Origin of the sequence: Algisphaera agarilytica, from assembly GCF_014207595.1 — a bacterium.
Lineage (GTDB): Bacteria > Planctomycetota > Phycisphaerae > Phycisphaerales > Phycisphaeraceae > Algisphaera > Algisphaera agarilytica.
Window position 1 is genome coordinate 1,325,345 of record NZ_JACHGY010000001.1, and the last position, 115,343, is coordinate 1,440,687.

90 protein-coding genes and 1 pseudogene (2 of these 91 running past the window's edge) are annotated in these 115,343 nt (G+C 64.1%); 45 read left to right on the top strand and 46 right to left on the bottom strand.

Features of this window, described 5'->3' with window-relative positions; genetic code table 11:
- From HNQ40_RS05640 to rplU, 9 genes are all read left to right on the top strand, one after another.
- Positions 1 to 741: the 3' portion of a DUF547 domain-containing protein gene (locus HNQ40_RS05640; RefSeq protein WP_184676904.1), read on the top strand. The gene continues 117 nt to the left of window position 1, outside the view; the window shows 741 of its 858 coding nt (coding positions 118-858); its start codon lies beyond the left edge, outside the window; its stop codon occupies positions 739 to 741.
- Positions 742 to 818: 77 nt separating this feature from the next.
- Positions 819 to 1,580: a TIGR04283 family arsenosugar biosynthesis glycosyltransferase gene (locus HNQ40_RS05645; RefSeq protein ID WP_184676905.1), complete on the top strand. Its 762-nt coding sequence runs from the start codon at positions 819 to 821 to the stop codon at positions 1,578 to 1,580.
- 59 nt (positions 1,581 to 1,639) lie between these two features.
- A complete protein-coding gene (locus HNQ40_RS05650) occupies positions 1,640 to 2,509 on the top strand; it encodes an aldo/keto reductase (RefSeq protein WP_184676906.1) in 870 nt (289 codons plus the stop codon).
- 101 nt (positions 2,510 to 2,610) lie between these two features.
- Positions 2,611 to 4,167, top strand: a complete 1,557-nt coding sequence (locus tag HNQ40_RS05655) for a glycine--tRNA ligase (RefSeq protein WP_221435393.1) — start codon at positions 2,611 to 2,613, stop codon at positions 4,165 to 4,167.
- 121 nt (positions 4,168 to 4,288) lie between these two features.
- Positions 4,289 to 5,008, top strand: a complete 720-nt coding sequence (locus tag HNQ40_RS05660) for a CPBP family intramembrane glutamic endopeptidase (protein WP_184676907.1) — start codon at positions 4,289 to 4,291, stop codon at positions 5,006 to 5,008.
- A complete protein-coding gene (locus tag HNQ40_RS05665) occupies positions 5,005 to 5,379 on the top strand; it encodes a nucleotide pyrophosphohydrolase (protein WP_184676908.1) in 375 nt (124 codons plus the stop codon). The genes HNQ40_RS05660 and HNQ40_RS05665 overlap by 4 nt, the downstream gene beginning before the upstream one ends.
- Before the next feature lie 109 nt (positions 5,380 to 5,488).
- On the top strand, positions 5,489 to 6,454 hold the full coding sequence (locus tag HNQ40_RS05670) for a hypothetical protein (RefSeq protein ID WP_221435394.1): 966 nt from the start codon (positions 5,489 to 5,491) through the stop codon (positions 6,452 to 6,454).
- Positions 6,455 to 7,294: 840 nt separating this feature from the next.
- Positions 7,295 to 8,728: an MFS transporter gene (locus tag HNQ40_RS05675; RefSeq protein WP_184676910.1), complete on the top strand. Its 1,434-nt coding sequence runs from the start codon at positions 7,295 to 7,297 to the stop codon at positions 8,726 to 8,728.
- Positions 8,729 to 8,870: 142 nt separating this feature from the next.
- Entirely contained in the window at positions 8,871 to 9,188 is a 318-nt protein-coding gene (rplU, locus tag HNQ40_RS05680) for a 50S ribosomal protein L21 (RefSeq protein ID WP_184676911.1), read from the top strand.
- A gap of 191 nt (positions 9,189 to 9,379) precedes the next feature.
- Here the strand turns inward: rplU and HNQ40_RS05685 are convergent, their stop codons facing one another.
- The 5 genes from HNQ40_RS05685 to HNQ40_RS05705 form a co-directional block, all read right to left on the bottom strand.
- Complete coding sequence (locus tag HNQ40_RS05685) at positions 9,380 to 10,360, bottom strand: endonuclease/exonuclease/phosphatase family protein (protein ID WP_184676912.1); 981 nt, start codon at positions 10,358 to 10,360, stop codon at positions 9,380 to 9,382.
- Positions 10,357 to 11,475, bottom strand: coding sequence for a glycoside hydrolase family 113 (locus tag HNQ40_RS05690; protein ID WP_184676913.1), 1,119 nt, complete (start codon positions 11,473 to 11,475; stop codon positions 10,357 to 10,359). Before HNQ40_RS05690 ends, HNQ40_RS05685 begins: the two co-directional genes overlap by 4 nt.
- 23 nt (positions 11,476 to 11,498) lie before the next feature.
- Positions 11,499 to 12,992: a sulfatase-like hydrolase/transferase gene (locus HNQ40_RS05695; RefSeq protein ID WP_184676914.1), complete on the bottom strand. Its 1,494-nt coding sequence runs from the start codon at positions 12,990 to 12,992 to the stop codon at positions 11,499 to 11,501.
- Between the two features lie 44 nt (positions 12,993 to 13,036).
- The gene (locus tag HNQ40_RS05700; RefSeq protein ID WP_184676915.1) at positions 13,037 to 14,488 is read right to left on the bottom strand and encodes a UTP--glucose-1-phosphate uridylyltransferase; all 1,452 of its coding nucleotides are present in this window, start codon (positions 14,486 to 14,488) and stop codon (positions 13,037 to 13,039) included.
- A gap of 118 nt (positions 14,489 to 14,606) precedes the next feature.
- Positions 14,607 to 15,356 carry a chlorite dismutase family protein gene (locus HNQ40_RS05705; RefSeq protein ID WP_184676916.1) on the bottom strand — a complete coding sequence of 250 codons (750 nt, stop codon included), beginning with the start codon at positions 15,354 to 15,356 and terminating at the stop codon, positions 14,607 to 14,609.
- A 208-nt stretch (positions 15,357 to 15,564) separates the two neighbouring features.
- On the opposite strand from HNQ40_RS05705, the gene HNQ40_RS05710 reads away from it, so the two are divergent.
- Positions 15,565 to 15,786 (top strand): hypothetical protein, encoded by a 222-nt coding sequence (locus HNQ40_RS05710; protein ID WP_184676917.1) that lies wholly within the window; start codon positions 15,565 to 15,567, stop codon positions 15,784 to 15,786.
- 12 nt (positions 15,787 to 15,798) lie between these two features.
- On the opposite strand, the gene HNQ40_RS05715 is transcribed toward HNQ40_RS05710, so the two are convergent.
- Positions 15,799 to 16,542, bottom strand: coding sequence for an RsmE family RNA methyltransferase (locus HNQ40_RS05715; protein ID WP_184676918.1), 744 nt, complete (start codon positions 16,540 to 16,542; stop codon positions 15,799 to 15,801).
- Between the two features lie 146 nt (positions 16,543 to 16,688).
- Here HNQ40_RS05715 and HNQ40_RS05720 point away from each other — a divergent pair, with 146 nt between their 5' ends.
- Complete coding sequence (locus HNQ40_RS05720) at positions 16,689 to 18,224, top strand: hypothetical protein (protein ID WP_184676919.1); 1,536 nt, start codon at positions 16,689 to 16,691, stop codon at positions 18,222 to 18,224.
- Here HNQ40_RS05720 and ruvX read toward each other — a convergent pair.
- From ruvX to HNQ40_RS05735, 3 genes are read right to left on the bottom strand one after another with little or no spacing between them, the layout of a single operon-like run.
- Entirely contained in the window at positions 18,210 to 18,653 is a 444-nt protein-coding gene (gene ruvX, locus HNQ40_RS05725) for a Holliday junction resolvase RuvX (protein WP_184676920.1), read from the bottom strand. The genes HNQ40_RS05720 and ruvX overlap by 15 nt on opposite strands.
- Before the next feature lie 41 nt (positions 18,654 to 18,694).
- Positions 18,695 to 19,189: a Clp protease N-terminal domain-containing protein gene (locus HNQ40_RS05730; protein ID WP_184676921.1), complete on the bottom strand. Its 495-nt coding sequence runs from the start codon at positions 19,187 to 19,189 to the stop codon at positions 18,695 to 18,697.
- Positions 19,190 to 19,231: 42 nt separating this feature from the next.
- Positions 19,232 to 20,347, bottom strand: coding sequence for a mannose-1-phosphate guanylyltransferase (locus tag HNQ40_RS05735; protein ID WP_184676922.1), 1,116 nt, complete (start codon positions 20,345 to 20,347; stop codon positions 19,232 to 19,234).
- A 96-nt stretch (positions 20,348 to 20,443) separates the two neighbouring features.
- Between HNQ40_RS05735 and HNQ40_RS05740 the strand changes: the two genes are divergently transcribed.
- From HNQ40_RS05740 to HNQ40_RS05755, 4 genes are all read left to right on the top strand, one after another.
- Positions 20,444 to 20,908 carry a ferritin-like domain-containing protein gene (locus HNQ40_RS05740; protein ID WP_184676923.1) on the top strand — a complete coding sequence of 155 codons (465 nt, stop codon included), beginning with the start codon at positions 20,444 to 20,446 and terminating at the stop codon, positions 20,906 to 20,908.
- A gap of 94 nt (positions 20,909 to 21,002) precedes the next feature.
- Complete coding sequence (locus HNQ40_RS05745) at positions 21,003 to 21,782, top strand: Bax inhibitor-1/YccA family protein (protein ID WP_184676924.1); 780 nt, start codon at positions 21,003 to 21,005, stop codon at positions 21,780 to 21,782.
- Positions 21,783 to 21,864: 82 nt separating this feature from the next.
- Positions 21,865 to 22,269 carry a globin domain-containing protein gene (locus HNQ40_RS05750; RefSeq protein ID WP_184676925.1) on the top strand — a complete coding sequence of 135 codons (405 nt, stop codon included), beginning with the start codon at positions 21,865 to 21,867 and terminating at the stop codon, positions 22,267 to 22,269.
- Positions 22,270 to 22,457: 188 nt separating this feature from the next.
- Positions 22,458 to 23,492 carry an AEC family transporter gene (locus HNQ40_RS05755; RefSeq protein WP_184676926.1) on the top strand — a complete coding sequence of 345 codons (1,035 nt, stop codon included), beginning with the start codon at positions 22,458 to 22,460 and terminating at the stop codon, positions 23,490 to 23,492.
- An 81-nt stretch (positions 23,493 to 23,573) separates the two neighbouring features.
- Here the strand turns inward: HNQ40_RS05755 and HNQ40_RS05760 are convergent, their stop codons facing one another.
- On the bottom strand, positions 23,574 to 24,623 hold the full coding sequence (locus HNQ40_RS05760) for an aldo/keto reductase (RefSeq protein ID WP_184676927.1): 1,050 nt from the start codon (positions 24,621 to 24,623) through the stop codon (positions 23,574 to 23,576).
- A gap of 186 nt (positions 24,624 to 24,809) precedes the next feature.
- Here HNQ40_RS05760 and HNQ40_RS05765 point away from each other — a divergent pair, with 186 nt between their 5' ends.
- Complete coding sequence (locus tag HNQ40_RS05765) at positions 24,810 to 25,298, top strand: hypothetical protein (protein ID WP_184676928.1); 489 nt, start codon at positions 24,810 to 24,812, stop codon at positions 25,296 to 25,298.
- 170 nt (positions 25,299 to 25,468) lie between these two features.
- Here HNQ40_RS05765 and HNQ40_RS05770 read toward each other — a convergent pair whose 3' ends face one another.
- Complete coding sequence (locus HNQ40_RS05770; RefSeq protein WP_184676929.1) at positions 25,469 to 26,218, bottom strand: type II CAAX endopeptidase family protein; 750 nt, start codon at positions 26,216 to 26,218, stop codon at positions 25,469 to 25,471.
- A gap of 113 nt (positions 26,219 to 26,331) precedes the next feature.
- Between HNQ40_RS05770 and HNQ40_RS05775 the strand changes: the two genes are divergently transcribed.
- On the top strand, positions 26,332 to 26,643 hold the full coding sequence (locus HNQ40_RS05775; protein WP_184676930.1) for an HPF/RaiA family ribosome-associated protein: 312 nt from the start codon (positions 26,332 to 26,334) through the stop codon (positions 26,641 to 26,643).
- A gap of 167 nt (positions 26,644 to 26,810) precedes the next feature.
- Here the strand turns inward: HNQ40_RS05775 and mamK are convergent, their stop codons facing one another.
- Positions 26,811 to 27,872, bottom strand: a complete 1,062-nt coding sequence (mamK, locus tag HNQ40_RS05780; RefSeq protein ID WP_184676931.1) for a MamK family actin-like protein — start codon at positions 27,870 to 27,872, stop codon at positions 26,811 to 26,813.
- A gap of 113 nt (positions 27,873 to 27,985) precedes the next feature.
- Entirely contained in the window at positions 27,986 to 28,735 is a 750-nt protein-coding gene (locus HNQ40_RS05785; protein WP_184676932.1) for a hypothetical protein, read from the bottom strand.
- Between the two features lie 291 nt (positions 28,736 to 29,026).
- Between HNQ40_RS05785 and cls the strand changes: the two genes are divergently transcribed.
- On the top strand, positions 29,027 to 30,550 hold the full coding sequence (gene cls / locus HNQ40_RS05790) for a cardiolipin synthase (protein WP_184676933.1): 1,524 nt from the start codon (positions 29,027 to 29,029) through the stop codon (positions 30,548 to 30,550).
- Between the two features lie 89 nt (positions 30,551 to 30,639).
- On the top strand, positions 30,640 to 32,241 hold the full coding sequence (locus HNQ40_RS05795; protein WP_184676934.1) for an RNA polymerase sigma factor: 1,602 nt from the start codon (positions 30,640 to 30,642) through the stop codon (positions 32,239 to 32,241).
- A 6-nt stretch (positions 32,242 to 32,247) separates the two neighbouring features.
- Here HNQ40_RS05795 and HNQ40_RS05800 read toward each other — a convergent pair whose 3' ends face one another.
- Positions 32,248 to 33,165, bottom strand: a complete 918-nt coding sequence (locus tag HNQ40_RS05800; RefSeq protein ID WP_184676935.1) for a hypothetical protein — start codon at positions 33,163 to 33,165, stop codon at positions 32,248 to 32,250.
- 223 nt (positions 33,166 to 33,388) lie between these two features.
- Here HNQ40_RS05800 and HNQ40_RS05805 point away from each other — a divergent pair, with 223 nt between their 5' ends.
- On the top strand, positions 33,389 to 34,042 hold the full coding sequence (locus HNQ40_RS05805; protein ID WP_221435395.1) for a hypothetical protein: 654 nt from the start codon (positions 33,389 to 33,391) through the stop codon (positions 34,040 to 34,042).
- Between the two features lie 82 nt (positions 34,043 to 34,124).
- Positions 34,125 to 34,355 (top strand): amphi-Trp domain-containing protein, encoded by a 231-nt coding sequence (locus tag HNQ40_RS05810; RefSeq protein ID WP_184676937.1) that lies wholly within the window; start codon positions 34,125 to 34,127, stop codon positions 34,353 to 34,355.
- 40 nt (positions 34,356 to 34,395) lie between these two features.
- Here HNQ40_RS05810 and HNQ40_RS05815 read toward each other — a convergent pair whose 3' ends face one another.
- On the bottom strand, positions 34,396 to 35,778 hold the full coding sequence (locus tag HNQ40_RS05815) for a family 16 glycosylhydrolase (RefSeq protein WP_184676938.1): 1,383 nt from the start codon (positions 35,776 to 35,778) through the stop codon (positions 34,396 to 34,398).
- Positions 35,779 to 35,881: 103 nt separating this feature from the next.
- A complete protein-coding gene (locus HNQ40_RS05820) occupies positions 35,882 to 38,059 on the bottom strand; it encodes a DEAD/DEAH box helicase (RefSeq protein ID WP_184676939.1) in 2,178 nt (725 codons plus the stop codon).
- 165 nt (positions 38,060 to 38,224) lie between these two features.
- On the opposite strand from HNQ40_RS05820, the gene HNQ40_RS05825 reads away from it, so the two are divergent.
- Positions 38,225 to 39,295 carry a type IV pilus twitching motility protein PilT gene (locus tag HNQ40_RS05825; RefSeq protein ID WP_184676940.1) on the top strand — a complete coding sequence of 357 codons (1,071 nt, stop codon included), beginning with the start codon at positions 38,225 to 38,227 and terminating at the stop codon, positions 39,293 to 39,295.
- Between the two features lie 35 nt (positions 39,296 to 39,330).
- Positions 39,331 to 41,769 carry a hypothetical protein gene (locus HNQ40_RS05830; RefSeq protein WP_184676941.1) on the top strand — a complete coding sequence of 813 codons (2,439 nt, stop codon included), beginning with the start codon at positions 39,331 to 39,333 and terminating at the stop codon, positions 41,767 to 41,769.
- 19 nt (positions 41,770 to 41,788) lie between these two features.
- On the opposite strand, the gene HNQ40_RS05835 is transcribed toward HNQ40_RS05830, so the two are convergent.
- The 7 genes from HNQ40_RS05835 to HNQ40_RS05865 form a co-directional block, all read right to left on the bottom strand.
- Positions 41,789 to 43,783, bottom strand: a complete 1,995-nt coding sequence (locus HNQ40_RS05835) for a hypothetical protein (RefSeq protein ID WP_184676942.1) — start codon at positions 43,781 to 43,783, stop codon at positions 41,789 to 41,791.
- 57 nt (positions 43,784 to 43,840) lie between these two features.
- The gene (locus HNQ40_RS05840) at positions 43,841 to 45,220 is read right to left on the bottom strand and encodes an alpha-L-fucosidase (protein ID WP_184676943.1); all 1,380 of its coding nucleotides are present in this window, start codon (positions 45,218 to 45,220) and stop codon (positions 43,841 to 43,843) included.
- Between the two features lie 56 nt (positions 45,221 to 45,276).
- Positions 45,277 to 46,464, bottom strand: coding sequence for a glycoside hydrolase family 117 protein (locus tag HNQ40_RS05845; protein WP_184676944.1), 1,188 nt, complete (start codon positions 46,462 to 46,464; stop codon positions 45,277 to 45,279).
- 195 nt (positions 46,465 to 46,659) lie between these two features.
- Positions 46,660 to 47,844 carry a glycoside hydrolase family 117 protein gene (locus tag HNQ40_RS05850; protein WP_184676945.1) on the bottom strand — a complete coding sequence of 395 codons (1,185 nt, stop codon included), beginning with the start codon at positions 47,842 to 47,844 and terminating at the stop codon, positions 46,660 to 46,662.
- Between the two features lie 195 nt (positions 47,845 to 48,039).
- Entirely contained in the window at positions 48,040 to 48,699 is a 660-nt protein-coding gene (locus HNQ40_RS05855) for a bifunctional 4-hydroxy-2-oxoglutarate aldolase/2-dehydro-3-deoxy-phosphogluconate aldolase (protein ID WP_184676946.1), read from the bottom strand.
- Positions 48,700 to 48,792: 93 nt separating this feature from the next.
- Positions 48,793 to 49,707, bottom strand: coding sequence for a family 16 glycosylhydrolase (locus tag HNQ40_RS05860; RefSeq protein WP_184676947.1), 915 nt, complete (start codon positions 49,705 to 49,707; stop codon positions 48,793 to 48,795).
- A gap of 140 nt (positions 49,708 to 49,847) precedes the next feature.
- Complete coding sequence (locus HNQ40_RS05865) at positions 49,848 to 51,035, bottom strand: glycoside hydrolase family 117 protein (protein ID WP_184676948.1); 1,188 nt, start codon at positions 51,033 to 51,035, stop codon at positions 49,848 to 49,850.
- Positions 51,036 to 51,188: 153 nt separating this feature from the next.
- Between HNQ40_RS05865 and HNQ40_RS18770 the strand changes: the two are divergent.
- A pseudogene (locus HNQ40_RS18770) lies at positions 51,189 to 51,455 on the top strand (sulfatase-like hydrolase/transferase); the annotation flags it as partial.
- Positions 51,392 to 52,987, top strand: coding sequence for a sulfatase-like hydrolase/transferase (locus tag HNQ40_RS05870; protein ID WP_246402783.1), 1,596 nt, complete (start codon positions 51,392 to 51,394; stop codon positions 52,985 to 52,987). The pseudogene HNQ40_RS18770 and the gene HNQ40_RS05870, both read left to right, overlap by 64 nt.
- Positions 52,988 to 53,537: 550 nt before the next feature.
- Here the strand turns inward: HNQ40_RS05870 and HNQ40_RS05875 are convergent.
- On the bottom strand, positions 53,538 to 54,107 hold the full coding sequence (locus tag HNQ40_RS05875; protein WP_184676949.1) for a hypothetical protein: 570 nt from the start codon (positions 54,105 to 54,107) through the stop codon (positions 53,538 to 53,540).
- 146 nt (positions 54,108 to 54,253) lie between these two features.
- Between HNQ40_RS05875 and HNQ40_RS05880 the strand changes: the two genes are divergently transcribed.
- The 3 genes from HNQ40_RS05880 (at position 54,254) to HNQ40_RS05890 (ending at position 58,355) form a co-directional block, all read left to right on the top strand.
- Positions 54,254 to 55,366, top strand: coding sequence for a Gfo/Idh/MocA family protein (locus tag HNQ40_RS05880; protein WP_184676950.1), 1,113 nt, complete (start codon positions 54,254 to 54,256; stop codon positions 55,364 to 55,366).
- A 198-nt stretch (positions 55,367 to 55,564) separates the two neighbouring features.
- Positions 55,565 to 56,395, top strand: coding sequence for a class I SAM-dependent methyltransferase (locus HNQ40_RS05885; RefSeq protein ID WP_184676951.1), 831 nt, complete (start codon positions 55,565 to 55,567; stop codon positions 56,393 to 56,395).
- A gap of 115 nt (positions 56,396 to 56,510) precedes the next feature.
- Positions 56,511 to 58,355, top strand: coding sequence for a hypothetical protein (locus tag HNQ40_RS05890; RefSeq protein ID WP_184676952.1), 1,845 nt, complete (start codon positions 56,511 to 56,513; stop codon positions 58,353 to 58,355).
- On the opposite strand, the gene HNQ40_RS05895 is transcribed toward HNQ40_RS05890, so the two are convergent.
- From HNQ40_RS05895 to HNQ40_RS05915, 5 genes are all read right to left on the bottom strand, one after another.
- Positions 58,349 to 60,532, bottom strand: coding sequence for a GH92 family glycosyl hydrolase (locus HNQ40_RS05895; RefSeq protein ID WP_184676953.1), 2,184 nt, complete (start codon positions 60,530 to 60,532; stop codon positions 58,349 to 58,351). The two genes, HNQ40_RS05890 and HNQ40_RS05895, sit on opposite strands and share 7 nt — an antisense overlap.
- Positions 60,533 to 60,558: 26 nt before the next feature.
- Entirely contained in the window at positions 60,559 to 61,845 is a 1,287-nt protein-coding gene (locus tag HNQ40_RS05900) for a glycosyltransferase family 4 protein (protein WP_184676954.1), read from the bottom strand.
- Between the two features lie 352 nt (positions 61,846 to 62,197).
- Positions 62,198 to 62,869 carry a PEP-CTERM sorting domain-containing protein gene (locus tag HNQ40_RS05905; RefSeq protein WP_184676955.1) on the bottom strand — a complete coding sequence of 224 codons (672 nt, stop codon included), beginning with the start codon at positions 62,867 to 62,869 and terminating at the stop codon, positions 62,198 to 62,200.
- A 336-nt stretch (positions 62,870 to 63,205) separates the two neighbouring features.
- Positions 63,206 to 64,228, bottom strand: a complete 1,023-nt coding sequence (locus HNQ40_RS05910) for a phosphotransferase family protein (protein ID WP_184676956.1) — start codon at positions 64,226 to 64,228, stop codon at positions 63,206 to 63,208.
- Positions 64,229 to 64,374: 146 nt separating this feature from the next.
- Entirely contained in the window at positions 64,375 to 65,364 is a 990-nt protein-coding gene (locus HNQ40_RS05915) for an acyl-CoA desaturase (RefSeq protein WP_184676957.1), read from the bottom strand.
- 335 nt (positions 65,365 to 65,699) lie between these two features.
- Between HNQ40_RS05915 and HNQ40_RS05920 the strand changes: the two genes are divergently transcribed.
- Entirely contained in the window at positions 65,700 to 66,368 is a 669-nt protein-coding gene (locus HNQ40_RS05920) for a PEP-CTERM sorting domain-containing protein (RefSeq protein WP_184676958.1), read from the top strand.
- 47 nt (positions 66,369 to 66,415) lie between these two features.
- On the opposite strand, the gene HNQ40_RS05925 is transcribed toward HNQ40_RS05920, so the two are convergent.
- The gene (locus tag HNQ40_RS05925; RefSeq protein WP_184676959.1) at positions 66,416 to 66,916 is read right to left on the bottom strand and encodes a DUF2726 domain-containing protein; all 501 of its coding nucleotides are present in this window, start codon (positions 66,914 to 66,916) and stop codon (positions 66,416 to 66,418) included.
- Between the two features lie 53 nt (positions 66,917 to 66,969).
- Complete coding sequence (locus HNQ40_RS05930) at positions 66,970 to 68,172, bottom strand: DNA cytosine methyltransferase (RefSeq protein ID WP_184676960.1); 1,203 nt, start codon at positions 68,170 to 68,172, stop codon at positions 66,970 to 66,972.
- Positions 68,173 to 68,246: 74 nt separating this feature from the next.
- Here HNQ40_RS05930 and HNQ40_RS05935 point away from each other — a divergent pair, with 74 nt between their 5' ends.
- On the top strand, positions 68,247 to 68,471 hold the full coding sequence (locus HNQ40_RS05935; RefSeq protein WP_184676961.1) for a helix-turn-helix domain-containing protein: 225 nt from the start codon (positions 68,247 to 68,249) through the stop codon (positions 68,469 to 68,471).
- Between the two features lie 2 nt (positions 68,472 to 68,473).
- A complete protein-coding gene (locus HNQ40_RS05940; protein ID WP_184676962.1) occupies positions 68,474 to 69,031 on the top strand; it encodes a GIY-YIG nuclease family protein in 558 nt (185 codons plus the stop codon).
- 28 nt (positions 69,032 to 69,059) lie between these two features.
- Here HNQ40_RS05940 and HNQ40_RS05945 read toward each other — a convergent pair whose 3' ends face one another.
- Entirely contained in the window at positions 69,060 to 71,885 is a 2,826-nt protein-coding gene (locus HNQ40_RS05945) for a bifunctional aconitate hydratase 2/2-methylisocitrate dehydratase (protein ID WP_184676963.1), read from the bottom strand.
- A gap of 302 nt (positions 71,886 to 72,187) precedes the next feature.
- Here HNQ40_RS05945 and HNQ40_RS05950 point away from each other — a divergent pair, with 302 nt between their 5' ends.
- Positions 72,188 to 74,308, top strand: a complete 2,121-nt coding sequence (locus tag HNQ40_RS05950) for a hypothetical protein (protein WP_184676964.1) — start codon at positions 72,188 to 72,190, stop codon at positions 74,306 to 74,308.
- Between the two features lie 77 nt (positions 74,309 to 74,385).
- Here HNQ40_RS05950 and HNQ40_RS05955 read toward each other — a convergent pair whose 3' ends face one another.
- Together HNQ40_RS05955 and HNQ40_RS05960 are read right to left on the bottom strand one after the other, a co-directional pair.
- Positions 74,386 to 75,201 (bottom strand): hypothetical protein, encoded by an 816-nt coding sequence (locus tag HNQ40_RS05955; RefSeq protein WP_184676965.1) that lies wholly within the window; start codon positions 75,199 to 75,201, stop codon positions 74,386 to 74,388.
- 431 nt (positions 75,202 to 75,632) lie between these two features.
- The gene (locus tag HNQ40_RS05960; protein ID WP_184676966.1) at positions 75,633 to 76,232 is read right to left on the bottom strand and encodes a GNAT family N-acetyltransferase; all 600 of its coding nucleotides are present in this window, start codon (positions 76,230 to 76,232) and stop codon (positions 75,633 to 75,635) included.
- A gap of 80 nt (positions 76,233 to 76,312) precedes the next feature.
- On the opposite strand from HNQ40_RS05960, the gene miaA reads away from it, so the two are divergent.
- On the top strand, positions 76,313 to 77,368 hold the full coding sequence (gene miaA, locus HNQ40_RS05965; RefSeq protein ID WP_221435398.1) for a tRNA (adenosine(37)-N6)-dimethylallyltransferase MiaA: 1,056 nt from the start codon (positions 76,313 to 76,315) through the stop codon (positions 77,366 to 77,368).
- A 97-nt stretch (positions 77,369 to 77,465) separates the two neighbouring features.
- Here the strand turns inward: miaA and HNQ40_RS05970 are convergent, their stop codons facing one another.
- Positions 77,466 to 78,827, bottom strand: coding sequence for an RNA polymerase sigma factor (locus HNQ40_RS05970; protein WP_184676968.1), 1,362 nt, complete (start codon positions 78,825 to 78,827; stop codon positions 77,466 to 77,468).
- A 286-nt stretch (positions 78,828 to 79,113) separates the two neighbouring features.
- On the opposite strand from HNQ40_RS05970, the gene topA reads away from it, so the two are divergent.
- On the top strand, positions 79,114 to 81,972 hold the full coding sequence (gene topA, locus HNQ40_RS05975) for a type I DNA topoisomerase (protein WP_184676969.1): 2,859 nt from the start codon (positions 79,114 to 79,116) through the stop codon (positions 81,970 to 81,972).
- Between the two features lie 195 nt (positions 81,973 to 82,167).
- Positions 82,168 to 83,589, top strand: a complete 1,422-nt coding sequence (locus HNQ40_RS05980; protein WP_184676970.1) for a sulfatase — start codon at positions 82,168 to 82,170, stop codon at positions 83,587 to 83,589.
- An 83-nt stretch (positions 83,590 to 83,672) separates the two neighbouring features.
- On the opposite strand, the gene HNQ40_RS05985 is transcribed toward HNQ40_RS05980, so the two are convergent.
- Positions 83,673 to 84,731: a tetratricopeptide repeat protein gene (locus tag HNQ40_RS05985; RefSeq protein ID WP_184676971.1), complete on the bottom strand. Its 1,059-nt coding sequence runs from the start codon at positions 84,729 to 84,731 to the stop codon at positions 83,673 to 83,675.
- Between the two features lie 598 nt (positions 84,732 to 85,329).
- Here HNQ40_RS05985 and HNQ40_RS05990 point away from each other — a divergent pair.
- Together HNQ40_RS05990 and HNQ40_RS05995 are read left to right on the top strand one after the other, a co-directional pair.
- Positions 85,330 to 86,004 carry a hypothetical protein gene (locus HNQ40_RS05990; protein WP_221435399.1) on the top strand — a complete coding sequence of 225 codons (675 nt, stop codon included), beginning with the start codon at positions 85,330 to 85,332 and terminating at the stop codon, positions 86,002 to 86,004.
- A 56-nt stretch (positions 86,005 to 86,060) separates the two neighbouring features.
- Positions 86,061 to 86,831, top strand: coding sequence for a hypothetical protein (locus HNQ40_RS05995; protein ID WP_184676973.1), 771 nt, complete (start codon positions 86,061 to 86,063; stop codon positions 86,829 to 86,831).
- A 92-nt stretch (positions 86,832 to 86,923) separates the two neighbouring features.
- Here the strand turns inward: HNQ40_RS05995 and glnA are convergent, their stop codons facing one another.
- Both glnA and HNQ40_RS06005 read right to left on the bottom strand, forming a co-directional pair.
- On the bottom strand, positions 86,924 to 88,336 hold the full coding sequence (gene glnA, locus HNQ40_RS06000; RefSeq protein ID WP_184676974.1) for a type I glutamate--ammonia ligase: 1,413 nt from the start codon (positions 88,334 to 88,336) through the stop codon (positions 86,924 to 86,926).
- Between the two features lie 45 nt (positions 88,337 to 88,381).
- A complete protein-coding gene (locus tag HNQ40_RS06005) occupies positions 88,382 to 89,752 on the bottom strand; it encodes a phosphomannomutase/phosphoglucomutase (RefSeq protein WP_184676975.1) in 1,371 nt (456 codons plus the stop codon).
- A gap of 214 nt (positions 89,753 to 89,966) precedes the next feature.
- On the opposite strand from HNQ40_RS06005, the gene HNQ40_RS06010 reads away from it, so the two are divergent.
- The gene (locus HNQ40_RS06010; protein WP_184676976.1) at positions 89,967 to 93,104 is read left to right on the top strand and encodes a hypothetical protein; all 3,138 of its coding nucleotides are present in this window, start codon (positions 89,967 to 89,969) and stop codon (positions 93,102 to 93,104) included.
- Between the two features lie 84 nt (positions 93,105 to 93,188).
- On the opposite strand, the gene metG is transcribed toward HNQ40_RS06010, so the two are convergent.
- Positions 93,189 to 94,829: a methionine--tRNA ligase gene (gene metG, locus HNQ40_RS06015; RefSeq protein ID WP_184676977.1), complete on the bottom strand. Its 1,641-nt coding sequence runs from the start codon at positions 94,827 to 94,829 to the stop codon at positions 93,189 to 93,191.
- A 214-nt stretch (positions 94,830 to 95,043) separates the two neighbouring features.
- On the opposite strand from metG, the gene HNQ40_RS06020 reads away from it, so the two are divergent.
- On the top strand, positions 95,044 to 96,282 hold the full coding sequence (locus HNQ40_RS06020) for an MFS transporter (protein WP_184676978.1): 1,239 nt from the start codon (positions 95,044 to 95,046) through the stop codon (positions 96,280 to 96,282).
- Between the two features lie 11 nt (positions 96,283 to 96,293).
- Here the strand turns inward: HNQ40_RS06020 and HNQ40_RS06025 are convergent, their stop codons facing one another.
- Entirely contained in the window at positions 96,294 to 97,766 is a 1,473-nt protein-coding gene (locus HNQ40_RS06025) for a S8 family serine peptidase (protein WP_184676979.1), read from the bottom strand.
- Between the two features lie 223 nt (positions 97,767 to 97,989).
- Here HNQ40_RS06025 and HNQ40_RS06030 point away from each other — a divergent pair, with 223 nt between their 5' ends.
- Entirely contained in the window at positions 97,990 to 99,546 is a 1,557-nt protein-coding gene (locus HNQ40_RS06030) for an SH3 domain-containing protein (protein ID WP_184676980.1), read from the top strand.
- 350 nt (positions 99,547 to 99,896) lie between these two features.
- Complete coding sequence (locus tag HNQ40_RS06035) at positions 99,897 to 100,448, top strand: GspE/PulE/PilB domain-containing protein (protein WP_184676981.1); 552 nt, start codon at positions 99,897 to 99,899, stop codon at positions 100,446 to 100,448.
- 55 nt (positions 100,449 to 100,503) lie between these two features.
- On the opposite strand, the gene HNQ40_RS06040 is transcribed toward HNQ40_RS06035, so the two are convergent.
- On the bottom strand, positions 100,504 to 103,527 hold the full coding sequence (locus HNQ40_RS06040) for a HEAT repeat domain-containing protein (protein ID WP_184676982.1): 3,024 nt from the start codon (positions 103,525 to 103,527) through the stop codon (positions 100,504 to 100,506).
- 1,253 nt (positions 103,528 to 104,780) lie between these two features.
- On the opposite strand from HNQ40_RS06040, the gene HNQ40_RS06045 reads away from it, so the two are divergent.
- From HNQ40_RS06045 to murJ, 4 genes are all read left to right on the top strand, one after another.
- On the top strand, positions 104,781 to 106,274 hold the full coding sequence (locus HNQ40_RS06045; RefSeq protein WP_184679187.1) for an ammonium transporter: 1,494 nt from the start codon (positions 104,781 to 104,783) through the stop codon (positions 106,272 to 106,274).
- Positions 106,275 to 106,467: 193 nt separating this feature from the next.
- Positions 106,468 to 106,806 (top strand): P-II family nitrogen regulator, encoded by a 339-nt coding sequence (locus tag HNQ40_RS06050; RefSeq protein ID WP_184676983.1) that lies wholly within the window; start codon positions 106,468 to 106,470, stop codon positions 106,804 to 106,806.
- Between the two features lie 366 nt (positions 106,807 to 107,172).
- Positions 107,173 to 108,210 carry a lysylphosphatidylglycerol synthase transmembrane domain-containing protein gene (locus tag HNQ40_RS06055; protein WP_184676984.1) on the top strand — a complete coding sequence of 346 codons (1,038 nt, stop codon included), beginning with the start codon at positions 107,173 to 107,175 and terminating at the stop codon, positions 108,208 to 108,210.
- Positions 108,211 to 108,242: 32 nt separating this feature from the next.
- Positions 108,243 to 110,351 carry a murein biosynthesis integral membrane protein MurJ gene (gene murJ / locus HNQ40_RS06060; RefSeq protein WP_184676985.1) on the top strand — a complete coding sequence of 703 codons (2,109 nt, stop codon included), beginning with the start codon at positions 108,243 to 108,245 and terminating at the stop codon, positions 110,349 to 110,351.
- A gap of 109 nt (positions 110,352 to 110,460) precedes the next feature.
- Here the strand turns inward: murJ and HNQ40_RS06065 are convergent, their stop codons facing one another.
- The 5 genes from HNQ40_RS06065 to HNQ40_RS06085 all read right to left on the bottom strand — a co-directional run.
- A complete protein-coding gene (locus tag HNQ40_RS06065) occupies positions 110,461 to 110,943 on the bottom strand; it encodes a type IV pilin protein (RefSeq protein ID WP_184676986.1) in 483 nt (160 codons plus the stop codon).
- Positions 110,944 to 111,118: 175 nt separating this feature from the next.
- A complete protein-coding gene (locus HNQ40_RS06070; protein ID WP_184676987.1) occupies positions 111,119 to 111,751 on the bottom strand; it encodes a hypothetical protein in 633 nt (210 codons plus the stop codon).
- A 54-nt stretch (positions 111,752 to 111,805) separates the two neighbouring features.
- Positions 111,806 to 112,429: an ATP-dependent Clp protease proteolytic subunit gene (locus HNQ40_RS06075; protein ID WP_184676988.1), complete on the bottom strand. Its 624-nt coding sequence runs from the start codon at positions 112,427 to 112,429 to the stop codon at positions 111,806 to 111,808.
- 190 nt (positions 112,430 to 112,619) lie between these two features.
- Positions 112,620 to 114,824 carry a PQQ-binding-like beta-propeller repeat protein gene (locus HNQ40_RS06080; protein WP_184676989.1) on the bottom strand — a complete coding sequence of 735 codons (2,205 nt, stop codon included), beginning with the start codon at positions 114,822 to 114,824 and terminating at the stop codon, positions 112,620 to 112,622.
- A 143-nt stretch (positions 114,825 to 114,967) separates the two neighbouring features.
- Positions 114,968 to 115,343 carry the 3' portion of a fasciclin domain-containing protein gene (locus tag HNQ40_RS06085; RefSeq protein ID WP_184679188.1) on the bottom strand. It continues 104 nt past the right edge of the window, so the window shows 376 of its 480 coding nt (coding positions 105-480); the start codon falls outside the window, past its right edge; it ends in the stop codon at positions 114,968 to 114,970.

Here is a 115,343-nt window from a genome sequence, read left to right on the forward strand (position 1 = left end):
GCCCCGTACGCGGCGGTACTCTCGGCCGTGGTCCGCGATGGGCTGGTGGACTACCGGGCGTTCAACACGCTCGACGACCAAGCCCTCCAGGACCCCGCCACCGCCTACGACAGCCTCGACGGCCAGCTCGACCGCTACCTCGACGCCATCGCCCGCTTCGGCCCCGAGTCGACACCCGAGCTGTTCCCCACCGAGGACGATCAGCTCGCCTACTACCTCAACGCCTACAACGCGATCATGATCCGGCTCTGGCTGGACAACGGCGCCCGCACCGCCTCCCCCAACGCCCAGGTCCAGTGGCTGACGTGGTTCACGGTCAATCAGTGGACAATCGATCAGCGCACGATGTCGCTGGACTTCCTCGAACAGCGGCTGATCCGCCCCCGCTTCAAGGAAGCCCGCATCCACGGAGCGCTGATCTGCGGCGCGATCGACTGCCCGCCGCTGCTGGATGAGCCCTACACCGGCGACCGCCTCGACGAGCAGCTCGACGGGATTATGGTCGCCTGGCTCAACACGCCCGAAGAAAACGCCATCGAGTTCCATGACAACGGCAAGATCTACCTCGCCGCGATCTTCGGCTGGTACCGCGACGACTTCCGCGAGACCGGCGGCCTCACCGCGATGATCGAGCAATACCTCGACGACAGCAACCCCCGCAAAGCCGAGGTTTTGGCCGCCCTGGAAAACAAGCAGATCAAGTTCCAAGGCTACGACTGGACCATCAACCAAGCCAAGTGAGTCCATCTCCCTCTGCTCAACTTTAGCCCCGGGTCACTGACCCGGGGCCGCCGCGGCCACCCGTTACCATGTCACTCATGCGGATCGCCGTCGTCATCCCGACGCTCAACGAATCGGCCAACATCGCCGAGGTGATCCGCAGCCTCGCGCCCGGCGAGCCCGACCTGGTCGTCGTCGCCGACTGCGACTCGGTCGACGACACCGCCGACCTCGCCCGAGCCGAGAGAGCGCATGTCATCACCAACGCGGGCCTGCGCGGCCGGGGGGCAGCGCTCCAGGCCGGGGCCACGTTTGCCGCGTCACACCTGCCCGGCGCCGAGGCGATCTGGTTCCTCCATGGCGACACCCTCGCCCCCGCCGACTGGCGCCGCGCCATCGAAGCCGTGCTCGCCGACTCGGCCGTGGTCGGCGGCGCGTTCACCCAACGCTTCAGTTTCACGCCGCCGCCCGGCGAAACCCCGCCGAGCTGGGTGCAGCGCCGGCTCCTGCGTTTTGTCATCTTCTGCAACCGCACCCGCTACCGCATCACCGGCATCTACTTCGGCGACCAGGGCATCTTCGTCCGCCCCGATGCATTAGCTAACGCGGGCGGCGTCCCGCAGTCGCCGCTGATGGAAGACATCGACCTCTGCCTTGCGCTCAAGCGTCTGGGAAAGCTCCGCGTGAGCCCGGTCAAACTCTCGACCAGCCCCCGACGTTTCCTCAAGCACGGCGTCATCCGCCAACTCCTCCACGACTGGCTCCTGCTCACCACCCACCGCCTGGGGCTGCGCCCGTCTTCGCTCTACGCCAAGTACAACGCCGACAACGAAAAACAAAACGCCGCATCCCCCGTTTAGCCGACGATCGCAGATCGAGGCTCGGCCATGCATCAACACCTCTCCCGTAAACTAAACCCATGCTCTACCGCTCTCTGCCCAACACCGACGTCTCCCTCTCCATCATCGGCTTCGGCGGGGTCGTCCTGTCACGTCGCCCCCAAGACGAATGCGACGCCGAGGTCGCCCACGCGATCGATCGCGGCATCACCTACTTCGACGTCGCCCCACAGTACGCCAACGCCCAGGAGCTGATGGGCCCCGCGCTCAAGCCTTTCCGCAAGAACGTGTTTCTCGCCTGCAAGACCCTCGAGCGCAAGGCCCAGGACGCCGCCCGCGAGCTCGACGATTCGCTGACCAAGCTATGCACCGACCACTTCGATCTGTACCAACTGCACTCGCTCAAGTCGGCCGAGGATGCCCACGCCGCGCTCGGCCCCGGCGGGGCAATCGAGACGCTACTCCAAGCCCGCGAGCAAGGCAAGGTCCGCTTCCTCGGCGCGAGCTGCCACGATGAGGAGGCCGCCCTGATCGCCGCCCGGTCGGGCCACTTCACCACGATCATGCTCCCGCTGAACTTCGCGTCCTACGAGATCGCCAACTTCGGCCCCCGCCTCGTCGCCGAGGCCGCCGAGCACGGCGTCAGCCTCATCGCCCTCAAGGCCACCGCCAAGGGCAAGCTCCGCGACGGCTGGGAGAATCGGCCATACGACAAGTGCTGGTACGAGCCGGCCGACACCCCCGAGCTCGCCGCCCTGCACCTGCGATTTGCCTTGAATCTACCGAGCGTCGTCGCCACGCTCCCGCCCGGCGAACCCTCGCTGTTTCGTATGTGCCTCGACCAGGTCGACGCGGGCCTGCCCCCGCTGACCGCGGCCGAGCTCGAGCAATTGGCCGATTTCTACGCCCAGCCCGCCACAGATCCCTTGTTCCCCCAGGACCCGGATTAACCCCCCACTCACCGCGGTTTTCCCGACATTGCTAAACTGCTCGGCCCCCTAAACCCCGGCCGCGGTATACCAAACGTTGGCCCCAACCCCGGAAGTGTCCGATGTCCGAAACCCAAGCCCCCCTCGACCCCGCCAGCAAATCCATGGACGAGCTCGTCGCGCTCTGCAAGCGTCGCGGCTTCGTCTACCCCGCCTCCGAGATCTACGGCGGCCTCAATGGCTTCTGGGACTACGGCCCGCTCGGCACCGCGCTCAAAAACAACATCCGCGACCACTGGTGGAAACACATGGTCGAGTGCCCGCCCATCGGCCCCGACGGCAACCCCGTCTCCATCGTCGGCCTCGACTCGTCCATCATCCAAAACCCCAAAACCTGGGAAGCCTCCGGCCACGTCGGCGGGTTCAGCGACCCCATGGTCGACTGCACCGAAACCAAAAAACGCTACCGCGCCGACCAAGTCGAAGTCTTGATCGTCGAAGGCAAGGGCAAGTGGGCGTTCATGGAGAACCAGCCCGACACCATCGCCAAGAAACTCAAGAAGGCCGGCGTCGCACTCGACGACGGCGAGCGCAAGCTCCTCACCGATCTCGACCTCTCGGAATACGCCACCATCGTTGCCCCCGACACCGACAAGCCCGGCACACTCACCGAGCCGCGCGAGTTCAACCTGATGTTCGACACCACCGTCGGTGCCATCAAGTCCGAAGACAACAAGGCCTACCTCCGCCCCGAGACCGCCCAGGGCATCTTCCTCAACTACAAAAACGTCGTCGACACCATGCGGGTCAAGATGCCCTTCGGCATCGCCCAGATCGGCAAGTCGTTCCGCAACGAAGTCACCCCCCGCAACTTCATCTTCCGCTCCCGCGAGTTCGAGCAGATGGAGATGGAGTGGTTCTGCGCCCCGGATGAAGCCCTGCAGTGGTACGACTTCTGGAAGCACGAACGCATGCGTTGGTGGAAGACGCTGGGCATCGAAGAGTCGAACCTCATCTTCCGCGACCACGACGACGACGAGCTGGCCCACTACTCCAACGCCTGCGTCGACGTCGAATACAAGTACCCCTTCACCGCCCCCGGCTACGGCGAACTCGAGGGCGTCGCCCACCGCGGCTGCTTCGACCTCACCCAGCACCAGACCCACTCCAAGACCAAGATGGAGTACTTCGATCAGCCCCGCCAGCTCGCCGCCAAGGAAGAAGGCAAGAGCAAGGAAGAGATCAACGAAGTCAGCAAGTACATCCCCAACGTCATCGAGCCGGCCTCCGGCCTGACACGGGCCGTGCTCGTGCTGCTCTGCGAGGCGTTCACGCCGGACGAGTCGCGGGCCTCGAAGGTGTACATGAAGTTCAAGCCCAAGTTCGCCCCGGTGAAGGCCGGCATCTTCCCCCTGGTGAACAAAGACGGCATGCCCGAGAAAGCGCTGTCGCTCTACATGGAACTCCGCGAGAAGTTCACCTGCGAATACGACGCCAAGCAGTCCATCGGTAAGCGTTACGCCCGCATGGACGAGATCGGCACGCCCTTCTGCTTCACCGTGGATGGCGACACCGCAACCGACGACTCGGTCACCGTCCGCCACCGCGACACCCAGGAGCAGGAACGCGTGAACATCAGCCAGGTCGAATCGTTCCTGGCTGAGAAGCTGGCGGACTGAGTTTGGAACCGCAGATCAACGCGGATGAACGCAGATAAATTCCTGCCGGCTTGGTTTTGACGCCAAGCCTGATATCCGCGTTAATCAGCGTTGATCTGCGGTTTCAATTAAGAGGTTTTCCATGTCGCGTTCCCGTGCTGCCCTCCTCGCTCTACTTTTTATCGCGCCGATCCAGCTCGTCGGTACAACGACGGCGATGGTGCTGTTCCCCGACGCAACCTGGGCGAAGGTCGGTTTCGGGATCGCCAAGGTGCTGATGATGTTGGCCCCGTTGGCGTGGCTGATCAAGGTCGAGAAGGTCAAGCCGCGCATCCCGAAGTGGGAGAAGTTTCCGTTCGGGTCGGGGATGCTGTGGGCGCACGCGACCGGGGTGCTGATCTTCGTGATCATTGCCGGGGCGTACTACGGGTTTGGCAAGAGCTGGATCGACACGGGCCCGATGCTGGAGAAGGTGCAGCAGATGGGGTTGGACAACCTCTGGCTGTACCTGGCCGGGGCGTTGTACTGGTGCACGATCAACTCGCTGCTGGAGGAATACTTCTGGCGGTGGTTCATCTTCAGCCGGCTGCGTGACGTCCTCCCGGCGACCAAGGCCGGCATCACCGCGGCGATCGTGATCTGCGGCTTGCTGTTCACGGCCCACCACGTCGTCGCGCTCAAGGTCTACTTCGATTGGAACATCACCCTGCTCGGCTCGCTGGGCTGTTTCATCGGCGGCGTCACGTGGTCCATCCTCTACCTCAAAACCAAAAACATCTACACCGCTTACGTCAGCCACGTCTACCCCGACCTGATCATCTTCTACATCGGCTGGGAGTTGATCTTCCGGAGCGCATCATGACCCACCCTTCTTCGGAAGCCAGGACCGACGACGACGCCACACTCGCGGACCTCAAAGCGGCGATGGAAGCCTTTGTCGCCGAGCGGAATTGGGAGGCGTATCACCAGCCCAAGAACCTCGCGGGATCGATCGCGATCGAGGCGGCGGAGTTGATGGAGTTGTTCCAGTGGGACCCCGTGCAACAGCCCCCCAAAATCATCGGCGACGAGGCGAAGATGCAGCGCATCCGCGAAGAACTGTCAGATGTGTTGGCCTACACGCTGGCGATGGCGAACCGGCTGGACATCGATCTGTCCTCGGCGTTTACCGCGAAGATGGTGATGAACCGGGAGAAATACCCGGTGGGGTCCGAAGATTTCAAGAAGGGTTAGAGGGCTTGGTGGCCGCGGCTCCCCGGCCATTGACCCGGGGCTAAAGCGGGGGAATCGCGCGCTATCATGTGGGGAAGATCAACTCTCTCATGGAGCAATTGCGATGTCGATGCGAACGATGACGGCGGCGGTGTTGAGTCTCACTCTGACCTCGACGAGTGCGGCTGCGGGCGACGGGCCGTGGACGCCGCAGACCTACGGCAGCGACTTCAGCCAGACCTGGCACGACGGCAACGCGGAGATGGCGACCTACAACCTGACCTATCCGCGCTACGGCGAGCTGCGCACCGGCACCGCTGTGGCCATCACGGTCACCGAGCCGTTCAACCCCGACAAACGCGTCAAGTCCGACACCGGCGGCGAGGGCACGCACAACGTCATCAAGCTCAACCTCGTCGAAGACTTCCAGACCGGCCTCTACGACTACAACCTCATGACCAGCGTCTTCGTCGCCACCTCCACGGTCAACGGCCTGCCCGCTGGATCACCAACGAAAGTCAGCTTCTCCAGCCAGGAGTGGTGCGGACACGTTTACCAGCAAGCCCTGTTCAGCCAGCACAAGACCCGCAGCCCCGGCGTGCGTCAGTCGGTCCACAGCTACTTCGAGACTGAAGCAGACCAACAGATCACCATGAGCTACCCCGTCGGCGGGATCGCCGAGGATGCGCTGATCATGTGGGCTCGCGGACTGGCGGGGCCTTCGATTGGGCCGGGCGAGTCGATCGATGCGCCGGTCTATCGTTCGATGGCGCTGCAGCGCTTGCTCCACGTCCCCGGGAAATGGGAAGACGCCACGTTGTCCCGGCAATCGGAACCCGAAACCGTTTCGACCCCCGCGGGCAACTTCGAATGCGAGGTCTTCACCGCCGAGGTCGCCGGGGTACGTACCTACACGTTCTACATCGATCGGGCCGAGGACGGCGACCGCCGACTGGTCAAGCTCGCCCGCAGCGACGGGTACGCGATGGAACTCACCGCCGTGGAACGCATGCCCTACTGGCAACTCAACCGCAACGCCGACGAGAAGAAGCTCAAGGAGATCGGGCTGGAGCGTCGCGGCGAAGGGACGATGTAGTCCGTTCGTAAAAAAGCACGACCCGGCATCTAGGATGTCGGGCCGCACTCGATCAGGGGCGGGAGAAATTGTGGTCTCGTCCAAGCGGAGTTAGGACCTGGTCGAGACGGTTCTGGATTCGGGTCTCTTGATGCCCCGCGGGTGTGGGCCGCGGGTTTGAGTTCTGCCGACTCCTGATCTGGGGTTTGACGTTGGCATCCGTTTCAGAGGGCCCAACCCTCCTTGGGCCCGCTGAGCGGGATGTTGTTCGTCGGGAATCTCTCGGGGTTCCGGTTTCGGGCGGCGGGGCGACGTGGCCGAGCCTCTTCGTTGGGTGGCCGGGTTCTCAGGTCCGGCGGTCTCTTTTCACCGTTTCGGGCGACGGGAAGAGCTATCACAACGGCCGTGCCAATCACGAAATTCGGGTAACATTTTTTATAAACCCTTGTTTCACAACAAAATTTTCTCGATCACGAGAGTTTCGGGCCCCGGTCCGTCTGTAGCGGCTGTGGTGTTCTCGCAACAGGTCGATGTTGCGTGTTGCAACCGGGAAACAGCCAAAGCGTCGCGCCCGGGACCATTCCGCGGCCACGAAGCCTCGCCGCGAGCTCCGCGACGCGCAGTGTCGGAATTTTGAAAAATGTCCTGAACGGGGGCTTGTGTCTGGCGAGGACGGGTGTAATCTGTCGCGCGCCGTGTGGCGGTTACCCCCACGCCCACGGCCGAGACCCCGCAGTGCCCCCCCAACCCTCGACAACCCCGAACCCCGCCGCCGGACCCCCGGCCCATGGCGGCAGACCCGGGCGCTCACCGCGCACGATCGCGCTGCGCCGTCAGCTGGGCTGGGTGATCGTCGGCTGGATGTTTGGCTCGCTTTGGCTGTGGACCATCAGTGGCGCCGCGATGACGCAGTTTGCCCGCGGGCTGGGCCTACCGGACTGGGGGTTTGGGGTGTTGGCGGCGCTGCCGTTCATCGGAACGCTGTTTCAACTCCCCGGGAGCTGGGTGCAGGAACGGTTCGGCCGACGCAAGGCGTGGTTCCTGGTCACCCAGGGCACCGGCCGGGCGATGTGGATCCTCGCGGCGTTGATCCCCTGGGTGATGCCCGAGCCCCGGGTCATTCACCTGCTGGGTGGTGGCGAGATCGATCTGCGGTGGCTCATCCTGCTGGGGCTGGTCGGCTTTTCGTGGGTCATGGCACACCTGGGTGGCCCGGCGTTTATGTCGTGGTTCAGCGACCTGGTGCCCCGCCGGGTGCGCGGGCGCTACCTGGGGCTGCGCAACACGTTGACCCTGCCGTTGTCGCTGCTCGCAACGCTCGGCGTGGGGTGGTGGTTGAAACAGGCCGGGGTGATCGGCCCCGAGACGCTTCTCACCGTGGCGAGCATCATGCTGGGGGTGGCGGGCATCCTGGGCACCACAGAAATCCTGTGTTTCATCTTCGTGAAAGACCCCGCGCCCAGCCGTGGCGATCAGGGCAACACGTTTGGTCGGCTGCTGCTCACGCCGCTGAAAGACCGCAACTTCCAGCGATACCTCATCTACAACTTCACGCTGATGCTCGGGCTGGGCTTCATCGGGCAATACGTCTGGCTGTTCGTCTTCGATGAAGCGCAGCTCTCACCGCTAACGGCCAACCTCTTGCTGATCGCGGTGCCGATGATCCTGCGCGCGATCGCCTACCCGATCTGGGGGAAGCTGGTGGATCGCCTGGGCAAGAAGCCGGTGATGCTGATCGCGGGGACGATGTTTGTGTTCGGCCCGATGGGGTGGCTGCTGGTGACCCCCGAGCTGATCTGGCCGGGGTATCTGTTCACGATGATCTCGCCGCTGAGCTGGCCGGGGCTGGAGATCGCGAACTTCAACTTCATGCTCGGCCTGGCGGAGACCCGCAAGGGCCAACGCGGCGGCAGCGCTTACGTGGCGATCAACTCGATCATCTTGGGCGTGGGTGGCGCGTTGTCGGGGTTGCTCGGGGCGGTCATCGCCGGGGCGATCCCCGAGTTCCGGGTCGAGTGGGTGTTGGATGTGCCCTGGATGCTGGGGGCAGAGGCGGGGGCGGCGGTGATCCTCACGTACCACGGCGTGCTGTTTCTCGTGTCCATGGGCCTCCGGGTCGCGGCGCTGGTCTGGGCCACCACGCTGCACGAGCCCCGGGCCACGGGCACCCGCGAGGCCCTGCGGTACATGACCGCGTCGCTGTACTCCAATGTCCGTCAGGGCATGCTGATGCCCACGCGCGTGCTCGGCCGGGCGTCGCGGTGGAGCTACCGCCTGGGCCGACCCGGCCGGTGAACACCCCGCCATTGCCTTGCCAGAGGCCTTCTGCTACACTTCTCGGCTCGCTCCGGCGAATCCACACCCGAAATCCATCCGTGAAACCCGATTTGACCCGGGTTCACCCTCCGTAAACCCTGCTCAAAACCGAGATTACGCCATGTACGCCATCATCGAAGACTCCGGCACCCAGATCAAAGTCGCTGAAGGCGACGTCATCAAGGTCGACGTCCGCGACCTGCCCGAAGACGCCGCCAGCGTCACCTTCGACCGCGTCATGTTCGTGGGCAACCCCGAGGGCGAAGCCCGCATCGGCCAACCCCTGGTCGATGGCGTGTCGGTCACCGCCGACATCCTCGAAGAAGGCCGTGGCGACAAGGTCAGCGTCGTGAAGTTCAAGCGCCGCAAGACCTACAAGCGCATGAAGGGCCACCGCCAGAACTACCTCAAGGTCCAGATCACCGCCATCAACGGCTGATCGAGCCTCGAGTAAGTCCTGACATCCTTTTGCCGATAACAGATTCCGGGTCTGGTGGGTTTGCGGTGCGCTTTAGCACCGCGTTAAACTGGTTAATGTAGTTCAACCACATTTCTACCCCCGCGAGTCGGATTCCTCCCCGGCTTGCGGATTTTTTTTGCCCCAACCCCGGGGTTACCCGTAGCCTTTCCTCACGGCAGCACGAGGTCCACCACCACCGGGCAATGGTCCGAACCCAACGCCGGCCCCACCCATCGATCTTCCACGCGGATGTCCGGGCTCACCAGCACGTGGTCGATCGGGATCATGCCCGTCCACGCCAAACTGCTGGGCCAGGTGCCCTGATGCCCAAAGCCCTCGGCCGAGTCACGCAGCTCTGTCTCGCGCAGCAACCGGCGCAGCGGGGACGACCAACGCGTGGCGTTGAGGTCGCCGGCCACGACGACCGGCTCTTCTGATTGAGTCACCCTTGCCGAAGCATCACGCAACTGTTCGCGACGAAACCGGGAGTAAGCAGAACCTACCGGCGGCAGTGTGTGTACGCCCATGATGCGAATTTTCTGGCCCTGAAATTCCAGCACGACATGGATCGCCGGAACCTCCGCTGTATCGATCACAGAATCGAACTCATCAACCACCAAGCCGCCTCGGATGTAGGCCGCGATGCCGAAGTTGTCTTCACGGGTACTAGCGGTTTGCAACCTGTAAAAGCCAACCAACTCGTGATCGAGATGTTCGATCCATACTTGATTGACTTCCTGCAAGATCAAGACATCCGCATCGGTGGTGTTGAGCCAATCGGTTACCGCCTGCTTTTGGGTATTGGATGTCAGCACGTTAAACGCCACGAGTCTCAGCTCGGGACCGCCACTTTGAGGCTGCGCGGGCGCGATCCACAACGGCGCAAGCAAGACCCCATTCAACACCAGCGCCGCGCCGAACACGCCCGTAGACACCCACTTTTTCAGGAGCCCCATCCCGATGACCGCGATCACCAGCCCCGCCGCGTATTGCAAACGGAAGTGTGCAAAAAGATCGAGGAACCAAGGCCGATCGCCGAGCAGTCCCAGTACCGAGGCGAAAGCCGACGCCGCTCCCAGCATCCACAACAGCAGCGCCGCCGAGCCGCGTAGGGTCGTCGGCACCCCGGTCACCGGGTCGCGGTCGGTCACGGGTGGGCTCCGCCAAGCACCGCTCCGCCCCGCCGCATCGCCACGTCATCACTGCCCCACGCGTTGCGGATCACCTCGCGCATCGCGTCGTACTGCAGGACGAACTCGTCGCTGTGGTCCCGGTCGCCGGGGAACCACTTCCACAGGAACACACCCGACACCGCGGGCTCGGCCGCGACCTCTTCGAGCGCGATCTTCATGCAACGCAGCTTCAGCGCCGCGCCCGCCGCGCGGTCGCCCACCCGCGCATCCAGCCAGGGCTGGAGCGCCGCCTCTTCCGACTGCGCATACCCCAGCTCGGTCAGCATCACCGGCTTGCCCAGCTCGGCCGAGAACTCGCGCAGCCGCGACAGCCACTTGCGCATCCCCGCCCGCAGATCGTCGTCGCTCGGCGGCATCGCTTCGCTCAACGGGAAATAGAACTGCACGCCGATCATGTCCAGCGCATCCCAGAACGGCACGTTGCCCGTCTGGTCCCAATTGGCGGCGTAGGTCAGCTTCCCCGAATACACCTCACGCACCGCCGCGATCAGGTGCCGCCATTCGTCTTCGCGGTGCAAAGTCTTCTGCAGCTCCGTGCCGACCGCAAACACCTGCGCCCCGGTCTGCTCGGCCAACTCCGCCTGATGCACGATGAACGCTTCGTACTCCCGGAAGAAACGCTGCCACTGCGCCTCGGTGTCGAACGCGATTTCGCCCCGCCAGTCGAAGCCGCTGCCCCAGTAGGCGAGGTGGGGTTTGAGCAGCGTGGCCATGCCGCGCTCGTTGGCCCATTCGATGGGTTTCACGGTGGCGGGCGTCACCGGGCCCGGGCGGTAGGCCACCCCGCCGTCGCGATCGATCCCGGCGTAGGGATGGATCTGTATGGCGTTGACGCCGAGCTGGCCCAACTCATCGAGCAACGGCTCCATGGCGGGCCCGTCCCACTCCCCGGGCCCCCAGCGGTAGCAACTCACCACCACGCCACGCATGACCGAGGCCTCGCGCAACACCGGTTCGCTCACACCCGACACCTCTTGAGCCGACGCCGCCCCTGCCGTGCGGACCTCGGCCTGCCGGTCGCACGATACCGCGACCAACAGCCAACCCGCCAACAGCAAGAGTGCATTTCGCATCGTGCAATCATAGCCGACCGCGTTCATTCCGATCGGGCCAAGCCGGGTCCGAAGTCCGCGAGAGCGGTGCAGATGTAGGGGTTCATGTAGTCGTCGCGGTGATCGAGCATCATCGTCCAGAGCCGAGCGTAGAGCTCGCGCTGGATGTCTTGGTAGCCCGGCTTGCCGTAGAGATTGGTCACCTGCCCCGGGTCGGCCTTGCGGTCGTAGAGCTCGTCGTAGTCGAAGGCGTTGAAGGTCAGTTTCCAGTCGTCGGTCATGATGGTGCGCTGGATGCCGTAGACCTCGTTGCCGTTGGTCTGGAAGAACATCGCGTCGCGCCACTCGGCAGGGGACTCGCTTCCGAACCACGGCATGAGGCTCTCGCCCGACATCGCCTGGTATGTCTCTACTTTGGTCGCCTCGGCGAACGTCGGCCCGAAGTCGGCGAGACTCACCATCGCCTCGACGGACTGCCCTTTCGAAGCGTTATCGATCGAAACCGGCGGACGGACGATCGCGGGGACGTGATACGCCCCGTCGAACGCGGGCAGGCCCTTGGTCCAAAGGCCGTGCTCGCCGACATAGTCGCCGTGGTCCGAGAGGTAGAGCACCCAGGTGTTCTCGGCCTGCCCGGTGGCGTCAAGCGCCTCAAGCACCTGCCCGAACAACCAGTCTTCGTAGGAACAGAACGCCAGGTAATGCCGGATCGCTTGGCGGTGCTCTTCTTCGCTGAGCTGCGCAAAGCGGTCGCTCATCCGGCGATACAGCGCGGGCTTGTCGTCCATCGCATCGGCGAAGTTGTCGGGCAGCGGCGGCAGGTCGTCGGGGTCGTACAGGTCGAGGAACCGCTGGGGCACGAAGTACGGGTCGTGCGGGCCCAGCGTCCCGATGTACTGGCACCACGGCTCACCCGCCGCGGCCATCGATGTCATCTTGGCGATGCCGGCCTCGGTGGTGGTGGTGTCGCCGAAGGGGTTTTCGCGCTGGCCGTAGTGGACGTAGCGCGGGTAGCCGGGCCGGATGATCTCGCCCTCGCCGCGGTCTTCGGGGGCGACGTGTTGGCGGAACGCGTCCATGTTGGCCAAGGTCTGGGCCTGAGCGGCGCGGAGCTCGGCCTCGCGGTCGTTGGGGGTGGGGGTGACGTAGCTGCCGCCGTGGACCAGGTCCCAGCCGTAATGCTCGGGGGAATGGTCCTGGCCGACGTGCCACTTGCCGGAAAAGCCGAGCTGATACCCCGCCTCTTTCAGGTCCACGCTCCACGGCCGGACGCTGGGGAACAGGCCACGGCTGAGCGCATTAGGCACGTTGACGTTGTTCCACACGCCGTGCTCGGAAGGGTAGCGCCCGGTGAAGAACGTGGCCCGCGACGGGCAGCAGTGCGGGGCCGGGCAGTACGCACGGCTAAAGGTGGTCGCTTGCTGCTGGAAGCGGTCGAGCGTGGGTGTCTGCGCTTTGAGCCGATGGCCGGGCAGCACGGTGCCGCCGTGCTGCTGATCGGTCATGAAGATGAGGATGTTCGGCCGCGCCTCGGCCATGGGCCACACGCCTCCTAGTCAAAGCGTCGGATTAATACGCGAAATCAGAGCAGCACTTCGTCACCCGGGCGGATCGCCACGGGCAGCTCGACGGCTTTCAGGTCTTCGGGGTAGATCGCGGTGGTCTGCTTAATCTCGATCACCGCCTCGACCGCGCCGTCCGCGTCACGCGTAACCTCGACACCCGCCGCTTCGAGCCAGCGTGCGGCGCGTTCGGTCTGCAGCTTCTTGCTCGACGCGGGGCTGTCGGTCGCGTCCGCTTCGCCCTCGGGGGTATCGGCGTTCTTGATCGGGGCGAACTCATCCACGCGGTCGGTCTCGTACACGATCGAGTCCTCGCACATCGGCAGCGCATCGAACACGAACGTCTCGAGCTTCACCGCGTTGGGCGACTCGGGCTTGACGGTCTGCCCGGTGGCTTCGTCGAGGAAAGGCACCTTTTTCTCCGCCCGGTTGAACGGCAGGCTGAAACCCTCGGGCGAGGTGTTGATCGATTCCACAAAATCCACGTTGATGCAGTGCAGCGCGATCGATCCCGCGCGGAAACGCAGCTCGCCGTCTTCGGTGGTCTGCTCGGCGAGTTCGTCGGGCAGGTTCGAGTATTCGATCACGGTCATCTTGTCGTCGGCCAGACAGAAGTTGCCGAGCTTTTCCTTGGGGAACGCCTTGGGCAGCATCTTGCTGGACATCTGCGCTTCGTCGAGCGAGTGCAGCCCGATGAACAGCGGGTCGATCATGCGGACCGTGGGGTTGTCGACCTGGGTGTAGCTGATCTGTTCGACGCCGCGCTGCTTCATGTCGGCGATCGCGCCGCTGGTCCACAGCGCCTTGAGCGAGCCGCCGTGCCCGTTGGGCGAGAGGGCGAGGCTCGACGGGGTTTCCAGCAGCACCTTGTGCGAGGCCATGTCGATGGCGGGCATCATGGCCTGGGGGAAGATCATCACGTTGGCCGCGTCCAGGCCGAAGTGGTTGTTCTCTTCGAAGAACGCGCGGGTGGCCGCGTCGTTGATCGGGCTGGTCATGACGTACCACGGCACCGCCTTGCCGTACTTCGCCTCGACCTTGAGCAGGTACTCGGCGAAACAGGCAAACAACGTCGTGCCCCGGATCGGCGACGCGGGGAACGTGCCCTTGGGCCCGTCACAACCCAGACGAGTGCCCTGCCCGCCCGCCACGGTGAACGCCGCGACCTTGCCTTCGCCGACGAGCTTCTCACCCAGGGCGCGGGCTTCGTTGTACTTGGCTTCCAGATTGGCGTGCGGCACGTGGGGGTACCACGGCGCGGGCTGGATGTCGTCGGAGAGCTCGAACTCGGGCTTGTTCTTGACGTGGGTCTCGATCAGCCGGGCGACCTCGGGCCAGTCGATGCCTTCGCATTCACTGAGCAGCGACTCTTTTTGAGCGTCGTCGAGCGAGGCGTAGTGGGCGAGCACGTGTGCCTGGCCGACGGATTCGAGGGTGGCGTGAACCGCGGCGTAACGTTCATCTAGCGACATGGGTCCCAACTCCAAAGATTCGGGGTTTTCAAGGGCAAAATACGGCAATCCCCGTCACATTATCACAGATTCATCGGCCGGGACTGAAACCGACCTGCGCTAATCTTCGACAAACAATTCACGCTTCCATCGGCGACTGATACACCACACGTCCCACGAAAAACGGGCCGAGCTTTTCCAGATACGTCGAGGTCTGCACCGTGCCGCGCATGGTCTGCACGAGCTGGGACAGCGGGGTGAGCTCGGGGCCCATGAGCCCGATGACGAAGTCGTTGTCGTTGGCGTCCAGGCCGTGGCAGGCCAAGCGGATGTCGCTGGCCACGCCCGCCCCGCCGAACGAGAAGCCGATGGTGCCGTGCTCTTTGAGGATGGTCTTCTGCTCCTCGGCCGGCAGGCGGGTGAACGCGCCGCTCCGCCGCAGCGGGTACCAGACGACCCACGGCATCTTGGGGTCGAGCGCGTGACGCTTCGGTCGGCCGACCAGCGTGTCTTCAAGATCGCGCTCATAACCCAACGAATACGATCGGCCGAACATGGTGTACCGCGGGCGCGGCGTCAGCTCGGCCAACGGCCCGTTCTGCACCAGCGCCCGGGTGTGCGCCACGAAGTCGGCCGGGTCAGTCGAGAAGCTCAACACCGCCACGCCGAAGGGGTCGTTGAGGTCTTCGTAGACCACGGCCCCCGTCTTGGCGTTCTGTTTCACATCCTCTACCACCGCGGCGGTATCTCGGCACCCGGTGAAGGCCAGGAGCTGCATGAACATGCGGGTGTCGGAGGTTTGGCCGCCGCCGCCGTGCTCACGGAGGTCGGGAGCGGGCGGTGGCGCGGGCGGGCCGCTGCGGGTCGGGGCGGGGGAAGAGCTGGACATACACGAAGGATAGAGCCGTGTCCGCCGAACCGCTAGCCGACCCAACAGGGGCGGCTGGACCGCGGCTACTCAGGCCATCAAAAAGGGAAAACCCGCGGATTCCGTTTGCCTCCCGGCGATCTGTATCGTTGAGTTATCGGGAGCCGGGACCGGGGGAATGTTGCCCGCTTTTCATCCGTTTCAGGTTCATTGATCAGGAGGCCCCGCGGTGTTTTGGAAGAAGTATGGAAAGCTGTTTGTGGTGCCCGTCGTCGCGATCCTCGGGATCGGGGCCGGGGCGGTCGGCGGCGCGGTTGCGATTGACCAGCTCGCCGCGAAATACCTCTGGCCCGAGCCCGTGAACATCGCGGTCGTGCACGCCACGCCCGAGTCGTCCACCCGGGAATACGCCGACCCGGCCTTCACGCAAGACGCCCAGCCCATCGACTGATCCCCGGATTATTCACGCCGTGAGGTAGCGCAGGATCGACACCGCTGCGGTCGCCGCCGTCTCGATCCGCAGGACGTGTTCGGCCATGCGCCACCGCACGCATCCCGCCGACTGGGCCTCGGCCAGCTCACCCTCGGACCACCCCCCTTCCGGGCCGACCAGGACCAATACGTCTTTCGCCGTTTGGAGTTGATCCGACAACCCGGGCATGGGTTGCCCGCGCGGGTCGAGGATCAGCTTCACGTCGCTGGGCCGGGCCAGCACCTCGCCCAACGTCGCCATCGGCTCGACCGCCATCAGCCTCGGACGGCCCGACTGCTTGGCCGAGGCCAGCGCTGCTTTCTCGTATCGCTCAACCTTGCCCGCACCGGGCTCGACCACGCTCCGCTCGCTCTGCACGGGCACGAGCACGTCGGCGCCGAGCTGGCCGAGCTGGTTCACCATGGCCTCGGCCCGCGGGCCTTTGGGGATCGCGGTCGCCACAGTCAGCCTCGGGAATACCTCCGGCACCTCGCGCACCCCGCCGAGACGGCATTGGGTCAGGCCACCGCCATCCCGTTCGTACGCCACGACCTCGGCCTCGGCGAGCCGGCCGCTGCCGTCAAAAACCTCGATCGAAGCCCCGACCGGCAGCCGCAGCACCTTCCGCGCGTGCTTTGTTTCGTCCGGCCCCAGGGTGCAGAACCGCTCGGGCGAATCGGCCGCTTCCGATAATGACGCGGCGGGCAGGCTGGAACAAAAGAATCGCGGGGGCATGGGCAAATCCTCGCCCGAAGTATCCCAGATATCACCCTTCAGCGTTTTCGGGGATTCACGCCCCGCGGTGGATTAACACGGGTTTTATGTCGATAAATCCATGCAAGTGCGCTACGTAATGCGCCCAACCCACCCCGCGTGTGGACATGACTGACGTACCTCCCCAAACCCAAGACGACTCGCCCGACGACATGGCGGCCCAGCTCGAATCCCTGCTGGAGCAGGTCCAGAGCGGTGATGCGCCAGGCGAGCAGGACGAAGCGTCCGCCGCCACCGCGGTAGCAGAGAGCGAGTTCGAGGAAGAGTTCGGCATGTCCGAGGAGACCGAGGCTCTGACTTCGCAGATCGATGCGCTGATGGCCCAGGTGTCCGGGGTGGACGAGAAAGACGAAGCGCCCGAAGACACCGCCAACGACCAGGTGATTGCCGACGGGCCCGCCGATGTCGAGGCGGCGCTCGACGGGGTGCAAGGCGCATTCGATGCGGTGCAGGATGTCATCGCGGAAATCGAAGAAGCCGAGGAAGCCGAAGCCCAAGCCATCGAAGAGATTCAGTCGGCACCCCAGACCGACGCCAACGACGAGCCGGCCGCCCCCACGCGGGCCGAGCTCGATGCCCAGGAGGACGACTTGGCCGCACAGGTGCAGTCGCTGCTCGACGAAGCCCAGGCCGAGGAAGCCGCCGGCTTTGTCAGCCCCGAAGAAGTCATCAACGAATATCAAGACGAGCCAACCGCCGAAGAAACAGCCGGCCCGATCGATGACCAAGACCTCGAAGGCCACTTCCACGCCACGGTCGATGATGTCATCGCCGAGACGCAAGACGAGCCCGAAGCCGTCGCGCCCCAACCCGTGGCCGCGTCGCCCGAGCCCCAAGCCCAGGCCGTCGAGCCCGAGCCCACACCCGAGCCAACCCCAACCGCCGAAGCCACCGAGGCCTCGGCCGATGATCCGCCGCTGATCGAGCAGATCGACACGCTGCTCGCCGACCACGCCGAGGACGCCATCAGCGGGGAATTCGAAAGCGTCGACGAATTGCTCGGCGTCGGATCCACCCCAGAAGCCGATAGCTCCGAAACCGAAGAAGCCATCGCTCCTGAGGATGACGCCGAAGAAGCAGACGACCTGGGTGGCGATTTCCAATCGATGGAAGACCTGCTCGGCAATCCCGACGAAGCCAGCGAACCCGAAGCGGAAGCAGCAGCAAAGAAGCCGACGCGGGAAGAGATGTCCGTCGAACTCGATCAGCTCGACGGCCTGTTCGCTGCCCCCACCGCAATAGCCGAACCCGACCCGGCCCCACCGGCCGAAGAAGCCACGCCCGAGGAAGAGCCCGCCGAGGACGACGACGTGACCAGCGGATTCGAATCGCTCGACGACCTGCTCGACGCCCCGCCGCCGACTGAAGAAGAGCGCGACGGGGCGCCACCCGCCGCCGCCGATAGTACGCCCGCCGAAAAGCAAGCCGGCTCCGCAGAATCAGGCTTAAAGCTCACACTCAAACTAGCGCTCTTCAAAGCCGCGGCGGTGTTCCTGTTGGGCTGGACGCTCTGGGCCTGTGCGATCGTAAACCAGCCGCTCGACAAGCTCCCCGAGCAGATCAAGCAAACCGTCGGCTGGGTCGCCCTGGCCGTGGTGGGCCCGGCGATGCTGTTGATCACCTACGGCCTATTCCTCGGCTAACCCCTCGCCCGCCTCGAGATCGGGCCGGGCCTCCAGAAAATCACGCAGGATCGCCGCCGCCGCCAGCGCGTCGCGTCGGGCTTTCTTCTGGCCGTGGGTAAGCCCCGACTGGGCCATCTGCTGGTCCGCCGTCGCCGAGGTCAGCCGCTCGTCCATCGGGTGCACCGGCAACCCGAACCGCTCGGTCAACGTCTTGGCCAATGCCACCGACTTCGCCGCCGCCGGCCCGAGCGTCCCGTCCATGTTGAACGGCATCCCCAACACCAACGCGTCCGGCTGCTCGTCCTCAATAAACTTCCCCAGCTGCCGCAACCGCTCCTCTTCGTTGCTAGTGACGATCACATCCAACGGCGAAACAATCCCCGTCTCGTCATCGCCCGTCGCGAGGCCGGTCCGCTTGCCGCCGAGATCAATGGAGAGGAATCTCATATGAGTATAAATCTGTACTTAGCGAAAATAAACCGAGAACTTTAAGAATCAAAATATAGTGGTTCGCCAGGATTCTCGACCATATGCCTATGAAGATACTTAGCGACATCTTTCTCGAAGTCACTCAGTGGGACATTAAGGTTTGTCAATATGTCAATCACTTGAGGGGCTTGCAAGATCATCACTCGGAGAAGGCCTGCGGTACCCACAGAGTCATGGCGTTCACCAATGGCGTGATCAATTGCGTCGTTGATGTAGCCCCACCCGTTTTGAGAGAGTGGAAGTTTCCCGAAAATTGTAAATTGCCTTTGCGACGCATCTGGGCGCGTAACAGAACGCTTTATTTCCTTTGCCGATAACCCTTGGCACCTGAGCAAATGACCAGCTAGCCCAGTCGGTTCTTTTATCAAAGCATAAAGAAGATGAGGCGTCTCGATTTCGCGTGATCGCATCGCCTTGGCAAATCGATTTGCAATCCGCATCGCATCCCGTAAATCATCCGAAAAGCGGTCATAGCTAGCGATCTTTTGTGACATAGCGATCACTGTAACGCTAAGCCTACGACGGCTAAATTAAACTCATAGATAATCTTCGCCGATCTGCTCACCCACCAACCCGTGCAACTGCTTGATCTTCTCCGCGTGGTCCTTGTGACAGACCAGCGTCGACTCGGGCGTGTGGATCACGATCAGGTCTTCGCAGCCCAGCGTGGTGATGAGGTGTCTGGGGTCGCTGGTCGCGGCGAGGACGTTGTTGCTCTCGACATGCACAGTCCGGCCGCCGGATGAGGCGTTGCCGTCACCATCTTTCTCCAGCGTGTCGGCGAAGCTCGGCCAGCTGCCGACGTCGAGCCAGCTCAGCGGCATGGGCACCGCGGCGACGGTCATCGACTCGTCGGCCGAGGCGGGCTCCATCACGGCGTAATCCACACTGACCTTCTCCAGCGTCGGGTACACCTCGGCCAGCTTCGCGTCGCGCTCGGGGGTGTCCCAGTTTTTGCCGAGGTCGTCGAGCTTGGCGAAGTTTTCCGGAGCATACTTCTCGATGCAACCCATCACAGCCGAGGCCTGCCACACGAACATGCCCGAGTTCCAGAGGTACTTCTCGGGGCCCGCGGCGAAGTAGCCGTCCGCAATGTCCGCGGCGGGTTTTTCTTTGAATTGGTCGACCACGAACCCGCCGCCGTCGATCGCGTCGCCGAGCTGGAGGTAGCCGTAGCCCGTGGCGGCGTGGGTGGGGGCGATGCCGAAGGTGACGAGCGTCTTGTCGCTGGCCTCGGCGAGCTGGAAGCCCTGGTCGACGATCTTCAAGAGGTCCTCGACCGGCTCGATGATGTGGTCGGCGGTGAAGATCGCGACCGTGGCGTCCGGGTCCTTGTGCTTCAGGACGCTGCAGCCCAGGCCCACGGCGTTGAGCGTGTCGCGGCCCATCGGCTCGCTGATGAAGCGGTCCTCGGTCAGGCCGGGCAGTTTGTCGAGCATGACCTGCTTGGTCGATTCCCCCGCACAGACGTAGATCTGCTCGGCGGGGAGCAGGCCTTCGAGGCGCTCCATGGCGATCTGAAGCAGCGATCGGCCGCCCTGGCCCTGCTCGTCCGAGCCGACGAAGGGGATGAGCTGCTTGGGGAGCTCCTTGGTGGACATCGGCCAGAGACGAGTGCCCGAACCGCCAGCGATAATCAGTGCGTATCTCATGCCGACGAAGATACCCGGCCCGCCCCCGGCCTGCCGAACCGGGGCTAAAATCTTTCGTAATACTCACACAAACCCCTCACCCCAACGGGATTACCCATGGACGACAACCAACGTCAGACCATCGTCGACCTGCTCCGCATCAGCTACAACATGGAGATCGAGACCGTCGCCAACTACCTGGCCAACTCGATCCATCTCGACGGCTTCAAGGCCAAGCACATCAAGGACGCCCTCGCGGCCGACATCCAGGAAGAACTGACTCACGCCACGCAACTCGCCCAGCGGATCAAGGTCCTCGAGGGCCGGGTGCCCGGCTCGCAGGAGCTCAGCATGGCCCAGACCTCGCTCCAGCCGCCCGAGAACCAGCTGGATGTGCTGTCGGTGATCCACGGCGTGATCGACGCCGAGCAAGGCGCGATCGACCAGTACCAGACCATCATCGAGGCGACCGACGGCATCGACCCGGTGACCCAAGACCTTTGCATCGCGCTCAAGGGCGACGAAGAGGAGCACCGCCGGCTGTTCAAGGGCTTCCTCGCCGAGATGCTCGCCGACCAGTAAACCCGCCCCCTATTCCGCTTGTCCGGCCGACCCCGGGCCCGCTACGATATCCCTCAGACCTGCACCCACCCTTTTCCTCCGGGACACCCCAACTATGTTCAGCAGCAACCCCACCCTGAATGACGACACCTTCCGCAACCAGGCCGTCGATGTGTACGACGCCGAGAAACCCGACGTGATGACCGTGCAGGGCGCGGTCAACAAGACGCTGATCCTCCTGGCGATCTGCGTCGGCACCTCGGTCTTCTCGTGGAGCGCCGCGAGCTCTGGCGCTTCGTACACGATGCCCATGGCCCTGGGCGGAGCGATCGGCGGGTTCATCGTCGCGCTCATCACGATGTTCAAGCCGCGCTGGTCGCCCTTCACCTCGCCGATCTACGCCCTGCTCCAGGGCCTGTTCCTCGGAGCGATCTCGTACATCTACGAAGCCTCGTTCGGTGCCCAGCAGACCAGCGGCGGCCTGCCGCTGAACGGCATCGTCGTGCAGGCCGTGGGTTGCACCCTGGGGGTCGCGGCGTCGATGCTGATCCTCTACAGCTTCCGCATCATCAAGGTGACCGAGAAACTCCGGGCGGGCATCATCATGGCGGTCACCGGCGTGATGCTGTTTTACCTCGTCTCAATCGTCCTCAGCCTCTTCGGTATCGGCCAGTCGATCCTCCACGGCACCGGCCCGCTGTCCATCGGCATCAGCCTGCTCATCGTGGGGATCGCCGCGTTCAGCCTGCTGCTCGACTTCGACCTCATCGAACGCGGTGCCCAGCAAGGCGCCCCGGACTACATGGAGTGGTACGCGGGCTTCGGCCTCCTGGTCACGCTGATCTGGCTGTACCTCGAGATGCTGCGTCTGCTGGCCAAGCTGAAGAACCGCTGAGCCCAGCCTTTCCGACCACCCCACGCTTGCGGCGGACCGATTTTGATCGTTCTGCCGCAAGCGTTTTTGTTTGAGACCCGCGATGAACACCACGCCGCCCACCCCCGACGTCGACCCGTTCGGCTCGCTGTACACCCGCATCGGCGAAGACGGGTTTGCCCGACTCGTCGCGGGGTTCTATGAGCGGGTGAAGGCCGACGACATCCTCGGGCCGATGTATCCCAAGAACGATTGGGAGGGGGCCGAGCAGCGGCTGCGCGACTTTCTGGTGCAACGCTTCGGCGGCCCGACGCGGTATTCCGATCAGCGTGGCCACCCGCGGCTGAGGATGCGGCACATGCCGTTTGCGATCGACCAGGCGGCGCGGGACCGCTGGACCCAGTTGATGGGCCAGTCGCTGGCCGAGGCCGATCTGCCCGAAGACACCCACGCCCCGCTGACGCAGTTCTTCGACCAGGTCGCGACGTTCATGATGAACCGCAGCTGAGGACCGGTGGCTCCAAGGCGATCTTCCATTCCCCTCCCTTGAGGGAGGGGTTAGGGGAGGGTGCGGCGCCTCTCGAAACCGCGGCACGCTCGTAAACCCAGAGCACACGTCACCCCCACCCGGCCTCCCCCTCAAGGGGGAGGAGTAGAACCAACCTATCCGCGAACCAACCCGCTACACTCCCGCCCATGGACGAATGGCTGAATGTGCTCGCCGCGACGCTGGCGGTGTTCGGCGTGGTCGGGCTCGGGGGCCTGCTCCGCCGAGTCAACTGGCTGACCGAAGAGGCCGACGCCTCGCTGCTAAAGGTGGTGGTGCGCGTGCTCGTGCCCTGCCTGATCCTGCGCAGCGTCGTGGGCAACCCCTCGCTCGATGAAGCAAACAACGTCTGGCTGCCGCCGGTCGTAGGGTTCGGGGTCACCGCGTTGTCCTTCGGCATCAGCGGGCTGTTCGCCTGGATGCTGGGGCCGAAGATCGGACTCAAGAGCCCCGCAGCGCGGCGGACGTTTGCCCTCGCGGTCGGCCTGCACAACTACGGCTACCTGCCCATCCCGCTCGCCGAGTCGCTCTACGGCCCGGGCGACCCGATGCTCGGCGTGCTCTTCGTCAACAACGTCGGCGTCGACCTGGCGATGTGGACCCTGGGCATCGCGGTGGTGAGCGGCTCGCTGGGGTTGTCCGGGCTGCGTCGCATGCTCAACGGCCCATCGATCGCGCTGGTCGTGGCGCTCGGGCTGCATATGGTCGATGCGCGGTCGTGGTGGCCCGGGGCCACGGGCTTCATCTGGCAGGGCATCGATTGGCTGGCGAGCTGCGCGATCCCCGTGGCGCTGCTCTTGATCGGCGCGACGATGGTGGATGCGCTGGGCGGGCTCCGCCGTACGAAGGTCGACGGCGGCGCACTCGGCCGAGCGGGCGCGATCATCACGACCGGCTGCATCCTGCGCTTGGGCTTGCTACCGATGATGTTCCTCGGCCTCGCCGTGGCCTTGGGGAGCTCGGGGCTAATCGGCTCGCACCTGCCCGGCGGCGGCGCAAGCGTCGAGCTCCAACGCGTCATGCTCCTGCACAGCGCGATGCCCTCGGCCATCTTCCCGATCCTGCTCGCCCGCCACTTCGGCGGCCACCCCCCCACCGCCACGATCATCGCGCTGTCGACCTCCGCCCTGAGCCTCCTCACTATGCCCATCTGGCTCGCCGTCGGACGGCAGTTCGTGTCTTAGTGGCTGTTTACGGGGTGCAGGGGCAGAGCCCCTGCCGCTCGCCGCGCAGGCGACCCGACAGCCAAAAAAACATCGCCGCGTTTAAACCCTGTCTTTGTAGAACTCCGTATCCGGCCCCGCAAACTCCGATGCCTTGTCGATCAACGCCAGCCGGTGCTCTTCGGTCAGGTCCACGTGAGCCCGGGCCAACGCCGCGTTCTCCCGCACCATCTCCGGCGACATCATGCCGCTGATGATCGTGCTCACCGGCAGCGACCACACAAAACCCAACGCCTCGGCCAGCGTCATCTTCTCGGGCACCACCTTCGGCGCAACCCTGTTCTTCCGTCCCCAGCCCTCGTTCTTACCGACGATCTGACCGAACGCCAGCGTCTTCATCGCCAAGACGCCGTAGTCGCGCTCGACCAGCGCGGGCAGGACTTCCAGGATGAAGCTTTCGTAGCTCGGGTCGACCACGTTCATGGGCATCTGCACCGTGTCGAATTCCACGCCCATCGCGTCGAGGCGTTTGAGCATGTGCAGGTGGGCGCGGTGCGTGTCGTGGCCGGTGAACCCGAGGTGGCGGATCTTGCCTTCCTCGCGGGCCTTGAGCAGGACATCGACGACCCCCGCGTCGATACGTTGATCGACGTCCTCGGGGCTGGCGATGTGGTGGACCTGCATCAGGTCGATCACATCCACCTTCATCCGGCTGCGGCACTCGTCCATGTCGCGCTCGGCCTGCTTCCGGGTGGTCGCCTGGGTCTTGGACATGAGGTAGATCACGTCGCGGTACTTGGGCGTGAGGAACTGGCCGAAGCGGCGCTCCGCCTCGCCGTTGCCGTACTGCTGGGCGTTGTCGAAGAAGCGCACGCCCTCTTCCATCGCGCTTTCGATGATGGCCTGGGCCTCTTTCATCGAGATGCGTCCGCGGTATTCGATGTGCGAGCCGCCGAGGCCCAGCGTGGTCACCCATTCGTTGGTGCGTCCCATCCGCCGCATCGGCAGGAGCTTGCCCAGCCGGTCTTCGGTGGGCGGGCTGGCCATCGCCGCCGCTCCGGCTTGTGCCTCGCCCGCCAAAGCGGGTCGGCCGATCGCCAAACCCGCGGTCACTCCCATCAGGGACCGTAAAAAATCGCGTCGATCAAACATACTTTGATCTTACGCGTCGCCGCGGTTCGGGGAACCCTGATTTATCGGAATTTCACAGAGATGCGGGAACGCGGGCCCCGGAACCTATCCCGCATAACCCGCATCAAGCGCTCAAGCCGACCCCGGATCTTCCCGATGCAACCAAGGATCGCTTTCCCTGTTTTCCCCGCGACAAGAGAGACCACCATGCCCCGACGCACCCTGAAGAAGAAGACCGCCGAACCGGTTGCCGCCGTTCCCGCCGAAGCCCCCGCCGTGCCCACGCCGCCGATGACCGACGGCGCGGCCCTCATGGCCGACCTCGAACAGCACTGCGTCTCCCTGCAGAACTGGCACAAGAGCGCCACCGCCACGCTGGAGACCCGTGAGCAGCAGCTCAACGACCACGCCGAGCAGCTCGCCACCCGCCAGGAAGCGATGGCCCGGACCCACGCCCAGCTGAACGCCGAGCTCGAACAGCTCGCCCAGGCTCAGTCGCAGGTCGAGAACGACCGTGCCGAGGTCGCCGAGATGCGCAGCGAACTCGAAGCCGAGTGGACCGCGTTGCGTAACCTGCGTGACGCCCAGGCCAAGCTCGGCCGCGAGCTCGACGCCGAGCGTCAACGGCTCAACCGCCGCGCGTTCAAAATCACCACGCCCGCCGTCGGCCAGAGCCCCAAGCTCAAAGCCGCGTAAGACGGTTGATCGTGCGATGGCGGTTTATCCCCCTCCCTTGAGGGAGGGGTTAGGGGAGGGTGTGAAACCTTGCCCTCAACCGCGGCATTATCACAGGCCATGCACCCTCCCCCGGCCCCTCCCTCAAGGGAGGGGAGTAAGGCAACCAACACATTCGGAAGCTTCCGTGCTCAGCCCCCCGCCGAGCGGAGCATCTCCCGTGCTTCGGGCGGCAGGCTGCCGTACAGGAACATCAGCCCGTAGCCCACGGTGAAGACCCAGCAGCCGTAGAGCGCGTGCTCGATGGACGACAGCAGCATCGAGCCGCTTCGGCGATAGGTCTGCGCAAACATCACGCCCCCGACCAGCGTCGCCACCACCGCGAACCAGTTCAGCATTACCACGTGCACCCACCCGAACGCCACCGCCGAGGCCGCGACCATGCCCACGCCCGTCCCAAACAACGAACGGTAGCGGTGGAAGAAAAACGCCCGCCACACCACGTTCTGCAACAGCACCGACACGATCGGGTACCCCACCATCACCGCCACCCAGATCCACGGCTTGTACCGGGGCAGCATCCACATCTCCGGCGGAAACTTCAGCCCCCAAATCTCTTTACCCAGACACACTTGCAACAGCCCCGCCAACACTGCGGCCAACACCGCAAAACGTCCCAGGATGAAAAGCAGGTCCGCCCGGCGGATCACCTTCGCGTTCCAGAGCTGCCGACGGTCGAACGACGGGTCGCGACGCAGCAGCCAGAGACACGTCAACGCCATCACCACCAGCAGCGGGATCAACGGCACCTTGATCGGCACAAATGCGATCAACGCGGGCAGCACAAGGAACACCGCCGACATCTCCACGGCCAGCCACGGCGTCTTGCCAGATAGCTGCGGCGAAACCGTTTCGGAAACAGCGGGGCTCTCGGTCGACATACCGATAAGCCTATGCCTGAAATGCAAAAATTACCACGCGGATTTCCGATCCCGCGTCGCTGCCGTTCGTACGATTCACAGTTCCATTCCCCCTTTCATTAAAGGAGAACCTCATGATCGTGCAAGTGAACGCAGGCGACATCCAATCCAGCCAGGCCCTGATCGATTCGGCCACCGAATCCGTCACCTCGGCCCTACGCCACGTCGCAGACCGCGTCACCCGGGTTGAGGTCCACCTCCGCGACGACAACGCCAGCAAATCCGCGTCAGACGACAAGCGCGTCACAATGGAGGCCCGCATCGCCGGGCAGCAGCCGTTCGCCGTCGACCACGCCAGCGACGATCTGTACAAGTCCATCAGCGAAGCCGCCGGCAAGCTCGGCCGTGCCGTGAAGACCCGCCTCGAGCGGATCGCCGCGGCCTGACATTCCCACACCTCTTACTCAATCACGGCCGAGTTCATCGCACCACGATCGAACCCCGGCCGTGATTTTTTTGCGCCCGGCCGTGAGAACGACCGACGCGATCGCTTCGTAAAAAAGCCCGGCCGTCGAAACGGCAGGGCTTTTGAGATTCTGGGTTGTCGGCAGGTTTACTTGAGCTGCTGCCAGTAGCTCGGGGGCATGTCGAGCGCCAGTTGCAGCGCGCCGTTCGCACCAGCGTACATCGGCTCTTCGACAACGGTGACGCTGCCGCCGCCGACGCGGTCGAGCTTGTCTTCGATCGCCTTGTTCAGGCCGTCCATCAGGCCACCACCACCCGAGAGGATGATGTTGCCGCGGAGGGTGTCCTGGAACTCGGGGTCGAAGGTGGCGATCAGCTTGTGGATCGCTTCGACGATCGGATCGACCAGGATGGTACAAGCCTCGCGGACGATGTCGGTGACGTCGTGCGGGGTGGGCTTACCGTTGACCGGGAACTCGACTTCGATCTTGTCCTTGGCGTGGTGGACGTAGCCGAACTTCTCCTTCATCCGCTTGATCATGTTGATCGTGACCTGGGCGTTGGGATAGTTCTTGTTGATGAGTTCCATCATCTTCTTGTCGACAGCGTCACCGGCGACGTTCAGCGAGATCTGGTCGTCGGCCGAGGGCACGGTGCCGTGCATGCGGCAGAGGTCGGTCGTACCCGCACCGATGTCGACCACGAGCACGTCGCTGATCCGGTCCAGGCCGTAGGCCACACAGAACGGCTCGGTGACGATCATGACCGAGTCGAAGATGCCTTTGGTCGATTCGATGATGGCTTCTTTGTTCTTGTCCGAAGCTTCGGACGGCACGCCGACGACGCCGTAGAGCGCTTGGCCGCGGCCGGGCTCGATCATCTCGACGAGGTAGTTGATCAGCTCGCGGGCGGCTTCCATGTTGCGGTCGCCTTCCTTGTCGACCTGGATCACACCTTCCGCCAGCGGGCGGTAGAGGTCCAGCGACATGCGGTTGTCCAGGGCGGTCTTGCCGAAGATGATCTCCTGGCCGCCGAACTTCTTGAGCGACACCGCGTCCTTGGGCCAACCGACGTAGGACTCAACGGTTTTGCGGACGCCCGAGGCGCTGGCGATCGACGATCGGCTGGTGCCAAGGTCGATGCCGAAGTACAGCGCGTTCTCAGCGGCGACGCTGTCGTCTTGGGGGGCGGAAACGGTGTCTTTACTCATCGGAGCTACTCCTAATCGATGGGCCGACGCAGGGGACGGTCGGGCCGGGGGTTGTCGGAAATACCGTAGGGCTTTCGCGGGGAAGTTTCGAATCTTTGGGTGTTATCGGCGGTTTAGGACGACGCCTTGGGGTCCGGGGATTTTTCCTTAGTGCCGCGTTGCAGCTTGAGGTTGCTCTCAAAGATCTCCAGCAGGACCTTGTCGTTCTTGGGGTCTTTGACCGCCTTGATCATGTCGCCGCGGGTGCTGTGGTCGGCCGATCCGCCGCCCCAGCCGCCGCCACGGCGCATGGCCATGGTGAGCTGGGCCATCGACTTCTCCATGGTCATGACGACCTTGTTGAGCCGATTGATCTGGTCTTCCATCGCCACCTGTTGGGGCGAGAGTTCGCTGGTGAGGTTGTTGTTGTCGCCGAACATCTTGCCCAGCGCTTCTTCAACCCGTTCGAGGGTCTGGTCGCGGTCGTCCTTGCCGGATACCGATTGCTGCAGCGCCTTGGTCACGACGTTCATGACGCGTTGGCGGATCTTGTCGCGGTCGATGACGCGGACCTTCTGCCCGCGGTAACGCCGCCAGAGGTCGTCCACATTGACTTGCGTGGAGCTGGTATCGAGCGCCGAGTCGATCGCGCTGGTGAATTCATCGGGGGCGCCGCCTTCGCCTGGGGCCGCACCGGGTTGCCCCGCGGGGGCCTGGCCGCCGGGCGTGGTGAAGTCGCCCATGCGGGGGTCTTCACGCATCGCCTCGCAGACGATGCCGTTGTCGGCCATCAGGTCATAGGCCTGATCGACCGTGGGGGCCTCGACGTGGCCCTCCACCGCTTTGCCGGTCTCGCGCAGTAGTCCTCTAAATCGATATCGCACAGCTTGAATGATCCTAAGGACAGAAAACGCCCCGCGAACAGTTTCATCGGGTGCCTAACGCCCCATCATCACCCTCAACCCCCGAAACCGTCAACCGAAGCCCGCCCGCTGGCCGATAATCATTGGAATCCACACAACCGTAAGTTGCTGTGGACAATGGCCTTTCGACGCTGCCCGGCGCCCCGCACCCGGGGCCGCAAAGTTTATTGAGGTTCCAACACCGCAAAGCCTCCGCCCCGCGCCCGGCTGCACTAGGCTGTGTTGAACCACTCGCCCCGTCCGAGCCCCCTGATGCCGCTACCGCTGCTGCTCGCCGAGATCGCCGACTACGCCGACGAGGCCACCCTCGTGGCGAACCTGATCTTCATCGCAGACCTGGTCATCCGCGTCGGGCTCTCGGTACGGGTCGTGATGCGTCGGCATTCGGTCGGCGTCTCGCTGTCCTGGCTCACGCTGATCCTGCTCATCCCGTTCGTCGGTGCGGGCATCTACCTCATCCTCGGCGAAAACCGCTTGGGCTCTCGCCGGGCTCAAGCCACCGTGCAGCTGCACAACGCCTTCGCCGGCTGGCGCTCCGAGCTGCGCGAGCAGCGGCCCCAGCCCGATTGGGAAGCGCTGCCCGTCGACGCCCAGCCGATCCACCGCCAGGCGACACGCGTCTCGGGCATGCCCGCCCTGCCCGGCAACCAGTTGGACCTGTACGACGACTCCCACGATGCGCTCGAAGCCATGGCCCGAGACATCGACGCGGCGCAAAACCGCGTGCACCTGGAGTTCTACATCTGGGCGGACGGCGGAGACGTGGACCTCATCGCCGACGCCCTGATCCGCGCCGCCGAGCGCGGCGTGACCTGCCGTATCCTGGTCGATGCGGTCGGCAGCAAGACCTTCCTCCGCCGATCCCCAAAACTCAAAGCGATGCGCAGCGCCGGGGTGCAGATTGTCGCGTCGCTGCCCGCGGGCTTGTTCCGGGCGATCTTCCGTCGGCTGGACCTACGCAACCACCGCAAGCTGCTGATCGTCGATGACCACATCGGCTACACCGGATCGCTGAACATGATCGACCCCAACACCTTCAAACAAGACGCGGGCGTCGGCAAGTGGATCGACGCGATGGTGCGCGTCCAGGGCCCGGCCGTCGAGGCGCTGGGCATGACCTTCCTCGAAGACTGGCAGCTCGAAACTCAGGAAGACCTGGGACAACTGGGTCGCGGCTCCGGGGCGGTTGTTCCCTCTGATGAGGACACGACAGGCGTCATGAAGCCCGGCGCGTCGGTCCAGGCGGTGCCGTCGGGCCCGTCGCTCAACCCCGAGTCGATCCACCGCCTGCTCATCGGCGCGATCTACGCCGCCCGCGAATCGATCACGCTGACCACGCCCTACTTCGTCCCCGACGAGGCGCTGCTCATCGCGCTGACCTCCGCCGCGGCGCGTGGCGTCGACACGCTGATCATCCTGCCGAAGGAGAACGACTCGTTCCTCGTGCGTCACGCCAGCAACGCCTACCTCGGCGACCTGCTCCAGGCCGGGGTGAAAGTCGCCCAGTACCGCGACGGCCTCTTGCACACCAAATCCGTCACCATCGACTCCCACCTCGCCGCCTTCGGCACGGTCAACCTCGACATGCGCTCGTTCTACCTCAACTTCGAGCTCACCCTGTTCATCTACGACACCAACTTCTCACGCAAACTCACCAGCCTCCAGCAGTCCTACCTCATGAACTGCAACATGGCCAGCCTCGACGACTGGAAGAACCGCCCCCTCCGCACCCGCCTCCTCGACAACACCGCCCGCCTGCTCGGCCCGTTGCTCTGACCGCCCGGGGCGTGAGACTTTTTCTGCCGAATATCGTTACGCCGTTGCAGCACATCGCCCGCCCGATCCGTCATGACTGTAGACACACCATGACGACACCCGATCCAACCAGTCTCATCCATCGTTTCCGCAACCACGGCGACACCGAGGCGTTCGGCACGCTCTTGTCGCTTTACGATCAGCCGATGTACGCCACCGCGTTCTCGATCCTCCGCAACGACGCGGATGCGAACGACGCGGTTCAGGACGCGGCGATCCGGGCGATGCAGAACCTCGACGCCCTGGCCGACCCGCAGCGTTTCGGCGGCTGGCTGATGCGGATTGTGTTCGGCTGCAGCATCGACCGCCTGCGTACCCGGCGAGACACGCTCTCGCTGGACCACGACAACGCGAGTGAACCGCTCGCCGCGACCCACCGGCCCGGCGACCACCTCGATGCCCGTGAGTGGGCCGAGCAGCTTAATCGCGCCCTGGACCAACTCCCCCCGCGCTACCGTGCCCCCCTGCTGCTGTTCCACCTCGACGGGCTCAGCACCCAACAGGTCGCGCAGCACCTGGACATCCCCGCCGGAACCGCCCGCTCTCTGCTCAGCCGTGCCCGCGGCCGGCTCAGCGATCTGTTCCCCGACACCACTGAAGGCATCCCCGACATGGCCCACGACATCTTTCGCGAACAACAGGCATCCAACAGCCTTGTCGCTCAAGCCGAGCTCGGCTGCCTGCATGTGATGAACGGCGACGCGGCCGCGGACCAACTCCGCCAAGCCGAGCCGCCCGACCCGATCGTCGTCTGGTCCGACATCCTTCACGAAGGCCCCACGCCGGTCCGCGTCTCGCCGGACGCCTGGCGTCAGACCCGGGCCGAACACCTCGCTGCCATGGGCTTCGGCGACGCCGTTGGCATCCAAAAACACATGGCGGCAGCCGACGCCGCACTCGCCAACCCGGGCGACGGAAGGGAACGGGTTTTCTGGTTTGAACACGACCTGTACGACCAGCTGCTGCTGATCCGCCACCTCCACTGGCTCGCGCAGCACGACCCCGCGACGCGTTCGCGGGTGAGCCTGATCTGCATCGGCGAATTCCCCGGCATCCCGCGTTTCCTCGGCCTGGGCCAACTCCAACCCGACCAGATCATCTCGCTGCTCGACACCCGCCTGCCCCTCACTGCCGACCACATCGAACTCGGGCAGCGCGTCTGGGAAGACTTCTGCAGCTGCGATCCCCAGCAACTTCGGAGCTGGCTCGACCGAGACACCGCGCACTTGCCCTTCCTCGACGCAGCGCTTCGGCGTCACTTCCAACAATACCCCTCCACCTTCAACGGCCTGGGCCTCACCGAACAACTCCTGCTCGAAGAACTGCAAGCCGAATCGCTCACCGCATCCGAACTCTTTGCCAAAACTCAAGCGCGCGAGGCCGCCCCGTTCCTCGGCGACGCGGTGGTGTATCACTACCTCCAACGCTTGGTCGATGCGCCGACACCGCCGATGGTGATGGCCGCGGGAGATGAACGCGTGACGGCGGACACCCGACTCGAGCTGACCGATTTCGGGCGCCAACTTCTGTCCGGTGAAGCGGATTTCATCAAGGCCAACGGCATCGATCGCTGGTTCGGCGGCGTCCACTTGACCATGGACCAAACCGAGTGGCGGTGGGATAACGCGTTGTGCACGCTGGTGCGGGTCTGAGCCGCGTTAGTTCGCTTCGACCCGCAGCCGAAGCTGCCAACGTTTTTCTTCTTGCGGCTGCAGAAAAACATCATCGCGTGGGGCGTGGGCGATGGCGTCGCTCAGGCGGCCGTAGGGCGCGTTGGTGGGTTCGATCGCCAGGTGCTGGTAGCCCTGCCACCCGCCGCGGTCCAGCCAGATCCCCAGCGTGTTCAACCACTCGCCCGCCTCAAACGCCATCGTCAACACGCCGACGCCCGGCTCCTCCATGCTCGCCTCGACCGTCTGGCCCCGCTGCGCATCAAGCGGGTAAAAGAGCTTCGTGCAGCTGCCCTCGGGGAAGCTGGCGCCGTCGAAGCTGAGGCCCGGCGAGAGGTCGGGGAACGCCACCTCCTGGCCATCCTCCAACGGCATCCCGACCGCCGCCTCGACTTCACCCAAGCAACCCGCGAGCCGCGGAATCCGCAGCCGTGTCCTTGGCGTGAGGGTGAACAACGGGTGAATGCACCACAACACCGGCACCTCGGCGTCCGTCGGGTTCTGCAGCGCGTAATCCAGCAACACGGTGTCGCCCTCGACCTGCAGGCTGCGCGAAAAGACCAACGCCCCCGCGCAGAGCTCGACCCGCATCGCGATGCGCTCTGGCCCACCCGGATCTTGCGGAAGCACTTCCCACGGCTTGCTCCACGCCTCGCCGTGGTCGGCCAAGGGCGAGCCGCCGACTTCGCACGGCGCCACCGTCGGGATGCACTCGTCGATCCCCGTCATCATGCTGTCCTCGAACGCATCGTTGGGGTCGTTGGCGAACAACGCCGCCTCGCGGTCGGCCGACCACAACCATTCGTAGCCGTTGCGCTGGTCGCGGATCGAAATGATCTTCCCGCCGAGCTCGGGCACCACCTCAATACGCAGGGGGCCGCTTTCAATCACTTGGGTCTGAAACATACGGGTCTCGATTCGCGGGGGTATGGCTACAGCTCGGGGACAAGCACGACAACATACCAACCACACCCGGTCGAGCCACACAGCAGGCACAACCGTCACAACCCCTACCCCGCCCAAGCCCGATCTCCCGGACCCCGCTTTTCCCTTGCCGACCGCGACGCGTGGAGCATGTTTATCGCATTCCACCTTCTTACCGGAGCCCGCTATGTTTTTCCGCTCGTCGATGATCGCAGCCACCCTCACCGCCGCCGTCCTGTCCTCGGCCGCGCACGCCGCGAGCGTGCCCGCCGGCAGCCAACTCATCGACACCCTCTTCACGGCCAACGGCGGCAGCGGACAAGTCGTCGACTACGACACCCTCCGCGTCGAGATCGGCTTCGCTCAACCCGGCAACGCGATCATCAACGTGCTGGGCCCGATGGACGGCACCCTGTTTACCAACCGCCAGCTCACCACCGATGACGACGGCACCCGTCTCGTCGCCACCGCCGACAACGACCCCGGGTTCAACGACTTTGTCGCCGCCCTGACCCAGCCCGCCGGCCGGGTGGTCAACTCCCGCCTCACCGCGCTGCCCGACCAGCAACCCGATTTTTTCCTGGCCAACTTCGCCAAAGAACTGCCCGCCTCGGCCCAGGCGATCGATTGGTCGGACTGGCAGATCGACGCGGTCGAGCTGGTGATCAAGGAAATCGAGATCGCCCCCGTCCAGTTCAACCGCGACGCGTCGGGCACCACCGTCTTCCTGCAACAGGAAGTCAACGTCTTCGGCCGGGCCGCGGTCCAGGCCGTGCCCACCCCCACCGCCGCCGCGGCCGGGCTCGGGTTGATCGGACTGATGGCCGGCCGACGCCGTAAGACGTCCGACGAAGACTAATCCACCGCATGACATTCACACAACGCTGACACGGCGGGTTTATCGTTCGCGGGTCCTTAATCACCCCAACGAGAAACCCGCCATGTCTGATGTTGAGAAAGCCGACCGCGACCTCGAAAAAACCTACCCCATCGATCAGTTCATCGCCAAGCTCCGCCGCCTGGCCGACGACCTGGAAGCGGGTGAGCAGTTCGAGATCCAGATCGCCGGTGAACGCATCTACGTCCCCGTCCGCGCGACGTACAACATCGAACACGAGCGCGAAGACGGCAACGAAGAGATCGAGTTCCAGATCAAGTGGAGCGCCGAGTAAGCCGCGATCTGCGATTAATCACTGCTGTACCACGCGACACTTATTCCGCAATTTCGAACACGAGTTGGGACACGTTGCCGACCACGCCGGCCGCGCTACCCTCGGGCATCGTCAGGCGCAGGACCTGTGCACCCTGCTCGAGTTCGACCACGCCCAGCGACACCGTCTGCCAGTTCTGCCAGTCGCCGGTGTCGGGGATCACGGCCGCCTCGCCGATCGGTTGGCCGTTCAGGTCGAGTTGGAGCACGCCGCCCGGGCCTTTGCACGCCACGTGTGCGGTGACTTGGTACTTGCCCGCCTGCTGAACATCGAGGTCGTAAGCCAACCACTCCCCGGGTGATGTCCAGCCCACGCTGAAGTCCACGCCCTCCTGCGAGCAGTAGCCCAGGTCCACGCCTTCGCTCTGCCGGAACGCGCCGCTGCCCTGGTTGGCGGCGTCGGCGTCGTGATAGCCCACGCCTTCGCCGCCCGGACGGAAGTGCGCCGCCTGCACCACACCCGGAATCGGCTTGGGCTCCAGCACCGCTTCGAGCTTGGCCTGCTCGACCAGGATGTGGTTGGCTTTACGCGCTTCGTGATACGCCGCCAGCTCGGCGTCGTCGTACGCTAGGTTCTGATCCCGGTACACCCGCACGTAATCAATCAGCATCTGCTGAGGGAACTGTGTCGTCTCGTCCGGGTAGCCCGGCCAGGCCCCGCCCACGGCAATATTCAGAATCACGAAGTGCGGGACTTCAAACGCCCACTCGTTCAACCCCGCGTCTTCGGGGGTCCGCGTGTGATACAGCTCGCCGTCGACGTACCAACGGATTTCCTTGGGCTCCCACTCCACCGCGTACACGTGGAAGCCGTCCGCAAACGAGCCGCCGTCGGCGAGGTGGTACGAACCCTGCAGGCCCGCCCCGGCGGAGTAGCCCGGGCCGTGCAATGTGCCGTGAACTTCGTGGGGCTTGTGGCCGAGCAGTTCCATGATGTCGATCTCGCCGCACGCCGGCCAACCTTCGCTGGTGATCGTGTCGCCCAACATCCAGAACGCCGGCCAAATCCCTTGGCCCTCGGGCAGTTTCAATCGGCCCTCGATCCGACCGTAGCGCTGCGAGAAAATCCCCTGCGTCTTGATCCGTGCAGAGGTGAACTCCGCCGCGATGCCGTCCTCGCCCGTTCGGTTTTCCCGACGCGCTTCGATGATGAGCATGCCGTTGCCGTCGTAAAACGCGTTGTCGTTGCCTGGCGTGTAGGTCTGGGGTTCCTGGTTGCCCCACCCCCAGCCGCCGATGTCGTGCACCCACTTCGCCGGGTCGGGCGCTGCGCCCTGTTCGCCATCGCCTTCCTCCGCGAAGACGAGTTCCCAAGCGGGGCCGTCCTGCACCTGAGCACAGCCCACCAGCGCAAGCATCCACAAACAACATCCCAATCGCAGCATCGATCGATTCCTGAATTCGAGAAATGAAAAATAGACGTAAGTATGCTAGCCGACCCGCGGGGGCGGATTCAATCCAGACGCAGGCCGAACTTAGCGTGGGCGGCTACTTCCGGCGGAGGCCTTTGTTTTTGCGGATGGGCTTGCCGCCGCCGCCCGCAAAGGGGGCCGGGGCGAGCGAGTGCCCGCCGTCGGAATTCTTGGTTTTGGACTTCTTCTTCACGCCGCCGCCGGGCTTGCCCGCGAGTTTCTTGCCCGCCTTGGCTTTGTGCTTGGGCTTGAATTTGTTGGGCTTGAACTTCTTGTCCGATGGGCTGTCGGCCGAAGGATTGAACTTGCCCTTGGGTTTGAACTTGGTCTTACCCTTGGGCTTCTTCGGGGCGGGCGTGGCGTCGGATGGCGCATGGCCTCCCGACGGCTTGGGCTTGTGGGGGCGCGGGTGGTGCTTGATCGGCTGGTGGCGCTTGGTGGGCGCGTGCGCGGGGCCGGTGTGGGTGACCTCGTCGCGCGGGGCCGAGGCGAGCTTGATGCGCAGCGGCTTGCCGAGCACGGTGGTGCGCTGCAGCAGGTCGTAGACGTTGCTGGGCATGCCCTCGGGCAGTTCGAGCGTGCTGTAGGAATCGAAGATGCGGATCTTGTTGATGTCCTGGCCGTCGAGGCCGGTCTCGTTGGCGATCGCGCCGACCAGGTGACCCGCACGTACACCATCGGCCCGACCGACCGCCACGCGGTACAGCTCGCCGCCCCCGCCAATCGGCGCACGCGGCGCGGGACGGTCCGAACGGTCGAAGCGCGGCTTCTCCGAACGGGGCGCATCGCGTCGCGGCCGATCGGGCGAACTGCTGGGTGCGCTGCCCGACGGCGCACGGGTGCCGCCGAGCACAGACGCCATCGCCGGGCCCACGAGGAACGCCGCGACATCCGCCGCGTCGCGCCCCGTCTCCTCACAGATCGCATCGATGAAGCCACGCAGCTTCGGCGGCTTGGGCGCTTCGTCTTCGCCCTCACCCGACGGCTTGCGGGTCAGGCGTTCCTTGAGCTGATCGCCGAAGCGCTCGAGCTGGATCGCGTGCACATCCGCGGCGGTGGGCAGCAGCATCTTCTCGATCGGCTTGCCGGTCGCTCGTTCGATGTTGATCAGCAGTCGGCGTTGGCGGTTCTCCACGAATAGGATCGCCTCGCCCGTCCGGCCCGCGCGTCCCGTCCGGCCGATGCGGTGGATGTACGCCTCCGAGTCCTCGGGCACGTCGAAGTTGAACACGTGAGAGATGCTCTCGACATCGATCCCCCGCGCCGCGACGTCCGTCGCCACCACGAGTTTTAATCGGCCCTTGCGTAGCGCCTCGATCGTCCGCTCCCGCTGGGCCTGGGGCACGTCGCCCGACAGCGGCGCGGCGGGGAAGCCCGCATCTTCGAGTGAGCGGGCCAGTTCGGACGTCGCCGAACGAGTGCGCACGAACACGATCGCAGCGTCGACCGGCTCGGTCGCCAGCAATCGACACAACGCCTCGACCTTACGCACACCCTCGACCCGCCAGTAGCGCTGCCGCACGGTGTCGGCCGTCTTGCTCCCGCCCTGGATCGTGATCCGTTCGGGGTTCTCCAATTGCTTCTCGGCGATCTTCTTGATCGCGTGGGGCATCGTCGCGCTGAAGAGCGCGACCTGCCGGCCGGGCGGGGTCTCGCTGAGGACCCACTCGACGTCTTCCACGAAACCCATCCGCAGCATCTCGTCGGCCTCGTCCAACACGAGGGTGCGCACGTTCGACACGTCCAGCGTGCCGCGGCGCATGTGGTCCATGATCCGGCCCGGCGTGCCGACAACGACATCCACGCCGCGCTGCAGCGGGATCGCCTGGCCACGGAAGTCGGCCCCGCCGTACACCGCGAGCACGCGCACCTTCTTCATCTTGCGGGAGTAGCGGGCGAAGTTGTCGGCCACTTGGATCGCCAGCTCACGCGTTGGCGCGAGGATAAGCGCCTTGGGGCCTTTGGACTTCTTGCCGTCTTCGTCACCCGATTCTTGCGCGGCAGCAAGTTGGCCGAGGATCGGCAGCGCGAACGCCGCGGTCTTGCCGGTGCCCGTCTGGGCCTGGCCGATCACGTCACGGCCCTCCAAGAGGAACGGGATGATCGCCGCCTGGATCGGCGAAGGGGTCTCGTAGCCGTCCTCGGCCAGCGCGGCCTGGACCGCCTCGGGCAGGGCGAGGTCGGCAAAGCGGACGGAGGTCGCCGCGTCGTCCCCGGCGTCGGGGGCGGGCGTGGGTTCAGATTCAGAAGTCATACGGGTCGTCGCGTGGGGGTGGGGTGGGGCTGCGTCGGGCGTCAGCCAATCCAACAGGGTACCGCAATCCGCGCCAAATCTCCATGACCCCATACGCTCCGCTCGCCCCAGGCTTTATCATGCGTGCTCCTCTCTGCTTCCCCCATTCTGACCGGAGCGCCCCGCATGAACCTCGACACCCTCCTCGCCGCCATGGCCGAGCACCAGGCCTCGGACCTGCACCTCCAGGTCGGCTCGCCGCCCATGGTCCGACTCAACGGCAAGCTCGTCGCCCTCCAACTCGACCCGCTCACCGACGAATCGCTCACCCAGCTCGTCGAGCCGATCCTCGACGACGGGCAGAAGGAGCGTTTCGAGGAGGACCGCGCGGTCGACCTGTCCTATGCCGTCGAGGGCCTGGCCCGCTTCCGCGTCGCGGTGTTCCACGAGAAGAGCCACCCCGCCGCGACCATCCGCCGGATCACCAGCGACGTGCCCACGGTCGAGAGCCTCAACCTCCCGCCCGTCGTCGAGGAGATCGCCTTGATCGAACGCGGCCTGGTCCTGGTCACCGGCACCACCGGCTCGGGTAAGTCCTCCACCCTCGCGGCGATGATGAACTACCTCAACCACAACCGCAGCAACCGCATCATCACCATCGAAGACCCCATCGAGTTCGTCCACGAACCCAAGAAGTCCCTCGTCGCCCAGCGCGAGGTCGGGCCCGACGCGTCGAGCTTCCTCGCGTCGCTGCGCGAAGCCCTGCGTCAAGACCCAGACGTCATCCTCATCGGCGAGCTGCGCGACCACACCACGATGGCCACCGCGCTCCAGGCCGCGGACACCGGACACGCCGTGTACTCCACGGTCCACACCACCACCGCCGCGCAGACCGTACAGCGCCTCATCGCGCTGTTCCCCCCCGCCGAGCGCGACCTGCTCTTGGTCCAACTCGCCACGAACCTCGAAGCGGTGATCAGCCAACGCCTCGCCCGGACGGTGGACGGCAAGGGACGCGTGCCCGTGGTCGAGGTGCTGCGGTCCAACTCGGCGGTGCGCAAGTTCATTCACGAAGGCCGGGCCGCCGACCTCAACGAGATCATCGAGCACCGCGAGAACGGCATGCAGACCTTCGACCAGCACCTGCTCGAGCTCTACACCGCCAAGACCATCTCCGGCACCGAAGCCCTCCGCCTCGCCTCGAACCCCGAAGCCGTGTCGATGGGCATGCGCAGCGCGCGGTTCAAGATGGTGTGACGACGACACACAAAATCTGTTTTAAGAAGTACACGATGAATCGACCGCCATTTGTTCCTCGCCTCGCTTCCTGCGTCCTTGCCTGCCTGCTGGCGTGTCCCAGTTCGGCCGACATCCCGCTGCTTGGGGATCGCGCTCCGCTGCCCCCGCTCCTTGATGGTGATTTCGAGGCCGTCCGTGCATCCTGGCGGGCGGGCAAGCAGTCTCCCCACTGGACGACACGAACGCTTCAGGGCAACACCAACATGGGGCTGCACGAAGGCGCGTTGTTCTCGATGAGTGCGTTGGGCATCGCCGAATCGGATGTGCTCGGCGCCAACCCGGACTACCCCACGCCCCGTGCCGGGGACACCCTCGATTGGAGCTTCGGGGCCGATCTCGAGTACATCAGCAACAGCACCCTCACCGTCAGCCTGGTCTTCGGTGAACACGAGCGCGTCCTCGCCGAGGACGTCGAGTTGCAGGGATCAGACAAACAAGTTGAACACTTCGAGGGGGCTTACACCGTCACCGAGGAAGACGCCGCCGCGGGTCTGCCGTTTGTGCGGGTCACGTTCCGCTCGGAGAAGAGCATCAAGCTGCTGCTGGAGTACGTGAACGTCAGCGTCCGCGCCCCCGAACGCGCGGGCCCCGATGTCGCTGCGAAAGTGGTTGACGATGGCATCGCGTTGAACTGGTCGGACCCCAACGCGCAGCCCAACAGCCAGTTCCGCATCTACCGCCAGGCCAACCCCCGCGAGGCCTATCAGCCGATCCACACCACATCATCGACCCGCTTTGTCGACCGCGATTTCATCCACGGCCTGAACTACCGCTACGTCGTCACCCGCCTGGGCGAACCCGAGTCTGCGGGGTCCGCCCCCGTAGTCATCGCCAAGGCCGATGCCCAGGCTCCCACCCCGCCGCGAGGTGTTCAGGCCGAGGTGTTCGACGCCGAGGTCAACGTGCGGTGGGATGCGCCGAGCGAACCGGACGTGGCGAGTTACACCGTCTACCGCGGCAACGCACAGGGACAGAGCCGCCAAGCGATCGCCCAGGGGCTCAACCGCCGATCGTTCATCGACTTCACCCCCGCCAAAGGCGTGAACAACACCTACGCCGTGGTGGCCACGGACCACAGTGGCAACGAAAGCCAACCCTCTGAGCCCATCACCGCTCGGGTCAAGACCGTCCCCGGTGCGTCCTTCAGCGATCTGATTCGGCCGATGCCGATCGTTGGCGAACTACGATCCGACCTCTGGGGGGCCGACTCGGTGCTGCCGCGTGATCCGTCCAACGGCATCGAGCACCCCGACTGGAGCTACTGGGGCGGGCGTCCGGTCAAGGACCACGACGGGCGGTACCACATGGTCGTCACCCGTTGGCCCGCCAACGCCACAAAGGGCCACTGGGAATGGCCGCACTCCACCGTCGCCCACGCGGTGTCGGACCACCCGGTCGGGCCGTACCGCGTCGAACGGGAGACCGCGTATGACTTCCGCAACGGCCTGGGACACAACCCCAACATCGTGCTGCTCAACGACGGCACGTACCTGCTCTACTCGCTGATCGATTGGAAGCCCACGATGCTGCATTCGACTTCGATGGCGGGGCCTTGGAAACGGCTGGGCGTGTTGACCTACGACGCCAGTGAATCGGGCGAGCCCGAGAAACTCCACTACCGCTTCGAGCGCAACCTCTCGGGCGTACATCTCAATGACGGCCGGTTCCTGTTCGTCACCAAGGCCGGGGCGATGATGGTCAGCGAAGACGCCAACCCGCTGGGCCCGTACAAGGTGCTCACCCGCCCGCTGCAGGGCAACCCGGTCGTCCCCGAGAAATACCGCAACTCCAACTACGAAGACCCGGTGCTGTGGAAGGACGAAGTCCAGTTCCACATGATCATCAACGCGTTCCTCGATTACCGCGCGATCTACCTGCGCTCGCCCGACGGCATCCACTGGATCTGCGACCCGGGTACCGCCTACACCCCCGGCGTCACCGCGTACGAAGACGGCACACGCACCAAGTGGTACAAGCTCGAACGGCCGCACATCCTCCAGGACGAGCACGGCCGAGCCACGCACCTCGCGCTCGCCGCGATCGATGTCCCCAAACGTCAGGACCTGGCCCGCGACAAACACAGCTCGAAGAACATGGTCTTGCCGCTGGTCGTCCACAAACGCTTAGCCATGCAACACACCGAGCCGATTACCGGTGAAACCACGCGGCTGGAAGTCTTGATCCGTTCTGAGCCGAGCTTCGATCCCTCGCGTGATCTCGATCTCGATTCGCTGCGCTTCGGCGCCTCGGCCGAGGTGAACTTCGGCCGAGGCGGTCGAGCCATCGAAAACATCCGCCACGATGATGGGATGCTTGTGGTGTTCGAGGATGCCGACGCCGGCCTGCTCGCCGAAGACTATGTAGGCAAGCTCCTCGGATTAACCAAAGACGGCAAACTGGTCATCGGCTTCGCCCGGCTGCCACAACGATGAGCGTTAAACCGCAGCAGTATCACTCTGAGGCTCGCGACACCCGCAGGACCACCGAGCCGATGCCGCCGCCTGTGCCGTCGGGGAAGCTGACCTCCACCGCGTTCTCGGCTTCGAGCCATTCGGCCGGGATACGAACCCGCTTGAGGGCGCCGTATTCGTCGGCGTACTTGTGCTTGCGGTCCAAGCGGTCGGCCGAGTCTTCTACGGGGATCGTGACCGCATGGCCGTTGAACTTCACCGCGAGGTCGCGGTCCGTGCCGTGGGGTCGGCCGACCGCAATGCGGAGCGTGACCGTCTCGGCGTCTTCCACGTCCGGCACCGCGACCTTGAACGTCGCCGAATCCTGACCCGTCAGTTCGACACACGACCGGTCGCCATAGTGCACCGATTCCTCGAAACGCTGCGCCTCAACGATCGGCTCAGCGTACGTCGCGACCACCACCACCGATTCCTGCGGCGCGAGCGTGAGTGCATCCACGCTTTCGACCGATTGCTCGGAGTAGTTCGGTGTGAAGTCCTCGTTGCGGCTCAAACGACGCAGCTCGTAAGACTGCACCTCATCCGCGTTGGCGATGTCGAGCGTCACGTCCTGCGGCACACCCGCCAGGTTGTTAAGCACGATAAACAGACGGTCCCCATCGACAAACGATTGCTGCTGGATGTCCGGGTCGATCGACCAGCCGCGGACGCGTCGGCCGTCGACATCCTTGAACACCTTCCAGAAGTCCACCATACGCGACTCGACCCACTCCTCAGCCGGGGATTGGTGATCTTTCGAAACCAGCAGCGCCGCGTAGTGGTCGGGCTTCCAACTCGAGGCCTCCAGCAGGATGAACGGAATCGCCTTCTCGACCGTATGCGGGTGGTCCATGAAGGTCAGCGTGTGGGCGATCGCGCCGTTGACCATCATGAAGTCGGTGATCTCCTTCTGCTTCATCCAGCGGTCCCAGTCAGACAGCTCGGGGAACAGGCGTACACCCAACGCATCGATCTGGTCGTAACGGACGGCGGTGTCGACCATGTACGCGCCGTGCTCGCTGATGACCACGTCGATTTCCTTGCCGTGCTCCAGCACGGTGTAGTTCACGAGCGCATCGAGGTCGGCGTCCATCGGCAGGCCGCCGGTGACGCGGGCGTCGAACGTCTGGGCCTCTTCGTCCCAGATCGTGTAGTCGTACGGGTGGAAGGAATAGAAATCCAGATCGCACTCGGTCTGGTCGATGAAGTGGCCCATGGTTTTGGGCAGCGTCTGGTAGTTGTTCTTGAAGTACTGCGACGTCGGGAAGCAAGGCCCGCCGACCTCCATGTTCAGGCCCGCCTCGTCGCGGTAGTTCTTGAAGCCCTCGTGCAGGCCGAAGAACGATTCGTCGTTGTACACGTTGAAGAACCAGTCGGGTTCGTTCAAGCCCTCAAACCAGCGTGGGCGGTCCCAGTCGTTAAACCGGTGATTCAGGTACGCGATCATGCCCTCGGCCGCGGCGTCGTGGTCCTTGACCATCGGGTGGTGGCCGGTGGTGTCTTCCTCGCGGACGTAGGTCTCCATGAACGGCGGCCAGGTCGTCTTCAGGAAGTTTTCGGTACCCACGAGGTCCAGCCCGTCGGGGAACATCTCGCGCAATTGGTCATCGAACTTGCCCGGCGTACGGGGCGGCTCGTTCTTGAGCCGATCGATATCGACCCGCCCCGGACGGTCGGGGTCTTCGAAGACGATTTCTTCGTAGGTGTGCCCCGCCAAGAGCAGGTTCACCCGTCGGCCGAACGTGATGCCCAGCTCGCGGAAGTAATAGTCGAACTGCTCTTGGCTAAGCTCATCCAAGCCGTCGCCCGCCGATTGGGCGATGCTGAAATACTGTTGGCGGTTTAGGTCGGAGTGGCCTTCGATCGACCAGGTCTGCGTCGGGTCGACGGTCACGGTGCTGGCAGTCGTGCGGGTACTCACCGCGTCGGTGGATGAACAGCCGACAACGCCAAGCAGGAGAACGGCAAAACTAGCGAGACACAGGCGGGGTTGCATAGTGATCCTTGCGCAAATGAAGTTGATTACGGGTGAGGTAATGGATTCAGTAGGCGTTCAGAGCGTTTCGATCTTGAACACATTGGCGAGCGGGCTGGACGTGAAGCCGTCGGGCAGGTCGATGACCAAGCCGTCGTCGCCGTGTTCCCAAGCCAGCGGCGCATCGCTACCCAGAAGCGACACGTTCTTGAGGGTGTCGGGCATGACCTTGAAGTTCGTGCTCAACGCCTGCACCACCACCCGTCCGCCGACCGGCTCGCCGAGGCAGGTGGCGTAGAGCGACGTGCCGTTGACGGTCAGGCGGATGTCCTCGGGGGTGAACAGCGTGGTGGCGAAGTGGTCGTTGTGGTGATACGAGCCGGGGTTCAACGGTTTGATCACCGTCGGCCCCTCGCCGAAGACCGACCAGGGCGAAGCGCCGTAGATCGCTTCGCCGTGGACCTTCAGCCACTGCCCGACCGCGTCGAGCGTGCCGCGCACCTCATCCGAAAAACTCCCGTCCGGCAGCGGCGGCACATTGAGCAGGAGGATGCCGTTCTTGCTGACGATGTCGACCAGAGCCCGGACGATGTTGGCCGCCGACCGCAACGGCAGGCCCTCGCGGTGGAACCAGCCGTGCACGTTCCAGTCGGGCGAAATATTCATGTCCACGTCGGTCATCCACGGGTCGTAGGCGACGTGGTCGAGCAGGCCGTTCTCCAGGTCGCGCATGCCGACGCCCGGCGGGATGTCGTGGGACTTGTAGATGAACTCGATGTCGGCCCCGCGCCGCTGCGCATCGTTGAACAGGTAGGCGAGGAAGGCCCGCTGGTTGTGGTCCGACAGCCGTTCGATCCCGCCGGGCGGGAAGTGCCCGGGGTTGGGCGCGTCGGGGTCGTAGGGCGTCGACTCGTCGGGCCCGAGGTAGTGGGACTGGTGAACGATCTTGAGGTGATGGGACTGCTTGGTGCCGCCGAAGCTGGCGTCGACCCAGAAGACATCGGGGTGGTGCAGATCGACGGCTTCCATCGCGCGCTCCATCCAGCCGTCGTCGCTGATGCTGTGAAACGAGCCGAAGAACTTCAGGCCGCGGGCGCGGATCGCCGTCGCCAACTCGCCCATGATGTCGCGGTGCGGGTTCTGCTTCACGCTGTTGAAATCATCGAGCTTGCTGTCCCAGTGCAGGAACGGGCTGCCGTGCCAGCAGATCGGCCCGGCGAATTTCGCGCCGGTCTTCTCGAACAGCTCGGCCCACTCCGCGGGATCGAATGCCTCGGCCGTGAAATACTCGACCGCCTGCTCGGGCGTGTAGTCTTCACAGCCCGGCTGCTGCTGGATCGACCCGAGCCCCCAGTGGCAGTACATCCCGAACTTCGCATCGATCAGCCACTGCGGCGTCTGGTGTCGGCGGAGCGAGGTCCAGGTGGGTTCGAACTCGGGGGTGTCGACGCTGGGCATACTGATTCCTTCCGTCCCCGCAGACCGCGGGATTGAATACTTAAGACGCGATTATTCTACCCGCCTACGGCATCCCGCTCGCGCTGCTTGCGCTGCTCAGGCGTCAACGGCTGGGCGTAGTAGAACTCGGGCTTGTGGAAGACGCGCGTGGATTTAAACGCCGGGTCGCCGGGTTCACGGCGGAGGTCGCAGTCGAACCGCGTCAGCACCGAGTACTGCTTGTCCGGCGTGCCCGCGTTGATGAAGTGGCCAAAGCCCCAGGTCACGCCCTGCCCGTCGCCGGTGTCGGTGAAGGCGTCGGGGGTGTAGAACTTCGCGGCGTTCGGGCCGAACTCAACGATCGAGGCGATCTCGAAGTTCACCCCGTCTTCCGCGTACTGGATCGTGTAGTGCTCGGGCCCGTCACGCAGCACCATCGCCGCGATGCCCGACTTCCACGGGAACAGCGTCACCTCGTGCCCCGAGTTGAGCACGGGGTTAAGCGGGTGCTTCTCGAACGGCTTCAGCGGGTCGTCGGAGATCGCCAGGCCCATCGTGATCCACACGCAGCCCGGGCGATTGAACGCGGACTTGTAGTAGCAGTAGATCTTGCCGTCGCGCACGAGCATGCACGGGCCGTGCACCGCGTACTGGTCCCACTCGCCTTCCTTGCCCGTCGGGATCACCTCCGCATCGACGGGCGTCCACGGCCCATCGGGCGAATCCGAGTGCGACACCGCGATCGGGCAGTAGTCACCCCGCAAACCGCTGGGCTCGGTGAACGCCTGGTAGTACAGGTAGAACCGCCCTTCCCACTTCAGGATGTCGGGCGTGCACACCGCGCGCCAACCCACTTGCGGCTTGGGCGGACGCGGCACCGCGACGCCCTGCTCTTCCCAGACAAAGCCGTCTTTGCTCGTGGCGTACCACACTTCGCCGAGGTCCCAGTCGGCCGAGGCGACGGTGTCGGTCGCGTCCTTGGCGCCTTCCATGCCCAGGCAAGGCGTCTCGGTGTCGCGTTTGGTGTACCAGACGTAGTACTGCCCGTTCTCGTAGATGATCTTCGAGGGGTCGCGGCGCGAGACGGTGCCATCGCCGTCGCTGTAGTCGAAGCCGACCAGGGGCGTGTACTTGAAGTTGGTGAACAGCGGGTTCTCTTCCGGGCGTGAGAACGGCCGGGTGTCGGCCTGACGCTGCATCGCGGCGCTGAGCGGTCGGTCCCAAACCTCGGGCGTCACGGTGTACGGAAACGCGTCTTCAGACATCAGCGGCTACCTCAAAAACAAGACGACTTGATTGATCTTCTCCCCTCCCTTGGGGGAGGGGCCGGGGGAGGGTGCCGAGGCGTGCGGTTGCAACGCGGTTTCGGGCAAGGCTTCACACCCTCCCCTAACCCCTCCCTCAAGGGAGGGGGATCAAGCCTGCCCTTCCGGTGGGATAGAAATTCACAAGCGTTCGAATCACTGCGGCTTCGCCGCAGCACGTTCCTTTTGCTTCTCTTCCGGCAGCGGATGCGAGAAGTAGAACTCGGGCTTGTGCAGGTACTTGGTCGTCTTGAACAGCGGGTCGAATTTGTCGCGACGCAGGTCGCAGTCGAACCGCGCCAGGATCGAGTGTTCCGTGCCCGGGCCGCCCGCGTTGACGAAGTGACACAAGCCCCAGGTCACGCCTGGGCCGTCGCCGCTGTCTTCGAACGCGTCGGGGTCGAAGAACTTCGCGGCGGTGGGCGCGAGCTCGACGATCGACGCGATGTCGAAGTTCACCCAGTCCTCGGCGTACTGCATGGTGTAGTGCTCGTTGCCGTCCTGGATGAGCAGCGCCGCGACGCCTTCCTTGAACGGGAACATCGCGACCTCGTGGCCGGAGTTCATCACCGGGTTCAGCGGGTGCTTCTCGAACGGCTTCAGCGGATCGTCCGAGATCGCCAGCCCCATCGCGACCCACAACCGGTCGGGGCGGTTGAACGCGGACTTGTAGTAGCAGTAGATCTTGTCGTTGTGGACGAGCATGCACGGGCCGTGAACCGCAAACTGGTCCCACTCGCCTTCCTTGCCGGTGGGGATGATCACGCCTTCTTCCGGGGTCCACGGCCCATCGGGCGAGTCGGAGTGCGACACCGCGATCGGGCAGTAGTCGCCCCGCAGACCGCTCGGCTCGGTGAAGGCCTGGTAGTAGAGGTAGAACCGCCCCTTCCACTTGAGGATGTCGGGCGTGCACACCGAGCGGAAGCCGACCTGCGGCTTGGGCGGGCGCGGCACGGCGACGCCCTGCTCTTCCCAGGTGAAGCCGTCGTCACTGGTCGCGTACCAGACTTCGGCCAGGTCCCAGTCGGCCGAGGCCACGGTGTCGGTCGCGTCCTTCGCGCCCTTCATCCCCAAGCAAGGCGTTTCGGTGTCGCGCTTGGTGTACCAGACGTAGTACTTGCCGTTCTCGAACAGGATCTTCGACGGGTCACGGCGGGTGGTGGTGCCGTCGCCGTCGCTGTAGTCGAAGCCCTTGAGCGGGGTGTACTTGAAGTTGGTGAACAGCGGGTTGTCTTCGGGGCGCTCGTTGGGGTAGTGGTAGAAGCTGCGCTTCATCGCGGCACTGAGCTCGCGGTTCTTGGTGTCGGGGGTGACGGTATACGGGAAGGCTTCGGTGGACATGGGGGGCTCGGGTGGGTGGATTCTTCGGCTGAGTCATCGAGGCCCGCGGAAGAGAAGCGGGATGACGAGTTGGGTCAAAATATTAACAATTATCAGTTTTTACGCCAGTAAATTCTGGTATTCACCCGTAATAAGCCCGAATGAGCTGGGAAATCTGCCCCGTGGGCCCCGATTGATTCCGCGGAGAAGTTCGGGCTACTGGTGGCCGCGGGCGAGATTAGCCGCCTCGCACCAGACCTTGGCCCGCTCGGTTAAGCCCTCCCAATCACCCCGGCGGACCAAGTCGGGATCGATCATCGTCCCCCCCACGCCCACCGCGGTCGCCCCCGCCCGGAAATAGTCGGGCAAGTCATCCAGCGTCAGGTGCCCCGTCGGGACCAGGCGGAGCATGTCCAAGGGGGCCAACACGTTGCCGATGTACCGCGGCCCCAGGTCCTCGGCCGGGAAGACCTTCACCGCCGTCGCCCCCGCCCGCCACGCCGCCAACGCCTCGCTCGGCGTGAACGCGCCCGGCAATACCGGCACCCCCCGCTCCACCGCCCATTGAACCACCGGCAGCTCCGTCGTCGGCGTTACCAAAAACTCCGCCCCCGCCTCCACCGCACGCTCGGCCGACTCCACATCCAACACCGTCCCCGCGCCGATCAGCCCCGTGTCTTCATCCGTCCGCGCTTTACGCACCGCCCGGATCGACTCGCACACCCCCGGCGTGTTCATCGTCACCTCGACCAACCCCAAGCCCCCCGCGCCGAGCGCCCGCACCACCGGCACGACATCCACCGGCTCGGGCCAACGAAAAATCCCCACCACCGGGCAACGCGCCACCGCCGACTCAAATCGTTCTGCAAGGTCCATCGTCTGAGTGTGCGCGACAACACGGCGCATGACAAGCCCCGCCACACACATGCCCTGATGTAGGGTGAACAAACGCAGACGCTCTCGGAATTCTTATTCCCCCGCGTCGATCTTCTCCAGCGTCCAAGCGCGGATGTAGTCGTACCGCGTCGTGTTGAGCCGATCGTTTTTCAGGTTTTCCATAATCGGCGGGTGTTCCCAGGAATACGTCTCGCACACGGCGTTCAAAAACATCGGCTTGTCGAACGGCGTGGGCTCGATGTCGGTCGGGAACTCGATCGTGTGCACCTTCTTGCCGTTGAGGTAGAAGTGCATCGTCGTCGCGTCCACCCACCAGCAGCCGTAGCGGTGGAACGCGGTGTTCACCCGCTTGCCCTTGGGCAGATTGGTATTGCCGCCCTGCTTCAGGTTGGTGGGATTGCCCTCGGCGTCGGGGATGTCGCGGTACACCACGTGCGTGTTGGACTTCATCTGCGTCGCAAACGCCGGGAACCGCTGGGCGTTGCCGACCGCTTCCATGATGTCGAGCTCGGTCGACTTGACGATCTCGTCGTCCTTGTGCGGCCGCCGCTTCAGCCAGAACGTGGTCGACGTCGCGACACTCGAGGCCTTCACGCGCGTCTCGTAGTAGCCGTAGAACGCGCCCTGCTCGACCGACTGGATCGCGCCGCACGCGATGGTCCACTTGCCGTCTTCCTGGGGCGGGTCGAGCGGGGTGCTCTTGATCGTGAGAAAACCCTTCTCGACACTCACGTTCTCCGCGACAAACAAACCGGGCGGCCGACCCTTCCAGCCGGGGAAGATGTTGTTCCACTTGGTGCGATCAAGCTCGTCGCCATCGAACTCGTCGCTGTACTGCTCGTTGAGCACCCACTTGTAACCCGCGGGAGCCTTCACCGGCGGCTTTGGGATACGCTTCTTCTTCTCCGTCGGCTCGGACACCGACACCCCGGCAACACAAAACAGCAAACAAACAATCAGCAGACCGCAGCAGACGCGAAGATTCATAGCAGAGTTCCTGGAATAGTGGATTTAACTATTTTATCGACGTAACCCCCAACGCGAAAGCCCCCGCGATTCCCCCGCCATCAACGCCCCAAACCCCACGCCGACGCTGAGCCCGTGGGCGAAGCATCTGGTACCGCGCCTCACGCGTTCCGCGCCGCCTCCGCCCGCGCCGCCCGCTGCTCTTCGCTCAACCCCTGCGCCCAATACGTCTCGGGCTTGTGCAGATACGTCGTCGACTTGAACGCCGGGTCGCCCGGCTCACGGTGCAGATCACAATCGAACCGCGTCAGCATGCTGTGCTGCGTCGTCGGCGTGCCTGCGTTCACAAAGTGCGACAACCCCCAACGCACGCCCTGTCCGTCCCCCGAATCGGTAAACGCATCGGGCACATACAACCCCGCCGCCGTGGGCATCAACTCGACGATCGATTCGATCTCGAAGTTCACCCAGTCCTTGGCGTACTGCACCGTGTAGTGCTCGGGCCCATCGCGGATCACCAGCGCCGCGACACCTTCCTTATACGGAAACAGCGCCGTCTCGTGCCCCGAGTTCATCACCGGGTTCAATGGGTGTTTCTCAAACGGCCCCAACGGATCGCGGCTGATCGCCAAACCCTGCCCCAGCCACATGTGACCGGGCCGATTGAACACCGACTTGTAATAGATATAGATCTGCCCATCGTGCACCAGCGGATACGGATCATGAATCGCGAACTGATCCCACTCGCCCTCAGCGCCGTTCGGCAACACCACGCCGTCGCTGCGCGTCCAGGGGCCGTCCGGCGAATCCGCCGAGGACACGCACACCGGGCAGTAGTCCCCCCGCAACCCGCTGGGCTCCAAAAACGCTTGGTAATAAAGGTAAAATCTGCCTTCCCACTTCAGGATGTCGGGCGTACATACCGACCGCCAACCCACCGTCGGCTGAGGCGGCCGCTCGATCGCCACGCCCTGCTCTTCCCAAACGAAGCCGTCCTCGCTCGTCGCGTACCAGACTTCCGCCAAGTCCCAGTCCGCCGACGGGATCACACCCGTCGCTTCCTTAGCTCTACCCATCCCGACCGGCGCGGCACTCGTCTCCCGCCGTGTGTACCACACGTAGTACTTGCCGTTCTCCCGGATCACCTTCGACGCATCGCGCCGCGACACCGTGCCGTCACCATCGCGGTAATCGAAACCTTCGAGCGGCGTGTACTTGAAGTTCGTAAACAGCGGGTTTTCCTGCGGCCGCGAATAAGGCCGCTTGTCCGCTTGACGCTGCATCGCCGCGCTGAGCGGCCGATCAAAAGTTTCGGGGGTGACGGTGTACGGAAACGCTTTGGTGGGCATCAAAAACTTTCGTGTCAAAACTGAGTGATCCAGCGAAGCCAGAATCTAATTCGACGACTGCGGCTTGAAACCACCGCCCAGATGGTCGATTGTAACCCGCGGTAAAATCAGCTTCACCCGCCTTCGCCTCGTAACCCACACAGCGGCGCCGCCATGCCCGACCACGCCACCTCAAACCCGCCGCCCAACATCCTCTGGATCCTCACCGACGACCAGCGCCCCGACTCGTTGGCCCGCTACAACCGGGCCACCCTCGGCACCGACGAAAGCACGCTGGGCCACGTCATGTCGCCCCACACCGATCGGCTCGCCGCCGAGGGCGTATTGTTCACCCGGGCGTTCTGCAACTCACCGATGTGCACGCCGTCCCGAGGCTCGATGCACACCGGCCGATACCCGTTCCGAACCGGGCACTACCGCTTCACCGGCACGCATCAGCAGCCCGACTTCGTGCGCCCCACCGTGTCGCAGGTGCTGCGCGCTACAGCACCTCCGTCTTCGGCAAGACCGGCTGGGGCATCCGCAAACACCTCGACCCCGACCAGAACCAGCGCGACGACTTCTTCGACCACACCGTCGAGTTCCAGGCCGACCTTGAACAACACGGCTTCGGCGACATCTTCTACAGCGCCGGCCAATACGATTTCATCGACGGCATCATCAGCCCCGTCTTCACGAAAGAAACCGTCCAATACCCCGGCGGCGAAGCCCACACCTACCACACCCAGCGACGCGACGAGCCGATCCCCGAAGACGAATTGGAGATCAAAGAGAAGGTCGAACGGGAGTTCGACATCCTGCGTGCCTACACCCGGCTCAACAAGGGGCTCATCCTCGGTGGCGTGAACCCGCAACCCGCCGGGCAAACCGTGGATGGCCACGTCGTCACCGAGTTCTGCAATCACCTGCAAAATGCGGGGAAAAACTACGAAACCCTGGCGGGTAAAACAGCTCAAGGCGTCGACCCCGACAAGCCGTTGTTTAGTCACCTGAGTTTCCACTGGCCGCACACGCCGGTGCTGCCGCCACAGGAGTACCGCAACCTGTTTAAAGACTTGCCGTATGACCTGCCGGAGTTTTCGACGGATGAACTCTCGCGTTTCCCCCCGCAGCTCGTCACGCTGTACAACGAGTGTAAGACCGACGGGCTGAAAGACGAAGAAAAACTCCAGGCCGTCCGCGACTACTACGCGTTCTGTGCTTATGGCGATGCGCTGATCGGCCGGGCGGTGGAGGAATTCAAGACCTACTGCGAGAAACAAGGCCGGGAGTACCTCATCGTCTTCACCGTCGGCGACAACGGCTGGCACCTCGGCGAACAGGGCATCATGGCGAAGTTCGGGCCGTGGCGGCAGTCGCTGCACAACGCCGCCATCGTTGTGTCGTCCGACCCCGACACCTACCCGGCCGGGCAGGTCTGTCACGACATGGTGGAGTTTGTCGACTTCGCGCCGACGCTGCTGACCGGTGCGGGCATCGATGTGGACACACCGGAGTACGACCACCTCGACGGCTACGACCTGCACCGCACGCTCGATGGCAACGCCCCGAAACGCGACTACGTCCTGGGCGAGCTCAACGTCGTCTGCGGCCACCGCGCGTTCCTGCGTACCGACGACTTCGCGTTTTCCATGCGCACCCGCGACATGTGGGACCAGGGCCGCGCGCCCGACCTCAACCACGACGTCACCTGGGCGCTCACCTGCGACCGGCCCAAGGCCGACCTGGCGTTGTACGACCTGCGTGTCGATCCGCTGGAGCGCAACAACGTGGCCGAGGACCACGCCTACCGCGGGCTGGCCGACTGGTTCCGCGAGAAGCTCGGGACCATCGTCCTGGGTGACGGCCGGATCGAGTGCGATTGGAGGAAGCCCAACAGCTACAGCCTCAGCAACTTCGCCGGCGGTGCCCACGACCACCAACTCAACATCCCCGAAGAACTGATCCCGTAGGTCAGGCATGCTTGCCTGACACGGCTCATCGAAACTTTGCGTCAGGCAGGCATGCCTGACCTACAAGCCCCGCTCCATGCGCAGCCCAAGCCCCTAAGCCCCCAACACCCAACCCCTAATTGCCAAAGAGCGAACGCTCGGCCCTCGGTGGACGCACGCATCGGCCCGCGCGCCCACCAACTCACCATCAACCGTCGTCCTCGACCCGCGTGTTGGGGGTGGCTACGCGATTACGCGGTAGTCCATCGTGTCTGTTGCCGGCAAGGTGGCTCACCGACGAACGCCGAAACCCCCGCGCTTCAAGACGCGAGCCCGGCCCTCCCGACGCGCCCGGCGAGACAGTCCTTGCCTGCCACCGCCCCGCCGCCGTCGGGTGCCGATTCATACTCTCCTCCAACAAGGGACGCGGCGCGCCCCCAGTGCGCACGGAGACGTCGTGCGTCTTGCCCCACCGTGCGTAAACCGTGCAATCACTTACAGATGATTGAATGGACTGAATCAATATTTTTGTGCGTCGTGGGCGCAAGACCGTGCGCACCCCAACGTCGCTTCAATCCGTTGCCAAGACCTCACGATACGCCCCGGCAAACAGGAACGACGACTTGCCGTAGATGCCGTAGCCGTTGATCTCGTAGGTCCTCAGCTCGGCCCCGCCATCGCCCGTCGCCACAGCGACACGTTCCTTAAAGCTTTCCAAAGTCCCCGGCCGATCGGCGTGCCAGAACAAGTACCCATCACTCCACGTGCCGAAGTGCAGCGAACGTTCGCCGTTGGACTTCACCACGGTGCACACCAGCCGGCCCTGCGCGTCCTGATAGTTCGCGGCCTCGGCGGTGGTCACGTTGCCGTCCTGATCCGTTTCGTGGAACGTCGCCCGCTGGATCGCACCGTCCCACCGGTAGTGCTGCTTTACGTCCAACGTGGTCAGCAGCGATCCGTCGGGCCGATACACCTTGAACCGCCCTTCCCAGCGCCCGGTCCACGGGTCAAGGATCGCCCGGTTCTCATCCGAGATCGCCTCGCCCGGCTCGGGGAACTCGAGCGCCCCACTGCTTGGCACCACCAGGAACAACGTCAAGACCAGCGGCAAAATCCAGCAACCGGGGCGTGCGTATTTCATAACGGATTTTAGCCGACCGAGCGGCGCTTCATACCCAATCCGCCATTGGCGGAATTGCCCCGAAGCATCACGTCCTTCGCACTATCATTTTGGCTGAAGCAGCGGCGTGTCGCCGGGGCTTGGCACAACAGATCGAGAGGCCTTCCATGTCCAAACCCACCGCCAGCCAACCCCTGGGCCTCGGCGTGCTCGGCCTCGGCGAGGGGCGGAGCGTGATCAGTGCTGCACTCAGCAGCGACCGCTGGCAACTCCGCGTGCTCTGCGACCTCGACGAGGAGCTCTGCAAAGAGCGTTGCGTAGAATTTGATTTCGATCGCTATACGCTGTCCTACGAGGATATGCTCGCCGACGCAGCGGTCGACGTCGTGGCGATCTACACGCCCGACCGTTTCCACGCCGACCACATCGAGCAGGCCCTCGCGGCGGGCAAGCACGTCATCTGCACCAAGCCGCTGATCGACGACCTCAAAGACGCGCCCCGGTTACTCGAGCTCGCCGCCAGCGCAGACCGCCACGTCTTCGTGGGGCAGAGCACGCGGTTCTTCGAGGGGTTTATGCGGCAGCGGGCCGAGTTCGACGCGGGGGTGCTGGGTGAGCTGGTCACGCTCGAGACGCACTACCACGCCGACCACCGCTGGTTCATCGACAAACCCATGACCGATCCGTCGCGGTACAAGCCGTTGTTCGGCGGCGGCAGCCACCCCGTCGACCTCGTCCGCTGGTACCTGCCGGACATCGACACGGTCGTGGCGTACGGCGACATGAGCCCCAACGGCGCAGACGTGGGCCTGGTCCACCCCGACACGATCCATGCGCTGTTCCGTGCTGCGGACGGGCGCGTGGCCCACACGAGTGGTTGCTACAACACGCCGGTGGAGCCGAGCGACTTCACGTCAGAGATCCGCTGCACACTGCGCGGGGCGCAAGGCGCGAGTCACGCCGACTACCCCGAGCTGCGCTACGCCCGCTCGGCCGCCGGCAAGCCGCACCACGTCGAGACCTACGAAGACAAACGATCTCACTACTTCCGCTTCGGCGGCCACTCGCACCACGCCGGCGAATACCAGAACTACATCGACTTCTTCGCGGATCACCTGGCCGAGGGCAAAACACCGCAGCCGGGCCTGATCGAAGGCATCGGGACCGTCGCGGTCATGGCCGCCCTCGAACACTCCATGGCCACCGGCAAGCAGATCGTCATGTCCGACTTCCTCACCGCCCACGGCCTGCCCGGCGACCTGCTCGCCCCTCGAGATTAGAGATGCCCCTTCGAACAGCGCGCGTGGGCTCTTGCCTTAGTCCCCTCTCCCCCCGGGAGAGGGTTAGGGTGAGGGAACTCGGGGCCCTTTCGATCAACACATCCTCATAGCCCCCGACAGTTCAAGCCGCCCTCACCCCAGCCCTCTCCCGGGGGGAGAGGGAGTCAAGGCAGCTCCGCCATTACTTAAACTACGCCCATGCCCAAGTACGAGCCCTTCGATTGGTACGAAACCCCGATCTATTACGACATCATCTTCGATGTTGATACTGAGAAAGAAGCCCGCTTCCTCGAGCAGTGTCACGAGCTCCACGCGACCCCTCGTGCTGACCCGAAAGACGGCGCACCTGGTTCACTATCGGTCCTCGAACCCGCGTGCGGCAGCGGCCGACTGATGGCCGAGCTCGCGGGGCGCGGGCACCACGTCGCGGGGGTGGACCTCTCAGCGGGCATGCTCGACTTCGCCCGCAAACGCTTCAAGCAAGATTGCGTCACCGGCGAACTGCTCGAAGCGCCGATGCAGGACTTCGACTTCCAGCACGCGGGCCCGTTCGACCTCGCCCACATCCTCGTCAGCTCGTTCAAGTACCTGCAGAACGGTGACGACGCTGCGGCGTGCCTCAACTGCGTCTGCGACCACCTCCGCGTCGGCGGTGTGTTCGTGCTCGGCCTCCACACCACCGAACCCGGCCAGACCGAACGCGTCCTCGAACGTTGGCGGGCCCAACGCGACCACCTCGATGTCGTCTGTACCATCCGCTCCGACCCGCCCGATTATCGAAAGCGCACCGAAGCGATGCGCAGCCGCATCGTTGCGCGCGATCTCAAACGCCCGGCCGACGAACCCAAGCGCTACGAATCCAACTGGACCTTCCGCACCTACAGCCCCGGCCAACTCCGCTCGCTCCTCCGCAAAGCCCCCCGCTTCAAACACCTGGCCACGTACACCTTCCACCACGATATCCACGAACGCACCCGCCTCGACGGCGACGATTTGGGTGTCGTACTCGTGCTGCGGCGCGAACGCTAGCGACAACCTTCGTAGCTGCAGGTAACCCCAAAACACGTCACAATGATGTGGGTTCCACTGCCTTTTGCCCCACTCACATTTCTGTCCGAGAGGTGTTTCTTTGAAGTCCAACCCCATGCTGAAATATATCACCTTGAGCGTACTCGCCGCCGCGAGCCTGAATAGCGGGGCCGACGAGCCCGCCGTGGTCACGGCCGATCTGCAGCAACGCCACATCCTCGGCGACACGTCTGAGCTTGATCGCAGCAAGTTCTTCAACGTGCACAGCGGCTACGCCGGGGCCGCGCTCACGCCCGATGACCTCGAACAACTCAAGCAGCTCAACGTTGGTTTCGGCCGGGCGTTTGATGGGCCGTTTAGCGCCCACAAGTCCGGGCCGCCCTACCCCGACACCGAAACGATCAAGGCAAAAGCTGAGGAGGTGATCGCCGCCGCGTGTGATCATCCGCTTTACCCCTACCGCACGACGCGGCGCATCATGACCAACAGCGTGGACGACGGGTTCCACATGGAGGCCGACCCCAAGGAGATGGCCCGCTTCGCCGCGGACGTCATCGAGTTTCACTACGAAGACGACACCCGGCCGGACTTCTACTCGCCGCTTGCGATTCCCTTTGTCGCCGCGGGCAAGTACGGCGAAGATCAGGCCGAGGTCCGCGCCCGCATGGCCGCCGTCTTCGCGGAAGTCGGCAAGGAGATCGATCGGCGTGGTTTGTCCACGCAGGTCCTGGGCTACACGTCGGCCTGGCCGATGATGCACTACTGGGACTTCAAGCACTGGCAGGACCGCATGCAGATGTTCATGGACGTCGCCGGGCCGCACATCGACGCGATGTGTTTCCTGCTGCTCGACGCAACACACATGCAGCAGCCCGACAACCGCCGCAGCGGCAGCCGGGCCGAGGCGTTGCTTGACCTGGTCGAGACCTACGGCGCGATCCAGTGGGGCGAGCCCAAGCCCTTCGCCTTCAGCGAATACGGCGACGTCTCCCACGGCTGGCCCCACGGCACGACCTACACCCCCGCCCGTTCGTCCGCCGAGCTCAACTCGTACAACCACTTCCTCTTCCAACTGCTCGCCCGGGAAGACCGCGTGTTGATCGCCGTCCCGTTTCTCACCACTAAGAGCCCGTGGTACTACAACCAGCCGCGTAACGAACGCCAGCCCTACTCGGCCGACCTCTGGCGGCCCGACCCCGAGAGCTTCGTCGATGGGAAGCCGACCCGCTTCCTCGAAACCGAGAAGATGGAGTTCTATCGGCTGTGGCGTGATGTGCGTGGGCACCGGGCGGTGACGCAATCGACCGACCCCGATGTCGTGGCGTATACCTTCGTCGACGGGGCCGAGACATTCATCTGCCTGAACAACTTTGAAGACGGGCCGCGTGAAGTCATCCTCGACGTGCCGGGCACGCTGCCCGCCGCCGCAGCGATCACCGTTAAGCGGCTGTATGTGCCCAAGCAGCAGGCCGTGATCTACACCAGGAAGAAGGCCGATGCGCTTCCGACGTCGTTAACCCTGGAAGCGCACGAAACCGTGATCTTCCACGTGACCCATGCCGAAGCCGTGGCGCCGTCGACCACCGTGAAGACACGCACCCACTACAGCCACGACTTCCTCCAGCCGATCGGCGCCGACCAGCCCGTGGCCATCCGCATCACCGGCGTTGAAACCGACGGCCTGACCGCCGCCACGCTTCGCCTCGGACTGGCGCGAGAACACGACCTCAGCAAACAACCCAAGCTCGTCGTCAACGGACGCGACATCCCCTTCCCCGACGACTGGATCGGCGGCGACCAAGCCCACCGCAAGCAGGGCTTCTTCGGCGCGATCGCCATCCCGGTTCCTGCGGACACGATCGCTCAAGACAACGAGATCACGCTGACCTTCCCCGACGACGGCGGCCGGGTGAGTACCGCCGTTCTGGAAGTCACCGGCAAGGTCGCAAACGATCAGTGACCCGCGGCCGTAACGGCGGTGCCCCACGCCCCGGGTTGTTCGGACATCGTCAACCGCAGCGTGCCGCCGAGCAACTCCGCCCAGCGCAGGAACGGTTGATCGAGCGGCTGGTCGTTCAGGGTTGCGCCGCTGACGTATCGGCAGGTGTCGCTGGTGCCGGGCGCTTCGATGATGAAGTCGCCGCCGGGCAGGTGCGTGACGGAGCGTTCGAAGACGGGCGAGCCGATGATGAACAGGTCTTGCCCCGCCACGGGGAACAGGCCCTTCGCCGAGCAGACGTACCACGAGGTCATGCCGCCCGAGTCGTCGTTGCCGACCATACCGCCGGGCGTGGGGGTGAAGAGCTTGAGGCCTTCGCGAACGATGTCGCAGACACGGTCGTGTCGGCCGAGGAAGGCATAAATGTACGGCACCTCCATGTCCGGCTCGTTGCACAGGCCCTCGAACCGGTGCATGCGGTAGCCCGCCTCCAACTCCTCGACAGACGGCGTGAGGCCGACGCGTGGCGCGGGCTCGCCCTCGAAGCCGAAGAACTGATCGAGCTGCGTGATCAACGGCTCGGCCCCGCCGGACAACGCGATACGGCCGGGGATGTCGTGGAGCAGGCGGAACGAGTAGTTCCACTTGCCGCCCTCATAGAACGTGGAGTGTTGCAGCAGCCCGGTCTCGGGGTTGTAGGCGTTTTTCCAGTACGCGGCCTTCTCGGCCATCTGGGCGTATAGCCGATCGTCGCCGATGTGCTGCGCGATGCGGGCCGTGCAGTAGCAGCCGTAGGCGAGGTCGAGCGTGTGCGTGATCGGGTGGACGATGCCCTGGTGAACGAACGCTTCGCCCGTGCCGCCGCGCGAGATGTCGCCGGCCATGACGGTCGCGGCGCGTTCCCAGTCGATGCCGTCGATGCCGCGGGTCAGCGCGTCCGCGATCGTGACGTGTGACAGCGCACTGGCCTGGTGGGCGAAACGGTCGAACCCGCGCGCCATGCGGTAGCCGATCGGGAAGTTGCCTTCGATCTCAACGATGTTGAGTAGCGCATTGACAAAGTCGCGGCCGAAGTCGGGGTAGAGACTCAGCGCCAAAGGCAGCTGCGTCTTGTACATATCCCACATCGTCGACATGTCGAAATAGAACGGCCCGTCCCACGGCCAAAACGGCGATTCGTCCCGCGCCTCGCAGGGCTTGACCAGACACCGATACTGCGATGTGCGGAACACCTTGCGTTGCGCCTCGGTACCGCCCTCGACTTCGATTGCGCCGAGCTTGTCCGCCCAGCGGTCCGCGGCGCGCTGCGCCGTGACCTCAAACCGCCGCGTTGGCTGGTTCTTCCGTGCCTTGCGGATCGTGCGCAGGCTGAATCCGAGGCGCAGCTCGAGTTGATGCCCCGCCTTCACCGGCATCGTGAACAACACGCCGAACGGCTTGAACGTCGACGGGCGGATGTAGTGGTAGGACAGGTCTTCCTGGTCCTCGAGGATCTGGCCGTCTTCCCACAGCTGCGCGACGGGTTCGTCTTCGTAGTTGCGCAGCGTCGCGGCGGTGCAGAGCGACACGCCTTCGAGCACCACGTCGGACTGGGCGGTGTTGATGCCGTCGGTGGTGCAGTTGCCGCGGAGCGGGATGGTTTGGCCGTCTTCGATCGCGATGCCGCCGTGAGAGAAATCGATGGCGATCATCGCCTCGCAGTCCTGGGCGAAGGTGTAGCGGTGCACCGCGCCGCGCGACGTCACGGAGAGCTCGGCCGTGATGCCCGTCCCGTTGAGTTCACAGGCGTAGTAGCCCGGCCGGGCGACTTCGTTCTCGAGCTTGTGCGGCTTGTCGATCGCGTCGAGCCCGCCCATCGCGTCGGTCAGCGGGACAACCCGTGCGTAGTTGTAGTACTTGCGGATCGCGCCCACGCCCGAGGGGTGGAAGTGCGTGAAGCCACGGCCGCGCTTGGCGTCGTCGAGCGTGGCGGGCACGCCCTGCAAGCACTTGCCCCATCGGCCGTAGCCCGTCGGGTAGCCGCCGGTGTACGCGCAGGCCGAGACCATGCCGAACGGCAGCGTCGCGCCCGGGTGCGTGTTGCCGATGAGCGGCTTGGGGAAGAACCATTTCGACGCGAGCCCCTGGGGCACGACCACATCCATCGGCTCGGAGCCGACGAACGGATCGACGTCTTCAAGGATGTTGGACTTACTCATCCGCAGTAGCTTAACCGCCCCGGCGTTTAGGCCGTGACCGCCACGGCTTTCTCGGCCGACACCGGCAGCTGACGCAGCAGGTTGCGGAACACCTCCGCCCGGTCGAACTGCATCGCGTACTGCCGTGCATCGGCGCTGAGCTGGTGCCGCTGCTCGGTGGTCATGCCGAACGCTTCGTCGAGCGCGCGGGTCAGGTCTTTCACATTGCCGGCTTCGTGGTAGATGCACTGGTCGCCGGTCGCCTCGGGGATGCCGCCCGTGCGGGTCGTGACGACCGGGCCCAGGCCGCCGGCCAGCATCTTCTCGGCGATCGCGATGCCGAACGTCTCGGTGAACTCCGGGCGAGCCTTGCTGGGCAGGCAGTACATCGCGCAGCCGTGCATGAGCAGGCCCTTCTCTTCGTCGCCCACGTCGTGCAGGATCACGATGTTCGGGTCCGCGTCGGTCAGGGCGTGGAGCCGTTCGCTCTCGGGGCCGTTGCCGCAGATGACCAGCTTCTTCTCGCCGTAGGCGTCCGACGCGCGGTAGGCGTGCACCAGGTCGTCCACGCCCTTGGCCCGGGCGAGTCGGCTGAGGAACATGATGTAGCCGTCCTTCTCCAGGCCGCGCTCGCTGAGCGCCTCGGCGACGCGCTTGGGGTGCTGCTCGACGCGGAGGTACTGCGACGTGTCGATCGCGGGGTAGCTGATCTTGACCCGCTCGCGCAGCGCTTCTTCGTAGCGCGTGCCGACGATTTCATCCACCTTCCGCCCCGCTTCAAAGATCAGGTCGCGTGTGTAGTCCGACACCGCGACCGGCAGCTCGTGGCGCAGGAAGCTGCTGAGCACGAGTTGGGCCGCGCCGATCTCGTTGGACTTGAGCGCCGCGTTCACCACGTTGGTGATGTCCGATCCCACCGCCTCGGCCACCGTGGCGACGCGCTGGTCCGAACCGAAGTAATCAAACGCTTCGATGGCGTTCATCACCATCATGCCGTGCGGCACGATGTAGAGGTCCATCACCATCGTGGGACCCTCAAACTCGTTGAGCAGGTCCATCAGGTGGCCGGAGATCGCGTAGCCGAGTCGGCCGTCGAGCACCTTGTAGTCACCCACCGGCTCGGGGCGGTCGACCGTGATGCCCTGCGAATACGACTGCACCGACTCCAACGGCTTGAGCGGCAGCCCGGAGGTCTTGAGCGTCTCGATCGGGTAACTGACGATGTGGATGCGGTCGAAACCCGCCGCGTGCGCCGCCTCGGCGAGGTTGCGGGCCTCGGTCGAGTGGCCACAAATGATCGGGTCGGCCCGGACGAGAATAACCAGGTTACGCATACCCGAAGCCCCTCCGCGGTCGGCACGAGGCATGGGCACCTCATCGCTGACGATACGGATACGGCTGGACAGATCGGTAGATGGGGATGTAGTGATAGCTGCCTCGATTCGCGAATGAAACTATTCGAAACGATAAGCAGGCCGTCACCGGCGGCGAGTAGGAGGGTTAGCGCCTCGCCAACGCGTCACCGATGCTAGAAACATCGAGACGATAAATCAATGAAAATCTGAACCGCATTCCGCCCCCACCTCCCGCAAGACGCACCAACCCCCTTCCTCACCAAAAACTCACCCTCTCCGCCCCCTCGGAAGTGGCGGAAAAAGTCAGTCTGCAAGATGAGGTGGGTTGCGATCAGCCGCGGCGACGGCGGGCGATGATCAAACCGCCCAGGCCGAGCAACGCGAGGCTGGCCGGCTCGGGCACGAGGAACGCCTGGAAGTCGGTGACGATGAAGTTCGCGTTGCCCTGGCTGAAGTCGTTGTCGATCGTGCCAAAGAGGTTCTCGAACCCGAAGCGGGTGACGACGTCGCCGATCGCGGTGGAATCGAGCAGCAACTCGGTGGCGGTCTGCAGGTCGTTGCCGAAGTTCAGCGGCTCGAGGCCCGGGTCGGTGCCGAGGGCGAGAGTAAGGTCGAAGTTTTCGCCGAGCTGCAACGGCGGCGGGCCGAAGAAAAAGCTGATCTCGTCTTCGCCGACGAAGATGTCGCCGGTTTCATCGAAGATGACCTGGAGGAATCCGCCTGTGCCATCGTCGACGAAAACGTTGAGGCCGTAGATCGCGTTGGGGTAGACGAAGTTGACGTTATCGAAGGGCGTGCTGCTGTCGTAGAAGAAAAACCCGTCGACCGGGCCCAAGCCGAAGAAGGCGTCGTCTTCATTGGCGATGAAGTCGATCTCGCCCGAGAAAAACACCTCGATCTCGTTGGCGGCGGCGGGTCGTTCAGACACCGCAAAGCCGACGACAGCCAACGCCGCGACCAGAGCGATCCGGCAGGCGAACGCGTATTTCTGAAACAGAGCCATGTCTCTTCTCTCCAATAGAAATGGTGCAGGCCTTATGAGCATATGCAATCCCTAGGGTGTTTCAAGGATTTTGAGGCGGCATTCGGATTAGAAATCGGCAAGTCGAGACGTCGGGACGTTCGAAAGCGCGGGATTACCCCTAATTTCCACTGGGGCTGTCATCGTGAATTGGCGGCAAAGTGCTGCGGCAGGCGTGGGCCCTGCAGCGTGAGTGCCAAATCCTCAGGGGATGCAGAGAACAGCTCGATGCCCATTCCTTATATCCCCCTTTCTCCCCAGAGCGCACCCGAGTGATGCCGCGTGAGCAAGCTCAACCCACAAGCTCCCACCACACACTCATGCCCCGCACATCTCCAGCGCACGCCGGGTCATGTGCTCGCTGTACGGGCTGATCTTCCAATGTCCCGGGCTCCAGCCCACCAGGAACCGTTGAAAGTCCGCCCACGCAAAGGGGTACAGCCGGCGCCAATCCGCTTCGAGAGCCGCCCGGTCGACCGCTGCCTCGCGCTCCTGCAGCGCCGCGCCCAGCGCCTCGAAGTACACCCCCAGCACGCGGTCCTCCTCCCGGAAACATTCCTCGGCATCCAGGCACCCGCCCACCAGATACGCCAGGTCTTTCATCGCGCAGCCGCCGCCCACATACTGAAAATCCACCGCCGCCACCCCGCCGTCGTTGGCCGCCCCCGCTTCGGGAAAACAGAAGTTCGCCAGCTTCGCGTCGCCGTGGACCACCGTCTGGAACGGGCTGGCGTCGAGCGCGTGGTCGATGGCCGCCGCCGACCGCTTGAGCGCTCCGTCCGCCATCCGCGCCCACTCGTCCGGCCGGGTGCCCAGCTGCCAGTACGTGCCCTTGTCCCACAGCCCCTTCGGCCGCTCCCCCATGAACGTCCCGTGAAACGCCGCCAGCCACCGCACGCACGCATCCAATTCGTCAAGCGTCGCCCCCGCCACCCCGGTCACCCGCCGCGGATACCCGCTGGCGTCCACGTCTTCCATGAACAGCAAACGCTCGTCATCCCACTCCGCAAACCCCAAACACCGCGGCACCCGGCACGCCGCCGGGCAACGCCCGCTCCACTCGCCGTACCAACGCGTCTCCACCGCGTACGACTCCGCTTTCCGCTTCGCCGACCGATCCGTGTTCCACCCCCGCGGATGGTCGATCTCCGACGGCATCTTCACATGCTTCACCACCGCACACCCCGGCTCACCTTCGCCCCGCTCCGCCTGCCCCAACCCACCCATCCACCGCACTCGCGCCACCTGCCCGCAGCCACTCCAAAGCTCTTGGATCACCTGCACCTCAAGCAGATCCTCGGTGCCGAGTAGTTCGCAGAGTCTTGTGTTCAACAGGGACATTGGTACGGGTTATACGCCACCCCGAACGTAAACGCATTCACTCCGGGAACCGCAAGTGCGGGCGGTCGTTCAGGCAAAGGCCGCCGGCGAGGGCCCGGCCCTTGTCGAGAACAAGAAGTAACCCCCGATTTCATCCGCTCTCCGCCTCACTGCGCCGCCGCGGCGAGCCGTTTCTCGTGCGGCACGCGCACGTCCCACGCCAGGCCCAGCTTCTTCAGCGTCCAGATCACGCACCAGCCCGCATCGAACTGCCACCACTTCAAACCGCACCGCGACGAGTTCGGGAACGCGTGGTGGTTGTTGTGCCAACCCTCGCCCATCCCGATGAAGCCCATGATGAAGTTGTTCCGCGCGTGATCCCCGCTCTTGAACGGCCGACTGCCCCACAGGTGACACACCGAGTTCACCGACCACGTGATGTGGTGCACTAGGAAGATCCGCACCACCCCGCCCCACAACAACCCCAGCCCCGCGGCGAACCAGCTCTGGTACCACAGCCCCGAGATCACCGTCGGGATAATCAGCCCGACCATGACCCACAGCCCGTTGCTCTCGTCCACCATCTTCACGCCCGACGGCACGCAGAACTCCGGGGCGTACTTCTCTTCGCTGGGGTGCTCGCGGTACTTGTCGGTGAACCAGCCGATGTGGGCGTGCCAAAAACCCTTGACCGCGCCGCGTACGCCGTGCTCTTCGTGGGTGTGCGGCGAGTGCGGGTCGCCGTCGCGATCGCTGTGGCTGTGGTGTCGGCGGTGGTTCGCGACAAACCTTCGCACCGTGCCCTCGGCCGCCATCGCCCCGATGATCGCCAGCGCCACCCGCACCGACGCGGTGGTCTTGAACGCCCGGTGGGCGAACAGCCGGTGGTACCCCACCGACACGCCCAGGATCGTCGCCGACCCCATCCCCAGCATCAGCACCACGTGCAGCCAACCCACGCCCACGCCCCACAGCGACGCGATCGCAAACGCCACCAACACCGCCGGAACAATCACAAACGCCAGGTTCACCCAACGCTCCACCCACCCCATGTGCACGTGCGGCTCGCCCTCGGGCGCCGCAAACTGCCCCGTCTCCTCGTCCGGCTCGGGCGCAGCGGCAGCGATAGCGCCCCGCTTGGTGTCTAGCGTGGTCATGTGCGAATCATCCGTGTGTGAGGTGAAGGGCAGAAGCATCCCGCTCCGCCGGCCCACCAAACGTTGGCAGAAACCGGTCACAGCCCGTCCCGCATCATAGATCATCCCCCGCCTTCACACCGGGCTCACAATCCAGCTCCCCCCCTCAACCCATCCAAGTCTCGATGTCCCCGGCCCGCGATCGAAATATAGGGTTCTGGGTGAATATTCGTTCATGGCGAAGTTCCGACGCGCGTTGCCGACCCGTTTTTCCTTGTCAACACCTTGTTTATGGGGTATTTTCGGGGGCCCTCCCAATGGGAGAGCCTGTGATGTACCGGAGTTGAGAGAAGAAGATGTATAAGAAATCACTCGCCAGCATGTTGCTGCCCTGCGTAGCTGCCGCCGGGCTGACGCTGACCTCGGTCACTTCGGCCGAGGGGAGCACCCCTCCCGTTGAGATTGGCCCACAGGTGGTCGACCTCGGCACGCCCGGAGAAACCTTCACCGGCCGAACGATCGACAACCTTTCGTCCCTCAACGGGACATCGGTGGACCAGACGGTCACGTTCGACCTGATCTTCGCCGATGACGAATCGCTTCGGGCCACCAACACCTTCGCGGTCGGCATGCGTTTTTCCTCCACCCGAACCGATGCGTTTGGCATGCCCTCGGTCCTCACCGAGTCGGGCCTGCTCTACGATCTCCAACTCCTCGACAGCAGCGGAGACGTGATCAGCCCCGCCCCGCCTTTTACCAACGGCGAAGGCAGCTCGTTTAACAACGAATCGAACTACAACGGGGTCTTCCTCAACGACAGCTTGAGCGCGATCATCTTCCAGGGCCTGCGGGCGACGGTTGAGTTTCCCGGCTCCGAAGGCACCGCCGAGATCATCAACCTCGAATTCTCGCTGGGCAGCATTGACCAGGGCTCCCCACTCACCATCATCCCCGAGCCGAGCTCTCTGGTGCTGCTGGGCCTTGCAGGCTTGGCCACCCTCAACCGTCGCAAACGCCACGGCTGAGTGCCAAGGGCCGAATAATCGCACATGGCTGTCCAAGGGCAGTGCGGTCAGGCGAACGCGGCGGCGAGTTGGTCGCGGAGGGTGGCGGGTTCGTAGCCTTTGGCGGCGGGGATGCGGACGATCGGCAAGTCGGCGGCGGCGAGGGCGCGGTCTTTGTCGGCGTCCCGCTTCTGGGCCGAGGCGGATTGGTGGCTCTTGTCGTCCAGCTCCACCACCATCACCGGCTGCATCGTCTGGGCGTCACACAACACAAAATCGGCGTGCTTGCGGTTGATCTTGTTCAGCCACGCCATGCGGTTCTCGGTGCCCTTTTCGAGCAGGAGCAGGTCGTTGAGGTTCACCTTCGGGCAGACGACCCAATCGTTCTCCACGGCGACGCCCTGCAACACCCGAAAAAACGAAAACTCCGCCCGGCTTAGCAGGTATTTCCGCCGCCGATACGGCCACGGCCCGTCCACCGAACCCGCCCCCTTCCCGGCCGCCCCGCCCCCGGCCAGCAGTTGCAACAAACGCCCCAGACACCCCGGATTTGATTCTTGATTACTCATTATCTCAGCACAAATAATAACTATACAAAACGTAGTATGTGCTTCACTTGATATTAAGCAACAAGTTCAGCATCTGCGGTTGCTTTGACATTAGCAAGATAGATTGGCGTCAGAATATTACGATCAATCCATTGAATTACTGGCACACAGACGGCATCTCCAAAGCCATATAGCGCCTGAATCTCCGGCACGTTGATCTCAAAGCCACCTGCGCCCTGTAATCGAGCATACTCGCTTGAGGACATCCACCGCATCTTGAGTTGCCCATCGATCACAGCCACGATGATCTGTTTCGCGCTGCCACCTTTCGGGGTACGCAAACAGCCTGCAAGGTCGAAGCGGACCTCGGTACGAGTCTTGCCACGACGAGTACGACGAAAGGCGGTACCTGCTTGCGTGGCGTTCTGCTCGATAAGACGGTCGACTCGGGAGCGGGACGGCGGCTCCATCATCTCATAATGCTTCTTCGTAGCTTCTTGATCCCACCAGGCCTGGTCGTTATCGAGGTCAACAACTGACGACAAAGTGTATTCTGCCTGAGTTGGGCTTGGAAGGTCAATCGCCATCCAGCTGGTAGGCAGTTCAATTCGCTTCATGGCTTCGCGAACTTTGAGTGGCCTCAGAATTGTTTCGCCAGGTTCAGATTCACCCCATTGGTCGTTTAATGACAACTGGCTAATTTGTACGCCCAACTGTTGCACCTTACAGGACGCGTGGAACCCGAAGACGAATAGACGCGGCCGGCTTTGCGGCACGAACCATTTGGCATCTAACACTATCACGTCGATGTTGTACCCAAGCTCCGCAAGGCTGGTCACGGCCCTCTCAAAATCTCTACCTTTGTTAGCCGTCAGGAACCCAACAACATTCTCAAGCATAACGACCTTAGGCCGCCGCTCAGCTAGCTGACGAAGAACTTCTAGGAAGCCGAAATACGTCGACGAGCGCTCACCTTCAAAACCCTTCCAATTGCCGGCCAGCGATAAATCGACACAAGGAAACGATGCGGTCGCTAAAAACGGTGCGCCGTCATATCGGTTCAAGACCTCATCCGTCTCCCAGATATCACCAACGTGATATGCCGAGCAGTCTCCGAATTGGTCAGCATACATCCGATACTTTTTTGGCTCGATATCGTTGGCATAGGCGCACCGCCAGCCGGACGATTGCAAGCCCATCTGGACCAAGCCGATCCCCGCAAAGAACTCTGCGAAGTCCTTACCCATGTGGCTGGTGTTCTGATCGGCTGCTGCCATGTGTGCATTCTAGCGTATATCGAGTGGTACTCAAAGTCCGTGGACGCCAAGTCCTCACCTGTGACAATGCGGAGATGAAACAAGTCGACGTCAAGGCCAAATTTGGCCAGCGGCTGAGGGACATCCGAAACCAGATGGGCTGGAGCCAAGAACACTTGGCAGCTGTTGTCGGACTGGATCGTAGCTACGTTGGCGGTGTTGAACGCGGAGAACGCAATATAAGCATCGAAAACATCTGCAAACTTGCGGAGGCGTTGGAAATTAACCCAGCCGTGTTATTCGAGCAATGGGGGACTTAAGGATGAATCCGCAGACTTATCGTAAAGACGCTTTGCGGGGCCTTCCTGATACTGCCGGGGTATACGCCTTGTGCGATCTGGACAACGTCCCGATCTACATCGGCCAAGCCACCGCCAGCAAAGATACGAGTATCCGCAAGCGTGTCCAACGCCACCTAACGAGTGCACGCTCAGACGTCATTGCTAACCGGCAACTCGATGTCTGGGAAATCGCCTACGTACGGGGCTGGGAATGTGAAGGCGAATACCCCCGTAAGGAGTTGGAGTCGCAGCTAGTCGAGTTTTACGACAACCAAAGCCCGCTGGTCAACGGCACTATCCCCACCCTGCTCGGCAGTCCTCTGCAAGAAGCTCCCAAGGCGATTGCCATACAAGTCATGCCTGACGATTTGATCTCAGTCCGCCTTAACCCAGCAATCCGTTTTCCCAGACAAGCTGAGACCTTCACGCAACTGCTCGACTATGTATTGAACGTCTATGACAAGCCCCACCTTCGCCGAGCATTGTGTGTGCACCACGCGCGAATGGCGAAATATTTAGAAGCGTTCTTGGATACCTAATCACGCTTTATAGGATTGCATAAGCGTACTAATCATCCGTCGAAATACGGAACTCCACGTTGCCCGTGCTGTAGTCGGGGGCGACGGTGGACATCTGTTTTTCGGGCGGGGCGAACTTGGTGAGTTCGATGCCTTGGACGGCTTTTTCGTATTCCTCGATCGTGGGGGTGCGGCCGAGGATGGCCGAGAGGACGACGACAGGGGTGGAGGCGAGGAGGGACTCGCCTTTTTTGCGGTCGGAGTCGGCGACGACGCGGCCCTGGAAGAGCCGGGTGGAGGTGGCCATGACGGTGTCGCCCTTGGCGGCCTTTTCCTGATTGCCCATGCAGAGGTTACAGCCGGGGCGCTCGAGGTACATCATGTTGTCGTACTCGGTGCGGGCGGTGTCTTTGGGGGCGTCGTCGTTGAAGACGAAGCCGGAGTACTTCTCGAGGGTGTCCCAGTCGCCCTCTTCCTTGAGCTCGTCGATGATGTTGTAGGTCGGGGCGGCGACGACGAGGGGGGCTTTGAACTCGACGTCGCCGTGCTCGTCCTCGAGGTTGCGGAGCATGCGGGAGAGGATCTTCATGTCGCCCTTGTGGACCATGCAGGAGCCGACGAAGCCGAGGTCGACGTGCTTCTCGCCCTGGTAATAAGACAGCGGGCGGATGGTGTCGTGGGTGTAGCGTTTGGAGACGTCTTCGTTGTGGACGTCCGGGTCGGCGATCATGGGCTCGTTGACCTGGTTGAGGTCGACCTCGAACTCGGCGTAGTACTTGGCGTTGTCGTCCGGCTTGAGGGCGGGGGCTTCGCCGGAGCGGATCTCGGCGATGCGGGCGTCGGCCTGGTCGATGAGGCCCTGGAGGACTTTCTTTTCGTTGTCCATGCCCTTGAGGATCATGACCTCGATGCGGGACTTGGCGAGCTCGAGGGACTCGATGAGGGTGTCGTCCTGGGAGATGCAGATGGAGGCCTTGGCCTTCATCTCGGCGGTCCAGTCGGTGAAGGTGAAGGCCTGGTCGGCGAGGAGGGTGCCGAGGTGGACCTCGATGATGCGGCCCTGGAAGACGTTTTCGCCGCCGAAGTGGTCGAGCATCTGGGCCTGGGTGGCGTGGACGACGTCGCGGAAGTCCATGTAGGGCTTCATCTCGCCCTTGAAGGTGACCTTGACGGACTCGGGGATGGGCATGGAGGCCTCGCCGGTGGCGAGGGCGAGGGCGACGGTGCCGGAGTCGGCGCCGAAGGCGACGCCCTTGGACATGCGGGTGTGGGAGTCGCCGCCGATGATGATGGCCCAGTCGTCGACGGTGAGGTCGTTGAGGACTTTGTGGATGACGTCGGTCATCGCGTGGTAGTCGCCTCCGGGGTCACGCGCGGTGATGAGGCCGAAGTCGTTCATGAACTTCATGAGCTTGGGGATGTTGGCCTGGGCTTTGGTGTCCCAGACCGAGGCGGTGTGGCAGCCGGACTGGTAGGCGCCGTCGACGATGGGGGAGATGACGGTGGCGGCCATGGCCTCGAGCTCTTGGGAGGTCATGAGGCCGGTGGTGTCCTGGGAACCGACGATGTTGACCTCGACGCGGACGTCCGAACCTGCATGCAACACCTTGCCGGGGGTGACGCCGACGGCGTTGCGGTTGAAGATTTTTTCGACGGCGGTGAGGCCTTGGCCTTCGTGGGAGATTTCTTTGGAGGGCGCGAAGACGGGCGGGGCGTCGATGCCCAGGGTCTGGGCGGCGAAGGTCTGGAGCTTTTTGCCGAAGACGATGGCGTAGGAGCCGCCGGCCCGCATGAACTCCATCTTCTGGGGGGTGAAGGCCTTGGCGACGTCGTGGACGACCTGGCCGTCTTTGTAGAGCTTTTTCTCTTGGGTGTTGATGGTGAGGACGGTGCCGGTGTCGACGGAGTAGGCTTGTTCGAGCACGGGCTCGCCGTCTTCGTCGCGGACGGTGTTGCCGTCGGCGTCTTTCTGCTTGACCCAGTTCTGGAGGTCGAGGCCGATGCCGCCGGTGACGTCGACGGTGGTGAGGAAGATCGGCGAGATGCCGTTGGTGCCGGCGACGACGGGGGCAATGTTCACGAACGGGACGTACTCGCTGGCGGGCTGGCCGATCCAGAGGGCGACGTTGTTGACGCCGGACATACGGGACGAGCCGACGCCCATGGTGCCCTTCTCGGCGATGAGCACGACGCGTTTGTCGGGATGTTGTTCTTTGAGGGCGACGATCTCGGCCTGGGCTTCGGGCGTGATCATGCACTTGCCGTGCAGCTCGCGGTCGGAGCGGGAGTGGGCCTCGGCGCCGGGGGAGAGCAGGTCGGTGGAGATGTCGCCGACGCCGGCGATGTAGGTGACCAGGTCGATGGTCTCGGGGACATCAGGCAGCTTGGTGAAGAACTCGGCTTGGGCGTAGCTTTCGAGGATGTCTTTGGCGATGGCGCTGCCGGCCTTGAACGCGGCTTCGAGGCGGGCGGTGTCGGCGTCGTAGAGGAAAACCTGGGTTTTGAGCACGTCGGCGGCTTGCTTGGCGATCGCTTCATCGTCACCCAGCGCGAGGTCGAGCAGCACTTCGATCGACGGGCCGCCCTTCATGTGGGACAGTTGTTCGAAGGCGAAGTCGGCAGAGATTTCTTCGACGGCGGTGCTGCCGAGGATGATGTCTTTGAGGAACGCGGCCTTGACGCCCGCGGCGCTGGTGGTGCCGGGCAGGGTGTTGTAGGTGAAGAACTTGAGGCAGTCTTCGCGGTGGGGGCTGGCGGGGTCTTTGATCAGCTCGATGATCTCGCTCAACAGCTCGGCCCCGTCGATGGGCTTGGGGTGGAGACCGTCGGCTTGGCGTTCTTCGATCTCTTGGAGGTAGTTCTGGTAAGCGTTCATGAGTGGTCTCTATCCGTTGTCGTAATCACTTCTCTGGAGCAGGATGGGCAAGCCGGACACAATGGGGCCCAAGACCCGGAGGCGTGCGCCTCGTCTTCACAGCCACCGACATCTAGACTGGCCATCGCCGGCACCGCGGAGGCTGGGGTGCCACACGCCGTGCTGCCTCGTTTGCCGCGCCAGGGGTTTGGCGCTTGCTCGGGAGGGGCCTCAAGGCGAGGGCTGCCGAACTCCAAGATCGCACTTGGCGTATCAAGCACAGCCATTATAGGCGATCAGGAATTTATCACCGGGAGGCCGCCGTGGGGCAAGATTCAATGGGGTTTTTAGATTTTCGAGGCCAGTTGCAACTTTGGATGGCGGCGTCGCTGATGGCGGTCGTTTGGTTGTCGGGGTGCGGAGAACCGCAGAAGCCGCACCAGCTGCGGGGGCCCCTGCCCAACGTCGCTTTGCCGGCAACCTCCGAGTTCGGGCAGATCGACATTGATCGATACGTGGTCGAGGAGTTGTGTGGCGGCAAGGACCGCGAGGCGTGGGTCGAGGAATGGCGGGCCGCGATGATGCCCCCAGACGTGACCCGCCTGCGGGTTCGGCTGAACCTGATGGTGCGGGAGGTCGATTGGCCCGAACGACTCGCCACGATTGACGCCATGCTCAAGCATCCGGATCTTCAGGACGACAGATCAACTCAGATCTGGAACGACACGGTTGAGTTTCTCATGAGTTGGTGGGAGGACCGGTTGGTCCAGACCATTCTTGAAAATCGCCCGGACGTCCAACCCTACCTCCGCAAAATCCAACCGTTTCTGGACCGTTGGGAAACCCGGGAAGGGCTCGAGGTCGTCGACCGTTGGCTTGAAGACCAAGACCTTGCCGCGAACCAACTCGCCTCGGCAAAATTACTTCCGCAACAATATCGGCTGCTAAGGACTCACTCGCCGAGCTATTGGTACCGAGTCCGCTGTGAATTCAACCTCAGGCATTCCAACGCTCAGGGCTTGATCGATCGCGCCCACAAGGAGGCCAACGCCGACGCGGCGAACCTGCAGCTCGCTTTGGATTACCTGCACGCACTCTGCGTCGTTCGGGAATCGAATCGGAACCTCGCCGCGCCGAGCGTGGAATGGTTTGTGTCGGGGTACGAACCGCGTGGCATCGTCGATCTCAACACGGTCGGACAAGCGTTGTATCGCGGAGGCTGGGCAGAAGAATCCATTATCTTGCTGCAACGCTCGCTCACGACCCCGCTGTCCGATGAGCAATACGAGGACATCCTCGAAGAATCCGCACGGGTCCGCGCCGTGGCCTCTCGCCATGTCCTGAGCAAATCGCAAGTCGAAGCATCGATCCGCACCGACGCCAAGCACGCTTTGGTTCGCGCCTACCTGGCGAACAAGCAACCCGAACTCGCCCAGCCTCTGGTGGAGGAACTCTCCAAGGCCGAAAGCGAAGGGGTTTCGTTTTCCCTCGCCCAAATCTCGGGGCGAACCCAAGCTGTTACGGGCCAACGCGTTGTCCAACAGCGGATCCTGGACGCCGAAGAGGTCTCGGAAGACAGCCCCGCGTATTGGCGTAAACGTGCGCTGTATTTTCAGGGTCGGCAAGAATGGGATCAGGCCGATGATGCGCATCAACGCATCATCGGGTTGACTCCACGCCCCATGGGCTACGAAAGCGATTCTCGAGTTTTTGAGTCCCGCGTCGACGTCATCAAACGGTATGCGACATTTCTAGCTCGCCAGAAACAAACGCCAGAAGAAGCAAGTCAGCTGATTTGGGACGAGTTCCACGCTGCCGATCGACTGAGTCCTTATGCACGGGCGATGGTCGAACTCATGCCGGCCCACGCACCGTTTACCGTGCACGAGCAGAACGCCGAGCTCTGGCAGTGGATCGAATCTCAGCCACGCTGGGAAAAAGCGGAACGCCAGCTGATCGGGAGAATGATCCGACCTCGTCGGAAAGCGGGAACCGTCACCGTACAACGCGTTGAGGATGAGCGTGTTGCCGCGCTCTGGCCAAAGCTGATCCCGCTCGCCCAAGACGCGGACCCCACCCGCGCACAAGTACTGGGCGAGATCCTGCTCGGACGCCGTGAGTATCAACGGGCTCAGCCACTCTTGGAAAATGCGCAGCATCGCTTCCCGTACGATGAGGCGGGAAAACGCAACCGTGCATCGGTCCGTCGGTCGCTCTACAAGCTCTATCTTGCGACCGGCCAAACCGCCCGTGCAAACGACATTTGGCCGGAGATCCGGGCGAGTCTCCAGCCGGGCCAGGTCCCAGCAGCACTCGCCAAGCTCACCCGTATCGCCCGTGATGCAGGCGATACAAACACCGCAAAACAGTGGCATGACGAGCGAGCCAATCTCGCAAAGAAGTACGACAAACCTTTTCCCCCTCCAACGGGTGACAAAAAATAGCGCCCGGCTCGAGGCCGGGCGCTGGTGGGGTTGAAAGGTTGGGGATCGCTACCGAAACGCGTGCGGTGCAACGGGGGTTAGGAAATCAACGCCGTGGCATCAGCGGGTTCGGGCTGTTTGAGCACGGCTGGCTGCGGCACCGCTTCGGGCAGCAGGAACGTTTGCGGCACGCGGTCGATGACCTCGACCTTGGGCGCGTTGCCGTCCCATTCTTCGCGGCGGTTGCGCTGGGCGTTGGCCAGCGACTGGGTGCGCAGGAGCGGGTCGAGGACGGTGGCCTGCCAGGTGACGGGGTCGCCGCCCTTGTAGCGGAAGCCCTCGAACGCGACCGTCGCGCCGCGGACGTGGCGGAACAGGAGCACTTTGCACTGCAACCAGTTCACGAACTGGTTGTCCGCGTCGTACAGCGAGTAGATCGCGCCGAGCTGGCGTTGCTGCATCCACCGCATGTAGATCGGGAGCAAGAGCGCGAGGTGGCGGCGGCTCTTGAACGACATGCCCGAGGCTTCGCAGATCGCGCCGGGCGCGATCAGGGGTTGCGTGGCTGGTTGCGCCGTTGCGGCTTCGGTTTCCACCGCGACCGCCCCGCCGCCGGGCGACACCTTGGCCGACCGCGCGAGCAACGCTTCCGGGGACGCGCTTCCGGGGAGCGTCGCCGTGTTGATCGTGCTTCCGGTCTGCGACATCGCCACCGTCCCGTCGTCCGGCGGGAGGAATCGGGACAGATCGCCCAGGTCCGAAGGTAGCGGCCCGCTGTGTTCACCTGCCTTTCTGAAAATCAGGCGAGCGGCCGCGAGGTGCTTGCCCCTTTCTTTGGTGAGATAGAACCACACCGCGCGATCGTCGAACTGCCGATCGAAGGTGTCGTCCCAACCCTCGTGTCCTCTGCTCATGAAGCGGCTGAAGTGACTGCGCACTTCTTCCGCTTCGCCCGTTCCGATAGAAATGGAAAGTTGCATCCCCGAAAGGCGCGCACCATCTCTGGAACACGGCACGGCTCACCCGCAGCGATCGCGCTGCGTTTGTGCCGCCCGATGGGCGGGCCCCTGATCTGTTGCGTGTGATCCCCCGTGGCTTCGAGGCGCGAACCGATCGCGCCGAGCCATACCCAGAAATGGACCCTAGCGAACAGAATGTTTAACGAATCGCCCCGCTGAAGAGTTGCCCCCGGAAAGGAGGGAGGCAGCCGGTGCGCGGCATGAATTTCCAACTCCAAGGCCCGGAACTCTTGGCCCGGACCTCACCCACTTAACGCGATTCATTATGCCAAAACACCAGATTTGCGAGTGCCAACAGTATGGCACTCTCGTTCCCGGTATCTCGCTCAGTACCCCGGGCCCCGCAGGTCGATCTCGCCCTCCGGCCAGGACGCCCGGGCGGGGTAGATCATCACCCACGTGTCCTCGAACGGGTTGTCACGGGAACCTGTCGGGTGGGTCGAATCGATGATGGGGTTATCGACCACGCGGGCGCCGAGCTTCTCATAAAACGGCCGGGCCTCGCCGGTCTCGAACAGACAAAGCGGGTGCGTGCCGTCGTCCACCGACGCCCACGCCGCCTGCACGATCTTCGCCCCCAGCCCCTGGCCGCGCACGCTCGGGCAGGTCGCCACGTCCAGCAGGCCCGACACGGTCAACTCGCCTTGCTCGGTCGAGATCGTCCGCGTCAGGATCGCCGCGTTCGCCACGAGCGCCCCGTCTTCCCCGCGGATCACGTAACGCACCGGCGGCGTGGCCGACACCAACGGCCCGGGCACCACGCCCGCCCCCGCCTCGCCCATCCACACCGGCCGTTTCTTGGCGATCACCCCTTCAATCGTCCGGCCCGGCTTGGGGAACGCCGCGTGGTGCAACACGCAGCCCGCGCGGAACTGCTCCTCGGTCATCTGCCCGGCGGTCCATGTCTCGATCGTGGGTTCGCTCATGCTTGACTCCCAAACCATCCGCCATTGCTCGACGTTGCTTTGCGCGGTGGCTCGCTACTCTCCTAAAATACGTTCCGCTCGTGAACGCTGCCTCCGCCGACCCAACCCCCATGACCGCACCGCTGCCCCGCCCCATCGTGATCCTCGGCCCCACCGCGGGGGGCAAGTCCGACCTAGCAGCGCAGCTCGCCGAGCAGCTCGGCGGCGAAGTCCTCGGGGCCGACTCGATGCAAGTCTATCGGCACCTCGACTCGGGCACCGCCAAGCCCCCGCCGGCGCTCCGAGAACGTGTGCCCCACCACCTGGTCGATCTTGTGGAGCCGACCGACCGCTTCACCGTCCACGACTGGCTCAAGCGGGCCGACGAAACGATCACCTCCCTCCAGCAAGCCGGCCAAACCCCGGTCGTCGTCGGCGGGACCAACCTCTACCTCAAAGCCCTGCTCGAAGGCCTCTTCGACGGCCCCGGGCAAGACGAAGCGTTCCGCGCGACCCTCGCCGACGTGCCCAGCGCCGAACTGCACGAACGCCTCCAAGCCATCGACCCCGCCGCCGCCGAGCGCATCACCCCCGCCGACCGCCAACGCCTGACCCGCGCCCTCGAAGTCCACCACCTGACCGGCCAACCGATCAGCGAACTCCAACAACAGTGGGCCGAGGAATCCGAAATCCAAAATCCGAAATCCGAATTCCCAACCTACCGCCACGACCCGATCCTCCTTGGCCTCCGCTGGGACGTCGACGACATCAACCCACGCATCAACCTCCGCGTGAAGGCGATGTTCTACCCCGAGAAGGTCGACCCCCAACTCGCCGCGGACGTGTGCATCGGCGGGGAGTCGCTGCCTGCGGAAGTCGATCGGCTCGTCGCCGAAGGCAAACTCCAGCCCGGCACCCAGTCGGCCGAGGCGTTGGGTTACAAGCAGGTGCTCGCCGCGAAGTACCCCGACCAATTCCCCGGCGCCGCCGACCGCCTGATCAAAAACCTCGACGACGCGTTCGAACGCACCAAGATCCTGACCAGACGTTTCGCCAAGCAGCAACGCACCTGGCTCAAACGCTTCCGCGGCGTGCGGTGGATCGAGATGCCCTGCGACGATCCGATTGGCGGAGCACTCGAAGCGCTCGCCGAGTAAAGGTCCTAACAACCCGTTGGGGTTAAGCGGACGACACGAAGTGCCCCGCGTTATCCCTTTGCCGCTGTGGGGCGCTTCACGTCACCCGCCAAACGGATCACTCCGGGTGCTTGAGCACCTCAACCTGCAGGTAAATGTCGTTGATGGTTTTGCCCTGTACCTGGTAGACACGGTTGATGACCATGCGGAACTCGTAGCCAAGCTCGTAGCCCGCGGCTTCGAGGGCGTCGTAGTAGGCGTTGGCGGTGTTGCCGAACATCATCGGATCGTCGCTGACTTCGATGCGGGCGCAGTAGTACGGCTCGGTGGTGTAGGCATGGAACCCTTCGCTGGGCGGTGACTCGAGGTCGGCCTCGCTCACGGGGATGCTCAGGCGCAGCGCCATGTCTTGCGGGTCTTCGGGGTTTTCTTGGAAGACCAGCACCGGCGGGCCGGCGACGTCGTAGCCGCCGTTTTGGATCTCGCCCATCAGCCGCGGGAACCACTCCATGCCGATACGGGGGACCTGGTCTTCGGTGAAGGGGTGTTCGCTGTAGACCAGCGACTGGGGCGCGATGGTTTCGAAGGTGACGTCGAAGTCGCCGACCTTGGCGGAGGTGGGACGCGATGCGGCGAGGGCAACGGGTGTGGCGGGGGAAACCGCGGGCGCGGCGACGGGGGCTGGCGTTGCGGGTGGTTCTTCGCCGGTGGTGGCCATGATCGCGGCGCTGCCTCCAACCAAGAGGCCCGCCACGCCGAGGGCGGCGACGATTTTTCCGGTGGTCCAAGACGATGCCATGAGCAGGCCTCCTGTGGTGGTGGTGGTGGTGAGGGGTTGGGCGCCGACGCCCGAGACGCCGATACGGAGCAGGCTCTCGGTGAGCGGCGTGGTGAGTTGGGACTGGGCGGTGTAACCCTCGAGGGAACTGACCACCGCGCCGGCCGCGGCAACGATGCCCCGGCGTTTGAGTTGTCGGCGGACCTTGCCCAGCGCCCGGTCTCGTCGGCGGCTCATCCCCGCTTGAGAGATGCCCACTTCCTTGGCCAACTCAACCTGCGTCCGGCCCTGAAGGTAGTAGCCCACCAACGCCTCACGGTCGGCGGGATTGAGCTCGGCGATCGCTTGATCCACGGCGCGGTCCAACTCGCGTGCTTCCTCGGCAGAATCGGGGGCTCGTTCGGCCTCGGAGCGGGCCGAGGCGTCTTCCCGGCGACGGCGGGCCGTGTCGCTGCGGATCCGGTCGATCGCGACGTGGGTCGCACAGCGGTGCAGCCACGCCCCCACCCGGCCGTGGACCCGCCCGGCGTTCTTCGCCAGCCGGAGAAACGTCTCCTGGGTGGCGTCCTCGGCGTCGGCGTGGTTGTTCAGACACCGGTGCGACGCGGCGTACACCATCCGCTGGTAACGCAGCACCAGACACCGAAATGCATCGGGGTCTTGGGTGGCGGCGTAACGTTCCAGGGCTTGGTCGTCGGTCATGGCGGGCCTTTCACCGGATAGTCGTCACCCCGCGTCCCAGTATGACCGGATCAGGCAAAAATATTGATTGGATCTTAAATTACTGCAAAAAATGTATTTAAACACGTTTCTTGACAGATCGCGTAGAACCTGTTTAAGTGTTCCGCCTTGATCGGCCCGATACTCGCCGATAGAACTCAGCCGATCCCGGGAGCGAATCGGCCGTGAATTCACGTCGTACTCGGCCCATAGCGGCAGCGTTTTTCCTGCCCCCGCTCCCCCGTGAAACCGCAAAAAAGCCCTCACCATGGCCAAAAAGAAGCCCACCACCTCCAAAACCACCAAGAAAAAGGCCCCCCGCAAGAGTGCGGGCCGGGCCAAGGCCCCCGATGCCACGGGCAAGCACCTGGTGATCGTCGAATCGCCCACAAAGGCCAAGACTATTAATAAGTACCTCGGGGACGACTACGTGGTCATGGCCAGCGTGGGTCACATCCGCGACCTGCCCAGCCGCAACCCCAAGGGCGTGAAGAACCCCGTGCCGGGCGTGGACCTGGAGAACCGCTTCGAGCCGACCTACGAGGTCATGCCCGACTCGAAGAAGACCGTGGGCGAGCTGAAGAAGGCCGCCAAGAAGGCCGCCGACGTCTGGTTCGCGACCGACCTCGACCGCGAGGGGGAAGCGATCGCGTGGCACTGCGCCCATGCCCTGGACTACCCCGTCAAAGAAGCCAAGCGGGTGGTGTTCAACGCCATCACCAAGGCCGAGATCGAAAACGCCTTCAGCCACCCCCGTCCGCTCGAGACCAACCGCGTGGACGCCCAGCAGGCCCGCCGAATTCTCGACCGCATCGTGGGCTACCAGGTCAGCCCGCTCCTCTGGAAGAAAGTCGCCGGTGGGTTGAGTGCGGGTCGTGTGCAATCCGTGGCCACGCGTTTGGTGGTCGAACGCGAACGCGAGATCGAAGCGTTCATCCCGGATGAGTACTGGAAGCTCACCGGCCTGTTCACCCCCGACATGGCCCAGGCCGGCGCTTTAGGCGACCAGTGGCGCGACTTCATCAACGTCGGCGAGATGGAAAACGACCGCACCATCAAAGACCAGAACGCCTGGCTGAGCGACCACGGCTGCATCAAGGCCGAGCTCACCGAATACCAGGGCAAGAAGTTCAACCCCACCGACCGCGACACCGCCCTCGCCGCGGCGCAAGCGCTGGGCTTCGACCTGCAAGACACCAACGCCTGGGAAGACCCCAAGGGCAAAGGCCCCGCCAAGAACCGCGTGAAGTACGTGGGCACCGTCAAGCCGAGGGCTGTGGAGCAAGGCGATAAAGCCCCGGATTACTCGATCACCGCGATCGAAACCAAGCGCACCAAGTCGCGCCCCAGCCCGCCATTCATCACGTCGACTTTGCAGCAGCAGGCCTCGACCCGCCTGGGCTTCAACCTCCGCCGCACGATGCGCGTCGCCCAGCAGCTCTACGAAGGCATCGACCTCAAAGGTGCCCGCGGCCAGACCGGCCTGATCACCTACATGCGGACCGACAGCACCCACCTGTCCAAGGAAGCGCTCAGCAGCGTTCGCAACTACGTCGGCGATAAACACGGCGACCAATATCTGCCCGAAAAACCCAACTTCTATAAATCGTCGAATAAGGATGCACAAGAAGCCCACGAGGCCATCCGCCCCACCGACGTGACGATCACGCCCGACTCGATCCGCACCAAGCTCAGCGACGAACAGTTCCGGCTGTACGACCTGATCTGGCGGCGCTTCGTGGCTTGTCAGATGGTCCCCGCCCAGTGGGACGCGACCGCGGTGACGGTCAAACCTACCGGTGTCGATGCGACTTTCCGCGCCACCGGCCGAACCCTCGTCTTCGACGGCTTCCTCAAAGTCATGGGCATGCCCAAGTCCGACGATGTCATCCTGCCCAAGCTCGAAGAGAACCAGCAGCTCGGCCCGATCGACCTCGACCCCACCCAACACTTTACCAGCCCCCCCGCCCGCTTCACCGAAGCGAGTTTGCAAAAGAAGCTGGAAGAAGAAGGCATCGGCAGGCCCTCGACCTACGCCGCGATCATCAGCACGATCCAGGACCGCAAGTACGTCGAAACCCTCACGCCCCGTGACAAACGCCTCAAGGCCACCGACATGGGCATGGTCGTGACCGACAAGCTCATCGAAGCGTTCCCCATCATCATGGACGTGGGCTACACCCGCGAGATGGAAGCGCACCTCGACGAGATCGAGTCGGAGAACAAGGATTGGCGCGACACGCTGAGCGAGTTCTACGGTCCGTTCAAAGAGAAGCTCGACACCGCTCACGAGACGATGACCCACGCCAAAGCGGTCAGCGAGCCCGCCCCGCACATCTGCCCCAAGTGCGGCAGCGCGACCGAGTACCGCTTCGGCCGCAACGGGCGTTTCCTGTCCTGCACCGCGTTCAACGTGCCGCCCGTGGAAGTCTCGCCCGAAGGCCACCCCGCGCCGTCCAACGGCGGTAAATGGCTTCTCTACAAAGGAAAAGGCAAGGCCCGCCCCAAGGTGACCACCGAAGACGCCAGCGAGAAAATTCTCTGGTCCAAGCTGACCAAGGAAGACAAGGTCAAGTTCCAGCAGCTCAGCGACGAGATGCCCGAGCCGTGCAAATACGCCGCGCCGATCGACGCCGAGGGCAATCCGATGGAGCCCGAGCTGACCGACATCCTCTGCCCCGAGGACGGCAAGCCGATGATCCGCCGCACCGGCCGGTTCGGCCCGTTCCTCGCGTCGTCGAACTACCCCGAGGTGCAGTACATCATCAAGCTCGACCCGAAGAAGGGCCACGTCGTCCTGCCCAAGGCCCCGCCGATGACCACCGACATCCTCTGTCCGACCTGCGGCGACGAGACCGAGGCGACGCTGTACCTGCGTGACTCGAAGCGTGGCTTATGGATGAGTTGTTCGCGTTTTCCGAAATGCCGTGGACGCGTGGGTTTTGCCAAGCTCGACGAAGACGTGCAGACGGACTTGGAAAAGAAGTGGAAGATCCACCTCAAGGACAACCCCATCCCCGATATCCGCACCACCTCCGGCCACGTGATCACCGAAGACGAGGAATACCACCCCATCGTCGCGGGCCAGGAACCCGTGGCCGAAGAGGCGGATGAGGTCGCGGTGTAATTACCGTTGCAAATTCTTTGCTGGGTTTACTCCCTCTCCCCCGGGAGAGGGTTGGGGTGAGGGCTGTCGGCAGCCTCTGCGACCTGCTTTCACGTCGATCACTCCAATCCCGAGTGCCCTCACCCTAGCCCTCTCCCGAGGGGAGAGGGGACCAAGGCAATCGCGCCCACTGCCCACGAACCGTATCATGTCCGCATGAGTCAACCCAACCTCCTGATGATCCTGATCGACGACCTGGGTTGGGCCGATCTGGGTTGTTTTGGCAGTTCGTTTTATGAAACGCCCAACCTCGATCGCCTCGCGGCGAAGGGCCTTCGCTTTACCGATGCCTACGCGTCGGCACCGGTCTGTTCACCCACGCGTGCCGCGTTGCTTTCGGGCAAGCACCCCGCTCGCGTCGGCGTCACCCAGTGGATCGGCGGCCACTCGGTGGGCCAACTCCAGGACGTCCCGTACTTCTACCAACTCCCCGCCAGCGAGAAGTGCCTCGCCACCGCGCTGCGTGACGGCGGCTACCAGACCTGGCATGTCGGCAAGTGGCACCTGGGCGAAGGTCAATGCTCGCCGGAGAGCCACGGCTTCGACGTCAACGTCGCGGGCTGCGGCTGGGGCGCCCCGCGCCACGGCTACTTCAGCCCGTATCAATGCCCCACCCTCAGCGACGGCCCCGAAGGCGAATACCTCACCGACCGCATCACCGACGAAGCGATCAAGCTGCTCGAAAACCGCGACCAAGACCAACCGTTCTTCCTGAACCTCTGGCACTATGCTGTGCACACCCCGATCCAGGCGCCTGCCGAGTTGATCGAGAAGTACCGCGCCAAGGCCGAGCGTTTAGGGCTCGATCCCGAAGGGCCGCTGGAGCAAGGCGACCACTTCGCCTGTGACCACAAGAAGCATTTGCGTATCCAGCGTCGCCACGTCCAATCACATGCTGCATACGCCGCGATGATCGAAAACCTCGACACCAACCTCGGCCGGGTGTTCGATGCACTCGACGCGTTGGGCCTGACCGACGACACGCTGATCGTGTTCTCGTCCGACAACGGCGGGCTATCGACCGCCGAGGGCTCGCCGACGTGCAACGCCCCGATGGCCGAGGGCAAGGGTTGGATGCGCGAGGGTGGCAACCGGGTGAGTCAGATCGCGAGCTGGCCGGGCACGATCGCGCCCGGCAGCGAGACCGCGGTTCCCGTGGTGACGACCGACCTGTATCCCACCTTCCTTGAAGCCGCGGGCCTGCCCGCCGAGCCGTTGCAGCATGTCGACGGTGTGTCGCTTTTGCCTTTGCTGCATGGCGAAAACGCGATCGACCGCGACGCGATCTACTGGCACTACCCCCACTACTCCAACCAGGGCGACACGCCCAGCGGCGCGGTGCGGGCGGGTCGGTACAAACTTATCGAGCACTTCGAAGACGGGAAGCTCGAATTGTTCGACCTCGAAGCCGACGTCTCAGAAACTAACGACATCTCCACCGAGCAACCCGACCGTGTCGCTTCGATGCACGCACAACTCGTCGCTTGGCGCAAAGAAGTGGCCGCGTTGATTCCCGAGCCGAATCCGAATTGGGTGCCGCATGTCCCGGGGGCGGACGAGGACCCAGCGGAGGTTTGATGGTTTGTAGGGTGGGCACCGCCCACCAACCCTTACAGCAACACGTTCGCGGTGGGCGGTGCCCACCCTACAGAATTCAATGATCAATCCGGCAGGTCGTAGCGCGTCAGCAGGTCGACGATCTGCGGCTGGTTGGGGTTGATGCGCAGGCTGCTGCGCCACGCGGCGAGGGCTTCGTAGAGCTTCGCTTTGCGGCGCAGGTTTTTCTGCTGGAGGTAATCGGTGAGCAGGCAAGCGCCCAGGCCGTTGAGCGCGTTGGTCTCGTTGGGGTCGTAGACCAACGCACGGCGGTAGTGCTGGATCGAGACATCGAACTCGTAGACGCGGAATAAGGCATACGCAAAGCGTTCGTGGGCCACGGCGCTGGGGAACTGGCGGACCAGCTCGGCGAGGGTGTTGACCGCCCGCTGGAAGTTGCCGAGCTTCAGGTGCGTGTCGCCCATGCCCAGCAAGACCGGGGCGTCGAGTTCATCGATCTCGGTCGCGGTGCGGTAGGCGGTGAGCGCGTCGTCGTATCGGCCGAGGATCGAGTAGGTCACCGCGAGGTTGCACCACGCGGGCTGCGAGCCGGGCTGCAGCTCGACCGCTTTCTCGGCGTGGGGCAGCGAGAGGTCGGGTCGGCCGACCTGGAGGTAAGCCGTGGCGAGGTCGCGGTGGGTCGCGGGGTCGTTGGGGTTGAGTTCGAGGGCGCGTTGGTATTCGAGGATCGCTTCGCCGATCTCGCCGAGCACCTGCTGCATCAGGCCGAGGAAGTAGCGGGCGTCGGACCGGTTCTCGTCCATGCCCACGGCCTTGCGGTAGGTCTCGCGGGCCTTCTCGTACTGCTCCCGGGCGTGCTCGACCGAGCCGATGCCCATGACCGCGTCGACGGAGTTGGGGTTGGATTCGAGGGCGCGGTTGAACTCGTTGAGCGCGGCGGCGAGTTGGCCGTTGTCTTTGAGGATCTGCCCCGCGCGGATGCGCTGATCGGCACTGACTTTCACGCTGCCCGAACGGTTATCGGAAGCGGCGGACCCGCCGGACGAGTTGCGGACACCGCTGGTGCTGGTCGCACACCCCACCACACCCTGCAACACCACGGCCGCCGCCAGGCAGAGAGCCGGGGAAACCAAGCGGGCGGGATATCGGCGGAAATGTTTCATCTGAGAATCCCTATCGGCCAGCCACGGCGTCTGGGTGCGAAAGACCGGGCGGGCATCATCGCAAATAATCCTCGACGCGGGGAGCCCGAGACGATAATTTCAGAGAAGGTTCTCACGCCCCTGCCGTCTGCGGGGGCATTCCGGAAGGAGCGACTCCACCATGCCGGCCGCCCCGCCGTTCCCGGGCCCGTGAGGTTCGTTACGCCTCGGCCCGCCCACGTGTTCGCCCCTGAAAGTGTCACACGACACGTTCCGTGTCTCACGGCGACCCGCCGAACCGACCACCCCCTGTTATTTTTCATTCACTGTTCGATATCCCCGTCGCTCGGCCCCTCTCGCCACCGCTCCCGCGAACACGTCCAACCTGATCCGGCCCGACGCCCAGAAGCGGGGCGTGCTGTCACGTCCCCGCTTCACACGGCCCGGGCCCAAACCAAGCACTTCTCTACACAGGAGACGGTTCATGTCTATGCATTCAAAGCATCGAGGATTCACCGCGGTGGATCTGATTGCCGTGATCGCCATCAGCCTGATTGGCATCGCGTTGTTTCTCGTCGTTTTACAGTTGGGACAACCCAGAGGTGGGGGCAGCCGCCTAATGAATAACAACACCCAGCTCCGCGGCATCCACCAGGGCTTCGTCATCTTCGCGCAGTCCAACAAGAAAGGCGGCAACGACGGCTACTTCCCCGGCATGGATAGTTCGGGCAACATCCTCCCCGACGGTGAGGCAACCGGCTACTCCGGCGACGGCACAGAACCCGCGTCTCGGTTGCGGATGATGCTCGAAGGCAACTTCGTCACGCCCGACTACATCATCAACCCCGCCGACACCCGCGCGATGGAGGCCGAGATCCAACCCGGCCAAGTCGAATACCAAGGGCTGACCGCCGACCATTTTTCCTACGCCATGCTCGGCCTCGCCGAGGCGCTGCGGCATCAGGAAGGCCGATACGAACCGGGCGACGACCTGCGGGCCATCGAATGGAAAGAAACCTTAAACACCGCCGCCATCGTCCTGAGCGACCGCGCCCTGGGCACCGATCGCAAGAACATCTCAAGCGTCTTTACCGAGCCCGGCAGCGGCGACTGGCGCGGCGGCGTGGTCCGCAACGACAACAGTACGTCGTTTGAGACGCAGACCGAGTTTGAAGACACCAAGTACGGCAACAACGACGCGAACGATTTCGACCACATCTTTGAAGACGAACCCAACGCCAGCGACGCGTTTTTAGTGTTTGAAGATGCGGTGACGGCGTATAGTAAAAACTAGCCCACAGACGGCTCGCCCCAACGGGCGGGGCGTCCCTTCGATTCCGGAGTTCTCCCATGCGTCGCCCCCCCGTCTCCGCGTTCACGATCGTTGAAGCCCTGATCCTGCTCGGCACGATCTCGGTGCTGATCGCCTTGCTACTACCACTGCTCCACGCGGGGCGGCGGAACGCTCAGAAATCCAGTAATCAGACCCAGCTCCGCGGCATTCACCGATCATTTGTCGTCTGGACGCAAAGCAGCAAACACCCAGTTGGACCTTACTACCCCGGGCTGAACCGGGAAACCGGGCAAGTCATTCCCGATGGCGAACGTACAGGATTTTCAGGCGACGGCACCCAGCCCGCCGCTCGACTTGCGCCACTGATTGCGGCTAACTTCATTACGCCGGACTACATCATCAACCCGAACGACAAAGTGAAGAAGCCAATTGTTTTTGACCAAACGCCGACCGGTACCCAGTCTTATGCCGCACTCACCAACGAGAATTATTCCTATTCCATGCTCGCCCTACCCGGTAGCGAGAACACCAAGGCCGAGTGGCAGGAAACGCTCAACCCCGCCGCGGTTGTGTTGAGCGACCGCGCCATCGGCAGCGGGCCGAATGACATCTCCAGTGTGTGGACCGACCCCGACAGCGGCGCGTGGTTGGGCGGTATCGTGAGAAACGACAACAGCACTTCACGCGAAGAGACCCACATCCTGAACGACACCCAATACGGCGAAGGCGACATCAACCCGCTCGACGACGTCTTTGCCGACGAACCGGATGCGGACGATGGGTTTTTGGTGCACGAGGACGCGACGACGGCGTATAGCGCGGAGTGAATCCCGTGTTTAGCGGGTGACGCGAAGCGTCCCGCGTTCGTTGACAACACCGGCACCGGGGACGCTTCGCGTCGCCCGCTAAACGGTTTCAATCAGATATCGAAGTACATGCAGAACTCGTACGGGTGCGGGCGTTGACGCAGGGCCTGCACTTCTTCTTCGCGCTTGTACTTGATCCAGTAGTGGATCACATCGTCGGTAAACACCTTGCCCTGGAGCAGGAAGTCGTGGTCGGCTTCGAGGGCGTCGAGGGCTTCGGACAGCTCGGACGGGGCGTGGGGGATGGCTTCGCGTTCGGCGGGTTCGAGGTCGTAGAGGTCTTTGTCCAGCGGGTCGCCGGGGTCGATCTTGTTTTGGATGCCGTCGATCGCGGCCATGAGCATGGCGCTGAAGGCGAGGTAGGGGTTGCTCGAGCAGTCGGGGGTGCGAAACTCGAGGCGGCGGGTCTCGGGCTTCTGGGAGTACTGCGGGATGCGGATCGCGGCGCTGCGGTTGCGGGAGGAGTAGGTCAGGTTGACCGGGGCTTCGTAGCCGGGGACCAGACGTTTGTAGCTGTTGGTGGTCGGGTTGGTGAAGGCCAGCAGGGCCGGGGCGTGGCGGAGGATGCCGCCGATGGCGTAGAGGCCCATCTGCGAGAACCCGCCGTAGCGTCGCCCGGCGAAGAGGTTCTTGGTGCCCTTCCAGAGCGAGAAGTGCGTGTGCATGCCGCTGCCGTTGTCCTGGAAGAGCGGCTTGGGCATGAACGTAGCGACCTTGCCGTAGCGGGCCGCGACGTTCTTCACGATGTACTTGTAGAGCATGCAGGCGTCGGCCATGGGCACGAGGTCCTGGTACTCGAGGTCGATCTCGGCCTGCCCGCCGGTCGCAACTTCGTGGTGGTGGCACTCCACGGAGAGGCCCAGCTCCTGCATGATGGCGGACATCTCGCTGCGGAGGTTGTGGCCGGTGTCCATCGGCGGGCAGGGGAAGTAGCCCTCGCGCTGGCGGACCTGGTTGCCGAGGTTGCCCGGCCAGTTCCGCCCACGGTTCCACACGCCCTCGGCCGAATCGACCTCGTACACCGCGTGGTTCACGCCCTGGTCGTAGCGGACCTGATCGAAGACGAAGTACTCCATCTCCGGGCCGAAGTAGGCCTTGTCGGCCAGCTTGGTTTCCTTGAGGTACTTCGTGGCCTTGCGGGCGATGCTGCGCGGGTCGCGGCTGTAGGACTTCTGGGTGATGGGGTCCTTGATGTCACAGATCAGGCTGAGCGTCGGACGTTCATAAAACGGGTCGACCTTGGCAGTGTCGGCGACGGGGACGATGAGCATGTCGCTCTCGTTGATCGCCTGCCAGCCGCGGATGGACGAGCCGTCGAACCCGAAGCCGTGGGTGAAGGACTCTTCCTTCAGCTCGGACACGGGGTAGGTCGTGTGTTGCCACAGCCCGGGGAAGTCCATGAACCGGCAGTCGATGAACTCGATTTTCTTGGTCTTGACGAGTTGGAGGACTTGTTTGGGGGTCATGGCGAAACCAGTGATGAGTGACGAGTGAACAGTGATGAGTGCGCGTTAGTGGCCCGCCGACTCGTGGCCGAGCTTGGGCTTGAGGGCGGCGAGGAGCTCGGCGAGGGTCTTGTCGTCCTTCGCCTCGGCGTTGAGGCGAAGCAGCGGCTCGGTGTTGCTGGCGCGGACGTTGAACCAGTAGCCCTTGGATTCCCAGCAATCGATCGACACGCCGTCGAGCTCCATGACTTCGCCATCCGGGCCGTACTCGGCCTTGAGGGCGTCCATGGTGCCCTGCTTGTCTTCGTTTTCGAAGTTGATCTCGCCGGACTGGGGGTACTTGCGGAACGGGGCCATGAGTTCGGACAGCGGTTCGTCCTGCTGGCTGAGCACGTTGAGTGCGGCGGCGAGGGTGATCGCGCCCGAGTCGGCGAAGCTGTTGTTTTTGAAGTAGAAGTGGCCCGAAAGTTCGCCGGCGAAGATGCCGTCGGTCTCGCGGAGCTTGGCTTTGAGGTTGACGTGGCCGACCTTGGCGACGGTGGGCGTGCCGCCGAGGGCCGTGATGGTTTCGGGCACGACCTTGGACGAGCGCAGGTCGTAGACGATGCTGCTGCCGGGCTGTTCTTGCAGGAAGTGGTCGGCCAGCCAGGCGGTGAGGTGGTCGCAGCCGCAGAGCTCGCTGGCGTCGTCCACGAGCATGCAGCGGTCGGCGTCGCCGTCGAAGCACGCGCCCAAATCGGCGCTGTGCTTCTGCACGCCATCCTGCGTGGGCACCATGTTCTCGGCGACCAGCGGGTTGGGCTCGTGGGCCCAGTTGTCGGTCCACTCGGTGTTGGCGGTGATCACTTCGAGGTTGGGGACGTTGGAGAAGACCTTGTCGAGCAGCTCGATGCCGCAGCCGTTGGACGCGTCGACGAAGAGCTTGAGCGGGCGCTTGAGCTCGCCCATGAAGCCTAGGATGTGGGCGCGGTAGGCGTCCCAGACGTCGGCTTCTTCGTAGCTGCCCACGGGCTCGGGGCAGTCGCCTTCGAGGCTGCGGGCGATGGCTTCGATCTCCTTGAGGCCGGTTTCGGCCCCGACGGGCTTGGCGCCTTCGCGGGAAATCTTGAAGCCGATGTACTCGATGGGGTTGTGGGATGCGGTGCACTGCACGCCGCCGACGCCGCCGAGGTGGGGGATGGCGAAGTACTGGATCGAGGTGTCGCATCGGCCCAGGTCGACCACGTCCATGCCCGCGGCGCGGATGCCCTTGATCAGGGCTTCAGCCATGCTCGGGGCGGCGGGCCGGTGGTCGCGGCTGACGACGAGCTTGCCCTGGCCGTTCTGCTCTTTGAGGTACTGCCCGGTGGCGTAGCCGACCTTCCAGCCGGCGTCTTCGTTGAGGGGATCGGGGTAGAGGGCGCGGACGTCGTAGGCTTTGAAGATCTTGCCGATCATGGGGGTTCCTGAGCGGTGGGGGGAAAGCGTGTCGGGAAAGGCCGGGTCGGGGCCCAGCCACAGGCCAAAAGATCATAACGGCGGGCCCCAACAGCCGCGACCGACCGCCACGTGCGAGCCGATCTTGACGTGTTTCTCACGTCTGGGACAACGATGGAGCTCCGAAACGCGGGGCAAACTTGAATCCCCGTCTGACCGCGCCGACACTATATAAATGGATAAGCGTTTTCTCATGGTGGGCGGCGGCCTGATCGCGGCGATCGCGGTGGTGACCCTGGCCATCCTCGTGGGCGGGCCCAGCCAGTCCAAGCCCGCCGGCCCCAAGCCCACGCCCCCCACCCTGGTTAACCCCGGCATCTCCGCCGAGGACCTCAACAACCCGCCCGTGGGGATCCAGGACCCCGTCGAAGTCATCCGCGAGTTCGAGATCTACCGCGAAGACGGCGACTCGGTCACCGTGTTCACCGGCGAACAGGTCGTGCCCCAGCCCAACTTCGTCTCCGACGTCGTCCGCCCCACCGCCGAGATCCATTCGTCCAACAACCGCGTCATCCGCATCACCGCCGATGCCGGCCGGTTCTACCACCCCGGCAACGAGCCCACCCGCGGCGAGTTCCACCAGCACACCGTCGTCACCCAGTTCCAAGCCCCCGACGGCGAACGCCTCGACCTGACCACCGACCAACACGTCCAGTTCCGCCTCTACCTCGACGAGCTCACCCGCTTCGACCGCGAGAACGGCCAGATCCAATCCGATGGCCCCGTCCGACTTGTCGGCCCCACCATCGACTTCACCGGCCAAGGCCTCGACCTCACCTTCAACCTCCTGGACCAACGCGTCGAACGCCTGGTCATCGCCCAGGGCGACGAGCTCCGCCTCGCCCAAAACTCCACCTTCACCCAACCCGGCTCCCCCACCCCCAAGCCCAGGGCTGCGGAGCAAAGCGACAAAGCCCCGGATACCACCCCTAGTTCCCCAAACCAAACCCCCACCACAACCGCCCAACCCTACCGCGTCGTCCTCCACGACAACCTCGACATCAACGTCGGCCCCGACAACACCACCCTCACCGGCGATCGCCTGGAAGTCCTCTTCACCCTCGCCCCCGACGCAGACGACAACCCCAACAACCAACCCAGCGCCGCCAACGCCCACCCCACTCCCCCAACCCCCAAGCCGAGGGCTGCGGAGCGCAGCGACAAAGCCCCGGATCACCCCCAAACCACCTACTACATCTCCACCACCCCCACCCCCCAACCCCGCGCCCTCCTCACCCCCTCCCCCGACGACATCGTCGTCAAGTGGACCGGCCAACTCGAACTCAAACCCATCCACCCCAACCCCACCAACCAACCCCCCAAGCCGAGGGCTGCGGAGCAAAGCGACAAAGCCCCGGATCCCGATTCCCCCCCCGCCCCCGACCAAGCCGTCCTCACCCTCCACGGCACACCCGCCGTCCTCAACAACCCCGCCGAAGACCAGCACATCACCGCCGCCTTCGTCGGCTACCGCACCGACGGCAAAACCGTCTTCGCCCATAGCTCCGACTCCCACGCGCTGACCATCAGTTCCCCCGAGCTCGGCAACCTCCAAGCCACCGCCCTCACCCTCAGCGATACCGAAGGCGCAGGCCAAATCCTCGGCCCCGGCCAACTCAACGCCGACGAACAAGGCCTGCGCGTCAGCTTCACCGACCGCCTCGAACTCGACTTCCACCGCGACGCCGATGACGCGTTGTCCGACCTCAAGTCCGCGACCTTCCACGGCAACGTCAACGCCGTTGCCGAGTCCGACGACCCCGACCAGCAACTCGACCTGACCAGCCAATCCCTCGCGCTCACCCTCACCCCCGACGCCGAGGGCAAGGTCCAACCCTCACACCTCCAGGCCCTGGGCAACGCCCAACAACCCGTCCTCGCCAAACAACCCAACACCACCTTCCAAGCCAACTCCCTCGACGTCGACCTCGCCCCCAAGCCGAGGGCTGCGGAGCAAAGCGACAAAGCCCCGGATACAGACACCGACCAAATCCAAATCACCCGCCTCCGCGCCCTGGGCAACATCACCGTCCAGCTGATCGAAGAGCAAACCACCCTCACCGCCCACGCCCTCGACGCCGACCCCAACCGCGGCCGACTCGAACTCTTCGGCGAAAACGACCAGACCTTCGCCACCCTCACCCGCGACGGCGCGACCCTCGCCGGCGTCCACCTCATCCTCGAAGAAAACGCCCAGACCGCCGACGCCCTGGGCCCCGGCACGTTCTCCGCCGACGTCGACGAAGACGACCCCACCGCCAAGCTCAACATCGCCTGGACCCAGTCCATGAACTTCGACAACACCCAGGGCAAAGCCAAGTTCGTCGGCAACGTCCGCTCCGCCTCCACCTCGGCGACCGACGACACCTCCCTCGACGCCCACACCCTCGCCCTCGAGTTCGTCCCCCAAGACTTCACCAACGAAAACGACCCCAACCCGAGCAATGCAGACTCCCCCAAGCCGAGGGCCGAGGATCGCAGCGACAAAGCCCCGGATCAAACCACCCCCGCCGCCCTCGATCTCCGCCGCGCCCACGCCATCGCCGACCCGGACAACGACGACCAGCAGGTCAACTTCACCGCCCAGACCTTCGCCGAAGATCAGCCCCAAGCCGACAAGCCGCTCACCCGCGTCACCCTCATCGGCCGCGAACTCATCTTCATCAATCAGCCGCCCAACCTCACCAACCAGACCACGATCGACGACAACATCACCATCGAACAGGTCATCGTCCCCACCCGCGGCCGAATGCTCCTCGAAGACTACCGCACCGCAGAAAAGCCGAGGGCTGCGGAGCGCATCGACAAAGCCCCGGATACCCCCAGCGCCTCCCCCATAAACTTCGCCGGCCGCGGCGTCACCCTCTTCGCCTGGGAAGACCAGCTCACCCTCGACGCCCAGGCCAACGACCTGCGTCTCGAGCAAGACGTCTTCATGCTCCACCGCCCGGACGACGGCAGCGAAGCGATCAAGCTCGACGCCCAACGCCTCGTCGCCGACCTCACCGAGACCGGCGGCCTGGGCGCCTACCTCAGCCAGGACAACTCCGCCCCGCAGGCCCAGATCCGCAAGGTCAACGCCGACGGCCGGGTCCGCGTCGCCCAAGGCCCGTCCAACGTCGTCGCCGACCACCTCGAATACGAAGAGTCGAAGCGCACCGTGCTGCTCTGGGCCGAGCCGCGTCGTGAAGTGGTCCTGAACCGCGACGACCAACCCAACGGCCGAACCACCGCCCGTGCCCTGCGATGGGACCTCGACAACGACCTCTTCACCGCGATCGACCCCGGCACGGGCGTGGTCCCGGTGGAGTAAGTTGTCTTTTGCTCGGATGAATCGGATGGGATCGGATCAAGGCAATCCCCATCCGACTGATCCGATTCATCCGAGCCAATGCCTTTACTTCTTCGGCGGCTGATACCGCGGGAAGAGCGCATCGCCCTTTTCGATCGGCGTGCCGGGCTGCAACTGGCCCCACTTCACCCAATCGTCGAGCTTGCCTTGGCCGCCATTCGCCGCCATCTGCTCGGCGTAGTCGCAGCCGATGCGCGACCAAAACTTCTCGCACGCATCGGGGATGAACGGCCACAACAACACCGACGCAATCCGCAACGCCTCGGCACAGTTGTAAAGAATCGTCCCGACCTCTGGCATCTTCTCGGGGTCTTTGGCGAGCGTGAATGGACGCGTATCTTCAATGTAAGCGTCAACATTCGTCACAGGCATTAGCGCACAACGACTAGCCTCCGACAAATCTGTTTTCTTAAAAGCTATCCGGTGTAAATCCCACCACGTCCTGTCGGACTTGGGAATATTCTCGTGGTAGTTGTGATCAGAACCGTTGATGGCAACCGCGTCTTGTAAGACACCATCAAAATATTTCCCAATCATGTTCGACACCCGCGAAGCGGAGTTGCCGAAGGTGTTTGCCAGATCGGCGTTGTACACCTCAATGTACTTATCTTCACTGAACTCCGAGTCCGTCGTTCCGAGCGGGCCCTGGGTGCTGAGGAAGTAGCGCAGAGCGTCGAGGCCAAACTCGTCGACCAAGGCATTTAAGGTTTCGGGATCTAAAAAATTGCCGGTGGATTTACCCATCTTCATCACGGCTTCTTCGCCGGTGTCGAGCCTGGCTTTGCTGACCCAGTAGCTGTGGCTGTAGACCTGCTTGGGCAGGTTGACCCAGTCGTAGCCTTCGCATTTCTGCAGGGCCATCAGCAGGGCCGGCCAGATGCTGGCGTGGAACCAGAGGATGTCCTTGGCGATGAAGTGGGTCGCGCCGCTCTGCCAGTAATGCCTTCGGTCGGGCGTGTCGACGTAGGTCAGGTAGTTGAACAGCGCATCGATCCAGACGTAAATCGTCTGCTCTTCGTCGCCGGGCACGGGGATGCCCCAGCCGCCGCTGCCGGTGCGGCTGATCGGTACGTCCTTGGCTTCCTTGATCCGGTTGACGATCTCGTTCTTCCGCGCGGTGGGCTGGACGAACTCGGGGTTCGCCTCGAAATGCTGGAGCAGTGCGGGGACATACTTCGACAGGCGGAAGAAGTAGTTCTTCTCGCTCTTCTTCACCAGCGGCTTGCCGTTGACCTCGGACTTGTAGTCGTTGTCCTTGGCTTTGTTTTCGGGGACGTATTCTTCCTGGCCCGCGTCGTACCAGCCGACGTACTCGCCCTCGTAGATGTCGTCCGAGTCGATCAGGGCTTTGACGTACTCGGTGACCTTGGCTTTGTGGTGGTCGGACGACGTGCGGACGAAGTCGTCGTTCGTCATTTCGAGCTTCTCGAACGTCGAGCGGAACTGCTCGGCGTTGAGGTCGGCCCACTCCTGGGGGGTCTTGCCGTGCTCGGCGGCCTTGTCGGAGACCTTGGCGGCGTGTTCGTCGACGCCGGTGAGGAAGAAGGTGTCATCCCCACGCAGGCGGTGGTAGCGGGCGACGACGTCGGCGACCATCGTCGTGTAGACGTGCCCGAGGTGGGGCTTGTCGTTGACGTAGTAGATCGGGGTGGTGACGTAGAACGTATTGGAGGGATCGGCGCTCATGGGACGGGGATTGTATGAAAATCGGGGGATTGAAGATTGGCGGTCCAAGACAGCGCTTCGCTTACCACGGAGGATAAGAGGCACGGAGACACGGAGAAAACCGAAAACCTGTATGAATTCCCTGCCTTGCTCCGTGCCTCCGTGCCTCCGCGCTCTCCGTGGTTAAGCGGAGCGCTGCCTTGCACGCCTTGAAATGGGGCTATGATCCGGCCACGTGCGTGCGATCAAGAGCCAGTTTTTTCTGTCGTTTACGGTGATGGGCAGCGTCCTGCCGTACCTCTCGGTGTTCCTGGAACAGCGGGGGCTAACGATGAGCCAGATCGGGTGGGTGCTGAGCCTGACCGGGGTAGCGGTGGTGGTGACGCCGGTGATCACCGCGGCGTTGGCCGACACCCGCATGCAGGGGCGGACGCTGCTGGGGCTCATGTTCGCCGGGTCGGGGCTGACGCTGGCCTGGCTCACCCAGGTCGACGGGTACTGGACGATCCTGATCGTGCACGGGCTATTCGCGCTGGCCTTTGCCCCCGTCACGTCATTGCAGGACGGGCTGTATTTCCAGCGCGGGGCCGAGCTCGAAGCCCGGGGCCAACCGGTGCAGGACTACCACATCGTGCGCGTGTTCGGCACGTTCGGCTTCATCGTCCCGTCGCTGCTGCTGTACTTCATCCTCCGCCACGAATCGGTGGACACCACCGCCTCGGTGTGGTGCGGCGCGGTGTGCTGCGGGGTGGGCGTGTTGAACGCGGTGCTGCTGCCGAAGATCGAACGCGCCGAATCGGAAGACCAGGACACGCCCAGCCGTAAGCGGCAGGGGCTGCCCACGGCCGCGGCGCTGCGGGCGTTGTGCGAGCCGCATGTGCTGGTGTTCTGCGTGGCGATGTTTCTCATCCACCTGGCGATCACCGCGTACTACGGGTTCTATCCGGTGTACCTCACCCAGACGGTGGGCATCGAGGCCCAGTGGGTCGGACTGATCGCGAACCTCGGCGTCGTGATCGAGATCGGCTTCATGCTCGGGTTCGGCTGGTTCATGCGCCACTGGGGGATACGCAAGCTCATGGTCGTCGGCGGGCTGTGCATGATTGTGCGGTACCTCCTGCTGGGCTTCTTCCCGAACGTGGGCGTGGCGGTGGGCACGCAGGTGTTCCACGGGATCATGGTGTTGGTGGTGCACGTCGCCCCGCCGATCTATCTGAACCGCCGGGCGGACAAAGCGTTTCGCAACTCGATCCAGGGGCTGTACGCGATGGTGGTGTTCGGGACGGGCCGGATCGCGGGCAACCTGATCGCGGGCTGGATCGCGGACGTGTCGCTCACGGCGGTGTTTCTCTACGCGATGGTGCTGACACTGATCGCGACAGCGCTGTTCGCGTTTGCGTTTGCCGATGGGGCGACGCATGCGAAGCACGGGGGTGGGGATGGGGGCGGGAGCGCTAAGCCGCAAGCGGCTTAAGGCGTAGGCGTCTATTTGACGGGTTTATCGATCACCCACGCGAGGGCGACGTCCCAGTCTTCTTCGAGTTCGTTGTGGGCGGGGTCGCGGACGATCTCGAGGCGGTATTCACCCTTGGCCAGCGAGGGGACATGAATATGTTCGACGTTGTCGACCCGGCTGGTGCTTTCGGCGAGCACGGACTCCTGGTCACCATCGATCGAAATCAAACGCAGATCGAGGTCGGCGATTCGTGCGCCGTCGAGCCAGACGGCGAGTTTTTCCTGGGTGTCTTTGCGGGTGGCGATGGCGACGCGGCCGTCGATCCGGCGGTGCCAGGTGATGGTGAACGACGCGGGCCCGGTGTCGATGGGCAGCTTGAGGCGGTAGCTCGCGGTGGCGTCTTGCTTCACCGTGGGGAACGACCAGCCGGCGAGGCGTTTGATCTGCTCGCCGGGGTTGGCCGGACCGGCGGCGAGGATGCGCAGCGAACGGTCGAGGTGGACCACCCCCGCGCCGAGGTGGTTGTCAAGCGGTTGCCCGGGCAGGGGCTCCCAGCCCTCGGGCTTGGTGGCGCCGCTGAGCAGCGCGGCCTTGATGACCTCGGCACGGTTGGCGGTGGGGTGGCCCGCGGCGACCAGGCGGTCGGCCTGTTCGAGCAGCAGCGCTGCGACGCCGGAGACGACGGGCGTGGTGTAGCTGGTTTGGCCGTGGGGCGCAACCAGGTCGGGCTTGGACCGGCCGGGCAGGTCGAGTGAGGTGACCCCGCCGGAGCTCTGGCCGCTGGTGCTGCCAACGGCGATGGCGTTGTAGGCGCTGCCGAGCAGCGCGGGGACGGGCGTATCTCGGCCGTTGTTCACGCCGACGCACATGATCACGTCGTGGGTGTCGACGAGGAAGTCCACGCGGCGGAGGACCATGGCCGCCTGGAGCTGGGGCGGCTCGCCGATCCAGGAGTGGGAATACACCCGGGGGTTGAACGGCGAGTCTGCGGGGGGCACGGGCGGCGCGACCGTGCCGGCGTTGAGCACGAGCTTGCCGATGAAGTCGTTGCTGGTCATGCAGTGGACGACCTCGACGCCGGGGGCGAGCCCTTTGCTGCCGTAGATGATGCGGGCGGTCTGGGAGGCGTGGGCGCTGGGGTTGGATTCGCCGGAGCGGAGGGAAAAAGCGACGGCGTCGTAGACCGGGCCGGTGAGGTCGGGGCGGTATTTGCCCGGCACACCCTCGACGTGGGCGAAGGGGATGCCGTGGCCGGTGGGCATATTGCGTCCCAGGCGGTCGGCGGCGGTGTCATAGCCGATGACTTCACGGATGATCCGCCGGCTGGGCGGCGCGGCGGAGGTCGGTGGGGTTGGCGATTGGGCCTGCGGGTCCTGGGTCTGAGCGAGTGCGGCCTGGGGGACCGTTCGGAAGGCTTCTCCGGGCCAGCCGCCGGCGAGGCCCGTGAAAAAGACGCCCAACAACAGCCCCTGCCCCACCCGAGATTTCAAGCGTTTTCGCATGCGTCTCAATTCTACGATGCGATCTGCGTTCGGTTCGTGGAGCGAGGGTCCGTGGCAAGTTATAGTGTCGTGTAGATCAGGTAACGCAGATCATGACGATCGGGCGGCCCGCGACGGGTCATCGGTCTTGCCGGCCGTCTGAGGCCTTTTCCGGGCGTCGGCGGGAACCCCCGCCAGGCCCGAAGCGTCTATGTGAAGAATGAAAAGTACGGAGACTTCCACCATGCCCCACCGCCCCGCCGCCCTTGCCCCCGCCCTGTTTGTGATTTGCTGGTCGCTCGTGCTGGCGTGCACCCCGGGCGTGAGCCAAGCCCAGTCCCCGACCCCGCCGTTCGACGCGGTGGTGATTGAGGCCAACACGATGGTGCGTTCGGGCGCCGGCCGGGCGTACTACGAGGTCGGCTCGCTGGAAGTGGGGGCCGAAGTGGTGGTCGAGGCCGAGCTGTTCGGCTGGTACAAGATCGAGTGCCCCGAGGGCGTGTACTGCTTTGTCGAACGCAAGAACGTCAACGTCCGCGGCGACGGCAGCCTGGGCGTGATCGAGACCGACGGCACCGCCATCAACGCGGCCCACGCCACCAAGGGCCCCGCCGACAGCTACCGCAAGCTCATGGACCTGGACGCGGGCGACACCGTCGAGATCGTCGACGAGGTGAACAACGCCTATAAGATCAAGCCGCCGAAGAACGCTTACGTCTTCCTGCCCCCCGGCTCGATCGAGCCCGCCGCCAACCGCGCCCCGGCCCCCGCGCCGGCCGAGCCGGTCGACCCCGAACCCGTGACGCCCACCGAACCCGCGCCCGCCCCTGCGGAAACCGAGCAAGCGCCCGAGCCGCCGGCACCGGTGGTCGTGAACCCTCCGGTGGAGCCGAAGCCCGCACCCGAGCCGGTGGTGGTCAACCCGCCCGCCCCCAAGCCCATCGATCCCGAACCCGTGACCCCGGCCCCCGCGCCCGAGCCCGCCCCGGCCGAAGTGGTCGAAGCCCCGTTGCCCGAACCCGAGGTCATCTCGTTTGACGAAGCGGTCGACCCCGTCGACGACAGCACCGCCGAGGCCAAGCCCGTGGACCTGCTCAACGACCCGACGGTCGATGTGCCCATCCCCGATGTGGAAGTCCAGACCGATGCGACCAACGAGATGCTGCGGGCGGTGGAAGTCGCGATGCTGCCCTACCTGAGCCTGCCCGTGGATGAACAGCCCATCGCCAAGATGGTCAAGGGCTACGCCGACGCCTCCCAGATTGCGCAGCTCAGCGACAGCGACATGGCCATCGTGCGGGCCCGCCTCACCCAACTCGAACGCAACCGCGAGCTCGCCTCCGCCCTGGCCGAAGCCGACGCGGTGACTGAAGAGATCAACGAAGGCCAGCCCGCCGCCAGCGAAGCCCCGGCGACCGACCCCCTGGCCGATGCCGAGACCCCTTCCGAAAGCGAAACAACCGACGCTGGCGACAGCCAGACGGATGCCGGTGACGAATCGGCCAGCACTGAGCCCAAGGCACCCACCCCGCCCGCGGTCCCGGCCGTGGCTTCGGAATACGACGCGGTCGGCATCCTCACCGCCTCCACCGTCCACACCGGTGCCAACCAGCCCGTGCTGCTCCGCCTGCTCGACCCGACCGGCAAACGCACAGTGGCTTACCTCGAGCCCAGCGAAGCGGTGGACACCGTCCAGATGATCGGCCGGATCGTCGGCATCGTCGGCGAATCGGTCTACGACCCCACCACCCGCCTCAACCTCATCCGCCCCACCCGCGTGGATGTGTTGAGCGCGAACTGAGCGTCGGGGTCCTCCGTTTAGCGGGCGGCACGAAGTGCCCCGCTAAGCCGTCGTCCGATCACCCCGCGCTATTTAAAACCACACGGAACACGCCGCGTCTCCCGCTCAACATGAGCCCGGATCGCACGACACGTTTCGCTTTAGTGTCAATCCCAAAAAAAAGATTCGCGTCCGTAAACCGCCCCCGCCGTTCCGGATGGTGGGTTTGTGCGGTTACGGTAAACCCGTAGTCCCCGGATAACGCTCTCCCGGTGTTATCTGCCGCCAAAGTCCCGACGATCTCCACGGTAGCCCGGCCCCATCAGTTCCTGGGGAACCCCGGCCCGAACGACTTACCGCAGGAGAATCGCGTGTCACAATCCCCCATCCGCATCGGCCAAATCCTCGTCGAAAACGGCGTGCTCACCGAACAGCAGGTCTTCGAGGTCGTTCAGGCCCAAAAAACCCAACAACTCCCCTTCGGCGTGCTCGCCGAGCAGATGTTCGACGTCACGCTGCAATCGATCGAAGCCGCGTGGATCGAGCAGTACCACCGCTTTACCGGAACCATCGACCTGTCCGAGCAGAAGTTCGACGCCGAGGCCCTCAAGCTCATCAGCCGTCGGCAGGCCTGGCAGTTCGAGATCCTGCCCATCGGTTTTGAGCCCAGCGGCGAGTTGCTCATGGCCGCGTCCAGCACCCGCCTCGCCCGGGCCGTGACCTTTGCCACCAACCGCATCAACCGCGTGGCCTACTTCCGTGTCGCCGAGTCGGCTCAGCTACGTATGTTCCTCCGCGAGCACTACCCCATGCCCGAGGTTTCGCAGAAGATCATCGAGCGTGCCCGCGACATGGCCGACGGCTTCGAGACCTGGCCGCACGACGAAGACGCCGACCTCAACGAACTGCTGAAGTCGGCGTGATCCGAACGCACGTGTCGGTTTAGCGGTCGATCAATGATCACCGGTTGCGCTTAGCTCAATTAAACGGATTATTCTTCAAATCGCTGCCCCCCGAGGTCGGCGATTTTTTCTTGTCGTCCGTGCCCGACTTATCGGCACCGCCCCAGGGCTCCATGACCAACTCGAAGTCCCGGCCGTCCCGCAAGATCATCGTGCCCCGCCAGACACCCTGGTCCTGCGGGAACAGGTCCAGCGGCTCATCGGACTCCTCGAGCGGCAGGTCTTTGATCTGCTGCACCTCAAACGCCTTCAACTGACTGGGCGTCGTGATGCGGATCGCCAACTGGTCTTCGGGCACGCCCAGCTCCGGCGTCCCGCTGGAGAAACGGATCGCTCGGCCATCGGCAATCAAACGCGTCACCCCCAGCGTGGTCCGCTCGGAGGTTTCGACCACCGCAGCGCCCTCCGCCCGGGCTTGGGCCACCGACGGGTCGCTACCGAGAATGGGGTCCGAGGCTCGGCCCACCCCGCCTTCGGCCGGAGCCAGACCCGTCACGATCATCACCAGGCGGTAATCGCCCGCCGCACTCCGGAGGCGCTGGGTGTAGATGTCTTTGCGTGCATCCACCCAGGCCTCAACCATGCTGTCGGACGTCTTGGTTTTGCGGTCATCCTTGAACCGCTCGAACATCTTATATTGCAGTTCACGGTCGCCGCCCGCCATGGCGGTCAGCGCGGCGAACGCCCCGGCGGCGAGTTGCTCGTCGGTGGCCACCGCGGCCTGCATCAGATTGCGTTCGCCGCCCGCGGCCTCGCCCCAGGCCGAGGGGTCGGGCAATTCACCCGCCGCCAGCTCCTGCGCAAACCAACCGATCACCCCGCCCCGGCCGCCGCCGGCTTCGTCCCGCATCAGGCCGGTGACCGGCTCGGGCCCGTCGCCCAGCGCCTCGTACACACGATTCGCAAACGTCTCGCGGGCATCGGGCTCCATCTCGCGGAGCGCCGTGTCGAACGAACGCTCCGAACCCCGCAGCACCCGCGCCGCGTGACGCGAGGCCGGCTGATCGCCTTCGACCACCACCCGCAGCAGCGAACCATCCGCCCGCGCCGCATCGGACTGCCGGGCCAGGAACGAGACCAACGACGAAGGCGTGCTCCGGGGATCACTCAACCCCGCGTCCACGATCATGGCCAGCGGGTCCGAGTCATCGGCCTCGGTCGCCGGGTTCGATCGGCGTGACCCCGAGGTGGGCCGGTCGGTCAATTCGAAGTGGCGCAGCACCAGCCAGCCCTTCTTGCGGAGCAACGGGTCGCCGGAGTTCAGCAGCCGGAACAACGAGTGGTTCGCCGAGTCCAGCGGGATACCCGAGGTGATCATCAGGTCCAGCGGCGCATCCTCGGCCGACTCGGACTCGCGGAAGACCATGCCGCTCAGACCGCGCGCCAACGGCGTGAGGATCGGGGCGGGTTCGTCGGCCCGGGCCAGCAAGTCCAGCGTACGGCTCACCACCGACGGGTCGTTGGAACCCAGCAGCTGGAGGTTCACCCAGCCCCCCACCACCTCCGGCTGTTCACCGGCCGAGCGCAGGACCGCCGCGACGGCCGCGTCGAAACGCGGCTTAGGCAGGTTGTCAAAGCGGACCCCGCTGATCACCGCGGTGACGGTTTGCTCGTCATCAGGAATGGTCACCAGGAACTGCTCGACCACCAGGCCCGCATCGGCGCCGTCTTCATCCGACAGCATCGCGTTGACTGAATTGATCGCCCCCGACACGCCGTCGCCCGTCGCTTCGCCGTTGCGCGACGGGGCCGCGTCGGCGAGTTGCAACGAAAGCTCGGCCCTCAACGCGGCGAGCTGGATCGCCGGGTCACGCGTCTCCCGGGCAGACGCGGCCAGGACCTGCGACACCGCAGGGGTAGCCGGTTCGACCTGAGCCAGGGCGTACACCGTGCGGTTGCGGGCCAGGGTGTCGGGGCTCTGCAGCATCTTCTCCAGCAGCTTCGACACCACGTCGTCGGGCGCCGCCTTGCCGGGGAACTCGGATTGAGCGACCGCGGTGGCCAATAGACGCTGAGTCCACGGGTGCGGGTCGCCCGCCATCGCGGCGAGCTGCCGGATCTGGGTGAGTTCTTCGGTGGAGTAATCGCCTTCGCCCGAGGCGTTGCGACCGCCGCCCCGCCCGCTGGCGAGCGTGGTCAGCAGTTCCCAATCATCGAAGTCCATCGTCCACGGCCCGGACTCGTGGCCACGCAGCGTCCAACCCGACGCCAACGCATTAACCTCAAACACCGCCCACACCGTCTCGGGCAGGTCCTGCTCAAACCGATCCGGCAGCGCCCGCACCATCTTCTGCAGATCGCGGTAGGTCCCGGCAAGCTCGCGGTACTCCGCGTCCGCCAAACGCTTGCGGTACGTAAACTCCCGGGAGCTCTCGTCCGCGTTGCGGGTCAAGCGCTCGGGCCGTTCGGGTTCCAGTTCTTCGAGTTGGGCACGGTCCAGCAGCAGGCTGTAGGGCTGGTCTTCTCCGCCGTTCTTCACGACCCCGCCGGGGAAGCCCCGCGCCACCTCCCACGCCACCCGGGTCACACCGCCGGCCTGCGAAATGAACAACTCCCGCGCCAACCGCGGCGCGATCTCGGGCACTTCGGACTGCCCGCTGCCTTCATCGCCCCCGGCATCCAGGCCCCGGCGGTCGTCAACATCGCTGCCCCGCGTCAGCAGGTATTCAAGATCGAGCAGTTCTTCATCCGTCGGGCCGACCGGCTCGGACGTCCTGCCGCGAGAGCCGGTACTCTGATCGTCGGGGATCTCCCAGAACAGGAAACGCCCGCCCTGGAAACTCAACGCGGGTTCTTCCAAGACCATTTCCCCCGCCCCGGCCTCGCCGGGCAGGATCCGCATCGGCAGCTGCACCAGCCGACGCCCCGCGGTTGGATTCACATCCCAGACCGTGCCGCTGACGCTCTCGCTCATCACGCGGTCCGATCCGAGCAGCAACTCCATCTGGACCAGCGCCTGCGGGCCCGCGGGCTGCTCGTCCTGAGCCTGCGCTGCGGTGAGGCCCAGCAACCCGACACAGAGTCCAAGAAGCCGTGTCATATAGATAGAGGTTCGGGAGGACACCGAAACACGTTCCGCTCTGATCGTCATCTGTCGCACTCCGGGCCGAGCTCGGCCGATCGCGTGAAAATATGAACCGGCACTACTGTCGCCTGACTCGATGCCTGCCTCCCCGTCTCCAAGCACAACGCATCATACTCCCACCCACCCATAATCCGGCCGGTGGGCTTGGCGGTTCCGCCCAAAATCATGCAGCGAATCCATGCACCACCGGCCAAACCGCCTAATCCTTGAGCATCGTGTCGAAATCCGTCGAAGACGCTGTGAAAGAATATTCAATTTCATATCGGCCTTCGCCATCCCGATTCGCCCTAAAAATCAAGGGAAATGTTCTGATCCCCAAGAGACCCGACCCCGTCTCTCGATTTTTTCTAGGGCATTTCGGCGAGGTGGCATGGGGATTGTTCTATACCCAGCATCACCCGCAAAAAACGGTGAGCCAAGCTGAGACCCACATCCAGCACGGCAAACCAGCGGGTTCCAACTGAAGCAGGCCACCCCCAAGGCGTTCTTGGGGGGCGATAAGCGGGCACCTTTGCGGGTGCCCGCTTTTTTTGTCTCTGCCCGACATTTGGTAGGTCAGGCATGCCTGACTGACGCGGTGTACTCAAAAGACGGTGTCAGGCAAGCATGCCTGACCTACCCCCCACCCCCTTCTGCCTACACCCTGATTACCCGTCACCGGGTGGCCGGGGCTGAGGCTTGGAGAAGCCCCGGAAGCATGCGCCTCCAATCCCAGCCCGGAGTTTCATTCCGGGGCATCGCGGACTCTGCCCCGGCCACCCTGCCCCAGCCCAGCCCACCCCGCCCCGCCCCGCCCCGACGAGCAGATCAGGCCTGATCGCCCGGCAGCTAACCGTCAAGGCCGCAAAAACACCACTTAGTCTGAGAGAAAGCCCCCTGCCAGCGACCCCTGTTCACCCGCAGCCCCTCGCGATCGCCGTTCATTTTCCCTGAAAAATCGCCTTTCTGCACGCAATTCGAGCTATATTTCAGCGACCCCAAAACAAAACGCCTAGCGTTTGGGCACAAAATATTTTTATCGATTGCATTTCGGGCAGACCTTCGTTAACATGCCGTTCAACTAATGGTATCGGTCGCTTTGCGCTGTCTGCAGGGCGAGCCGATGGATCACGTCCGCTTTCAGGACAACACCAGACAGGAGCGAAACAATGTCAATGTTGAGAGGTCGATGGATACTGCTGCTTGCCGTCTTGGCGGGTGGATTGTGGATGGCGGATGCGTCTTGGGCGCAAGAAGCCGAAGAAGCGGTTGAGGCCGTTGTTGAAGCCGTGGAAGAGGCGGCTGCAGAAGTGGCCCCCCCGACCGCGGAAGAAGCCGCCGCCCTGGCGGAAGCTGAAGCCGCGGCCGCAGAAGCCGGGGACTACTCGGTTGAGTACGCCGCTCCGGACGACGGCGACTACAGCATCGCGATTGTCGATACCCCGAAGTTCACCATCGACAACCTCTGGATCTGCATCGCAGGTTGCCTGGTGTTCATCATGCACCTGGGCTTTGCGATGGTTGAATCCGGCCTGACCCGTGCGAAGAACACCGTCAACATCCTGTTCAAGAACTCGATGATCATCTGCATCGGCTTCGTGACCTACGGGATCATGGGTTTCAACCTCCACTACCCCGGCTACGGCGATGACTCGGCGGGCTGGTTCGCGTTTGCCGGCTTCGGCTTCCTGGCTCAAGGCAGCGAGATCCTCAACGATCCTTCGCTGATGACCTCCAGCGGCTATGGCCTCGACATGACCGCTTACGCCGACTTCTTCTTCCAGGCGATGTTCTGTGCCACCGGCGCGACGATCGTCTGTGGTTCGGTGGCCGGCCGTATTAAGCTGCTGCCCTTCCTCATCTTCATCACCTTCTTCACCGCCATCGTTTACCCCCTCGTCGGTTCGTGGCACTGGGGCGGTGGTTACCTGAACAAGATGGATACCGCGTTCTACGACTTCGCCGGTTCGACGGTCGTGCACTCGGTCGGTGGCTGGGGTGCCCTGGTTGGCGCCATCGTCCTTGGCCCCCGTCTGGGCAAGTACGCCTCCGACGGCACGATTCAACCGATCCCCGGTCACAACATGCCGCTGGTGACCATCGGTGTGTTCCTGCTCTGGTTCGGTTGGTTCGGCTTTAACGGCGGTTCGGTGCTCGCGGCCGACGCCGGTCTGGTCTCGCTGGTCCTCTGCACCACGACCTTCGCCGCTGCGGCGGGTGGCCTGGCCACCGCCATCACCTCGTGGGTCATCGGCGGCAAGCCTGACCTGTCGATGGCTCTGAACGGCATCCTCGCCGGCCTCGTGGGCATCACCGCGGGTGCCGACCAAATGGCCATGTGGGAAGCCGTCCTCATCGGTGCGATCGCCGGTGTCCTGGTTTACTTCTCGGTGCTGCTGCTGGACAAGCTCAAGATCGACGACCCCGTCGGTGCGGTCTCGGTCCACCTCACCTGTGGTATCTGGGGTACGCTCGTGGTCGGTATCTTCGGTGACTCGGCGGGCGGCGCTCAGCTGACCTCGCAGATCATCGGTATCGTCGTCGTGGGCATCGCCACCGTGATCCTCTCGGCCATCGGCTTCCTGGTGCTGAAGTTCACCCTCGGCATCCGCGTCAGCGAAGAAGAGGAAATCGAAGGCCTGGACCTCGGCGAACACGACATGTCGGCTTACCCCGACTTCCAGCAGACCTTCATCAAGAGCTACCACGCCCGGGAAATCTAATCCCGAGCTTTCCGATCACGGCCCGCGGGGCCGGGTGGATACCAAACGCCACCCGCCCCGGGCCTTACGGAACGCACTTGATACCCTGCTGGTCGTGAACACGACCGTGATGAACCTAGCGTAGAAATGAAACCAACTCACCCGGCCGGCCCAGACAGGCCCGCCCGCACCGAAAGAAACAGGAGAACTCGTCATGCATATGATTGAGGCCATCGTCAAGCCGTCGTCGATCGACGGCATCAAGTCAAAGCTCGCCCAAGTCGGCGTCCTGGGTATGACCGCCCTGGAATGCAAAGGCTTCGGTAAGCAAAAAGGTCACACCGAACGCTACCGTGGCGGTCGGATGGACGTGGGCTTCGTGCCCAAGGTCACGCTGAAGGTCGCCGTGAAGAGCGAAGACCTCGACAAGGCCCTCGAGGCCGTGACCAGCGCCGCCCGCACGGGCAACGTCGGCGACGGCAAGCTGTTCGTCTACGAACTGTCCAAGGTCGTCCGCATCCGCACGGGTGAGGCCGACAACGACGCGCTGTAATCCAGCCTGAGATATCCCGGAAGGGACAAACCATTAGCCGGCTCGCCGTTATCCTCCACGGCGGGCCGGTTTTTTTGTGCGCCTGCCCAACCCCTCCCCCGCCGGGGGGGGGGTGGCGGGCAAAGCCCGTCGGAGGGGGAACGTGGGTTTGGCGCGGACATGAGGCGCATCGGGACTTATATGCCCTCACCCCAGCCCTCTCCCGGAGGGAGAGGGGGTAAGGCACATGCCCTTCCGTTGCCGCGACTTTCGATAGAACGTGGGCATACTCCTACACCTGATTTTTTGTAACGCACATCACTCTCACCCCAGCTCAACACCGCGTCCGATACACTCTGCGGGTTCCCCCGCCGCGAGACCCTCCGCTTGAAGCACAAACTCCGCAAACACCTGTTCACCGCGGTGCGTGTGCTGCTGATCGCGGCGGGGATCGGGTACATCGCCTGGACCGTGCAGTGGGGCGACGCCACCACCCTCGGCCCCGACGGCGAAGAGACCCAGCAACCGGGCATGCTCACGCTGGTGAAGGGGGCCGACCCGGTCTGGCTGCTGGGCGGGTTGGCGCTGACCTCACTGGTCCTGCCCCTGCAGGCGGTGAGATGGTGGCTGCTCATGCGTTGTCGGGGGATGAACGTGTCGCTGCGCAGCGTGTTCAAGCTGGTCATGGTCGGCCTGTTTTTTAACTTCTGTGTCCCGGTCGGGACCAACGGCGGGGACGTGGTCAAAGCCTACGGCGCCGCCCGCGGGATCAAGACGCCCGGCTCGACAACCAAGGCGATCATCAGCGTGTTGATGGACCGCGTGGCGGGACTTTTGGGGCTGATCGTCTTGGCGGCGTTGGCGGGGCCGATGGTGTGGGACGATCCGGTCGGCCGTCAGATCACGATCTTTGCCTGGGCGGCGCTGGGCTTCGTTGTGTTGTCGGGCGGCTTGTACCTCTGGCCGGTGACACGCAAGTGGCTGGGCGTCACTACGCTGCGTCGCGTCGGCGTCTTCGAGAAGATCGACGAAGCGGTCGTGGGCTACCGCCACCACCCCAGCGCGGTATTCGGATCGATCGGGCTCAGCGTGCCGGTGCACATCTCGATCTGCATCGCCACCGCGATGGCGGGCTACGCGATCGGCGTACCCACGCCGCTGCTCACGCTGCTCGCGGTGCTGCCGATCGTGTTCATCGTGGGGGCGTTGCCGTTGACGTTTATGGGCCTGGGCCTGATGGAGCCCACGATGTTCGGGCTGCTCAAATCCGATGGCGGCATCACGTTCAATCAGGTGACCGCGATGATCATGGCCTTCCGCGCATACTTCCTCGCCTATGCGCTGATCGGCGGATTGTTTGTCTTGACCAAGGGCGTGAGCCTCAGCGAGAAGCCCGCGGCCGACACCGCTGATGCCTCGGCGTGAGGCAGGGCCCGCCCCGCCACTACAATGCCGCCGTGTCGAACCCGCCCTCTCTAGCCATCGCCGCCGACCATCGGCCGACGCACTGGCGCACCCTCATTCGGGTGGGTTGCGTGCTGTATTGGCTGACCCTCATCCTGGCGACACACTGGCCGGGGCTGAAGCGGGAAGACCTGCCGGACCTGGGTTGGCTGCCGTTCGACAAGACGATGCACGTGCTGACCTTCGCGGGGCTGGCGATGTGGATGACCTGGCCCAAGTGGTTCGGCCGCTGGGGCTGGGTCGGCAACGCGCTGGCCGCCGTCGGTTTCGGGATGGCCTACGGGGTCATCAAGGAGTTCACCCAGCCGCTCGTCGGGCGGACCGGGGCGTTTGACGATCTGGTGGCCGACGCGGCGGGCCTCATCATCGGGGCACCGATCGCGGTCGGCGTGGCGGTGCTGTTCACCCGCAACGGAAGCGAAGCCGAACGAGCCGACTCGCCCCGAGACTCGAACAGCACCGAACCCGGGGGCGGCGCTTCTGGAGGAGGAGGCGGGTTCGTCGGGCATGCCGCGTTGGTCAGCGCGTTGACGCTGGTGTCGCGGATGCTGGGGCTGGTGCGCGACGCGGTGCTGGCGGCGGTGTTCGGGGCGTCGATGGTGCTCGACGCCTTCCTGATCGGGTTTATCGTGCCGAACTTATTCCGCCGACTATTCGGGGAAGGCGCGCTGACCGCGGCGTTCATCCCGCGCTACACCAAGCTGCTCAAAGACGACCCGGCACTCGCTCGGCGGTTCGCGTCGCTGTGCGTCGTGGTCGTAGCGATGCTATTGGCGGGTATCACGTTGGTCGGCGAGGTCGTGTTGGGCGTGTGGCTGGCCAATGCCGATCAAGAGAAAACCACGCTGGCGATTCGGCTGACGATGCTGATGCTGCCGTACATGCCGATGGTATGCGGCGTGGCGTTCCTTGGCGCGATCCTGCACGTCCACCGCAAGTTCGGCCCGCCCGCCGCGGCGCCGGTCCTGCTCAACGTGGCCATGATCGTTGCCGCGCTGATTGCGGCTTCGCAGCAGTCACACGAACGCGCCGCAGTCACGCTCGTGGCCCTGTCGGTGTTGGTGGCGGGTGCAATCCAGATCGCCTGGATGGTGATCGCGGTGTGGAAGACCGCCCCGCTGACCAAGGCTTTTGCCGGCACCTCGACCCACTTCCGCGGCATGCTCGTCACCATGCTGCCCATGGTCATCGGGCTGGGCGTGTTTCAGATCAACACGCTGATGGACGGGCTGATCGCCTACGGCCTCGCCGCCCCGCCGGACGATCCGGGCGGGTCTTTCACGTTCGCGGGCAACACCTACGACTACCCCATGGAAACCGGCGCGGTCACCACGCTGACGCTCGCCCAGCGCCTCTACCAGTTCCCGCTGGGCGTGTTCGGCATCGCCATCGCGACGGCGATCTTCCCGGCGCTCGCCAGCGCCGCGGCGGGACGCGGCGGCCACGATGAACCGCAAGCGGCTGAACACGACGACGAGTACGCGGCGATCTTCCGGCGTGGCGTCCGCCTCACGCTCTTCATCGGGCTGCCCGCCAGCGTCGGGCTCATCCTCGTGCGCGTCCCACTGACCCGCGTGTTTTTCGAATACGGCGAGTTCACGGCCGACGACGCCCTGCGCTCCGCGGCGGTGCTCATGGCCTACGCCTCGGCGGTCTGGGCCTACTCGCTGACCCACGTCACGACCAAAGCCTTCTACGCGGTGGACGACGCGATGACCCCGCTCAAGGTCAGCCTCGGCATGGTGGTGATCAATCTGGTGATGAACCTCACGCTGATCTGGCCGTTCGGCGTCGCGGGCCTGGCGTGGTCCACCGCGATCAGCGCCGCGGCGCAGTCGGTCGTACTCGTGGTGCTGCTCCGCAAACACGTCGCTCGGCCGATCACCGCCGAGGTGATGCGCGGCATCGGCACCACGCTGGGCCTGACCCTGGCCATGGGCGTCGCGGTGGGCGCGGTGGTGTGGCTGATTGACCCGGTTTCGCTCAACAAAGCGCAGAGCATCGGGGTGCTGGCACTATGCGTGGGCCTGGGCGCGGGGATTGTGCTGGGCGGCGCCTGGGTGCTGAAGCTGCCCGAGGTGCGCGAGCTCAAGCGAAGATAAAACCCGTTTAACGGAAGACGCTTTGCGAAGGCTTTCGGGTATGACGCAAAAAAGCGGGGGCACTTTGTGCCACCCGCTTAACGTGCGTTGAGATATCTGAGGCTAGCGATCAGTCCGACGTCGAGGCGAGGGTGCTGGCGTCGGACGTGTTGGCCGCGTTGTAGAGCTCGAGCGTCAGCGCTTCGGTGTCCTGCGCGGGCACCAGAGCACGGAACGTGCCGTTGTTGGGGTTGTACCAGAACGCACCGCCGGTACCGACGAGTTTGTTGGACGGGTGGGTGTCGCCGCTGGCGGCGCTGGTGTCGTAGTTCACGATCGGCGATTGCTGCTCGGGGGCCAGCGGGTTGCTGGGCAGAGCGCCCTCGACGAACCAGTCGCCGTCGAGCGTGGTCGCGTACGAGCCTGTGGTGGCGTAGTCCTCGAAGATCTTGGACTGCACGGTGCGAACGATCGACGAAGCGGCGACCGCTTTGGATTGCGCGGTCGCGCTGCTGAACTGCGGGATGACGATCGAGGCGAGGATGCCGAGGATCACCACCACGATCAGGATTTCGACCAGCGTGAACCCGTGTTGTTTCGTCTGCTTCATCATGAAGAGGCTCCCCTCCTATAGCGATTGATACCAACCAGCCGCCGCGCGGCCTTACCCCTGAAATCGACGCGAATCTTGAAAGACTTAACCCCCGCCCCGTCTTCCGGGCGGCTGCAGCTTCCCCAATCGTTACAACCCTCACCCCTTCCCAACCGCGCGGCCCGACACGGTCGCCTCAGCGGTGGAGCGGGTAGACCGCCTGGATCTCGCGGGAGGTGCCGCGGGTGGCTTCGGTGAGCTGCACCACGACGTTGAGCGTATCACGGTCGGCCAGCAACTCTTCAGCTAACGCAAGCGTCAGCGAGTAGTGGTCGCCGGTGAATCCGCTGCGGTACGCGGCGTCCCAGTCGGCGGGTTCCCAGAGTTTTTCGAGCAACACCTCGGGCGAATCGCCGGTGACATCCAGCAGCTGCACCTTGACCTGGCCCGGCACAACCAGGGTTCGGCCACGCTGATCGGTGGGCTTGATGTACAGCCGAACCTCGTCGTCGGTCCCGTCGCCGTTGCTGTCGATCGGCCCGGAGTACCGCCCGAACTCCAGGCCCGAAAACACCGGCGCTACCGCGCCCGGGATCGCGCCCGAGCCGGCCGCGTCTTCTCGATAGACACGCAGCTCACTCTCGAGCAGCGCGAGCTGCTTCTGGGTCTCATCGATCTGTTGACGGAGTTCCTGGTTATCCCGGCGGAGCTCATCGTTGTGCTGCGACAGCGATCGGCCGTCGCCGCCCACGCGAGCGGAGCAGCCCACCTGCAACGCGGCTACCGAGAGTGTGATCCAGGCCAACGCGTTGGGGCGAAACGTGCACATGGGCGAAACTCCGCGGCTTGCTTAACGGGATGTCGGGACGGGCGCCGGTCAGCCTCAGTCGTCGGACGACGAGCCGCCCTGGGTTTCGGGCAGGTGCTCGAGGACGCTGTCGACCACGCCGTACTCCACCGACTGCTCGGCGTCGATCCAGTAGTCGCGTTCGCAGTCCTCGGCGATCTTCTCTTCGGTCTGGCCGGTGTGGTGGGCCATGATCTTGTAGAGGCGCTTGCGGGTCTTGATCATCTCCTGGGCCTGGATGCCCAGGTCGGTGGCCTGACCCTGCATGACGCCGCCCATCAGCGGCTGGTGCAGCAGCACGCGGGCGTTGGGCAGGATGTGACGCTTGCCCTTTTCGCCGGCCATGAGCAGCAGCGAGCCCATCGAGGCCGCCATGCCGATGCAGTAGGTCGCGACCTTGGGGCGGACGAACTGCATGGTGTCGTAGATGCCGAGCCCAGCCGAGACGCTGCCGCCGGGCGAGTTGATGTAGCAGTGGATGTCGCTGTCGTCGTCTTCGTTGGACAGCAGCAGGAGCTGAGCGGTGACGACCTGGGTCATCTCGTCGGTGACGGGCCCGTTGATGAAGATGATGCGGTCTTTGAGAAGACGGGAGTAGATGTCGTAGGCGCGTTCACCGCGGCCGGACTTCTCGATCACCATGGGGACTAACGTGCTCATCGCGGGGGTTCCTTCCAATTGATCCGGATCGCGGGGCCGGGTGAGGCCTCGCGGGGGGAGGCGGGGGATGTCAACACGACATCGGCCATCCGTGGGCGTGTCGTTTGATATTGAGCGGGATTATAGCCGCGTTTGCCCGTCAATTCGCTGTGGCCGCCCCCGCAGGCACGGTGGGTCCGATCATGGGGAATCAGTCAGACAGCACGGTGCTGCCCTCGGGCGCCTCACGCGGATCGGGGATGAGGTCGGGCAGTTTCACGCGGTTGAGGAAACCCGCCGCGTCGTGGCGGGCCGAGGCATCGACCGCTTCCTGAACCGATTGGCCTTGTTCCCGGGTGACCAACCAGCCGGGCTGACTCATCGACGTCACCGCCCAGGCCGGCTGCCCATCGATCTCGATCGCCAGGCGGGTGGTTCGGGTCTTGGCGTCCACCTTGGTCAGCTCGGGCTCGAATGGATTTCTGCCTCGCGACTCGTAAACGCGTTGCTCCGATTCAGTGGTCGTCACCCCGACGACGCGGACAGCCTGTCCGTCCGCCACCAAAACGCCGCGCCCTTCAAGCTGATCCACCAGCGCGTTCTTGATCGCTTCACGCTCCGCACCGCTGGCCTCGACCTTCGAGACATCCACCGACACCCGGTCGCCCGGCTGAAGGAGCATCGTCGGGGAATCCATGCCGGCGCGGGCCTGGTCGATCCCTTTAGCCGCCCGACCGGGCAACGGCCAGGCCGTCAACACGAAGGCGGGTCCCGCATCGCGTTTGAGTTCGGTGGATTTGCCGATCCGCACAAGCGACCCCGCGTGCGCGGCAAACTTCACCCGCGACACGCCGTCCTGATCCATGTCATACCCCCAGATCGGCTGCCCCGTTTTCAGGTCGTAGACCCAGCCGCCCGCAAACACCAACCCGGAATCGGCGGCAACCGGCGGGCCCGACTCCCCGGGCCGCAGGCCGATGCTGGGCCAAGACACGCGGTTCAACAGATCCCACCCTTTGACCAGATTCCGGCCGCCCGCCACCAGGGTCTGTCCATCCGGCGAAAACGAAAGCGACCGCACCCGGAAGTCGGCACCGGGCAGCGTGGCGCCCACCTCGCCGGTCCGGACGTCGAGCAACACCGCGCGTCCGTCCGCCAAGGCCGCCAGCCACTCGCCGCCGGGGGTCAAGGCCAAGACGTCACTGCCCTGATCCAGGCCGCTGACCTCCCAGAGGCCGCGGCCCGTCGTAGCGTCCCAAGCCGACACCACGCCCCTGCGGTTGCTCACCACCACCGTGTCCGCATCGACAAACAAAACCTGCTCGATATCCGCCTGAGACTTCTGACGATCGTCAAACGGGGCGAAACTCACCAGGTGCTTAGGCTGTCGTGCTGACCAATCCCAAACATCCAGCCGGTTCTTCGAGCCGATGTGAAACCCGTTGGCCACGGAGGCGAGGCGTTCACCGCCCGGCGAAAGAGCACGGGGCAAAGCCGCCGCGTCAAACTCAACCGCCCCCGTGACCCGCCCACGAGCGATATCGACCTTCTCGGCATAAATCGTCGTGGCCTTTCCGGGCGGCGTGTCTTCGATGACCACCAAGGCGTGCGTCCCGGACATCTGCATCACCACAGGCTTCTCGAAAAACCGGTTCTCACCCGACTTCAAAGAAAGCGTCCGCGGGCGTTGGATCGTCTCGTCGGCGGGGTCCACCAAGACCTCGCCCCATCGGCCCGGGGACACCGTCGTGATCTCCATGCCCAAGCGGTCCGCCTCGCTAACCGGGTGGGCGAACGGCGGCGGCGCAAACGGGTCGCGCTTGCCCGAGTCGTCGCGGGTCGTCTGGGATTCCTTCTTTTCGTGGTCGGCAAATGCTTCCTTGGCCTTGCGCAACGAATCACGGATCGAGTCGTTGTGAACGCTGTGCCCGAACTGACTGAATACATCCGGGCCCTCGTGGTCTTCGCCGGGGGTACGCAAACGTGGGGCGTCGACCCACTCCCAGTGGAACTGCGTCACGCCAATGCCCTGCTTCGTTGCAATCAGGTAGAGCGGCGGCGAAGCGCGTTTGACTTCGGCCTCGACCCATCGGCTGTGTCTTTTCAGTTCGACCTCCTGCCCGGTACGGAACCGCCGCGGCTTTTCGCGTTCGGGCGTGGCGGCCGGCCCGTCCGAAACCCCGCCCACCGCGCGCAGCCGGTCGGCGGTGATCCATTCTTCGGTGCCGTCGTCGTAGCGGATCTGCAGCCGACGCCCCTCTTTCTTGATGAACTCGGCGGGCGACCAGATATCGCCCTCGCGCACCTCCACCGCATCACCGGGCGACGGCTCGAAGGCGTGAACCGAAAACGCGGCGGCCGACAACGCGATCGCCAAACCCGAGCACCACCAAACCGAAGATCGTTGAATACGCATATTGATCCCTTGCAGACAGGTAAATCCCAGAGCGAATGAGTGTAACCCGTCGCCGCACCAACCGAGCCAACCAACCCACAAAAAAGCCGCACACCCCGGAGGATGTGCGGCCGATCGATGAACTTCGGGTTGTGAGCGAGGGCTTACTCGGCGGGGAGCAACACCGCGTCGATCACGTGGATCATGCCGTTGGTGGTTTCGATATCGGTCTTGATGATGTTGACGCCGTTGACCTGGGCGTGGTCGTGGTCGCCGTGAGATTCAACCGAGAAGGTGAGTTCGCCGCCCTGCACGGTGGTGGCGGTCCCTGCTTCGAGTGCGGCCGCCGAATCGACCTTGCCGGGCACGACGTGGTAGGTCAGGATCGCGACGAGTTGGTCTTTGTTTTCCGGCTCGAGCAACGACTCGACAGTACCTTCGGGGAGCTTGGCGAACGCCGCGTCGGTCGGGGCGAGCACGGTCAGCGGGCCTTCGGACTGCAGCGTCTCGACGAGGCCGGCCGCTTCCGCGGCGGCGAGC

Coding starts and splice junctions, on each gene's coding strand:
- HNQ40_RS05645 (WP_184676905.1), top strand. CDS start 819: ATGCGGATCGCCGTCGTCATCCCGACGCTCAACGAATCGGCCAACATC.
- HNQ40_RS05650 (WP_184676906.1), top strand. CDS start 1,640: ATGCTCTACCGCTCTCTGCCCAACACCGACGTCTCCCTCTCCATCATC.
- HNQ40_RS05655 (WP_221435393.1), top strand. CDS start 2,611: ATGTCCGAAACCCAAGCCCCCCTCGACCCCGCCAGCAAATCCATGGAC.
- HNQ40_RS05660 (WP_184676907.1), top strand. CDS start 4,289: ATGTCGCGTTCCCGTGCTGCCCTCCTCGCTCTACTTTTTATCGCGCCG.
- HNQ40_RS05665 (WP_184676908.1), top strand. CDS start 5,005: ATGACCCACCCTTCTTCGGAAGCCAGGACCGACGACGACGCCACACTC.
- HNQ40_RS05670 (WP_221435394.1), top strand. CDS start 5,489: ATGCGAACGATGACGGCGGCGGTGTTGAGTCTCACTCTGACCTCGACG.
- HNQ40_RS05675 (WP_184676910.1), top strand. CDS start 7,295: ATGTTTGGCTCGCTTTGGCTGTGGACCATCAGTGGCGCCGCGATGACG.
- rplU (WP_184676911.1), top strand. CDS start 8,871: ATGTACGCCATCATCGAAGACTCCGGCACCCAGATCAAAGTCGCTGAA.
- HNQ40_RS05690 (WP_184676913.1), bottom strand. CDS start 11,475: ATGCGAAATGCACTCTTGCTGTTGGCGGGTTGGCTGTTGGTCGCGGTA.
- HNQ40_RS05695 (WP_184676914.1), bottom strand. CDS start 12,992: ATGGCCGAGGCGCGGCCGAACATCCTCATCTTCATGACCGATCAGCAG.
- HNQ40_RS05700 (WP_184676915.1), bottom strand. CDS start 14,488: ATGTCGCTAGATGAACGTTACGCCGCGGTTCACGCCACCCTCGAATCC.
- HNQ40_RS05705 (WP_184676916.1), bottom strand. CDS start 15,356: ATGTCCAGCTCTTCCCCCGCCCCGACCCGCAGCGGCCCGCCCGCGCCA.
- HNQ40_RS05715 (WP_184676918.1), bottom strand. CDS start 16,542: ATGCCCCCGCGATTCTTTTGTTCCAGCCTGCCCGCCGCGTCATTATCG.
- HNQ40_RS05720 (WP_184676919.1), top strand. CDS start 16,689: ATGACTGACGTACCTCCCCAAACCCAAGACGACTCGCCCGACGACATG.
- ruvX (WP_184676920.1), bottom strand. CDS start 18,653: ATGAGATTCCTCTCCATTGATCTCGGCGGCAAGCGGACCGGCCTCGCG.
- HNQ40_RS05730 (WP_184676921.1), bottom strand. CDS start 19,189: ATGTCACAAAAGATCGCTAGCTATGACCGCTTTTCGGATGATTTACGG.
- HNQ40_RS05735 (WP_184676922.1), bottom strand. CDS start 20,347: ATGAGATACGCACTGATTATCGCTGGCGGTTCGGGCACTCGTCTCTGG.
- HNQ40_RS05740 (WP_184676923.1), top strand. CDS start 20,444: ATGGACGACAACCAACGTCAGACCATCGTCGACCTGCTCCGCATCAGC.
- HNQ40_RS05745 (WP_184676924.1), top strand. CDS start 21,003: ATGTTCAGCAGCAACCCCACCCTGAATGACGACACCTTCCGCAACCAG.
- HNQ40_RS05750 (WP_184676925.1), top strand. CDS start 21,865: ATGAACACCACGCCGCCCACCCCCGACGTCGACCCGTTCGGCTCGCTG.
- HNQ40_RS05755 (WP_184676926.1), top strand. CDS start 22,458: ATGGACGAATGGCTGAATGTGCTCGCCGCGACGCTGGCGGTGTTCGGC.
- HNQ40_RS05760 (WP_184676927.1), bottom strand. CDS start 24,623: ATGTTTGATCGACGCGATTTTTTACGGTCCCTGATGGGAGTGACCGCG.
- HNQ40_RS05765 (WP_184676928.1), top strand. CDS start 24,810: ATGCCCCGACGCACCCTGAAGAAGAAGACCGCCGAACCGGTTGCCGCC.
- HNQ40_RS05770 (WP_184676929.1), bottom strand. CDS start 26,218: ATGTCGACCGAGAGCCCCGCTGTTTCCGAAACGGTTTCGCCGCAGCTA.
- HNQ40_RS05775 (WP_184676930.1), top strand. CDS start 26,332: ATGATCGTGCAAGTGAACGCAGGCGACATCCAATCCAGCCAGGCCCTG.
- mamK (WP_184676931.1), bottom strand. CDS start 27,872: ATGAGTAAAGACACCGTTTCCGCCCCCCAAGACGACAGCGTCGCCGCT.
- cls (WP_184676933.1), top strand. CDS start 29,027: ATGCCGCTACCGCTGCTGCTCGCCGAGATCGCCGACTACGCCGACGAG.
- HNQ40_RS05795 (WP_184676934.1), top strand. CDS start 30,640: ATGACGACACCCGATCCAACCAGTCTCATCCATCGTTTCCGCAACCAC.
- HNQ40_RS05800 (WP_184676935.1), bottom strand. CDS start 33,165: ATGTTTCAGACCCAAGTGATTGAAAGCGGCCCCCTGCGTATTGAGGTG.
- HNQ40_RS05805 (WP_221435395.1), top strand. CDS start 33,389: ATGATCGCAGCCACCCTCACCGCCGCCGTCCTGTCCTCGGCCGCGCAC.
- HNQ40_RS05810 (WP_184676937.1), top strand. CDS start 34,125: ATGTCTGATGTTGAGAAAGCCGACCGCGACCTCGAAAAAACCTACCCC.
- HNQ40_RS05815 (WP_184676938.1), bottom strand. CDS start 35,778: ATGCTGCGATTGGGATGTTGTTTGTGGATGCTTGCGCTGGTGGGCTGT.
- HNQ40_RS05820 (WP_184676939.1), bottom strand. CDS start 38,059: ATGACTTCTGAATCTGAACCCACGCCCGCCCCCGACGCCGGGGACGAC.
- HNQ40_RS05825 (WP_184676940.1), top strand. CDS start 38,225: ATGAACCTCGACACCCTCCTCGCCGCCATGGCCGAGCACCAGGCCTCG.
- HNQ40_RS05830 (WP_184676941.1), top strand. CDS start 39,331: ATGAATCGACCGCCATTTGTTCCTCGCCTCGCTTCCTGCGTCCTTGCC.
- HNQ40_RS05835 (WP_184676942.1), bottom strand. CDS start 43,783: ATGCAACCCCGCCTGTGTCTCGCTAGTTTTGCCGTTCTCCTGCTTGGC.
- HNQ40_RS05840 (WP_184676943.1), bottom strand. CDS start 45,220: ATGCCCAGCGTCGACACCCCCGAGTTCGAACCCACCTGGACCTCGCTC.
- HNQ40_RS05845 (WP_184676944.1), bottom strand. CDS start 46,464: ATGTCTGAAGACGCGTTTCCGTACACCGTGACGCCCGAGGTTTGGGAC.
- HNQ40_RS05850 (WP_184676945.1), bottom strand. CDS start 47,844: ATGTCCACCGAAGCCTTCCCGTATACCGTCACCCCCGACACCAAGAAC.
- HNQ40_RS05855 (WP_184676946.1), bottom strand. CDS start 48,699: ATGGACCTTGCAGAACGATTTGAGTCGGCGGTGGCGCGTTGCCCGGTG.
- HNQ40_RS05860 (WP_184676947.1), bottom strand. CDS start 49,707: ATGAATCTTCGCGTCTGCTGCGGTCTGCTGATTGTTTGTTTGCTGTTT.
- HNQ40_RS05865 (WP_184676948.1), bottom strand. CDS start 51,035: ATGCCCACCAAAGCGTTTCCGTACACCGTCACCCCCGAAACTTTTGAT.
- HNQ40_RS05875 (WP_184676949.1), bottom strand. CDS start 54,107: ATGAAATACGCACGCCCCGGTTGCTGGATTTTGCCGCTGGTCTTGACG.
- HNQ40_RS05880 (WP_184676950.1), top strand. CDS start 54,254: ATGTCCAAACCCACCGCCAGCCAACCCCTGGGCCTCGGCGTGCTCGGC.
- HNQ40_RS05885 (WP_184676951.1), top strand. CDS start 55,565: ATGCCCAAGTACGAGCCCTTCGATTGGTACGAAACCCCGATCTATTAC.
- HNQ40_RS05890 (WP_184676952.1), top strand. CDS start 56,511: ATGCTGAAATATATCACCTTGAGCGTACTCGCCGCCGCGAGCCTGAAT.
- HNQ40_RS05895 (WP_184676953.1), bottom strand. CDS start 60,532: ATGAGTAAGTCCAACATCCTTGAAGACGTCGATCCGTTCGTCGGCTCC.
- HNQ40_RS05900 (WP_184676954.1), bottom strand. CDS start 61,845: ATGCGTAACCTGGTTATTCTCGTCCGGGCCGACCCGATCATTTGTGGC.
- HNQ40_RS05905 (WP_184676955.1), bottom strand. CDS start 62,869: ATGGCTCTGTTTCAGAAATACGCGTTCGCCTGCCGGATCGCTCTGGTC.
- HNQ40_RS05910 (WP_184676956.1), bottom strand. CDS start 64,228: ATGTCCCTGTTGAACACAAGACTCTGCGAACTACTCGGCACCGAGGAT.
- HNQ40_RS05915 (WP_184676957.1), bottom strand. CDS start 65,364: ATGACCACGCTAGACACCAAGCGGGGCGCTATCGCTGCCGCTGCGCCC.
- HNQ40_RS05920 (WP_184676958.1), top strand. CDS start 65,700: ATGTATAAGAAATCACTCGCCAGCATGTTGCTGCCCTGCGTAGCTGCC.
- HNQ40_RS05925 (WP_184676959.1), bottom strand. CDS start 66,916: ATGAGTAATCAAGAATCAAATCCGGGGTGTCTGGGGCGTTTGTTGCAA.
- HNQ40_RS05930 (WP_184676960.1), bottom strand. CDS start 68,172: ATGGCAGCAGCCGATCAGAACACCAGCCACATGGGTAAGGACTTCGCA.
- HNQ40_RS05935 (WP_184676961.1), top strand. CDS start 68,247: ATGAAACAAGTCGACGTCAAGGCCAAATTTGGCCAGCGGCTGAGGGAC.
- HNQ40_RS05940 (WP_184676962.1), top strand. CDS start 68,474: ATGAATCCGCAGACTTATCGTAAAGACGCTTTGCGGGGCCTTCCTGAT.
- HNQ40_RS05945 (WP_184676963.1), bottom strand. CDS start 71,885: ATGAACGCTTACCAGAACTACCTCCAAGAGATCGAAGAACGCCAAGCC.
- HNQ40_RS05955 (WP_184676965.1), bottom strand. CDS start 75,201: ATGAGCAGAGGACACGAGGGTTGGGACGACACCTTCGATCGGCAGTTC.
- HNQ40_RS05960 (WP_184676966.1), bottom strand. CDS start 76,232: ATGAGCGAACCCACGATCGAGACATGGACCGCCGGGCAGATGACCGAG.
- HNQ40_RS05970 (WP_184676968.1), bottom strand. CDS start 78,827: ATGACCGACGACCAAGCCCTGGAACGTTACGCCGCCACCCAAGACCCC.
- topA (WP_184676969.1), top strand. CDS start 79,114: ATGGCCAAAAAGAAGCCCACCACCTCCAAAACCACCAAGAAAAAGGCC.
- HNQ40_RS05980 (WP_184676970.1), top strand. CDS start 82,168: ATGAGTCAACCCAACCTCCTGATGATCCTGATCGACGACCTGGGTTGG.
- HNQ40_RS05985 (WP_184676971.1), bottom strand. CDS start 84,731: ATGAAACATTTCCGCCGATATCCCGCCCGCTTGGTTTCCCCGGCTCTC.
- HNQ40_RS05990 (WP_221435399.1), top strand. CDS start 85,330: ATGAATAACAACACCCAGCTCCGCGGCATCCACCAGGGCTTCGTCATC.
- HNQ40_RS05995 (WP_184676973.1), top strand. CDS start 86,061: ATGCGTCGCCCCCCCGTCTCCGCGTTCACGATCGTTGAAGCCCTGATC.
- glnA (WP_184676974.1), bottom strand. CDS start 88,336: ATGACCCCCAAACAAGTCCTCCAACTCGTCAAGACCAAGAAAATCGAG.
- HNQ40_RS06005 (WP_184676975.1), bottom strand. CDS start 89,752: ATGATCGGCAAGATCTTCAAAGCCTACGACGTCCGCGCCCTCTACCCC.
- HNQ40_RS06010 (WP_184676976.1), top strand. CDS start 89,967: ATGGATAAGCGTTTTCTCATGGTGGGCGGCGGCCTGATCGCGGCGATC.
- metG (WP_184676977.1), bottom strand. CDS start 94,829: ATGAGCGCCGATCCCTCCAATACGTTCTACGTCACCACCCCGATCTAC.
- HNQ40_RS06025 (WP_184676979.1), bottom strand. CDS start 97,766: ATGCGAAAACGCTTGAAATCTCGGGTGGGGCAGGGGCTGTTGTTGGGC.
- HNQ40_RS06030 (WP_184676980.1), top strand. CDS start 97,990: ATGCCCCACCGCCCCGCCGCCCTTGCCCCCGCCCTGTTTGTGATTTGC.
- HNQ40_RS06040 (WP_184676982.1), bottom strand. CDS start 103,527: ATGACACGGCTTCTTGGACTCTGTGTCGGGTTGCTGGGCCTCACCGCA.
- HNQ40_RS06045 (WP_184679187.1), top strand. CDS start 104,781: ATGGCGGATGCGTCTTGGGCGCAAGAAGCCGAAGAAGCGGTTGAGGCC.
- HNQ40_RS06050 (WP_184676983.1), top strand. CDS start 106,468: ATGCATATGATTGAGGCCATCGTCAAGCCGTCGTCGATCGACGGCATC.
- HNQ40_RS06065 (WP_184676986.1), bottom strand. CDS start 110,943: ATGATGAAGCAGACGAAACAACACGGGTTCACGCTGGTCGAAATCCTG.
- HNQ40_RS06070 (WP_184676987.1), bottom strand. CDS start 111,751: ATGTGCACGTTTCGCCCCAACGCGTTGGCCTGGATCACACTCTCGGTA.
- HNQ40_RS06075 (WP_184676988.1), bottom strand. CDS start 112,429: ATGAGCACGTTAGTCCCCATGGTGATCGAGAAGTCCGGCCGCGGTGAA.
- HNQ40_RS06080 (WP_184676989.1), bottom strand. CDS start 114,824: ATGCGTATTCAACGATCTTCGGTTTGGTGGTGCTCGGGTTTGGCGATC.